The sequence below is a fragment of the Halochromatium glycolicum genome (assembly GCF_016584085.1).
Classification (GTDB): Bacteria; Pseudomonadota; Gammaproteobacteria; order Chromatiales; family Chromatiaceae; genus Lamprobacter; species Lamprobacter glycolicus.
Map to the genome: position 1 here is coordinate 1 of NZ_NRSJ01000004.1, position 112,774 is coordinate 112,774.

102 protein-coding genes and 7 pseudogenes (1 of these 109 cut by a window edge) are annotated in these 112,774 nt (G+C 65.9%); 61 read left to right on the forward strand and 48 right to left on the reverse strand.

Features of this window, described 5'->3' with window-relative positions; genetic code table 11:
• The 4 genes from CKO40_RS03160 to CKO40_RS03175 all read right to left on the reverse strand — a co-directional run.
• Window positions 1–452, reverse strand: a 452-nt coding sequence (locus CKO40_RS03160; RefSeq protein WP_200344657.1) for a DUF4381 domain-containing protein, incomplete at its 3' end; no start/stop codon positions are given.
• A gap of 113 nt (window positions 453–565) precedes the next feature.
• Window positions 566–1,483, reverse strand: coding sequence for a DUF58 domain-containing protein (locus tag CKO40_RS03165; protein WP_200344659.1), 918 nt, complete (start codon window positions 1,481–1,483; stop codon window positions 566–568).
• Between the two features lie 14 nt (window positions 1,484–1,497).
• Complete coding sequence (locus CKO40_RS03170) at window positions 1,498–2,454, reverse strand: AAA family ATPase (RefSeq protein WP_200344661.1); 957 nt, start codon at window positions 2,452–2,454, stop codon at window positions 1,498–1,500.
• 541 nt (window positions 2,455–2,995) lie between these two features.
• Window positions 2,996–3,880: an SAM-dependent methyltransferase gene (locus CKO40_RS03175; RefSeq protein ID WP_242476779.1), complete on the reverse strand. Its 885-nt coding sequence runs from the start codon at window positions 3,878–3,880 to the stop codon at window positions 2,996–2,998.
• Window positions 3,881–4,154: 274 nt separating this feature from the next.
• Here CKO40_RS03175 and CKO40_RS03180 point away from each other — a divergent pair, with 274 nt between their 5' ends.
• The 4 genes from CKO40_RS03180 (at window position 4,155) to adk (ending at window position 8,491) form a co-directional block, all read left to right on the forward strand.
• Window positions 4,155–4,703 (forward strand): cytochrome b, encoded by a 549-nt coding sequence (locus CKO40_RS03180; protein WP_200344665.1) that lies wholly within the window; start codon window positions 4,155–4,157, stop codon window positions 4,701–4,703.
• Between the two features lie 479 nt (window positions 4,704–5,182).
• On the forward strand, window positions 5,183–6,688 hold the full coding sequence (locus CKO40_RS03185) for a circularly permuted type 2 ATP-grasp protein (protein ID WP_200344667.1): 1,506 nt from the start codon (window positions 5,183–5,185) through the stop codon (window positions 6,686–6,688).
• Between the two features lie 71 nt (window positions 6,689–6,759).
• Window positions 6,760–7,704 (forward strand): alpha-E domain-containing protein, encoded by a 945-nt coding sequence (locus CKO40_RS03190; RefSeq protein WP_200344669.1) that lies wholly within the window; start codon window positions 6,760–6,762, stop codon window positions 7,702–7,704.
• Window positions 7,705–7,816: 112 nt separating this feature from the next.
• Window positions 7,817–8,491 (forward strand): adenylate kinase, encoded by a 675-nt coding sequence (gene adk / locus CKO40_RS03195; protein ID WP_200344671.1) that lies wholly within the window; start codon window positions 7,817–7,819, stop codon window positions 8,489–8,491.
• 124 nt (window positions 8,492–8,615) lie between these two features.
• Here the strand turns inward: adk and CKO40_RS03200 are convergent, their stop codons facing one another.
• On the reverse strand, window positions 8,616–11,591 hold the full coding sequence (locus tag CKO40_RS03200) for a hypothetical protein (protein WP_200344673.1): 2,976 nt from the start codon (window positions 11,589–11,591) through the stop codon (window positions 8,616–8,618).
• A gap of 264 nt (window positions 11,592–11,855) precedes the next feature.
• Here CKO40_RS03200 and CKO40_RS03205 point away from each other — a divergent pair, with 264 nt between their 5' ends.
• The 3 genes from CKO40_RS03205 to CKO40_RS25080 all read left to right on the forward strand — a co-directional run bounded on the left by CKO40_RS03205 (window position 11,856) and on the right by CKO40_RS25080 (window position 13,635).
• Window positions 11,856–12,176: a hypothetical protein gene (locus tag CKO40_RS03205; RefSeq protein WP_200344675.1), complete on the forward strand. Its 321-nt coding sequence runs from the start codon at window positions 11,856–11,858 to the stop codon at window positions 12,174–12,176.
• 89 nt (window positions 12,177–12,265) lie between these two features.
• Complete coding sequence (locus CKO40_RS03210) at window positions 12,266–12,598, forward strand: hypothetical protein (RefSeq protein ID WP_200344677.1); 333 nt, start codon at window positions 12,266–12,268, stop codon at window positions 12,596–12,598.
• A gap of 110 nt (window positions 12,599–12,708) precedes the next feature.
• A complete protein-coding gene (locus CKO40_RS25080) occupies window positions 12,709–13,635 on the forward strand; it encodes an SH3 domain-containing protein (RefSeq protein ID WP_200344678.1) in 927 nt (308 codons plus the stop codon).
• A gap of 375 nt (window positions 13,636–14,010) precedes the next feature.
• Here the strand turns inward: CKO40_RS25080 and CKO40_RS03220 are convergent, their stop codons facing one another.
• Window positions 14,011–14,856: an SAM-dependent methyltransferase gene (locus tag CKO40_RS03220; RefSeq protein WP_200344680.1), complete on the reverse strand. Its 846-nt coding sequence runs from the start codon at window positions 14,854–14,856 to the stop codon at window positions 14,011–14,013.
• Complete coding sequence (locus CKO40_RS03225) at window positions 14,853–15,662, reverse strand: glycine/sarcosine N-methyltransferase (RefSeq protein ID WP_200344682.1); 810 nt, start codon at window positions 15,660–15,662, stop codon at window positions 14,853–14,855. The genes CKO40_RS03220 and CKO40_RS03225 overlap by 4 nt, the downstream gene beginning before the upstream one ends.
• Window positions 15,663–15,984: 322 nt before the next feature.
• On the opposite strand from CKO40_RS03225, the gene CKO40_RS03230 reads away from it, so the two are divergent.
• The 3 genes from CKO40_RS03230 to CKO40_RS03240 all read left to right on the forward strand — a co-directional run bounded on the left by CKO40_RS03230 (window position 15,985) and on the right by CKO40_RS03240 (window position 19,373).
• Window positions 15,985–16,539, forward strand: coding sequence for a MarR family winged helix-turn-helix transcriptional regulator (locus tag CKO40_RS03230; RefSeq protein ID WP_200344684.1), 555 nt, complete (start codon window positions 15,985–15,987; stop codon window positions 16,537–16,539).
• A 121-nt stretch (window positions 16,540–16,660) separates the two neighbouring features.
• On the forward strand, window positions 16,661–18,607 hold the full coding sequence (locus CKO40_RS03235; RefSeq protein WP_200344686.1) for a DUF294 nucleotidyltransferase-like domain-containing protein: 1,947 nt from the start codon (window positions 16,661–16,663) through the stop codon (window positions 18,605–18,607).
• A 94-nt stretch (window positions 18,608–18,701) separates the two neighbouring features.
• Entirely contained in the window at window positions 18,702–19,373 is a 672-nt protein-coding gene (locus CKO40_RS03240; RefSeq protein WP_200344688.1) for a 3'-5' exonuclease, read from the forward strand.
• Window positions 19,374–19,504: 131 nt separating this feature from the next.
• Here the strand turns inward: CKO40_RS03240 and CKO40_RS03245 are convergent, their stop codons facing one another.
• The 8 genes from CKO40_RS03245 to CKO40_RS03280 form a co-directional block, all read right to left on the reverse strand.
• Window positions 19,505–19,846: a Na+/H+ antiporter subunit G gene (locus CKO40_RS03245; protein WP_200344690.1), complete on the reverse strand. Its 342-nt coding sequence runs from the start codon at window positions 19,844–19,846 to the stop codon at window positions 19,505–19,507.
• Window positions 19,847–19,868: 22 nt separating this feature from the next.
• Window positions 19,869–20,144 (reverse strand): K+/H+ antiporter subunit F, encoded by a 276-nt coding sequence (locus CKO40_RS03250; protein ID WP_200344692.1) that lies wholly within the window; start codon window positions 20,142–20,144, stop codon window positions 19,869–19,871.
• Complete coding sequence (locus CKO40_RS03255; RefSeq protein ID WP_200344694.1) at window positions 20,141–20,647, reverse strand: Na+/H+ antiporter subunit E; 507 nt, start codon at window positions 20,645–20,647, stop codon at window positions 20,141–20,143. The genes CKO40_RS03250 and CKO40_RS03255 overlap by 4 nt, the downstream gene beginning before the upstream one ends.
• A complete protein-coding gene (locus CKO40_RS03260) occupies window positions 20,644–22,236 on the reverse strand; it encodes a monovalent cation/H+ antiporter subunit D (protein ID WP_200344696.1) in 1,593 nt (530 codons plus the stop codon). The genes CKO40_RS03255 and CKO40_RS03260 overlap by 4 nt, the downstream gene beginning before the upstream one ends.
• The gene (locus tag CKO40_RS03265; RefSeq protein WP_200344698.1) at window positions 22,233–22,577 is read right to left on the reverse strand and encodes a Na+/H+ antiporter subunit C; all 345 of its coding nucleotides are present in this window, start codon (window positions 22,575–22,577) and stop codon (window positions 22,233–22,235) included. The genes CKO40_RS03260 and CKO40_RS03265 overlap by 4 nt, the downstream gene beginning before the upstream one ends.
• Entirely contained in the window at window positions 22,577–25,540 is a 2,964-nt protein-coding gene (locus tag CKO40_RS03270; RefSeq protein WP_200344700.1) for a monovalent cation/H+ antiporter subunit A, read from the reverse strand. The genes CKO40_RS03265 and CKO40_RS03270 overlap by 1 nt, the downstream gene beginning before the upstream one ends.
• Before the next feature lie 176 nt (window positions 25,541–25,716).
• Window positions 25,717–26,136 carry a CBS domain-containing protein gene (locus CKO40_RS03275; protein WP_200344702.1) on the reverse strand — a complete coding sequence of 140 codons (420 nt, stop codon included), beginning with the start codon at window positions 26,134–26,136 and terminating at the stop codon, window positions 25,717–25,719.
• A 166-nt stretch (window positions 26,137–26,302) separates the two neighbouring features.
• Window positions 26,303–26,563 carry a hypothetical protein gene (locus CKO40_RS03280; protein WP_200344704.1) on the reverse strand — a complete coding sequence of 87 codons (261 nt, stop codon included), beginning with the start codon at window positions 26,561–26,563 and terminating at the stop codon, window positions 26,303–26,305.
• A 266-nt stretch (window positions 26,564–26,829) separates the two neighbouring features.
• Between CKO40_RS03280 and CKO40_RS03285 the strand changes: the two genes are divergently transcribed.
• On the forward strand, window positions 26,830–29,781 hold the full coding sequence (locus CKO40_RS03285; protein WP_200344706.1) for a cation-translocating P-type ATPase: 2,952 nt from the start codon (window positions 26,830–26,832) through the stop codon (window positions 29,779–29,781).
• 42 nt (window positions 29,782–29,823) lie between these two features.
• Here CKO40_RS03285 and CKO40_RS03290 read toward each other — a convergent pair whose 3' ends face one another.
• Window positions 29,824–30,225: a c-type cytochrome gene (locus tag CKO40_RS03290; RefSeq protein WP_200344708.1), complete on the reverse strand. Its 402-nt coding sequence runs from the start codon at window positions 30,223–30,225 to the stop codon at window positions 29,824–29,826.
• A gap of 124 nt (window positions 30,226–30,349) precedes the next feature.
• Complete coding sequence (locus CKO40_RS03295; protein ID WP_200344710.1) at window positions 30,350–30,805, reverse strand: hemerythrin domain-containing protein; 456 nt, start codon at window positions 30,803–30,805, stop codon at window positions 30,350–30,352.
• A gap of 291 nt (window positions 30,806–31,096) precedes the next feature.
• On the opposite strand from CKO40_RS03295, the gene CKO40_RS03300 reads away from it, so the two are divergent.
• The 7 genes and pseudogenes from CKO40_RS03300 to CKO40_RS03335 form a co-directional block, all read left to right on the forward strand.
• Entirely contained in the window at window positions 31,097–31,453 is a 357-nt protein-coding gene (locus CKO40_RS03300; protein ID WP_200344713.1) for a hypothetical protein, read from the forward strand.
• 96 nt (window positions 31,454–31,549) lie between these two features.
• Entirely contained in the window at window positions 31,550–33,091 is a 1,542-nt protein-coding gene (locus CKO40_RS03305; protein ID WP_242476780.1) for an efflux RND transporter periplasmic adaptor subunit, read from the forward strand.
• Between the two features lie 432 nt (window positions 33,092–33,523).
• Window positions 33,524–37,042: an efflux RND transporter permease subunit gene (locus tag CKO40_RS24095; RefSeq protein ID WP_242476781.1), complete on the forward strand. Its 3,519-nt coding sequence runs from the start codon at window positions 33,524–33,526 to the stop codon at window positions 37,040–37,042.
• A gap of 169 nt (window positions 37,043–37,211) precedes the next feature.
• A complete protein-coding gene (locus tag CKO40_RS03320) occupies window positions 37,212–37,475 on the forward strand; it encodes a type II toxin-antitoxin system RelB/DinJ family antitoxin (protein ID WP_200344715.1) in 264 nt (87 codons plus the stop codon).
• Window positions 37,462–37,740 (forward strand): type II toxin-antitoxin system YafQ family toxin, encoded by a 279-nt coding sequence (locus tag CKO40_RS03325; protein WP_200344717.1) that lies wholly within the window; start codon window positions 37,462–37,464, stop codon window positions 37,738–37,740. Before CKO40_RS03320 ends, CKO40_RS03325 begins: the two co-directional genes overlap by 14 nt.
• Before the next feature lie 98 nt (window positions 37,741–37,838).
• A pseudogene (locus tag CKO40_RS25235) lies at window positions 37,839–38,094 on the forward strand (hypothetical protein); the annotation flags it as partial.
• 46 nt (window positions 38,095–38,140) lie between these two features.
• Window positions 38,141–38,881, forward strand: a pseudogene (locus tag CKO40_RS03335) (tRNA guanosine(34) transglycosylase Tgt); the annotation flags it as partial.
• Window positions 38,882–39,107: 226 nt separating this feature from the next.
• Here the strand turns inward: CKO40_RS03335 and CKO40_RS03340 are convergent.
• The 3 genes and pseudogenes from CKO40_RS03340 to CKO40_RS03350 all read right to left on the reverse strand — a co-directional run.
• The gene (locus CKO40_RS03340; protein ID WP_200344721.1) at window positions 39,108–39,602 is read right to left on the reverse strand and encodes a hypothetical protein; all 495 of its coding nucleotides are present in this window, start codon (window positions 39,600–39,602) and stop codon (window positions 39,108–39,110) included.
• Between the two features lie 166 nt (window positions 39,603–39,768).
• Window positions 39,769–40,341 (reverse strand): PEP-CTERM sorting domain-containing protein, encoded by a 573-nt coding sequence (locus tag CKO40_RS03345; RefSeq protein WP_200344723.1) that lies wholly within the window; start codon window positions 40,339–40,341, stop codon window positions 39,769–39,771.
• A gap of 669 nt (window positions 40,342–41,010) precedes the next feature.
• A pseudogene (locus CKO40_RS03350) lies at window positions 41,011–41,452 on the reverse strand (transposase); the annotation flags it as partial.
• A 19-nt stretch (window positions 41,453–41,471) separates the two neighbouring features.
• Between CKO40_RS03350 and CKO40_RS03355 the strand changes: the two are divergent.
• The 7 genes and pseudogenes from CKO40_RS03355 (at window position 41,472) to CKO40_RS03380 (ending at window position 46,133) form a co-directional block, all read left to right on the forward strand.
• Window positions 41,472–41,750, forward strand: coding sequence for a type II toxin-antitoxin system YafQ family toxin (locus CKO40_RS03355; RefSeq protein ID WP_200344725.1), 279 nt, complete (start codon window positions 41,472–41,474; stop codon window positions 41,748–41,750).
• Between the two features lie 221 nt (window positions 41,751–41,971).
• Complete coding sequence (locus tag CKO40_RS23920; protein ID WP_207173364.1) at window positions 41,972–42,385, forward strand: VPLPA-CTERM sorting domain-containing protein; 414 nt, start codon at window positions 41,972–41,974, stop codon at window positions 42,383–42,385.
• Window positions 42,386–42,436: 51 nt separating this feature from the next.
• Window positions 42,437–43,108 (forward strand): hypothetical protein, encoded by a 672-nt coding sequence (locus tag CKO40_RS03360; protein ID WP_200344727.1) that lies wholly within the window; start codon window positions 42,437–42,439, stop codon window positions 43,106–43,108.
• A gap of 50 nt (window positions 43,109–43,158) precedes the next feature.
• Window positions 43,159–43,785, forward strand: a complete 627-nt coding sequence (locus tag CKO40_RS03365) for a hypothetical protein (protein WP_200344729.1) — start codon at window positions 43,159–43,161, stop codon at window positions 43,783–43,785.
• 73 nt (window positions 43,786–43,858) lie between these two features.
• Entirely contained in the window at window positions 43,859–44,311 is a 453-nt protein-coding gene (locus CKO40_RS24800) for an aminotransferase class I/II-fold pyridoxal phosphate-dependent enzyme (protein ID WP_200344730.1), read from the forward strand.
• Between the two features lie 62 nt (window positions 44,312–44,373).
• A pseudogene (locus CKO40_RS25240) lies at window positions 44,374–45,213 on the forward strand (aminotransferase class I/II-fold pyridoxal phosphate-dependent enzyme); the annotation flags it as partial.
• Between the two features lie 239 nt (window positions 45,214–45,452).
• Window positions 45,453–46,133 (forward strand): Lcl C-terminal domain-containing protein, encoded by a 681-nt coding sequence (locus CKO40_RS03380; protein ID WP_200344732.1) that lies wholly within the window; start codon window positions 45,453–45,455, stop codon window positions 46,131–46,133.
• A 300-nt stretch (window positions 46,134–46,433) separates the two neighbouring features.
• Here the strand turns inward: CKO40_RS03380 and CKO40_RS03385 are convergent, their stop codons facing one another.
• Window positions 46,434–46,862, reverse strand: coding sequence for a PIN domain-containing protein (locus CKO40_RS03385; RefSeq protein WP_200344736.1), 429 nt, complete (start codon window positions 46,860–46,862; stop codon window positions 46,434–46,436).
• Window positions 46,859–47,128, reverse strand: coding sequence for a FitA-like ribbon-helix-helix domain-containing protein (locus CKO40_RS03390; RefSeq protein WP_242476809.1), 270 nt, complete (start codon window positions 47,126–47,128; stop codon window positions 46,859–46,861). The genes CKO40_RS03385 and CKO40_RS03390 overlap by 4 nt, the downstream gene beginning before the upstream one ends.
• A 395-nt stretch (window positions 47,129–47,523) precedes the next feature.
• On the opposite strand from CKO40_RS03390, the gene prsT reads away from it, so the two are divergent.
• From prsT to CKO40_RS03420, 6 genes and pseudogenes are all read left to right on the forward strand, one after another.
• On the forward strand, window positions 47,524–50,343 hold the full coding sequence (gene prsT / locus CKO40_RS03395; protein ID WP_200344742.1) for an XrtA/PEP-CTERM system TPR-repeat protein PrsT: 2,820 nt from the start codon (window positions 47,524–47,526) through the stop codon (window positions 50,341–50,343).
• 146 nt (window positions 50,344–50,489) lie between these two features.
• Window positions 50,490–50,723 carry an AbrB/MazE/SpoVT family DNA-binding domain-containing protein gene (locus CKO40_RS03400; RefSeq protein WP_200344744.1) on the forward strand — a complete coding sequence of 78 codons (234 nt, stop codon included), beginning with the start codon at window positions 50,490–50,492 and terminating at the stop codon, window positions 50,721–50,723.
• Window positions 50,710–51,120, forward strand: coding sequence for a PIN domain-containing protein (locus CKO40_RS03405; RefSeq protein WP_200344746.1), 411 nt, complete (start codon window positions 50,710–50,712; stop codon window positions 51,118–51,120). Before CKO40_RS03400 ends, CKO40_RS03405 begins: the two co-directional genes overlap by 14 nt.
• 648 nt (window positions 51,121–51,768) lie before the next feature.
• Window positions 51,769–52,811, forward strand: a pseudogene (locus tag CKO40_RS03410) (efflux RND transporter permease subunit); the annotation flags it as partial.
• A gap of 124 nt (window positions 52,812–52,935) precedes the next feature.
• Window positions 52,936–53,565, forward strand: a complete 630-nt coding sequence (locus CKO40_RS03415; protein ID WP_200344748.1) for a toxin-antitoxin system TumE family protein — start codon at window positions 52,936–52,938, stop codon at window positions 53,563–53,565.
• Between the two features lie 120 nt (window positions 53,566–53,685).
• A complete protein-coding gene (locus CKO40_RS03420) occupies window positions 53,686–53,826 on the forward strand; it encodes a hypothetical protein (protein ID WP_200344750.1) in 141 nt (46 codons plus the stop codon).
• Window positions 53,827–54,541: 715 nt separating this feature from the next.
• On the opposite strand, the gene CKO40_RS03425 is transcribed toward CKO40_RS03420, so the two are convergent.
• On the reverse strand, window positions 54,542–55,015 hold the full coding sequence (locus CKO40_RS03425) for a DUF29 domain-containing protein (RefSeq protein WP_200344752.1): 474 nt from the start codon (window positions 55,013–55,015) through the stop codon (window positions 54,542–54,544).
• Between the two features lie 186 nt (window positions 55,016–55,201).
• On the opposite strand from CKO40_RS03425, the pseudogene CKO40_RS24105 reads away from it, so the two are divergent.
• Window positions 55,202–55,306 (forward strand): annotated as a pseudogene (locus CKO40_RS24105) (IS1595 family transposase); the annotation flags it as partial.
• A gap of 152 nt (window positions 55,307–55,458) precedes the next feature.
• Here CKO40_RS24105 and CKO40_RS25245 read toward each other — a convergent pair.
• Window positions 55,459–55,752, reverse strand: coding sequence for a Uma2 family endonuclease (locus tag CKO40_RS25245; RefSeq protein WP_420827354.1), 294 nt, complete (start codon window positions 55,750–55,752; stop codon window positions 55,459–55,461).
• Window positions 55,749–56,042, reverse strand: a complete 294-nt coding sequence (locus CKO40_RS25250; protein WP_420827355.1) for a hypothetical protein — start codon at window positions 56,040–56,042, stop codon at window positions 55,749–55,751. The genes CKO40_RS25245 and CKO40_RS25250 overlap by 4 nt, the downstream gene beginning before the upstream one ends.
• A 66-nt stretch (window positions 56,043–56,108) precedes the next feature.
• Between CKO40_RS25250 and CKO40_RS03440 the strand changes: the two genes are divergently transcribed.
• The gene (locus CKO40_RS03440; protein ID WP_200344754.1) at window positions 56,109–56,918 is read left to right on the forward strand and encodes an efflux RND transporter permease subunit; all 810 of its coding nucleotides are present in this window, start codon (window positions 56,109–56,111) and stop codon (window positions 56,916–56,918) included.
• A 161-nt stretch (window positions 56,919–57,079) separates the two neighbouring features.
• Here CKO40_RS03440 and CKO40_RS03445 read toward each other — a convergent pair whose 3' ends face one another.
• Complete coding sequence (locus CKO40_RS03445; RefSeq protein WP_200344756.1) at window positions 57,080–57,286, reverse strand: type II toxin-antitoxin system VapC family toxin; 207 nt, start codon at window positions 57,284–57,286, stop codon at window positions 57,080–57,082.
• Between the two features lie 217 nt (window positions 57,287–57,503).
• Here CKO40_RS03445 and CKO40_RS03450 point away from each other — a divergent pair, with 217 nt between their 5' ends.
• Entirely contained in the window at window positions 57,504–57,710 is a 207-nt protein-coding gene (locus CKO40_RS03450) for a hypothetical protein (protein ID WP_200344758.1), read from the forward strand.
• 24 nt (window positions 57,711–57,734) lie between these two features.
• Window positions 57,735–57,974 carry a type II toxin-antitoxin system RelE/ParE family toxin gene (locus CKO40_RS03455; protein ID WP_200344919.1) on the forward strand — a complete coding sequence of 80 codons (240 nt, stop codon included), beginning with the start codon at window positions 57,735–57,737 and terminating at the stop codon, window positions 57,972–57,974.
• A gap of 491 nt (window positions 57,975–58,465) precedes the next feature.
• Here CKO40_RS03455 and CKO40_RS03460 read toward each other — a convergent pair whose 3' ends face one another.
• The 4 genes from CKO40_RS03460 to CKO40_RS03475 form a co-directional block, all read right to left on the reverse strand.
• Window positions 58,466–58,813, reverse strand: coding sequence for a hypothetical protein (locus CKO40_RS03460; RefSeq protein WP_200344760.1), 348 nt, complete (start codon window positions 58,811–58,813; stop codon window positions 58,466–58,468).
• A gap of 307 nt (window positions 58,814–59,120) precedes the next feature.
• Window positions 59,121–63,233, reverse strand: a complete 4,113-nt coding sequence (locus tag CKO40_RS03465; RefSeq protein ID WP_200344762.1) for an FG-GAP-like repeat-containing protein — start codon at window positions 63,231–63,233, stop codon at window positions 59,121–59,123.
• A 16-nt stretch (window positions 63,234–63,249) separates the two neighbouring features.
• Window positions 63,250–67,167, reverse strand: a complete 3,918-nt coding sequence (locus CKO40_RS03470) for a PASTA domain-containing protein (RefSeq protein ID WP_200344764.1) — start codon at window positions 67,165–67,167, stop codon at window positions 63,250–63,252.
• Entirely contained in the window at window positions 67,167–67,775 is a 609-nt protein-coding gene (locus CKO40_RS03475; protein WP_200344766.1) for a pepsin/retropepsin-like aspartic protease family protein, read from the reverse strand. The genes CKO40_RS03470 and CKO40_RS03475 overlap by 1 nt, the downstream gene beginning before the upstream one ends.
• A gap of 397 nt (window positions 67,776–68,172) precedes the next feature.
• Between CKO40_RS03475 and CKO40_RS24805 the strand changes: the two genes are divergently transcribed.
• The 5 genes from CKO40_RS24805 (at window position 68,173) to CKO40_RS03495 (ending at window position 70,622) form a co-directional block, all read left to right on the forward strand.
• On the forward strand, window positions 68,173–68,304 hold the full coding sequence (locus tag CKO40_RS24805) for a hypothetical protein (protein ID WP_276570772.1): 132 nt from the start codon (window positions 68,173–68,175) through the stop codon (window positions 68,302–68,304).
• Window positions 68,305–68,784: 480 nt separating this feature from the next.
• Entirely contained in the window at window positions 68,785–69,015 is a 231-nt protein-coding gene (locus CKO40_RS03480) for an efflux RND transporter permease subunit (protein WP_200344768.1), read from the forward strand.
• 142 nt (window positions 69,016–69,157) lie between these two features.
• Complete coding sequence (locus tag CKO40_RS03485) at window positions 69,158–69,388, forward strand: type II toxin-antitoxin system Phd/YefM family antitoxin (protein WP_200344920.1); 231 nt, start codon at window positions 69,158–69,160, stop codon at window positions 69,386–69,388.
• Between the two features lie 3 nt (window positions 69,389–69,391).
• Entirely contained in the window at window positions 69,392–69,778 is a 387-nt protein-coding gene (locus CKO40_RS03490; protein ID WP_200344770.1) for a type II toxin-antitoxin system VapC family toxin, read from the forward strand.
• Between the two features lie 610 nt (window positions 69,779–70,388).
• On the forward strand, window positions 70,389–70,622 hold the full coding sequence (locus tag CKO40_RS03495; RefSeq protein WP_200344772.1) for an ATP-binding protein: 234 nt from the start codon (window positions 70,389–70,391) through the stop codon (window positions 70,620–70,622).
• 39 nt (window positions 70,623–70,661) lie between these two features.
• Here the strand turns inward: CKO40_RS03495 and CKO40_RS03500 are convergent, their stop codons facing one another.
• Both CKO40_RS03500 and CKO40_RS03505 read right to left on the reverse strand, forming a co-directional pair.
• On the reverse strand, window positions 70,662–71,564 hold the full coding sequence (locus CKO40_RS03500; RefSeq protein WP_200344774.1) for a glycosyltransferase: 903 nt from the start codon (window positions 71,562–71,564) through the stop codon (window positions 70,662–70,664).
• Window positions 71,561–73,006: a GH1 family beta-glucosidase gene (locus tag CKO40_RS03505; RefSeq protein ID WP_200344776.1), complete on the reverse strand. Its 1,446-nt coding sequence runs from the start codon at window positions 73,004–73,006 to the stop codon at window positions 71,561–71,563. The genes CKO40_RS03500 and CKO40_RS03505 overlap by 4 nt, the downstream gene beginning before the upstream one ends.
• 169 nt (window positions 73,007–73,175) lie before the next feature.
• Between CKO40_RS03505 and CKO40_RS03510 the strand changes: the two genes are divergently transcribed.
• From CKO40_RS03510 to CKO40_RS03520, 3 genes are all read left to right on the forward strand, one after another.
• Entirely contained in the window at window positions 73,176–73,541 is a 366-nt protein-coding gene (locus tag CKO40_RS03510; protein WP_200344778.1) for a DUF2795 domain-containing protein, read from the forward strand.
• A gap of 122 nt (window positions 73,542–73,663) precedes the next feature.
• A complete protein-coding gene (locus tag CKO40_RS03515) occupies window positions 73,664–75,001 on the forward strand; it encodes an efflux RND transporter periplasmic adaptor subunit (protein WP_200344780.1) in 1,338 nt (445 codons plus the stop codon).
• Window positions 74,998–78,108, forward strand: a complete 3,111-nt coding sequence (locus CKO40_RS03520; protein ID WP_200344781.1) for an efflux RND transporter permease subunit — start codon at window positions 74,998–75,000, stop codon at window positions 78,106–78,108. Before CKO40_RS03515 ends, CKO40_RS03520 begins: the two co-directional genes overlap by 4 nt.
• A gap of 325 nt (window positions 78,109–78,433) precedes the next feature.
• Here CKO40_RS03520 and soxX read toward each other — a convergent pair whose 3' ends face one another.
• The 3 genes from soxX to CKO40_RS03535 form a co-directional block, all read right to left on the reverse strand.
• The gene (gene soxX, locus CKO40_RS03525) at window positions 78,434–79,162 is read right to left on the reverse strand and encodes a sulfur oxidation c-type cytochrome SoxX (protein WP_200344783.1); all 729 of its coding nucleotides are present in this window, start codon (window positions 79,160–79,162) and stop codon (window positions 78,434–78,436) included.
• A gap of 28 nt (window positions 79,163–79,190) precedes the next feature.
• Complete coding sequence (soxA, locus tag CKO40_RS03530) at window positions 79,191–80,036, reverse strand: sulfur oxidation c-type cytochrome SoxA (RefSeq protein ID WP_420827356.1); 846 nt, start codon at window positions 80,034–80,036, stop codon at window positions 79,191–79,193.
• Window positions 80,037–80,398: 362 nt separating this feature from the next.
• Window positions 80,399–80,794, reverse strand: coding sequence for a DUF3253 domain-containing protein (locus CKO40_RS03535; protein WP_242476786.1), 396 nt, complete (start codon window positions 80,792–80,794; stop codon window positions 80,399–80,401).
• Between the two features lie 351 nt (window positions 80,795–81,145).
• Here CKO40_RS03535 and CKO40_RS03540 point away from each other — a divergent pair, with 351 nt between their 5' ends.
• From CKO40_RS03540 to CKO40_RS24810, 6 genes are all read left to right on the forward strand, one after another.
• On the forward strand, window positions 81,146–82,561 hold the full coding sequence (locus CKO40_RS03540; protein WP_200344785.1) for a sensor histidine kinase: 1,416 nt from the start codon (window positions 81,146–81,148) through the stop codon (window positions 82,559–82,561).
• The gene (locus tag CKO40_RS03545; protein WP_200344787.1) at window positions 82,558–83,553 is read left to right on the forward strand and encodes an NADH-quinone oxidoreductase subunit B family protein; all 996 of its coding nucleotides are present in this window, start codon (window positions 82,558–82,560) and stop codon (window positions 83,551–83,553) included. Before CKO40_RS03540 ends, CKO40_RS03545 begins: the two co-directional genes overlap by 4 nt.
• A 13-nt stretch (window positions 83,554–83,566) precedes the next feature.
• On the forward strand, window positions 83,567–85,027 hold the full coding sequence (locus CKO40_RS03550; protein WP_200344789.1) for a nickel-dependent hydrogenase large subunit: 1,461 nt from the start codon (window positions 83,567–83,569) through the stop codon (window positions 85,025–85,027).
• A 189-nt stretch (window positions 85,028–85,216) separates the two neighbouring features.
• Entirely contained in the window at window positions 85,217–86,425 is a 1,209-nt protein-coding gene (locus CKO40_RS03555) for an ATP-binding protein (protein ID WP_200344796.1), read from the forward strand.
• Window positions 86,422–86,622, forward strand: coding sequence for a hypothetical protein (locus CKO40_RS03560; protein ID WP_200344797.1), 201 nt, complete (start codon window positions 86,422–86,424; stop codon window positions 86,620–86,622). Before CKO40_RS03555 ends, CKO40_RS03560 begins: the two co-directional genes overlap by 4 nt.
• A gap of 100 nt (window positions 86,623–86,722) precedes the next feature.
• Complete coding sequence (locus tag CKO40_RS24810; protein ID WP_338074109.1) at window positions 86,723–87,022, forward strand: type I restriction enzyme endonuclease domain-containing protein; 300 nt, start codon at window positions 86,723–86,725, stop codon at window positions 87,020–87,022.
• A gap of 317 nt (window positions 87,023–87,339) precedes the next feature.
• Here the strand turns inward: CKO40_RS24810 and CKO40_RS03570 are convergent, their stop codons facing one another.
• Window positions 87,340–87,825: a DUF2919 family protein gene (locus CKO40_RS03570; RefSeq protein ID WP_200344799.1), complete on the reverse strand. Its 486-nt coding sequence runs from the start codon at window positions 87,823–87,825 to the stop codon at window positions 87,340–87,342.
• Window positions 87,826–88,231: 406 nt separating this feature from the next.
• Here CKO40_RS03570 and CKO40_RS03575 point away from each other — a divergent pair, with 406 nt between their 5' ends.
• The 12 genes from CKO40_RS03575 (at window position 88,232) to CKO40_RS03625 (ending at window position 101,232) form a co-directional block, all read left to right on the forward strand.
• Window positions 88,232–89,338 (forward strand): hydrogenase small subunit, encoded by a 1,107-nt coding sequence (locus CKO40_RS03575; RefSeq protein WP_200344800.1) that lies wholly within the window; start codon window positions 88,232–88,234, stop codon window positions 89,336–89,338.
• Window positions 89,335–91,152, forward strand: coding sequence for a nickel-dependent hydrogenase large subunit (locus CKO40_RS03580; protein WP_200344802.1), 1,818 nt, complete (start codon window positions 89,335–89,337; stop codon window positions 91,150–91,152). The genes CKO40_RS03575 and CKO40_RS03580 overlap by 4 nt, the downstream gene beginning before the upstream one ends.
• Window positions 91,153–91,162: 10 nt before the next feature.
• Window positions 91,163–91,891, forward strand: a complete 729-nt coding sequence (cybH, locus tag CKO40_RS03585; RefSeq protein WP_200344804.1) for a Ni/Fe-hydrogenase, b-type cytochrome subunit — start codon at window positions 91,163–91,165, stop codon at window positions 91,889–91,891.
• Window positions 91,888–92,733 (forward strand): HyaD/HybD family hydrogenase maturation endopeptidase, encoded by an 846-nt coding sequence (locus CKO40_RS03590; RefSeq protein ID WP_200344806.1) that lies wholly within the window; start codon window positions 91,888–91,890, stop codon window positions 92,731–92,733. The genes cybH and CKO40_RS03590 overlap by 4 nt, the downstream gene beginning before the upstream one ends.
• Window positions 92,726–93,670, forward strand: a complete 945-nt coding sequence (locus CKO40_RS03595; RefSeq protein ID WP_200344808.1) for a hydrogenase expression/formation protein — start codon at window positions 92,726–92,728, stop codon at window positions 93,668–93,670. The genes CKO40_RS03590 and CKO40_RS03595 overlap by 8 nt, the downstream gene beginning before the upstream one ends.
• Before the next feature lie 100 nt (window positions 93,671–93,770).
• Window positions 93,771–94,271, forward strand: coding sequence for a [NiFe]-hydrogenase assembly chaperone HybE (gene hybE, locus CKO40_RS03600; RefSeq protein WP_200344817.1), 501 nt, complete (start codon window positions 93,771–93,773; stop codon window positions 94,269–94,271).
• A 16-nt stretch (window positions 94,272–94,287) separates the two neighbouring features.
• The gene (locus CKO40_RS03605; RefSeq protein ID WP_200344819.1) at window positions 94,288–95,775 is read left to right on the forward strand and encodes a sigma-54-dependent transcriptional regulator; all 1,488 of its coding nucleotides are present in this window, start codon (window positions 94,288–94,290) and stop codon (window positions 95,773–95,775) included.
• 289 nt (window positions 95,776–96,064) lie between these two features.
• Window positions 96,065–96,856 (forward strand): sulfite exporter TauE/SafE family protein, encoded by a 792-nt coding sequence (locus tag CKO40_RS03610; RefSeq protein ID WP_200344820.1) that lies wholly within the window; start codon window positions 96,065–96,067, stop codon window positions 96,854–96,856.
• A gap of 277 nt (window positions 96,857–97,133) precedes the next feature.
• Window positions 97,134–98,291, forward strand: coding sequence for a helicase-related protein (locus CKO40_RS24115; RefSeq protein WP_242476787.1), 1,158 nt, complete (start codon window positions 97,134–97,136; stop codon window positions 98,289–98,291).
• Window positions 98,227–99,555 carry a UvrD-helicase domain-containing protein gene (locus CKO40_RS25085; protein ID WP_338074110.1) on the forward strand — a complete coding sequence of 443 codons (1,329 nt, stop codon included), beginning with the start codon at window positions 98,227–98,229 and terminating at the stop codon, window positions 99,553–99,555. The genes CKO40_RS24115 and CKO40_RS25085 overlap by 65 nt, the downstream gene beginning before the upstream one ends.
• Before the next feature lie 22 nt (window positions 99,556–99,577).
• Window positions 99,578–100,339 (forward strand): hypothetical protein, encoded by a 762-nt coding sequence (locus CKO40_RS03620; RefSeq protein ID WP_200344822.1) that lies wholly within the window; start codon window positions 99,578–99,580, stop codon window positions 100,337–100,339.
• Window positions 100,340–100,566: 227 nt separating this feature from the next.
• Complete coding sequence (locus tag CKO40_RS03625; protein WP_200344824.1) at window positions 100,567–101,232, forward strand: DUF2490 domain-containing protein; 666 nt, start codon at window positions 100,567–100,569, stop codon at window positions 101,230–101,232.
• 162 nt (window positions 101,233–101,394) lie between these two features.
• On the opposite strand, the gene CKO40_RS03630 is transcribed toward CKO40_RS03625, so the two are convergent.
• The 12 genes and pseudogenes from CKO40_RS03630 to phbB form a co-directional block, all read right to left on the reverse strand.
• Window positions 101,395–102,228: a LysM peptidoglycan-binding domain-containing protein gene (locus tag CKO40_RS03630; RefSeq protein ID WP_200344826.1), complete on the reverse strand. Its 834-nt coding sequence runs from the start codon at window positions 102,226–102,228 to the stop codon at window positions 101,395–101,397.
• Window positions 102,229–102,236: 8 nt separating this feature from the next.
• Window positions 102,237–102,926, reverse strand: coding sequence for a rhodanese-like domain-containing protein (locus CKO40_RS03635; RefSeq protein ID WP_207173366.1), 690 nt, complete (start codon window positions 102,924–102,926; stop codon window positions 102,237–102,239).
• Window positions 102,927–102,978: 52 nt separating this feature from the next.
• A complete protein-coding gene (locus tag CKO40_RS24125) occupies window positions 102,979–103,458 on the reverse strand; it encodes a hypothetical protein (protein WP_242476788.1) in 480 nt (159 codons plus the stop codon).
• A gap of 702 nt (window positions 103,459–104,160) precedes the next feature.
• Window positions 104,161–104,655: pseudogene (locus CKO40_RS25255) on the reverse strand (AAA family ATPase); the annotation flags it as partial.
• 152 nt (window positions 104,656–104,807) lie between these two features.
• Window positions 104,808–107,732 (reverse strand): excinuclease ABC subunit UvrA, encoded by a 2,925-nt coding sequence (gene uvrA / locus CKO40_RS03645; protein ID WP_200344832.1) that lies wholly within the window; start codon window positions 107,730–107,732, stop codon window positions 104,808–104,810.
• Window positions 107,733–107,737: 5 nt separating this feature from the next.
• A complete protein-coding gene (locus CKO40_RS03650) occupies window positions 107,738–108,082 on the reverse strand; it encodes a nucleotidyltransferase family protein (protein WP_200344834.1) in 345 nt (114 codons plus the stop codon).
• Window positions 108,079–108,483 (reverse strand): nucleotidyltransferase substrate binding protein, encoded by a 405-nt coding sequence (locus tag CKO40_RS03655; RefSeq protein ID WP_200344836.1) that lies wholly within the window; start codon window positions 108,481–108,483, stop codon window positions 108,079–108,081. Before CKO40_RS03655 ends, CKO40_RS03650 begins: the two co-directional genes overlap by 4 nt.
• A gap of 45 nt (window positions 108,484–108,528) precedes the next feature.
• Entirely contained in the window at window positions 108,529–109,404 is an 876-nt protein-coding gene (locus tag CKO40_RS03660; RefSeq protein ID WP_338074111.1) for a YceH family protein, read from the reverse strand.
• Window positions 109,405–109,920 (reverse strand): 3-hydroxyacyl-[acyl-carrier-protein] dehydratase FabA, encoded by a 516-nt coding sequence (fabA, locus tag CKO40_RS03665; RefSeq protein WP_200344838.1) that lies wholly within the window; start codon window positions 109,918–109,920, stop codon window positions 109,405–109,407.
• Window positions 109,921–109,965: 45 nt separating this feature from the next.
• Window positions 109,966–111,693 (reverse strand): proline--tRNA ligase, encoded by a 1,728-nt coding sequence (locus CKO40_RS03670; RefSeq protein ID WP_200344840.1) that lies wholly within the window; start codon window positions 111,691–111,693, stop codon window positions 109,966–109,968.
• Between the two features lie 99 nt (window positions 111,694–111,792).
• Window positions 111,793–112,419: a hypothetical protein gene (locus CKO40_RS03675; RefSeq protein WP_200344842.1), complete on the reverse strand. Its 627-nt coding sequence runs from the start codon at window positions 112,417–112,419 to the stop codon at window positions 111,793–111,795.
• Window positions 112,420–112,449: 30 nt separating this feature from the next.
• Window positions 112,450–112,774, reverse strand: the final stretch of a protein-coding gene (gene phbB / locus CKO40_RS03680; protein ID WP_200344844.1) for an acetoacetyl-CoA reductase. The gene runs 398 nt beyond the window's last position; the window shows 325 of its 723 coding nt (coding positions 399–723); its start codon lies beyond the right edge, outside the window; the stop codon is at window positions 112,450–112,452.

Genomic DNA, 112,774 nt, shown 5'->3' on the forward strand with positions numbered 1-112,774 from the left:
TCAGGGGAATGCTCAGGGGGGTGCTGAGGCGGGGCATAGGGGGCGCGGATCAGGATCTGACCTTCCTGGCGCCAATCGAAACCGTCCGGGTCCTGCTCGGTCAGCCAATCGAGCCAGGCCTGGCCGTGCAGACCGGCGCAATGGGCGCGGCCGTGGCGCGCCATCGCGATCCGCTTCAGCAGCTCGGCGAGCTCGGCGGCACGCACCTTGAGCGGTGTGGACGGCGCCGCGCGCTGCAGCCGTTTGAGCTGGCGGTGGGCGTCCCAGCGCCAATCGCCGACCCGTAGCAGCGGAAGTGGCGGGAGCAGCGGCCGGTGACGCCGTTGGCGCCAGATCAGGACTGCCGCCGCGCACAGGGCCAGCAGGACCAGCCACCAGCCGGGGGCCAATGGCCACCAGGGGTTGCCGAGCGGGTCGTGGATGTCGCGCAGTGCCTGGAGCTCGGGATTCATGCGCCAACCTCCGCCCGGGTCTTCGACCGGCTTGCTAGGCGGCGCGTGCGCTGAGCTGGAAAGCTGAAGATGGGCATCATGCCTGCTGAGAATACTGCGCTTGACTCAGCCAGTTAGACAGCGCGCGAGCGCGCCCGTTGCTCGAGGCTCGCGATCAGGCTGGCATGGATCTCTTGGTCGGTGCGGATCGGCATGAGGATGATGTTCAACCGGTTGGTCAATGCGGATAGGGTCTCGCGGCGCTGCTGCCAGGCCTCTTGGTAAGCCTTGCGCGCGCCTTCGTCCTCGGTGTCGACCTCGATCAGCCGGCCATCGGTGCCGGTGAAGGTGACCGTGCCCATCGCCGGGATCGCCTGATCGGCCGGATCATCGACCGGGATCAGCACGACCGAGCTGCGCTGGCGCAGATTCCCGAGCACCGGCTCGAGATCACGCGCCTCGCGGTTAAGGTCGGCGATGACGAAGATCAGCGACCCGGTCGGCAGACCGCGCGTGGCCCGCTTGAGCGCCTCGGCAAGGCAGTCGATCGAGGCGGCCTGGGTCGATCCGGGAATCGTCAGCGTGCGCAGGAGCTGCCAGAGGGCGCGGCGGCCACGCGCGGGGCGGAAGTGCTTGAGCCCGTCGGCCGGATCGCCGAAGGCCATGCCGCCGACGCGGTCCTGGAGCCGACTTGCGGCCCAGCCGATCAGCGCCGCGGCACGCGCCGCCTGCACCCCCTTGAAGGTGCCGCGGGTGCCGAAGGCCATGTGCGGGCCGCGGTCGACGCAGAGCACGACGCTGCGCTCGCGCTCCTCGCGGAAGACCTTCAGATGCGGCTCGTTGATGCGCGCGGTGACCTTCCAGTCCATGTAGCGGATGTCGTCACCCTCGCGGTATTCGCGCACCTCCTCGAAGTTGACGCCGGCACCGCGGAAGACCGACGCGTAGAGTCCGGCGAAGGTCGAATTGACCAGGTGATGCGACGGGACCCCGAGGGTATGGGCCTGGTGGCGGAGCTCGAGGAGATCGTCGAGGCGAGGATAGAGACTCACGTGCGCGCGCCCCTTCAGGGGATCGCCACCAGATTCAGCAGCCGATCGATGAAGGTATCGGTCGTGATGCCCTCGGCCTCGGCCTCGAAGGTCAGCAGCAGCCGGTGGCGGAGCACCTCGGGGGCGATCAGCTGGATATGATGCGGGGCGACGAACTCGTCACCGTCGAGCCAAGCGCGGGCGCGGGCGCAGCGGGCGAGCGCGATGCTCGCGCGCGGCGAGGCGCCGAAGCGGCACCAGCGCGCCAAGGCGTCGTCGTAGCGCTTCGGATGGCGCGTCGCCTGGACCAGATCGACGATGTAGCTGAGCAGCTTCGGATCGAGATAGAGCCCGGCGACCGCCCGGCCCATCGCGAACAGCTCCTGCTGGCTGAGTCGCTTCGGTGGCACCACCTCGCTCTGTTGCTGCTCGCTGGCGTCCAGCTCGAGGATCTTGAGCTCCTCGTCGCGGCTCGGATAGGTCACGACCGCCTGCATCAGGAAGCGGTCGAGCTGGGCCTCGGGCAGATGATAGGTGCCCTCCTGCTCGACCGGGTTCTGGGTCGCCAGCACCATGAACAGCTGCGGCAGCGCATAGGTGCGCTGGCCGACCGTGATCTGCTGCTCGGCCATCGCCTCGAGCAGCGCTGATTGGACCTTCGCCGGTGCGCGGTTGACCTCATCGGCGAGCAGGATGTTGTGGAACAGCGGCCCCTCGCGGAACTCGAACTCGCCCTTCTCGTGGCGGTAGATGTCGGTGCCGATCAGGTCCGAGGGCAGCAGGTCCGGGGTGAACTGGATGCGGTGGAAGTCGCCCTCGAGCGAGTCGGCCAAGGCCTTGACCGCGGTGGTCTTGGCCAGACCGGGCATGCCCTCGACCAGCAAATGGCCGTCGCTAAGCAGGCAGACGAGCATGCTATCGATGAAGCGCTGCTGGCCGATGATGCGCGAGGCGATCTGATCGCGGACGGATTGGAGCGCGTCTGGGGTCATGCGGGTCGAGGGGCCTCAGTGAAGATTGCCCGCCGGCCGGATCGCCAAGCGGGTTAACGCTCGCAAGCGCGGTTATCCTGATGGGTTTCTGCGGGTGGCGCAAGCCTGTCCGCAAGCGGGCTGCTGCCTGCCGAGCGCAGTTGTGCACAGTGCGGAGTCGCCCAGCAGCGGGGCGCAGCGGTGTTCGTGGAATCGCCCAAGTCCGTAACAGGATCTCGCTTACGCTAACAGAAACAATAGCTTAACGATCTGGTCAAAATCTCATCAATCTGTTCGAGTGCGCGTCAGACGGGCCGTGCGAGCGATTGTGAGCCGGTTCTCCACAATGTTATCCACAGGCGCTGTGGACGAGCCCTGGGTGGCCCGGCTGCATTGGCGCTTGTTGGTTGCGGCTCAGGTGCTGTCTAAGCTTGATCGCCTAAGGTTCATAGGTCAGGCACCAGAGCGAAAGGATTCGATCGCGTTGCAGGTTGAGGTGTCCTCTCAGGGTGAGATGTGATCTCAGGGTGAGCCCGACGCAGCGGCCCTGAATCGGCACCGATCATTGGCGCTGGACCAGCCGTAACGGCTTGGCCGCGGTGGCCAGCACGTAGTCGAGCCCGGCATAGACCGAGGCCGGATCGCGGGTCAGCGCGATCGTCGCGGCGATGCGGGCAACCGGGTGCAGGCGCCGGATCGCTGCCCGGTTTGCGCCGAGCCACTGGTGCAGCGGGGCATAGACCTGGTCTCGGATCGAGTCGAGCCGGATCTGCTCATAGCCGCAGAGCTTGAGCTCGGCATGGTACGTCGGGAGCGGGTAGGCGTTCTCGCGCGGGATCGCGAACTTGCTCGCGACCAATGCCCAGGAGGTGCGTTGCTTGAACCGGTGCCAGGCGCTCCCGGTCAGGCCCCGAGGGATGATGTCAGCGACCGCGATACGTCCGCCCGGGCGCAGCACCCGGAAGGCCTCGCGCAGGAAATCGGAACGCGAGCGGAAGTGAAAAGCGCATTCGAGTGCGGTGATCTTGTCGACCGACTCATCGGGCAGCGCCATCGCGGTCGCTGAGCCCTCTCGAAGATCGATCCGGTGCTCGAGACCCTGCTCTCGGACGCGCTCACGTGCGATCTGGACCTGGAAGCCGGTGAGGTTCAGACCGATGATCTGCGACGGCTCATGACGGGCTGCCCAACGGATGTCCTGATCACCAAACCCGAAGCCGACATCGAGCAGCGTGTCATCCGGTCCGAGCCGAACACCCTCGGCAACGAGGTCGGCCAACGCATCGCTTGCGGCATCCATGTCCTCAGCATCGCGCCAGAAGCCAAGGTTGAGATAGAGGGCGCGCTCGGTTGCGGTGCGGGTCGACAAGAGCTCGTAGATCGCCGGTGCCTCAGCACGCTGGAAGGGATTGAACAGCCAGTTCAGATAGGCCAGCGCTTCGCCCAAGGGGCCACGTGGACGTGTGAGCGGATGCGGGTGTGTAGAATTCGATTGTTGCATTCGATGGGGTGCGGCCTGGGTTGTCGCCGATGGTGACAACCATTGGGGCGATACGCGAAAAGTCCCGACGAGGGGGCGGATTGGGTTCCCGCCGACCGAGGAGATTGGTGCCGTTGCCAGCGGAGCGTGAGCCGCTTGCGTTCGGGCCTTGCGTTCTCGGTCGGGATTCGGGGTTAATGGCTGCCCGAGTTGATTAGGTTTCCGACTGGAGGTTCGTCCGATGGCAAAAACGCGCTACTCGTTCGTGCAGCGTCTGCTGCACTGGATCATTGCTCTGCTGGTCTTCGGGCTCTTGGCGATGGGCTTCACCTTCTGGAGCCTCGGTTTCGAGGGGGTCAAGGGGATGTTCGGCGCCGAACTCACGAATACCTTCTATACGATGCACAAGAGCTTCGGCATCCTGCTGTTCTTCCTGGTGGTGCTGCGGCTGCTGCTGTTCCGTTTCTGGCCGGCACCGCCGTACGAGACCCCACTGTCCGGCACCGAGCGCGTGGTCAGTGCGACGACGCATGCGCTGCTCTATCTGCTGCTGATCGGAATCCCGATCGGCGGTTGGCTGGCGACCTCGATCAGTGGCTTTCCGGTCCAGTTCTTCGGCTGGTCGCAGCCCGGCCTCGATCCGGCTAACAAAGAGCTCGGCAGCCAGCTCTTCCTGATGCACGGCATTGGTGGCCTGGTTCTGCTAGCGGTCTTGCTGCTGCATATCGGCGCCGGGATCAAGCACTGGAAGCTCAAGGACGGCATCATGAAGCGGATCAGCCTGCCCTGAGCCGGAGCCGGAGCCGGAGCCGGAGTCTGCGTCGGAGCTCGCGCCAGAGCTGGTGCCGCAGCTGGCCCCGAGCTTGACGGGCTTCGCTGTCGGCACCGCGTCGCCGAGCCGGTGCTGAACCGCGAAGTCCGCCGGCCTCAGCTGGCTACGCCAATCGGTTGTCCTGCCGGTTGTCCTGCCTGACGACGGCCTTGGGGTGCCAGGATCGTCGCCCGAACGGGCTGAGGCGGGCTCGTTTCCGACGCGCTGATATGGCCATTCCGCCTGATCGCCGGACAAAAAGCCCCGGAACAGTCAGCACCGATGGGCTCAGCCTGTCCGGAAACCAGGGGGAGTGACTATACCTGCGACTCAGGTCTTGGGGTCGGGAAGCCGTGATCAGGATTGGACGCCACCGGCGGAAGTGGTGACAATCCGGCCATCCGAACCACGACGCGTGCGAGCACCCTGAGCACCGTCAGACCTCAAGAAAGGCAGTGATGGAGATCGACTGGAGCGATTACGACTGCGACGGATTCTACGACGAGCTGCTCGTGAAGCGCGGCGAGCCGAGACCGGAGCTCGGCGCGCTGGCGGCCGATATGCAGGCCCTCGGCGGCGATGAGCTACTCGCGCGGCAACTGGCGGCTGAGGTCTCGATCAAGGAGATGGGGATCAGCTTCACGGTCTACTCCGAGGAGGGCGGCACCATCGACCGTGCCTGGCCCTACGACGTGATCCCGAGAGTGATCCCGGAGCAGGAGTGGCAACGGGTTCAGCAGGGGCTCAAGCAGCGCGTGCAGGCGCTGAACCTCTTCATCGACGACCTCTACCACGGCCAGCAGATCGTCGAGGATGGCGTCTTCCCCAAGGACGTGCTCGCGAAATCGGTCAACTTCCGTCCCCAGTGTGTCGGGATCGATCCGCCGCTCGGGATCTGGGCCCATATCTGTGGGTCAGACCTGGTGCGCGATGCCGACGGCACCCTCTATGTGCTCGAGGACAACCTGCGGGTCCCCTCGGGCGTCTCTTACATGCTCGAGAACCGGCTGGTAACGAAGCGCGTCTTCCCGGAGCTGTTCGAGCATTACGCGCCGCTGCCGGTGGACGACTATCCGTCCCAGCTCTTCGATACCCTGGCCGCGCTGTCGCCGCGACCGGCCGAGTACCCGGAGGTGGTCGTGCTCACGCCGGGGATCTACAACTCGGCCTATTTTGAGCACGCCTACCTGGCCCAGCAGATGGGTGCCGAGCTCGTCGAGGGGCGTGATCTGTTCGTCGGTGACGACGATTGCTGCTATATGCGTACGGTCAATGGCCCGGCGCGCGTCGATGTGATCTACCGTCGCGTCGACGATCTGTTCCTCGACCCGGAGGCGTTCCGGCCCGACTCGGCGCTCGGCGTCGCCGGTTTGATGCGTGCCTGGAAGGCCGGCAACGTCGTCTTGGCGAATGCGCCAGGCGCCGGCGTCGCCGATGACAAGGTGGTCTATGCCTTCGTCCCCGAGATCATCCGTTATTACCTCGACGAAGAGCCGATCGTCCCGAACGTGCCGACCTATCGCTGCATGGAGCCCGACGCGATGCAGTACGTGCTCGAGCACATGGCCGAGCTGGTGGTGAAGCCGGCCAACGAATCAGGCGGCTATGGGATGCTGGTCGGGCCCGCATCGACTCAGGCCGAGCGCGACCGGATGGCGGCTGCGGTCAAGAGGGACCCCCGCAATTACATCGCCCAGCCGACGCTGAAGCTCTCGACGGTGCCGACCGTGATCAAGAACCGAATCGAGCCGCGTCATGTCGACCTGCGGCCCTTCATTCTCTCGGCAGATCGTCAGCAGGTCACCATGGGTGGGCTGACCCGGGTCGCGTTGCGTAAGGGATCATTGGTGGTCAATTCCTCGCAGGGTGGTGGCAGCAAGGACACCTGGATCGTGCCGGATGCATTGATCGGAGAGCATCAGGCGTCAGGCCAGTCGGTTCAGCGGCAGACGCAGACGCGCTGATCCAACCCTCGCGCCCGCCTCCAGACCCTAAGACCCTCTCAGGCTGTCAATCCCCCTGACTTCGCATCGCTATGCTCTCCCGTGTCGCCGAGAACCTCTACTGGCTCGCCCGCTATCTTGAACGGGCCGAGAACACCGCGCGAATCGTCAACGTCAACGCCAACCTGCTGCTCGATCTGCCCAAGGGGATCGCGCCGGGCTGGGCGCCATTGGTCGATATCACCGGCGCCAATACGCTGTTCGAGGAGCACTACAAGGACTATGGTGAGCGCCAGGTCATGCGTTTCTTGCTGGGTGATGAGCGCCATCCTGGCTCGATCCTTTCGGCACTCAACGCTGCGCGCGAAAACTGCCGGACGATTCGGGATTTCGTGCCGCGGGAGGCATGGGAGCAGATCAACAGCTTGACCCTTTACGCTCGCGAAGGGCTGCAGAAGGGGCTGACCAAGAACGGTCGCCATCCATACCTTCGGGGCCTGATTACCGGCAGCCAGCTGATCAACGGCCTGCTGGATGGCACCATGCTGCATGATCAGGGCTTCGAGTTCCTGACCCTGGGGCGTTACCTCGAGCGCGCGGATATGACGACGCGGATCGCCGACGTGCATTCGGCCACCCTGCTGCCGGACACCGATGAGGTCCGTCCCTACGACAACATCCAGTGGGTCAGCGTGCTCAAATCGTTGACCGCCTATCAGATGTACCGGCGCAGCGCGCAGATCCGGGTGCAGCGCGGGCCGGTGCTAGGATTCATCTTCAAGAGCCCGCGCTTCCCGCGCTCAGTGCGCTGGTGTATCGACCACATCCGGATCTGTCTCGAGCGCCTGCCCCGCAACGAGGGCGCTCTGCGCGTCAACGGACGGCTCGTACGCTCCCTGGACGCGGTCGACGTGGAGCACCTCAGTCAGAAGGAGCTGCATGAGTTCGTCGATGAGCTGCAGCTTGGCATCGGCGATCTGCACCAGGAGATTGCCGAGACCTGGTTCCTGCCGACAGAGGCGAGCGCTGTCGGCTGAGTCCGGCGCCTGGGCGGCCTTCGGGACTGCTTGGAGCGATTGCTGTTCCCCGATCGCTATGGCAGCCTAACGTGCCGAACGAACAACACTACACCACTTGAGGAACACATCGATGCGCGTCATTCTGCTCGGCGGACCCGGTGCCGGAAAAGGTACTCAGGCTGGATTCATCAAGGAGCATTTCAAGATCCCGCAGATCTCGACCGGCGACATGTTGCGCTCCCATGTCAAGGCCGGGACCGCTCTCGGGCAGGCCGCAAAGAAGATCATGGACGAGGGCGGGCTGGTCTCGGACGAGATCATCATGGGGATGGTGAAGGAGCGAATCGCCGAACCGGACTGCGAGCATGGATTCCTGTTCGACGGATTCCCGCGCACGCTGGCGCAGGCCGATGCGCTGAAGGAGGCAGGCGTTCAGATCGATGCGGTGGTGGAGATCGACGTGCCTGATGATGAGATCGTCAAGCGCATGGCGGGTCGGCGGGTTCACCTGGCATCAGGGCGGACCTACCATGTCGAGTTCAATCCGCCGATGGAGGAGGGCAAGGACGATGAGACCGGCGAGCCGCTGATTCAGCGCGATGATGATAAAGAGGAGACGGTCCGGGCGCGGCTCGATGTCTATCACGAACAGACCGAGCCACTGATCGCCTACTATTCGGCCTGGGCCGAGAAGGGCGGCGACGATGCGCCGCGCTACCTCAAGGTCAATGGCATCGGTGAGGTGGGCGAGATCCGCGACAAGATCATCACTGGTCTCGAGGCAACAGCGCCTTCTGGCGGTTGAATCCGGTTCAACGAGCAAGCTCTGCCAACTCGCGCGGTACCGCGTTTGGGATTGGCCGCATCTCAGCCCGCGCGAGGTCGTCTGCACCGACTTGGTAGGACCTTGCCCCAGCCAGCCCTCGCAATTAGAGGTCTTCGTTGAGAAACGGGTTGTCGGCCTCGGTGGGGGCGGGTTGATCCAGCGAGCCCAAGTCTAGGGCCGTCTCTGCGCCGCGCGGGGCTCGCTGAGCCTCGCTCGCCGTCGTCGTCGCGCCATCTAGCCTTTGTGCAGCAACCGATCCGAACGGTGTTTTCCCGGGCCGGTAGGCTTCGAACTGATCGACGGCATTGACGAGACGGAATGCCTTTTCGTCCTCATGCAGCGCAACCGCGCCGCTCAGGTTGTGCCAGCGTAGCAGCAGCATTGCTTCGCGGGTGTCTGCGCTGGCGAGCCCCTTGGCGTGAACCCCGATCTCGGGACTGCTGAGCAGCGCGTCTTCGATCACCACCTGGTCGTCGGCGATCTGGATCTGCAGATGGCCGGCCAGGTCTTCGACGCTCAGCAGCTCATCGATCCAACTAGGCTTGCCGCGCAGGTTGTCGATCAGCGCCACGAACGGCCGGGTATCCTGGACCGTTACGTCGGCCTTCATGCGCAGCTCAACCGGCTTGTCCCAGACGATCTCGGTCTCTTCCAGTTGGAGCCGGGCATGCCACTGGGCGCGCTGGTCAGAGGCGGCGGCCCCGATGACGCGAAACTCATCGAAGCGCAGCGATGAGCCGGTGATGTCGAAGCGCATCGCGTTGGGGGCGCCATCACGCACCAGGACATCCAACTGCAGCGCCCCGATGACCTGCTGCTCATCGAGGGCGATGCTGATGTCCTCGGTCGTCAACAGCAGGTTGCCCTCGGCGCTGTCCTCGCTGAGCTCGAGATCAGCCATCAGGCGTGCGGCGCCGCCGAGCAACGAGATCGGCGCGTCCTCTGGCAGGTAGGCGTTGTAGACCGCCATGTCCTTGACCTCAGCACCATGCAGGACCAGGTCGACTCGCGCTGATTCGGCCGCCTTCGCGCCGAGTGCGCCGACCGCGACCACGGCGTCGAGGCGAGCACCACCGATGCTCGGCTCCGCTTCGTCGCGCCGTCGCATGCGGCCCTCGTCCAGCTCGACACGCAAGCGGACGTTCGGGTTGGGGCCACCCCGCTCGACCTGCAAAGCGGCCTCGCCGCGCCCGTCGATCCGGTGCTCGAGCAGCGCCAGGCTGAGCGGCACCGGTGGGATCGCGAGGCGGCTTCCGGTTGCCAACAACCCCTGCTCCATCCGGAGCGCGGCATCGATCTCGGCCGCACCGTCGAGGGTCAGTCCCAACGGGCGATTCAACAGGGCCGCGATCCAGTCCAACTCCGAGACCTTGAGTGCGGCCGCCAGCTCGCCGTCGCCGCTCGCGAGCAGGGAGCCGAAGCCCTCCTCGGCGAGCTGATTGGCGAGCCGGGGGATAGGGTCGGCATCCGCCCCCGGGGTTGGGAGCGAGAGCGTGCCGCCGCTGATCGCGAGCTCGGCCTCCCAGGGCTCGGCGGCGGCCGATTCGGCACCGCTGAGCCGGGTGTCACCGAGCTGGGCGTCACCAAGCTGGGCATCACTGAGCCGCAGTCGCGTTCCCTCCAGATGCAGGGTCGGGGTGTCGACAGCGTCGACGCGGGCGCGCAGCTCGAGCAGCATGTCCGTGGTGGCGCGATAGTCCGCATAGCGCAGGTCCGCCTCGTCCGAGGCCAGGTCGAGCTCGAGCGAGAGGCGCTCGGGCGTCACCTCGAACAGCGCGTGCAGCAGGCCGCTGCCGCCGAGTAGGGTGAGGTCCCAGGTGGCGGGGAGGAGACGGTTGTAGACGCTCAGGTCAGCGACCCGCATGCCGGGGACCTCGAGGCGGAAGCCGACCTCGACCTCCTCTGCAAGCGCCTCGATCTCGGTCGCCGTGGAGGTGGTGCTCGGGTCCGCCTCGCTCACATGCAGCGCCGCGGTGAGCCCATAACCACTGAACAGCGTCGCTGTTGGATTGGCTGCCTCGCCTCCGCCGGCGGCCAGCTCGCCGACGACGCGGTCGAACGTCACGTTCAGGTCGGCCGCGGCCTCGTTCTGAGGGTCGACCTGAAGTTCGACCAGACCGTCTCCGGCGAAGTGAAAACGGCCGAGCGTCATCGCCAGCGCATTGGCCTCGACCAGGAGGTCGGTCCCGCGCAAGGCCTCGCCCTGATCCAATCGAATCCGACCTTGGAGTCGTCCTTGGCCTTCGAGCTCCAGCGGCTCGAGGCCTGGCACGACAAGCGCCAGGAAATCGAGATTGTCGACAGGCAGATCGATCTCGGCGTCGACCGTAGCGATGCGCAGGAAATCGAGCCCCTCGAGCGTTGACAGGCGCACCGGCGGGATCGCCACGGTGCCCTTAAGCGCTGCGGCCTCGCGCACCGGTGTCCGGTCGCCCACCCGTAGCGACTTGAGCGAGAGGTCGAGCGCGCCGTCGGCAAGTGCGAGCTCGCTGGAGGCGGTATCCATCCGGACGCTGCCGCGGACCTCGCCGGGCAGCCACCCGCGCAGGTGCGAGACCCAGAAGGCGTGCTCGCCGCGGATATGGACATCGTCGATCTCGAGCACCAGGTCAGTACCCGTCGGCTCAGGCGCCGGCTCGGCGACCGCATCGGGGTCCCGATTGCGGATGACCGGGAAGAAGGCGCGCAGCGCGTCGCTCGCGTCATCGGCCGAATCCGGTCTCGGGCGCGGCCGCAGCCGCAGGTCGATGTGCTCGAGGTCGAGATCATGCACCCGAAGCTCACCGCGCAGCAGCGGGAGGAGCGACAGCGACACGGCCGCACGGCCGGCATCGAGCTGCCATTGCTCGCTGGGTGTTTGCCCGTCCGCCGCGAGCCCCGAGATCGCGACCCGCAGCGGGTACCAACTCCAGGCGCGGGTCCAGTCAACGGCAAACTGTTCCGGTTGCATCCGGTTCAGCGCATCGCGTGTCAGCGGCAGGTTCAGCGCCAGATTGACGCCGCTCCAGTAGAGCGCGGCGAGGATGCCAAAGGCCAGGGCAGAGCGGCGCAGCCAGCGCGTCGTCCGAGTCGAAAACACATTCAGTCCTCTTTGCAGTGAGCTCGCCGGTCGAAAGGGGAGGCGATAAGACGAGCGATCATTGACCCGCGCCATTTTTTGGGACGCCGCCGTGACACCTGAATGATCGGGCCGATTCTGAGAAAAGGAAGCTCGATCGACGGGCCGCTTACCCAAAGCGCTTTACAGATCAGCTCAATTAGGACGAACGGCTGCAAGAAATTGCTCGACCGATCGTTCCGATGGGGGCATGATTGGGTCGCTCATCAAAACAGGACAGAATGCATGACTCATCCCATCCGACTGGCGGCTGTTGCCGTCACCGCCACGCTGCTGACTGCCTGCGTCTCCACCAATGAACAGGCGACGTCGAGCAGCCCGAGCGCTTCTTCCAGAATGCCGACGCCAGCCGAGCAGGCGTGCTTGAGGGATGTCACGCGCACGACGAACAACCCGGACGTCGTGCTGCTCGACTCCTCGTTCTCCGAGGCCGGCACCGAGGTCATTGTCGGGGTCGGCCCGCAGCGCGCCCGCTGGCGCTGCATCGCGTACCGCGACGGCACCACGGCCGGGATCATGTCGCTGACCGACGAGGGTGCGCTTTGATCGGAGACGGCGCAAATTCGTCTCATCGCATTAACGCCGCTGATTAAGCTGCCGCCGTCTCACCCTTGACCGATACCTTAGGAGTCACCATGCAACGACGAATCGCCCCGATCTCTGTTACCGCCGCCGCGCTGGCCGGAAGCCTGGTCCTTGTCGGCTGTGTCGAGAGCGATAGCACCCAGTCGGACTCGATGGCGCCCGCTCCGCTGTCGAGCCAGGTCGCGTCGCTGGAGGGGATGCGCGCCCGCAACTTGGACAGCGAGATGAACCGGCTCGGGTTCAGCAACGTCGGCGGTTACAAGACCAATGACGCCTCGATCACCACCTGGTGGAATCCGCGCGGTGAGCAGTGCGTGAACGTCACCACGCGGGATGGGCGGGTCGCCCAGACCGAGTCGATCTTTGCCGGCAACTGCAAGTAGTACCAGCGCCGCGTCTGTGCGAAGGCCCGGGCGCGGGCGCATCCTGCACGCGCGGTTTCATCTGACGTGCGCTCACCGGGCGCACCCGATGACGAGAAGAGAGACCTCAAGTGACACGATCCCCGACTTTCCGGCGGTTCTCGGCGCTGCTCCTCGCTGGCGCCATGGCCGTTCTGCCGAGTGCGTTCGCCCAGGACCGGGTGGATATCCGCTTCAAGCCCGGCGCCACCAGCACCACGATCAATGGCACCATTCGCGGCGATGAGTACATCGACTACGTGCTGAATGCGCGCGGTGGGCAAGAGATGGTGGTGTCGCTCGCAGTCACCGGCACCAACGGCGATGGCTCGGCCTTCTTCAATATCCTGCCGGCCGGCAAGGACTATGGCGGACCCTACGTCGGCAGCACGGACGACGACCGACGCGCCGAGATCACCGTGCCCCACGACGGCGACTGGGCGATCCGGGTCTATTTGATGGGTAACGACCGTGACACCGATAAGACGGTCGGTTACTCGATCGATGTCTCCATCGCGCCCACCGCTGGCAGCGGCGCTCCCTCCGCACCGAGCGATGCCGGAACAGCGGTTCAGGTAACGGGCGGTGCGGCCAACGATGTGCTCAACGTCCGAAGCGGTCCCGGCACCGACTACCAGGTCGTCGGCGCGCTCGACAACGGGTCTCGGGTCCAGAAGCTCCGTTGCGAGCGCCACGGCAGCTCGCGCTGGTGCGAGATCGAGATGATGACGGAGATGCAAGAGCGCGGCTGGGTGAACGCCCGCTTCCTGACTCAGCGGGCGGGATCGGGCGCGAACGACAGCCTGCAGGGCACGCCGGAGCAGTTCAGTCGGATGACGCAACCCTGTATCGCTCAGGCGTCGCGAATGACGGGCGTCTCACCAGGATCGATCACCATCATCGACCGAATCCGCACGGGCGGCGGCCCGCTGCTGACCCTCAACGCCGGCGGCACCAAGTACAGCTGCCGACTCGAGGACGACGGCAGCGTCACCGTCTTTAGCGAGTTCGCGAACTAAGGCGATTTCTGTCAAAGCTCATACCGCCTTGCTGGTCTTTTCGCTCGCCTTCTTCGTCGCGCCGCCGGTCACATAGCCCGGCTATGCTCCCGGCGACGCTCCTCGAAGGCAAACGAAAATCCTGCGCAATTCGGTACGAGCTTTTCCGGCAATCGCCTAAAATGGTGCCGCTGATCGCCAGGGGCTTTCGGCGTGGCCGCGGAAGGACCCTCGACCGCAGCGCGCGGGCGCGCCTGCCCCAGGGCGGGCGCGCATCCGCACATTGAACCTGCTGCGGGGGGCTCGCGTGAGCAGCGCCCCCTGACCGCTGAGCCTGGATCAGGGGCGCGCCGATTGCGCCGATTGCTCAGCACGATGCCTAGAGGGTGAGCCTTATCAAGCGGGCTTGCGGAAGTGCATGATGCCCCAGCTCAGGTAGCCGTTGCGGCCGCCTTCGACCCAATGACCGAGACCGGTCAGCATCCGCTCGATGTAGTCTTCCGAGACCTTGCCTTTGAGCGACTCGCGCTGCTCGCGGAGGGTGTCGGCGACGCGCGCGTAGTGGGCGATCAGGTTTTCGGTCAGGTCGATGATCTCGACCTCCTCCCACCCTAACCGTTTCGCCTGCTCGCGATAGAACGCAAACGAGCCCAGGCTCGACAGGTGGATGCGGTCGAAGATCGGCTGCAGGACGCCTTCCGGGCAGTCGTCGGCCTGCATCGGGTCGGTGAAGATCAGCTCTCCTCCGGGCTTCAGGACGCGGTCGACCTCGTCCATCACCTTGTCGCGGTGGCCCGAGTGCAGGATCGCGTCCTGCGACCAGGCGACGTCGAAGCTCGCATCCGGCGCCGGCACCTCCTCGAAGCTCGCATCGACGACCTCGATCAGCTGATCCAGGCCGGCCGCCCGGTTCATCTCGCGGTCGCGCTCATTCTCGGCCTCGCTGAGGTTCAGCGCCATGACCTGGCAGCCGAAGCGCTTCGCCAGATGACGGGCGGCGCCACCGTAGCCGGCGCCGAGGTCGATGACGCGCGCATCAGGCCGCGACAGCGGTGCGGCGATGCGGTCGGCGATGCGCTCGACGGTGCGCGCCGAGGCGGTCGCGATCGGCTCGTCGGTGCGCTCGTAGAGGCCAACGTGGATATCCTCGCCGCCCCAGATGTGATAGTAGAAATTATCCGCGTCTTCGCTGTTGTAGTAGTCGCGCGCGGTCTCGACGACATCTGAGTAGCTCTGGCTCATCCGTTACCTCCTAGATACGCCTTCTCGGCGAGATGGATGAAGAAGTCCGGCTCGGTCTCGCGGTAGGTCTCCTGGAAGTCGCCGTAGGTGTCGACGCGCTGGAAACCGACCTCCTTCATCAGCCGCTGCACGTAGGTCTTGCGCAGCGGGAACATATTCAGGTGATAGACCGCCCCGTCCTGGAAGCTGTACTTGAAGCGGGCGAGGGAATCGTCGACGTGCTCGGGCTCGGCGCGCACGCTGTCGCCGCAGTAGTAGTAGTTGTGGGTCGGCTGCACCTCATGATCGAGGAGCGCGTCGTAATTGCGCTGGTCGAGGATCAGCACGCCATCGTGCTTGAGCGTGGCGTAGAACTCGGCTAGGGCCTTGCGGCGGTCGACCTCCTCGTGCAGGTGGGTGAACGAGTTGCCGAGACAGATCACCGCGTCGTAGAGGTCATGGACGCTCTGGTTCAGCCAGCGCCAGTCGGCATGGATGGTACGTAGGATGTGGCCGCGCTTACGGGCGTTCTCGAATGCCTTGGCGAGCATCACCGGGCTGCCATCGGCGCTGGTGACCTCGAAGCCGGCCTCGATCAGCTGCACCGAATGGAAGCCGGTACCGGTGGCGACGTCGAGGACCTTCTTGGCGCCGCGCTCGCGCAGCTTCTCGATGAAGAAGTGACCTTCGGCGCTGGCACGACCGTCCCAGTCGATCAGCTCGTCCCATTTGTCGACGAAACCGTCGATGTATTCTTCCTGGTACTTCTCGCTGTCGCGAACGGCGAGTGGGTCGTCACCGTAGTCTTGTCGTGTTTGCGATTGCATGGACGTGGCTCCGGGATGATGCGCTACGCGATGCGTCGGCCATGTGCTGCAAGGCGGTGGGCCTTGGCACACTGGTCGAACGCCGGGTCGCGAGCAGGGTTGGCCGTTCCGCGTGAAGTTGAAGAAACGCGGAAGAACGGCGGAGAGAGCGTTATAGTACATCGTACCCAATGCTTTTGAAACGCCCCGGATGGGGTTTTTCGCCTGATTGGGCGCTGCGATGTAGGATAACAGCATGATCTCGCTGCCTTTATAGCGGATTGGTAGCCACTGATAATGTGTTGAGATTGTTTCGCGACCAAATAATGTCGGAAAGATGACGATGACGAGTGCGGATAGCCGTTGTGATGAGGTACTAGTGGCGCTGCGCCGAGTGATCCGAGCAGTCGGGCTGCACTCGCGGCAGCTGGAGCGCAGCCATGGGCTGACGGCACCGCAGGCGCTGGTGCTGAAGACCCTGATCGGTCTTGGTGAGGCGTCGGTGGGAACGGTTGCCCGCCGCGTGAGCCTGAGCCAAGCGACCGTGACCGATATCCTCAACCGCCTTGAGAACCGTCAGCTCGTCGTGCGCGCGCGCAGTAGCAAGGACCGCCGTCGGGTGATCGTCAGTGCGACCGACCAGGCTGTCTCGATCATGTCGCGCTCACCGCCGCTGCTGCAGGAGGCCTTCGTACAGCGTTTTCTTGCGCTCGAGGATTGGGAACAGACCCTGCTGATCTCATCATTGCAGCGGATTACGGTGCTGATGGGCGTCACCGGTCTCGATGCGTCGCCGGTCCTGGCCGCCGGTCCGGCTGCCGCCGGAGACGAGCCGTTGGCGTCGGCAGCCTCGGACCAGAACGGGCTGTCGGGCCTCGAGCATCCGGAGATCGAATGATCGGGCTGAGGTCGCTCGCCGTGCCGAACGGCTTGGGTTGTGCAGCGGTGTCGGCGCGGTCGTCTGAGTTCGGCTAGTATGCCGCCGGTCTTCCAAATAGAGGTCGCGAGACAGCGAGCCCGTGAAAACTGCCAGCATCGCCTACCGTGTCGCCGATTTCCTGCGCCGCTACCCGCCCTTCCAGTATCTCGATGAGCAGGAACTGCTCGAGCTCGTCGCTGGTGGGCGCGTCGTCTTCCATGAGGACGGCGAGCTCGTCTTCGAGCGCGGCCAGCGGCGGCGCCCGTACGTCTATGTGATCCAGAAGGGCGTCGTCCGTTTGTTGGACTACACCGACGGCGAGGACGACGAGCCGCACGAGGTGCTGCGCGATGTCCGCGGCGAGGGTGATCTCTTGGGCGTTGGGCGCTATCTTGGTCTCGGTGAGCACAGCTACACCGCGCGCACCGAGACCGAGGTCATCCTCTATGCGCTGCCGGCGGCATTGCTCTGGGAGCAGATCAAACGGCATCCGCGGGCCAGCCATTTTCTTGCGGCCTACTTCACGGTAGCGATCACACCAGCGGGTCTCGATGGCAGCTCGTCACGGGCTGACGAGCTGCGGCTTGGACGGCGGCCGGTGGACTGGATGGCGCAGCCGTTGGAGCCACCCGGGGAGCCGGTCGTCTGCCAGCTGCGGACGCCCGTTTCCGAGGTCGCCCGCGCCCTGGCGGATCAGCCCCCGGGCGCTGCGGCAGTGGTTGTGGACGCCGAGGGCGCTGCGCGCGGGTTGATCTCGACGCGTGCGCTCAGTGATCGGGTCGCCAGCGGACGAATGCCGCTCGCGGCGCCGGCCGAGCGCTTGATGGCGCCGCCCGCCGATGTGCTGCCACCAGGCCTGGCGGCCGGTCGTTATCTGACACGGATGCTCGAGATGCAGGCCGAGCATCTCGTGCTGACCGAGGACGGCCGTTATACCGGTCCGGTGGTCGGCGTCCTGGCGCGGCGCGACCTGACCCGAGCCGAGGCCGCAGCGCCGCTCGCGATCGTCGAGGATATGTCCCGTGCCGGCGGCATCTACGAGCTCTCCCGGTTTCTGACCCAGGGCCAGGCCTTCATCGCTGCTGGGCTCACCGACGCCGATGCGCTGCGGTGGCTGGCACCAATGGCGACGGCGCTCTACGCTGCGGTGCTGAGACGCGCGGTGATATTGGTGGAGGGGGCCCTGATCGCTGAAGGCCATGCAGTGCCCGAGCTCGAGCACTGCTGGGTCTTCTTCGGCTCGGCCGGTCGCGGCGAGCTGACCACGCTCTATGATCTCGACCACGGGCTGATCTATGCCGAGCCGGAGCCGGGCCAGCGGCGCGCCGCGCGCGGCTATTTCCTCGAGCTCGGACGCCGCGTCAGCGCGGCGCTCGCCGCCTGCGGATTCGTCTCGACCGCCAAGGGTATCGTCTCCGGGCACCCGAGCGCGTGTCGCTCGATCAACGAATGGGAGATCGGCTTCACGTACTGGATCAGAGAGCCGCTCGAGAGCGGCGTCTACCGCGCGACCTCATTCTTCGACATGCGTCCGGTCCATGGCGACTGCAGCCTGGTCGCCCGGCTCGAGCAGCACATCCTCTCCGAGAAAGAGCGCAATCCGGGCTTTGTGCCCTTGCTGGTCGCCGACTCGATGGCCAATCTGCCGCCCCTGACCTTCTTTCGCGGCTTGGTTATCGACGACGAAGGTCGTTACACCGAGACCTTGGATGTTCAGCGTGCCACATTGCAGCCGATCGTCGATATCGCGCGTGCACTGGCGCTGGATGCCGGCTTCGACCGCGGCATCGGGACACTCGAGCGTCTCCAAGCCTTGGCGCCGGAGGATGACGCCGCCGGCGTGCTGATCCGTGAGACCATCGCCGCCTTTCGCAATGCCCTCTATTATCGGACCCGCGCTGGACTGACGGCCGATTCGGACGGCAGTCAGCTCGACCCCTCGAACCTGACCCGGCTGGAGCAGAATCTGCTGAAGTCCGGCTTTCGCACGGTGCTGCGCCTGATGGAGTACATTGGCCAACGCTATGGCGTGGTGCCGCGCCGATGAGGCAGACGATCGCTTGCTCCGATGACGGCGCCCTGGGCTTGGCTGAGCTGGCTCAGCGCTCGGGGCAGGTGTGCGCCTGCAGCCGGGGGGCAGGATGAGTGCTCAGCGACCGCTCGCATCGGCGCTGGCCGACTATCGGAGGCGGTTCGACCGGAGCTGGCCTCAGGATATCCCGGTCGAGTCGGTTCGCTTCTGCGTGCTCGACTGCGAGACCACCGGCCTGGACCCGCAGCGCCACCGGATCATCAGCGTCGGCGCCGTTGCCGTCGTCGAGGGGCAGATCGAGCTCGGCGATACGCTCGAGGTCTTGCTGCGTGTGCGGTTCAACACCGCTGCGACGCTGGTGCATGGGATCACTCGCAGTGAGACCCGCGATGCGCTCGACGAGCCGGATGCGCTCGCGGTCTTGTTGGACTACCTTGGCGATGGGGTCATCGTCGGCCACCATATCAACCACGATCTGCGCATGATCGATGCTGCGCTGGCCCGCCATTCCGACGATCAGCTCCTCAATCGCCATCTGGACACAGGCGAGCTGATGCAGCGTCTGCTCGCCGATGGCGCCTTTGGTCCTGACGCGGAGCTGACCGATCACTCGCTGGACGGTTTGTGCCGTTTCTTCGATATCCTGCCATACGATCGCCATACCGCGCCGGGTGATGCGTTCCTGACCGCGGCGATCCTGTTACGGCTGCTGCGCGCTGCAGCCCGCAGCGGCCGGCGCGCGTTGGGCGCTCTGCTGCAGGCCGCCCCACGCGACGGCTAGCTGGTCCGAGCCCCTGCAGGGGCGGCATCGCCGCGTGATGGTGCCGGTTGCCTGATCGTCTGAAGAGCGCGCCGAGGCGCGCCCTGTCCGCGGGCTCATCCTGTCCGGGATTCAGAGCGAATGCCGAACGCTCAGCCGTCCGGCGCGCTGCGATGCTGGAATCGCGCTGGCACCTCCGCCAGCGAGCGCAGCCGCAGATGCAACGCACTCTTGGCGAGCAGGTTTGCGCTGACGGGCGCAGTCATGAACAGGAACAGCGCGACGAGGAGCTCCTTCGGGGCCGGTGTCGGGCCATGGGCCGCGAAATAGAGCGCCGAGGCCGCGAGCATGCCGCCGACCCCGAGGGTGGTCGCCTTGGTCGGTCCATGCAGCCGGCAGAAGAAGTCCGGCAGCAAGACCAGACCGATCGAGCCAATCAATGCGAAGGCGGCGCCGAGCAGCACCAGCGCGGCGATCAGGAGATCGATGAGCATCAGTGGCCCCCTGGTGATGAATCTATTCGATGACCTTGCCGCGCAGCAGGTAGCGGCAGAGCGCGGCGGTTGCGATGAAGCCGAGCAGCGCCAGCAGAAGCGCCGAGGCGAAGTACAGCATGCTGTGGAACTGGATGCCGAGCAGCACCAGCAGGGCGATGCTGTTGGTGTAGAGCGTATCCAGCGCCAGCACGCGGTCGGGCAATTCGGGTCCGCGCAGGGCGCGCCAGAGGTTGAGCAGCATTGCCAAGCTCAGCATGGCCAGCGCGATGCCGATCGCTAGATCGAGGATACTCATGGGAAGATCTCCAGCAGCAGGCGCTCATAATGGTCCTTGATCTTGGCGCACTCGGCGGCCGCGTCGGCCGGGGTCGGGGCATCGAGCAGGTGCAGCAGGAGCAGGCGGCGATCATCGCTGAGCTCCGCCGACAGCGAGCCCGGTGTCAGCGAGATCGTGGTCGCCAGCAGATAGAGCGCGAAGGGCTCCGTCAGCGTCAGCGGCAGCTCGACGAAGGCGGGCTGCGGATGGCGCGACGGGCTCAGGATCAAGGCGGCGATGCGCAGGTTGGCGATGACGATATCCACCGCCAGCCGCCAGAGGTAGCGCGCGATCAGCAACGGCCGGCGCGGTCGCTGCCGGACCGGCCAGAACGGGTGCGCGGCGGCGGTGATCGCCAGCGCGAGCCCAGCCCCGAGCAGCACCTGGTCAGGCGCCAGGCTGCCTTGCAGCAGCAGCCAGAGGCCCAGCAGGGCCAATGTCGACAGTGGAGCGCTCAGCAGCGGCTTCAGATAGCGCCTCATTGCCGCCCTCCATGGTCCGCGCGATCTGGCGTCGGAGCCGGCGCGGCTGACTCCGTCGGCTCGATCGGCTCGAGGGCGGTGACAGCGGCGACGTAAGCGCGGCCGTCTCGCAGCTGCAGCGCCGTCGCGTCCAGGTACTGCGCCAGCGGGCCGCCGAGCAGGACCAGCAGCGGGCTGGCAGCGAGCAGCGCCGCGGCGGGCGGTAATGGGGGCGGGCGCCTGCTGGGTGCTGCCGCCGGCGCCCCCTGCCAGAAGACGACCATGCCAGCCCGTGATAGCCCGACGACGACCAGCAGGCTGGAGCCGAGCAGCAGTGCCCAGCTCAGCATCCAACCGGGATGCGGCGTTGCGCTGACCCTGCCCGCGCTCTGCAGGGCATCCATGATCCAGGCCTTGCCGACGAAGCCGCTCAGCGGGGGCAGACCGGCGATCGCCAGGGCGCCGCCGAGGAACAGTGGCCCCAGCCAGGCCGCCGCAGGCGGTTGCGGGCTCGGCCGCAACCAAGGGCCGCGGTCTCGGTCCCAGCTGATCGCCTCGATGAGCAGGAACAGGCCGCCGGTGACCAGGGTGGTGTGGATCAGGTAGTAGAGACCGGCAGCGATGCCTTGTGTGGTCCCGGCGGCGATGCCGGCCAGCAAGGTGCCGACTGAGACCAGGACCAGGTTCGCGGTCATCGTGCGCAGGTCCGGGGCGGCGACCACGCCGAGCGCGCCGACGCTCAGCGTCAGCAAGGCGCCGATCGCGATCAGCGCCGGCAGCGGCAGCGTGCCGAGCGTCGAGTCGGCGGCGGGGAGCAGCGCGAACAGCCGCAGCAGCGCATAGACCCCGACCTTGGTCATGATTGCGAACAATGCAGCTACCGGCGCCTGCGCCGCGCTGTAGGCCGGGACCAGCCAGGCGTGCACCGGCACCAGTGCGGCCTTCAGGGCGAAGGCGCCGCCGAGCAGCAGCAGACCGGCCCCGGCCAGCGGCGCCTGTGCCGGCTGCAGGGCCTGCAGGCGGTCGGGAAGGTGCGCCAGGCTCAGGGTGCCGGCCGTGGCATAGATCAGCGCGACCCCGAGCAGGAACAGGCTCGAGCCGATCATGTTGAGCACGACATAGTGCAGTGCCGCCCGCGTGCGCTCGGCGCCACCGCCTTGCACCAGCAGACCGTAGGAGGCGATCAGCAGGACCTCGAAGAACACGAACAGGTTGAACAGGTCGCCGGTCAGGAAGGCGCCGGCCAGACCGAACAGCTGCAATTGGAACAGGGCGTGGAAGTGGCGTCCGGCGCGATCGGCTGCGGTCGGGCTCAGCCAGAGATGCGCGCTCACGGCCAGGGCGAGGGCGCCGGTGAGGGTCAGCAGCAGCGCCGAGAGCCGGTCGGCGATCAGCACGATCCCATAGGGCGCGGGCCAATCGCCGATCAGGGTCGCTGCGATCCGGCCGTCGGCGGTCACCGCCAGCAGCCCGAGCGCCGCCCCGAGCACAGCGATGGAGCCAGTCAGGCCGATCCAGCGCTGCCGAGCGAGCGGCAATCCGGGACGGGCGATCAGCAAGGCGCCTAGGCCGAGCGGCAGCGCCAACGGTGAGATCAGCAGGAGACTCACTGCTCCTCCCCGCCGCGCTGGGCGTCGACGCGCTCGGAGCCGAGGTCGGAGAGGGCGCGCAGGATCAGCACCAGCACCAAGGCCGTCATCGCGAACCCGATCACGACGGCGGTCAGTACCAGTGCCTGCGGCAGCGGATCGGCCATCCGCTCGACCGGATTGCCGTGGCCCGCGACCGGCGCGCGCCCGACCTCGAGACCGCCGGCCGCGAGCACGAACAGATTCGTCGCATAGGTCAGCAGCATCAGACCGAGCGCCACCGAGAAGCCGCGTGCACGCAGCACCAGGTAGGTCCCGCAGCCCATCAGCAGGCCGACACTGCCGGCGAACAGCCAGACCATCAGCGCCCGCCTCGCTGTGCTCGCTCGCGATCGATGCCGGCCCCAGCATCACCGCTAGCGCTATCACCAGAGCCATTACCAGAAACAGCGCCAGAGCCAGCGCCAGACACAGCGCCAGAAGCACCCGCCGAGACGCCCTTCGAGACAGCGCCGCCGTCACGCGAGACACCCGAGACCCCAACGCGGCCTAGGCCGTCCAGGACCAGCAGCAGCATGCCGGTGACGATCAGCATCACCCCGAGATCGAACAGCAGCGTACTCGTGAGCTTGAGCTCACCGAGCAGCGGCAGCCGGCCATGCCAGAGCGCGCTGGTCAGGAACGGGCGGCCGACCAGAAGCGCCGCGAGCCCCGTCCCCAATGCGAGCAGCAGGCCGCCGCCGATGAGCGGCCGGGCGGTCAGCTGCAGCCGGGGCTCGGTCCAGCTGCGCCCATTGGCGAGCTGCTGCAGGATCAGCACGGTACCGACCACGAGCCCGGCGACGAAGCCACCGCCGGGGGCATGGTGGCCGCGAAGCAGCAGAAAGGCCGCCAGCATCAGTGCTGCTGGCAGCACCGGCCGCGCCACCATCGCGAGCATCAGCGGATGGGCCGGCGTCATCGCGCTCCCACCGATCGGGCCAGGCGGGTGCAGCCGCAGGCCTTCGAGCAGCACCCGCACCGTGACCGCCGCGATGCTCAGCACAGTCACCTCGCCGAGGGTATCGAGGGCGCGGAAGTCCACCAGGATCGCATTGACCGCGTTGGCGGCGCCGGCGGCCGGCTGCGCCAAGCGGAGATACCAGTCGCCGCTGCCGCTGCTGTGATGCTGCAGCATCGCGGCCACCAGGACCGTCGTGCCCAGCCCGACCAACACCGCGAGCAGCAGATCGCGCGTGCGCCGCCCGCCGATGACCGGCCGCGCGCCGGTGCGCGGCAGCCCGGTCAGCACGAGCAGCAGGAGCAGGGTGGTGACGAGCTCGACCGCAAGCTGGGTCAGCGCCAGATCCGGTGCCGAGAAATGGACGAAGGCCAGGGTGACGACCAGGCCGATCACGCCGGTCAGAATCACCGCGGTCAGCCGCTGGCCACGCCGGCGCACCAGCTCCAGGGTGGCGGCGACCAGGATCACCGCCGCGGCGAGGCTGCCGATGTCGAGCGGCATCCCGGCTCGTCCAGCGGTGACCGACAGGGCCGGGCGTGCCGCGACCCAGCCGAGGCCAGCGAGCACCACGGCGGTCAGGATCAGCGCGAAGGCCGAGCGCTGCAGCGACACGGGCTGCAGCCAGGGCTGCAGACGCCGGCCGAACGCCAGTAGACCGGCGGTGACTTGCTGAAACGCCGGTTCCGCCTGCAGCGCTGGGAAATGGCGCTGATGGGTGGCGAACAGCCTGCTGCGCAGCGCGTAGAGCAAGACCCCGCCGCCGAGCGCCACCAGGCTCATCAGCACGGGCGGGGACAGGCCGTGCCAGAGTGCGAGCTGGAAATCCGGGACGGTGCCGAGGATGCCGCCGACGCCAATCCGGAGGATGGGGCCGATGGTCTGCTGTGGGAGCATGCCAATAACCAGGCAGAGCGCCGCCAGCACCTCGACCGGCAGGCGCATCCAGGCGGCCGGCTCATGCGGCGCAGCGCAGAGCCCTGGGTCTGGGGCCGGATAGGGACCATTGAAGAAGACGTCGTGGATGAACCGCAGCGAATAGGCGACCGAGAAGACCCCGCCGAGGATCGCGGCCAACGGGAGCAGCCCGTCCAGCAGCAGTGGCCAGTCGGCGATGCGCAGCGAATGGACGGTCTCGGAGAAGAACATCTCCTTGCTCAAGAAGCCGTTCAGCAGCGGCACGCCAGCCATGGCCGCAGCGGCGATCATCGCCAATCCGCCGGTCACCGGCAGGTAGGGATAGAGGCCGCGGAGTCGGCGCAGATCACGGCTGCCGGTCTCGTGCTCGATGATCCCGGCGGCCATGAACAACGACGCCTTGAACACGGCGTGGTTGAGCAGGTGGAACAGGCCGGCGACCGCGCCCAGCGGCGTTCCGAGCCCGAACAGGAAGGTGATCAGACCGAGGTGGCTGATCGTCGAGTACGCCAGCAGCCCTTTCAGATCGTGCTGGAACAGCGCGAGATAGGCCCCGAGCACGAAGGTCGTCAGACCGAGGCCGCCGACCAATGGGAACCAGGGCGCGCTGTCGGCGAAGACCGGAAAGAATCGCGCCAGCAGGAAGACGCCGGCCTTGACCATGGTGGCCGAATGCAGATAGGCCGAGACTGGGGTCGGTGCGGCCATCGCGCCGGGCAGCCAGAAATGGAACGGGACCTGCGCCGACTTGGTCGCGGCCCCGAGCAGGATCAGCAGCAGGATCGGCAGCAGCAGCGGGTCGGCACGTACCTGCTCGCCGGCCGCGAGCACCGCGCCGAGGGAAAGGCTGCCGACCACCGCGCCGAGCAGCAGGAAGCCGGCGAGCAGCGCGAGGCCTCCCGCCGCCGTGACCAGCAGTGCGGTCCGAGCGCCGCGACGGGCTGCGGCTGTCGTCGGATCGTAGCCGATCAGCAGGAACGAGAGCAGGCTGGTCAGCTCCCAGAAGAGCAGCAGAAGCAGCAGGTTGTCGGCCGTGACCAGGCCGAGCATCGCGCTCTGGAACACCAGCATCAGGGCGAAGAAGCGCCCGCGCGCGGCGTCGGCGGGCAGGTAGTAGCGGGCATAGAGGCTGATCAGCAGCCCGATGCCTGCAACCAGCAGCACGAAGACGAGGGCGAGTCCGTCCAGCCTCAGGGCCAAGTCCAGCCCCAGCATCGGCAGCCAAGGGACAGCCAGATGCCGGACCTCGCCCGCGGCAATGCCAGGCAGGCTCAGCAAGGCCGCCGCGAGGATGACGCCCCCGGTGCCGGCGGCGAGCACCGACGGTGCCCGCGCCGCCACCCGCTGCGCCGGCACCGCCAGCGCAGCCGCAATCAGCGGCGCGGTGATGATCACCACCAAACTCATTGGGGTTGACTGGTCGAGGTCCATTGGCGCTGGCGCCACGCCACGACCCGATTCTGCCGGTCCCGCGGGAGAGGCGCCCGTTGAGAATGCGTCGACTCGGTGCGCCGGCTCAATGGGCCTGCTCGGTTAGTTGGCTCGGTTAGCCGGCTTGGTTGGTCGGCTCTCAGTGCGTCGGCTCAGTGCGTTGGCTGGGAGACCTCTTCGAGCACCTCGCCGCTGAGCCGCGTCCCATCGGAGCGGGTGGCCAGATCGCCGAGCGAGACAACGCCGACACAGTGCTCGTTTCGGTCCAGCACCACCAGCCGGCGGATCTGTTGGTCCTCCATCGACTTGGCGGCCGTCTCAACATCGTCGTCGATGTAGCGAAAGTGCACGCCGGTGGTCATGATGCGCGAAACCGGGGTCTCGGGGTCGATCCCCTCGGCGAGGCCGCGGGTGACGATATCGCGGTCGGTCAGGGTACCGATGATCTGATGTTCTTCCAGTACCGGCAGCATGCCGATGTCATGCTCCTGCATCATGCGGGCGGCATGGACCACCGAATCGCCATGGCCGATGTACTCGAACTGGTTGGTCATCACGTCTTGGAGTTGCATAGGATCGCTCCTGTCGTTGCAGTGAATGACGGGACGCGTTGGTTCCCAGTATTCAACACGAATTAAGCAAAGCTGATACCAACAGGTTCTGGGTCAGGTTCCAGGCTTGCGTCCTCGGGCATCGGTGACGCGTACCGTTCGATGTCGCGGTGAAACGATCACTCAGTTACTCGATCCCTTCCTCGCGCTCGCCCAGGCAGTGGGCCAAACGTTCACGGCAGCCGCGAAGCTCGCGTTGAAGGGACGACAGCTCGCGCCACAGTGAGCCAGAACGTAGCTCCGTTTGGATGCGTGCCTTTTCGAGTGTGTGTAGTCGGCTCCGCACATCCTGGACGTGGGCCTCAAGCCTCCGTGCTCGATGCTGGTCGAGATGAACCAGGTTGGTCGATGGCTCGCTGGGCGACGATTGGATTCGGGTCTGAGGCATGCTGGCACTCCGTCGGATGGCTCTGCACAGGCAAGCAATCATCGGGCCAACTATTAGCGCGCCGTCCTTGCCGGTTTCAGCCCGCGTTGCTTGGCGCAATGGCCCGCTTTGGACTGGCGAAATCACCCGGTCTGGTGGTTCTGCCCCAGAGGTCTGGGGCCTGTCCGGTCGCGCTACCGGCACTGCGCTTGTCGGCGCCGATCAATTGTGCTGGCTGGCAAGGATGCTGCAGGCACGGCGGCAGTACAGACCCGCAGGGCAGGAGCATGCACGCGCAGCAAGACCGTCAGTCGACAGCGAGACCGAGTCATCAGGGCAGCGGCAAGGGCGGCGACAACGGGGCCGGCGTCGGCTCCGGCAGCGGGCCGGGGCCGGAACGGGACCAGCTCGACCGGATATGCTGGCACGCACTGGATGCCGCGACCGCGGCGGAGCGGCTGGACAGCCCGCAGGCGGGCCTTAGCGCGGACGAGGCCGCCCGCCGGCGCGAGCGGTTCGGCGCCAACCGTCTGCCGGAGGAGCGCCCGCCCGGGCTGGGGCGCACATTCCTCCGCCAGTTCACGAATCCGCTGATCTATATCCTGTTGGCGGCGGCGTTGGCCTCGCTGTTCATTGGTGCCATCGCCGATGCGGTCTTCATCGGTGCCGTGCTGCTGCTGAACGCGATCATCGGCACCGTCCAAGAGAGTAAGGCGGAGTCCAGTGCGCAGGCGCTGAAGTCGATGATGACGGTCCGCAGCCGGGTGCTGCGGGATGGTCGCGAAGAGGAGGTGGACGCCGAGGACCTGGTGCCGGGGGATCGGGTCCGGCTCGGCGCCGGCGATTCGGTGCCGGCTGACCTGCGCCTGCTGGAGAGCGAGGACCTGCGCGCCGACGAATCGCTGCTGACCGGGGAGTCGATCCCGGTCGAGAAGGATGCCGATGCCAGTGTCGACGAGGAGGCCGGTGTCGGCGAGCGGCGGACGATGCTCCACGCCGGCACCGAGGTGCCTGACGGTCGGGCGCTGGGGCTGGTCTGTCGCACTGGCCAGGCCACCGAGGTCGGGCGGATCGCGCGCTCACTGACCGGGGCCGGAGACACCGAGCCGCCGTTAGTGATTCGGTTGCGGGCGCTGACGCATCGTATCGCGCTCGTGGTCTTGGGCGCGGTGGCCCTGCTGGTGATCGCGCAGCTCCTGCGCGGTGCCGGGCTGACCGAGATCTTCTTCTTCGCGGTTGCGCTCGCGGTGTCGGCCATCCCGGCCGGGCTGCCGGTGGCGATCACTGTGGCCCTATCGCTCGGGCGGCATCGGATGGCAGAGCGCAACGTGATCGTGCGGCGGTTGCCGGCGGTCGAAGGGCTCGGCACCTGCACGCTGATCGCGAGCGACAAGACCGGCACCCTCACCGCCAACGGGCTGACGATCACCCGCATCGCACTGCCGGAGGCCGGGCGTATTCGGGTCGAGTCGGGCGAGGACGAGCGCCAAGCGCTGCTGCGCCCTGACCAGGAAGGCCCTGGTGTGGAAGGCCTTGGCGCGGAAGGTCCTGGCGGGGAAAGACCTGGCGCGGAAGGCCCTGGCGCGGAAGGCCCTGGCGCGGAAAGACCTGGCGGGGAAGGCGGGGATGCGGACACAGGCGAGCTCGACGAGGCGGCGCAGGAGTCGGTCCGCCAGCTGGCCCGCACCGGCCTGCTGTGCAATGAGGGCGCGCTGCGCGAGACCGATGATGGCGAGGTCGAGGCCGTCGGCGACACGGTCGATGTCGCCTTCCTCGTGCTCGGGCGCCGGCTCGGCTTGTCCCGTCGCGAGCTGCTGAAACAGCACCCGGAGCAGGACCGGGTACCGTTCAAGTCCAAGCGCCGTCTCGCCGCCAGCTTCAACCAGGGCGGCGCGGGGCTGCAGGCCCATGTGAAGGGCGCGGCCGAGGCGGTGCTGCCGCTCTGTGACGCCACCGAAGCGATGCAGGAGCAGGTCGATGAGCTCAGCGGCCGCGGTTTCCGCGTGCTCGCGCTGGCGGCGGGCCCCATTGAGGGGGAGGCAGCCGAGGCCGCGCGCCGGCTCGAGGAAGGCGAGCTTGGCGGCCTGACGCTGCTCGGACTGGTCGGCCTGATCGACCCCCTGCGCCCCGAGGTACCGGAGGCGGTGCGCCGTTGCCACGAGGCCGGCGTCGGCGTGCGCATGATCACCGGCGACCACCCAGCGACCGGTCTCAGCATCGCGCGCGAGCTCGGGATCGCCGGCGAAGGAGACCAGGCCGTGACCGGAGCCGAGGTGCAAGCACAGGCCGACCAGGCTCAACAGGACGACGCCGCCGCGAGGCTCGGCCGGGCGCCGGTCTATGCGCGTGTCGAGCCTGAGCAGAAGACCGCGATCGTCGGGGCGCTCCAGGAGCAAGGACAGTACGTCGCCGTGACCGGCGACGGCGTCAACGACGCGCCAGCGCTGCGCAAGGCCAACATCGGGGTGGCGATGGGACGGGCCGGGACCGATGTCGCCCGACGCGCCGCCGATCTGATCCTGACCGACGACAATTTCGCCTCGATCGTCAACGGCATCGAGCAGGGCCGCATCGCCTACGCCAATGTGCGCAAGGTGGTCTGGCTCTTGATCAGCACCGGTGCCGCCGAGATCGTGCTGTTCTTCCTCGCCTTTGCGCTGGATCTGCCACTGCCGCTGGACGCCGTGCAGCTGCTGTGGCTGAACCTGGTCACCAATGGGATTCAGGACGTCGCCCTGGCCTTCGAGAAGGGCGAACCAGGCGTGCTGAAGCGACCACCGCGGCCGACCGATCAGCCGATCTTCGACCGGCGCATGATCGAGCAGACCCTTGTCTCCGGTCTCTACATGGGCGTCGTGGCCTTCGGCGTCTTCTACTGGCTTCAGCACGTCTGGGGCTGGAGCGAGCACGACGCCCGCAACACCCTGCTGCTGCTGATGGTGCTGTTCGAGAACGTGCACATCTTCAACTGCCGCTCCGAGGAGCGTTCGGCATTCGCCATCCCGCTGCGCGCGAATCTGCTGCTGATCGGCACCGTGGCTGCCGCGCAGGCGGTGCACATCCTCGCGATGTACCTGCCGGGATTGAGCGATGTGCTGGAGGTGGCGCCGGTGTCGTTGATGGAGTGGCTGGCGCTGCTCGGCATCGCCGCCTCGCTTCTGCTGATGATGGAGCTGTTCAAGGCGCTGCGCGTGCGGCCGCAGGCGCGCGCTACGGCCAATGCCCCAGCAGCTGGGTGATAAGGGCCGCTATTGCAGGCTCGCGGCCCTTGCGAATTGCCGCTAGCCGCCTTGGCGAGGTTGTTGGTGCAGATACTCGACCGACGCGACCATGTACTCGACCGCGGCTTCGATCTGGCGGTCGGTCAGGCGATCATTGCCACCGCGCGGCGGCATCTTGTACTCGCCGTCGTCGCCCTTGATCCCGTGGATCGGGCTCTTGAACAGGGCTCGAATGCCCTTGGCGATGCGCGGTTGCCAATTCTCGAAGTCGGTCACCGCGGGGGCGCCGGCCGCGCCCATCAGGTGGCAGGCGCGGCAGGTTCCCATCCAGACCGAGCGCCCCTCGGCCAGCACCGGATCGGCGAAGCGCGGCATCTCGAAGCCGGCGGGCGGTTCCGAGCCGCCAGGGCTGCAGCCGGCCAGCAGCAGTGCGGCGACGAGCGGCGCAGCGTCACGGGACAAGCGGGGCAAGTGGTGGCGTCTCATAGGGGTCTCATTCGGTGCGTGGCAAGCACGGCGCCGACGCGGCGGTCAGTCGCCGGGCTGTCACAATCGGGTAGCATGCCACAAGCACCGCAGGAAGGCGTTATCCCGGCGGACGGGGTGACGATATCGGACAGGCGGGTCGCGCCGCTTGTTCGTGCAAGGCGCCGAGCTCGGCTAGGGTCTGGGCATCGAGCACCTGCTGCGCGGTCTCGAACAATGTCGCTTCCTCAAATCGAATGTGTGCGGTGAGCGCCTCGCTGAAGCGCGCGGGGGCATCGCGATCCTCACGACCGATCAGTGCGCGCAGCTGGGCGTGCTCGGCCAGGGTGCGCTCGACCAATGCCTCTTCTCCGGCCGCGCTGAGGGCCGGCAGCAGTCCCTGTTCCTCGAGCTGAAAGTGCGGCTCGAGCTCGTCGGCAAAGCGGGATTGGATCTCGGTCCAGTGCTGCTCGCGGATCAGCGGGTCCGCGCCCGGCAGCTCTCGAGCCCGTTTGGCGAGCACCAGCCCTGTGTGATGATCGCGAGAAAGACGAACCAGGTTTGGATCGCGGTGCATGAGCGCCTCGTTTCGAGATGATGCCCGCAAGCGACAGACCGTCTAGTCGACGGATGGTCCTGGCGCCGTTGGACGGTCTTGTAATTCCATTTCCTCCGAGACTTGAGGGATGGGGTCCGAGTCATTCAAGGCGGACTCCATCCTTTTTGGATCAAGTCATCCGAGGCTGGGGGCGATCATCGGCCTGAAAACGGCTTTCACGTCGGTTTGCGCAGCTCAAGGTCACTGCGGAGACTTGCCATCGGCCGCGTTCGCGTCTATATCCGCTCTATGGGGAGTCGATCACAAACCGTGCGGATCACATTGCTGGTCTGCCTGGCGATGCTGCAGCTGCAGGTCTATGCGGCCGGTACCCTGATGTGCCAGCACGCAGACCACGCGGTGCCGGGGTCGTCTGGCGCCTTGTCCGCGGCTTGTCCTCATGCCGGCGCAGCGCAGCAGGCAGAAGTGGTCGATGTTGCCGAGGTACAAGGCGACTGCCAGAAGTGCGTGCTCGATCTCTGTGTCCTCGGCGGTTTTGGGTTGCCCGCCCAACATCTCGGGCTTGCATTGGTACCGCCTTCGCTGCCGATCCCAGGCGAGCAGCGTCACTTCTATCGTTTCCTACCTGATCCGGGCCTGAAGCCCCCGATCGCCATCTCCGGTTGAGCTGAAGCGCGATTAACCCGGGCCGCGTGCCGTTGCGGCCGCTGCCTCTGTTGGTGCGTGCTCGTGGAGTGCGTGCTGATTCGCCGGAGACCCCCAATGTCGATCCTTCTAAAGCGCCGCAATCGGCGCTCAGCCCGAACCGTTGCCAGCATCCTCCTCCTGCTCTCTGTGCCGTTTTGGCTCATTGGATGCGGGGGGGAGCCGGACGCCAAGGATGGGACCCCGTCTGAGAGCAGGGCCGAGGCGGCCGATGACTCGCCGCTGGAGCATGCGGTGAAGCACCTCGACCCGACCTATGTCTGTCCGATGCACCCGCAGATCGTCAAGGACGAGCCGGGCAGCTGCCCGATCTGCGGGATGGATCTGGTCGAGAAGACGCCTGACCCGGTGCCGTCGGAGTCGCTCGCGGCGGCTGCCGACGATACCGCGATGGAGCATGCCAAGAAGCATCTGGACCCGAAATACGTCTGCCCGATGCACCCGCAGATCGTCAAGGACGAGCCCGGGACCTGCCCGATCTGCGGCATGGACCTGGTCGAGAAGATGATGGACCCGATGACCGGCAAGCATCCGGAGGTGGCGTTGACGCCGGCGGTGATCCAGACGCTCGGGGTGCGCACGGCCAGCGTCGAGCGCGGGACGCTCTGGAAGTACATCAAGACCGTCGGCCGGGTCGAATACGACGAGACGCGGTTGGCGCACGTGCATCCGCGCGCCGAGGGTTGGATCGAGTCGCTGAGTCTGCGCGCCGAGGGGGAGCCGGTTGCGGCCGGTCAGCAGCTCGCCGAGCTCTATGCGCCGGAGATCCTGAGCGCTCAGGTCGATTTCCTGCTGGCGCAGGACCGCAATGCGGCCGATCAGAGGCGGGTCAGTGCCGACAAGGCGCGCAATATCCTGCGGCTGTTGGCTGTGCCGGATGACGTAATCCGAGAGATCGAGCGCACCGGCGAGGCGCGCAACCGCATCCCGGTGCGGGCGCCGATCGGCGGCATCGTCACGCAGATGGAGGCGCGCGACGGGATGTACGTGACCGAGGCCAGCGAGCTGTTCACGATCGCCGATCTGAGCCAGGTCTGGGTGATGGTCGACATCTACGAGCATCAGATCGACTGGCTGGCGGAGGGCTTGTCGGCCGAGATGACGGTGCCGGCGCGGCCGGGGCGGACCTGGGAGGGGACCGTCGATTATCTCTATCCGGAGCTGGACCCGGAGACCCGCACGCTGCGGGTGCGGTTGGTGTTCGAGAACCCGGACTTGGTGCTGAAGCCGAACATGTTCGCCGATGTGGTGATCTACGGCGGGCCGAAGCGGGAGGTGCTCAAGATCCCGGCGGAGGCGTTGATCGTGACCGGTGAGCGCGAATCGGTGGTGATGGCGCTGGGGGATGGGCGCTTCCAGCCGGTCGATGTGGTGACCGGGATGCAGCGCGCTGGCGAGGTCGAGATCCTGTCAGGGCTCGAGGAGGGCGAGGAGATCGTCGTCTCCGGGCAGTTCCTGATCGATTCGGAGTCGAACCTGCAGGCGAGCTTTCGGCGCATGTCGGATGCAGGTGGCTCGGGGGACGATGGCGCGGGGGCTGGCGGCGATAGCGGTGCTGGCGGCGAGATGGCCGCGGGAGGGGCACATGCGCATCATTGATCCCTTGCGCACGCTGTGTCTGCGACCGAGGCTCGATCATGCGTCTGGGCCGGGGTGGCGAGCACTGCAGGCAGCGGTTTGGCGCACGCATTGCGTTTTTCGCCGCTGGATCATGCCGGCTTTTGGGCGCCTTCCGTTCGCGCCCTGGCCGGGGAGTGCGGCGCTCGAGCAGCGTGTTGCGCAGTCGCTGCGGCTCGTGCCGGGGGCGTGTCGGTTCGGCCTTGGAGGTTGGGGTGGTCGGGCAGCGCCCGTCGGGGGTCGCCGTGAATCCGTCCCTGGAGGCTCGGCGACAGCATCCTTGCTGTCGACGCCCCCGACGAGCGCCACCCGACCACCCCTACGCGCTCAGGGGGTAGTTTGGGTTGGGCCTGGTGACGGGCTTGATCGATTGGCCCTGGATCGGACGTTGCTGGCGGCTGCCGGAGGTGGGCGATGAACGCTGTCATCCTCTGGTCGATCAAGAACCGTTTCCTGGTGCTGGTCGCGGCGGTGCTGCTGACCGGGTGGGGTGTCGTGGCGGTGAAGCAGACGCCGCTCGATGCGATCCCGGACCTGTCCGATGTGCAGGTGATCATCAAGACCGGCTTTCCGGGGCAGTCGCCGCGGGTGGTCGAGGAGCAAGTGACCTATCCGATCACGACGACGATGCTGTCGGTGCCGGGCGCGAAGGCGGTGCGCGGCTATAGCTTCTTCGGCGATTCCTACGTCTATGTGATCTTCGAGGATGGGACTGATCTGTATTGGGCGCGGGCGCGGGTGCTCGAGTACCTGAACCAAGCGGCGTCGGCGCTGCCGGATGGGGTGCAGCCGCGCCTCGGGCCGGATGCGACCGGGGTCGGGTGGGTCTACAGCTATGCGTTGGTGGATCGCACCGGCCAGCATGACCTGGCCGAGCTGACCAGTCTGCAGAACTGGTTTCTGAAGTTTGAGCTGCAGACGGTGCCCGGGGTCTCCGAGGTCGCGACCGTCGGCGGGATGGTGCGCCAGTATCAGATCGTCGTCGATCCGGAGAAGCTGCGCGCCTATGAGATCCCGCTGCAGCGTGTGATGGACGCGGTGCAGAAGGCCAATCGCGAGGTCGGCGGCTCGGTGGTCGAGCTGGCCGAGGCCGAGTACATGGTACGCACGCGCGGCTATCTGACCTCGCTCGAGGATATCGAGCTGATCGCGGTCGACACCGCGGCGGATGGGACGCCGGTGCTGCTGCGTGACATCGCGCGGGTGCAGATCGGGCCGGAGATGCGCCGGGTGGTGGCCGATCTCGACGGCGAGGGCGAGATCACCGGCGGCATCGTGGTGATGCGCTATGGGGAGAACGCGCTCGCGACCATCGAGGCGGTGAAGGCGCGTATCGACGAGCTGCGCGCCGGGCTCCCGCACGGCGTCGAGATCGTCGAGACCTATGATCGCTCGCAGCTGATCCTGGATGCGGTCGACAACCTGCAGACCAAGCTGATCGAGGAGTTCATCGTCGTCGCGCTGGTCTGCATCGCGTTCCTGCTGCATCTGCGGTCGTCGCTGGTGGTGATCATCAGCCTGCCGCTCGGCATCCTGGTCGCGTTCATCGTGATGAATGGCCAGGGCATCAACGCCAACATCATGTCGCTCGGCGGCATCGCGATCGCGATCGGCGCGATGGTCGATGCGGCGATCGTGATGATCGAGAACGCGCACAAGCACCTGGAGCGCTACGAGGCCGAGCACGGTGAGCGCCCGCGCGGCGAGGCGCACTGGCGGGTGATCGGCGAGGCCGCGGTCGAGGTCGGCCCGGCGCTGTTCTTCTCGCTGTTGATCATCACACTGAGCTTCCTGCCGGTGTTCACGCTGCAGGCGCAGGAGGGACGGCTGTTCTCGCCGCTGGCGTTTACCAAGACCTATGCGATGGCGGCGGCGGCCGGGATCGCGGTGACCCTGGTGCCGGTGCTGATGGGCTATCTTATCCGCGGCCGCATCCCGAACGAGCAGCGCAATCCGCTGAACCGGTTCCTGATCTGGCTCTATCGGCCGTTCCTGCGCGCGGTGCTGCGATTGCCGCGGACGACGATCGCGGTCTCGGTGATGTTGCTGCTGAGCACGCTGATCCCACTGGCCGGGATCGGCGGGCTGCTGGAGCCGCTGAAGTGGCCGTTTCAGGCGGCATCGGCGGTGTCGGGTACCTTGGGCGGCGTGGCGGCGGCGGTTCCCGAGTCAGCGGAGCCAAGCGTGGGAGCGGATGGCGTCTCGCGCGCAGCAGGTCAGGGCCGCGACGATGGCGGGCTGCAGGAAGGGGTGATGCTCGCCAGTGCGACCGAGAGCCGCCGGGCGATCGAGGACTCGGCTGGGTTCAGCGAGAGGGCCATCGAGCGGATCGAAGGCTGGCAGGCGGGCCTGTCCGATGCCTGGCGCAGCACCTTCCGCGGTGTGCCGGTGCTCGAGGAGTGGCACCGCGGGCTCGGCTCCGAGTTCATGCCCGACCTCTACGAGGGTGATCTGATGTACATGCCGACGACGCTGCCGGGGCTGTCGATCGGCAAGGCGCAGGAGCTGCTGCAGCAGACCGACCGGCTGATCGCGACCCTGCCGGAGGTGGAGCGGGTGTTCGGCAAGATCGGCCGTGCCGACACCGCGACCGATCCAGCGCCCTTGACCATGATCGAGACCCTGATTCAGCTCAAGCCCGAGTCCGAGTGGCGCGACGGGATGACCGTCGACAAACTGATCGACGAGCTCGATGCGACCGTCGACCTGCCCGGTGTGACCAACGCTTGGGTGATGCCGATCAAGACCCGCATCGACATGCTCGCCACCGGCATCAAGACCCCGGTCGGGGTCAAGATCGCCGGCCCCGATCTGAAGGAGATCGAGCGCATCGGCCAGGCGATCGAGCGCGCGGTGACGCCGATCGAAGGCACCACCTCGGCCTTCTCCGAGCGGGTCGCCGGCGGGCGCTACATCGAGGTGCGCCCGGACCGCTTGGCCGCGGCCCGGGTCGGGCTCAACGTCGACGACATCAACCGCATCGTCGCCGCCGCGATCGGCGGGATCAATCTGACCCAGACGGTTGAGGGGCTGGAGCGCTACCCGGTCAACCTCCGCTTCCCGCGCGAACAGCGCGATAGCGTGCAGGAGCTGCGCGAGCTGCCGATCGTCACCCCCACCGGTGCCCAGGTGCCGCTGTCGCAGGTCGCCGAGGTGGTGATCGCCGACGGCGCGCCGATGCTGAAAAGCGAGAACGCGCGCCTGAACGGCTGGACCTTCGTCGACATCCGCGGGCGCGATCTGGGCAGTTGGATCAGCGAGGCGAAGCAGGTGGTACGCGACCAGGTTGAGCTGCCGCCCGGCTACTCGCTCACCTGGTCCGGCCAGTACGAGTATATGGAGCGGGCGCGCGAGCGATTGAATCAAGTCGTGCCGGTGACGCTGGCGATCATCTTCCTGCTCCTGTACCTGACCTTCCGCAGTGCCGGCGAGGCGCTGTTGGTGATGCTGTCGCTGCCGTTTGCGTTGGTCGGCGGCTTCTGGCTGATCTATCTGCTCGGCTACAACCTGTCGGTGGCGGTGGCGGTGGGATTCATCGCCTTGGCTGGTGTCGCGGCCGAGTTCGGCGTGGTGATGCTGGTCTATCTGGACAACGCGCTCCGACAGTGGCGCGAGGAGGGCCGGCTGAACACGCTCGACGACCTGAAAGGCGCGATCGAGGAGGGCGCGGTGCTGCGCATCCGGCCGAAGGCGATGACGGTCGCGACCATCTTCGCCGGGCTGCTGCCGATCATGCTCTTCGGGGGCGTCGGCTCGGAGGTGATGCGCCGCATCGCCGCGCCGATGGTCGGCGGCATGATCACCGCACCGCTGCTGAGCCTGTTCGTGATCCCGGCGATCTATCTGCTGTGGCGCCAGCGGGGGTTGCGGCGCGGGGAGCCGTCGGAGGAGGGTGTCTCAGTGCGTGAGGCGGAGCCGGTGGCAACGGGTTGAGGTCACCCCCTCATCAGTTCCGCTGTTGGGCGTTGACGACGCATCTGCCCCCCAGGCTAGCCTCCCGCTTCGGGTCAACCGGGACGCTCAGGTCGCCTCAGGGTGGCTTGGATTTTCTATTCGCTATTTGGGCTACAATGTAGCCCAAACTCAACGAGAGGATCACCCCATGTCTGAAAACACTGTTGTCCGAGCCCGCATCGACGGGCACATCAAGGATGAAGCAGCCGCTGTGCTGGCATCGATGGGTCTCACCGTGTCCGATGCGTTCCGCATGCTGCTGACCCGCGTTGCCCGCGAGAAGGCGCTCCCGTTCGAGCCACTGGTTCCGAACGAAACCACCATCGCGGCCATGCGCGAGGCCCGCGCCGGTAACCTTGAAGGCTTCGACAGCGTCGAGGCACTGATGGCGGATTTGCATGCGAAGGATTGAGCGCACCGGCCAGTTCAAACGCGACTACAAGCGAGAGGCTAAGCGGCCCCATGCCGTGCTCGATGCGGAACTGATGCCGATCGTGACGGCATTGGCGGATGATCTGCCCCTGGAGCCGCATCACCGCGACCACGCCCTAACCGGCGACTGGAAAGATCACCGGGACTGTCACGTCAAGCCCGACTTGGTGTTGATCTACCGAAAGCCCGATGGTGAGGTGTTGCAGCTCGTGCGCATCGGCTCGCACAGCGATCTAGGTCTATGATCCTGCACAAAGGTTGGTGATGGGTGGATCGACAGGAGGATAAATAGATTTCGAGCGGGGAGCTCTCTCTGCCGCAGACAACGATCCTGGTCGCGATGGTCTTACTGCTCAGCGCCTGGTATCCGCTCTCCAGGCTCGGCTCCGCGTGCATGCCCGATCTGTACGAAGGCGACCTGATGTACATGCCGACGAGCCACCGACCCGGCGCCGCTGACCATGATCGAGACCCTGCTTCAGCTCAAGCCCGAATCCGAGTGGCGCGACGGGATGACGGTCGACAAACTGATCGACGAGCTCGATGCGACCGTCGACCTGCCCGGCGTGACCAACGCCTGGGTGATGCCAATCAAGACTTCCGCAGCCACGTGGACGGCTCGGCCCACCGCCTGACCCCGAATCGGCGACCGAGATCCAGCACCTGCTGGACGCCACGGTGACGATGGCGTTCGACGAGTGCACCCCCTTCCCGGCCGAAGAGCGCGTGGCGGCCGAGTCCATGCGGCTCTCCATGCGGTGGGCGGCCCGGTCGCGGGCGGCGTTCGTGGCGCGGGCGGGCTACGGCCAGCTCGGCATCGTGCAGGGCTCGGTGTATCCGGAGCTCCGCGCGGAGAGCGTCGAGGCCCTGACCGCCATCGGGTTCGAGGGCTACGCCATCGGCGGCCTGGCGGTCGGCGAGGGGCACGCGCGCATGCTGGCGACGCTGGACGGGACGGTGCCGCGGATCACGGCCGGGGCGCTGCGCTACCTGATGGGGGTGGGCAAGCCGGTGGACCTGGTGGAGGCGCTGCGCCGCGGCGTGGACCTGTTCGACTGCGTGCTGCCGACCCGGTCGGGGCGGACGGCGCAGACGTTCACCAAGCGCGGCACGGTGAACCTGCGCAACGCGCGCCACGCCGACGACCCGCGGCCGCTGGAGGAGGGGTGCGGGTGCCCAGCGAGCCAAGGGTATTCCCGCGGCTACCTGCACCACCTGATCCGCACCGGCGAGATCCTGGGGGCGATGCTGCTGACCTGGCACAACCTGCGGCACTATCAGGACCTGATGGCCGGAATGCGGGCGGCGATCGAAGAGGGACGGTTCGCGGGGTTCGCGGCGGGGATCCTGGAGGGGTTGGCGCAGGGGGACGTGGAACGGGTTTGATGGGCCGCCTTGTGGCGGCGGTCCGGTTCCGGCGCCGTCGGCCCCAGCGACCGTTCGGGCTCCGTGCCGGAACCGGTGGACGGGTCGTCTCGCTCGAACACGGGCTCGATCACCCGAGGCCCGCGCGGGCTCCCCGTCCACGGATGGCCTCTCCGGCTTCGCGCCGGGTGGGCAAATGAGCGATACATGGGCGCCGGTCAGCGCGGCGCGTGCATCGATCCGCCCATCAGGCCGCCTTGCGCGCGCGCCGCTTCATCACGCCGACCACGCCGAGGCCGCCGAGCAGCAGGGCGGCGGTGGGGGGCAGCGGGACGGCGGCGGGTGTTTCGTCGACGGCGAAGACGAACTCGCTGCCTGGAAAGACGGTGACGGTGTTCACGCCGGGTCCGGAAGGGCTGAAGTACCATGAGGTCAGCGCCGCATTGGGAACTGGCAGGCTGTAGGCGAACAGAGGCCCCCAGCTGCCGAAGTTGGGAACGCCGAGTTGGTTGCCGAGTGCGGCGGCGAGCCCCTGCGCCAAGGTCGTGTTGTCCCACCACGGCTGGCTCTGGAGCAGACTGGCGGTCGGGGTGTCGTTGTATACCCCGGTCAGGGTTCCGATCGTGTAGTCGGTGCCGTCGAACGTCACGGCGATCGGCGCCGCCTGCGCGGCACCGAGCGAGGTCATCGCCACAACGAGGCCGGCGAGGGCGCTGCGTATGATAGTGAAAGCACGGGTCATGGTCGCTACTCCAGCGGATGCGAGTGAAGGTTCGGGTACGCCGACGGTGCTCACCTGCGCCGCCGGCGGATGCGGCGAGACCATGGAGGCCGCCGCGCAGAGGGGCGGCGGCACGTCGCGGTGGATTAGGGGGGGCGGATGGGACCGCCCCGCGCATCGTGTGCGTTCAGGCCCATCGCCGGCTCCTGGCCGCCACCATCCCCGCCAGGCCGATGCCGAACAGCGCCAGCGCGGCCGGCGCCGGCACCGGCACCGTACCGGACGGCAGGATCTCGCCGCTGAGCGATGCCCCCTCTGCGACGTCGCGGAGGTTGGACCCGTTCAGCCTCGACCACTCGTAAATATTGCCGGGAAACGCCCCCAGATCCATCGACAGGTCCGTTCCCAGCTCGCCGAGCGGAACGATATCTGTTGCCCGAAGGATTGGCCCGAACGCATTTCCGAACGTGTAACCTGTCCAGAAGTCACCGTCGATCAAGACCGAGAAGGCTGCTCCGGCAGTCGTGTTCTCGTCCACATAGGTGTACTCCGGGAACGCGGTCGTATTACCGCCCGCCACCGACACCGCGAAATTGCCGATCGTGTCGGTGTCGGTGTCGAAGTCGAAAAAGCCGCCGTAGGTACCGCCATCGGCGAAGGTTCCGTTGTTGATGGTGTAGCGGATCAGCTCCGCCTGGGCCGCCCCTGCCGGGATCAGCCCGGCGGCGACGACCGCGGCGATCAGCGTGCTGCGCGACATTGTGTCCTCCTCTCGTGATCGTGCGACACCCGAGGGTGGGTGCCGCTTGCCTATACGGTGGTCCTTAGCAAACGGCGGGCCAGAACGGCGTGGCGTCCCGGACGGGCGCCGATGGGTCGCGCACCGCAGGCGGTGGACCGGTGCCGTCGGCCGAAACGTAGCGGAATCAGAGGGTTGGCGAGATCCGGCCGCCGCCTGCTGCCGTGGACCGGATCACCCGCGGGCCACAACCGCGATCAGGACGAACCGGTAAGTCCACGCCGTCGTAAAGAATTCCGACACCCTCGCGTGGCGTCGGCGGCCGACCAGCCCCCTGATTCGCCGCACGGAACGGGAACATGTCAAAAATTGTAAAAATCAGGTGTGTCGGTATTCCGTACGCCCCGGCAGACCGGCAAGTCCTCGTTCTTCCACGCTCGGAGGCGTTCTTCCGTCCTTTGGTTGCCAATTCGGTGTCGGAATTCCTGACACCAAGTCGCCGCCCGCGCCCAGGTCCTCTCTCATATCACTCCGTCGCCGGGAACAAGTGTGCCGACACCGCGTTCCGTCGGACAGCGGCGGCGCGACCGGTGCCGGGACCGTCCCGGACGGCAGGATTCTCGCGGTCCATTATCGATGGTATCGAGCCTGTTGCGCCATTGCGGCCCCAGATGGCGAGTTGGGAGCCCGCGCAGGCCGGCTGATATACCGACACAACCGCTCGAGCTTCTGGCGTTGATCCGCCCGCGCCGCGACACCGGCGTGCAGGGAGACGCCGGCGACCCTGCCCACTCCGTCATCGAAGGACTCGTCACAGGCCGGCAGCGTCTGCAGCGTGAAGACCTTGCGACCCTGCTGTGGACCGACGGCAATCCGGTTAGGTGATCGACGAACCCAGCAGCTGTTCCGTCGGCCCGGCCTCAAGGTCATCGCCAGCCAGGTAGCTGTTCTCCGCATCGCGTTCCAGCAGCCCCTGGCGCTCGAGGTAGCGGCCGATGCGCCGTGCGAGGGTCTGAGTCAGCCCGGCCAGCTCGGTGCTGGTCGGCGCTTTTACCCAGCGGAACCGCAGTGAGCCGCCGGGGCGTTCGATATACACGCCGTCCAGGAGCAGCAAGTGGAAGTCAGCGTCGAGGCCATGATGGCGGATTTGCATGCGAAGGATTGAGCGCACCGGCCAGTTAAAACGCGACTACAAGCGAGAGGCTAAGCGGCACCATGCCGTGCTCGATGCGGAACTGATGCCCATCGTGAAGGCATTGGCGGATGATCTGCCCCTGGAGCCGCATTACCGCGACCACGCCCTAACCGGCGGCTGGAAAGATCACCGGGACTGTCACGTCAAGCCCGACTTGGTGTTGATCTACCGAAAGCCCGATGGCCAGTTGTTGCAGCTCGTGCGGCTTGGCTCGCACAGCAAGCTAGATCTATGAGCCGGCTCACAGGGTGGTGATTGGTGGATCGACAGACGGATACCGACATGGCCGTCGCGTCACCGGGATGCGGACCTGTCCCATACTGCCGCCGCCATCCCGAGCAAACCGCCCTCTACCGAGTCGCCCACTGGAGCCCGTTGGCTGGTAGATCTTTGTTGGATGGCGTACGTCGAGGCAACGCGGGGCGATCAGCGTCACCGGTTTGTATGCTAGGCCCCTTGCAACGTCCGGATATTTTACATTTGCTCTCGCTGCTGGCTTTGGGTCTCGTCATTCCTAGCTCCAAAAGCCTGAAATTTATAGGAAACACTTTTTTTGGTACGGACTTTGCTCTAGTCCGCCCGCGATTGATTCGCAGTTTGAAAAATGTATGGTCCACCCCGGTGGCGACTTCCGCGAATCGGGATCGGCGCTTGCTTGGTGTTCGCGGCCGCGCTTGGCGCGCAGCAGGCCACAGCCGGGTTGGTGACGTTTCAGACCTATGCCGGCACGTTCGGGCAAATCCGGCGGTCGGGACTCCGCTAAACGACGCCGTCGCCACCAGTGTCGCCCCGATCCCCCTGCCGCCCGCCGCCTTGCTGTTGCTCGGCGGCCTCGGCGCGCTCGGGCTCGTCAAGCGTCGGCGGGCCTGAGCGACGGGTCAAAAAAACCGCGCGAACGGCTCTCTGATCGAGGATATAGAAATGAACTGCATTGCTCAAATGCTCCGTCGAACGCTGGGCGCACCGGCCCTTGCCCTGTGCCTTGCTGTCGCCCCCATGCCTGCGCTGTCAGCGACCGTTTTTTTCGGCGCGGATGGGCCACTGCAGACTGCGAACTCGGAGGCCGCCTTCGCGGACTGGAGCGCAGCGGTCGGGTCGTTCACGCTCGACAATCTCGACACGCTTTTTGGCTCTCCGCTCACCTCGGGCGAGGGCAACGTCTTCACCGGCGGCACGAGCCTCTTCTCCGGCTTCCAGAACCCCGCTCCCGGCGTGCTGGAGACCACCCACCTCACCGCCTTCCTGACCAGCGGGCGCTCCTTTACCTGGACGCTGGCCGAGGCGGTCACGGCCTTCGGGTTCTTCGGCTTCGACCCCGACGGCGAGGATGTCCGTTTCTCCTTCGACGACGGTTCCGCGAAGAGCTTCACGCGAGGGACAGTCGCCGGCTCGCAGGGCTCGATCTTCTTCGGCGTGACGGACCTCGCGACCCCGGTGTCGAGCGTCGACATCTTCGCGGCGTCGACCGTCACCGACTGGGACCGCTTCGTCTACGTGACCGCACCACCGCAGGTCATCCCGCTTCCGCCCACCGCCTTCCTGCTGCTCGGCGGCCTCGGCGCGCTTGGGCTCGTCAAGTGGCGGCGCGCCTGAGCGCCGTCGCCGTCACCGGGCCGCGGCCCTCAACCCATGGGAGTAACACCGTGACCAGTATCCACCGCACCCTCCGCAACGCCCTCGCCGTGATTGGCCTCGCCGCCGCGCCGTCGGCGGTGTCGGCTGCGGTTCTCGGCGACAGCGTGTCGCTCACGATCCTCACGACCACTTCTTCGCCCATAGTCCCCATCGTGCAGGACGAGGTCTTCGGGCCGGCGACCGTGGGCGGCGGCGTCGAGTTCCCCGGCGTCGATCTGCTCGACCTGGCCCCGAACGAGGACATCGTCTACGACATCGACGTCTCGGGAGACCGGATCGACTTCACGAAGGTTGGGGACGGTCTGTTCTCGTCGGGCAGTTCGCCCAGCCTCACCGCCACCTTCAGCTTCGGCGCGCCCCTGTCGCTGTCGGACGTGGCGCTCGAAGACTACGACCCCGCCAACCCTTTTCAGTCCCCGCCGGGTATCGAGGTCTCCGGGAACGATCTTTCACTGACCTGGCTGCCTCAGGGTACCGGGACGGCGGTCTTCTTCAGGGATGACGCCTTCTCGGTCACCTTCACCGACAACGCCGCGACCCCCGCCCCCATCCCGCTGCCGCCCGCCGCGGCGCTGATGCTGGTCGGCCTCGGCGCGCTCGGGCTCGTCAGGCGCCGGGCGCGCGCGGCCGGGTGACCTCGGCGCTCGAGGCACGGCGCTGGCGGCGCGGCTCGCGGCGGGCAAGCGGCTGGGCTTCGACGATCTCCTGATGTGCAACATCGGCAACCCGCAGGCCGTGGGGCAGAAGCCGCTGACCTTCGTGCGGGAGGCGCTGGCGCTTCTCGATCACCCCGCGCTCCTCGATGCGGCCGGGACCCGTGGCCTCTTCGCCGAGGACGCCGTCGCGCGTGCCCGGCGGTTTCTGGGCGAGACCCCCGGCGGGACCGGTGCCTATGGCCACAGCAACGGCCTGCCGCAGATCCGCGAGGCCGTCGCCCGTTTCGTCGAGGCGCGGGACGGGGTCGCCGCCGATCCCGACGCCATCTACCTTACTGACGGGGCGTCGAGCGGGATCGCCAAGGTGCTGCGCCTGCTGCTGACGGGGCCGGGCGACGCGGTGCTGACGCCGGCGCCGCAATACCCGATCTACGCCGCCTGGGCCGCCGCGCTCGGGGGCCATGCGGAGGCTACGCGCTCGACGAGGCCGCGGGCTGGGACGTGACGCGCGAGAGCCTGGAGCGTGTGCTCGCCGCCTGACGGAACGCGGGGCGGCGGGCGAAGGCGCTCGTCCTCATCAATCCCGGCAATCCGACGGGCCGGGTCCTGCGCGAGGACACGCTCGCCGAGATCGCCGAGTTCTGCGCCGGCAACGGCCTTTGGCTCCTGGCCGACAAGGTCTATCAGGAGAACGTCTACGCCCCCGGCGTCCCGTTCGTCTCGGCCCGCGCGGCGGTGCGGGCGGCGCGGCGGCTACGTAGAGATGACCGGCGCGCTATCTCTGGGCCATGCTGCTGGCGCGGCTGTTCGAATCCCTACCACTGGTCTGCCCCAACTGCGGCGCGGACATGCGCATCATTGCCTTCATCACCGAGGCCGTGCCCGTCGAGCAGATCCTTACCCACATCGGTGAGCCGCCGCGTCCGCCGCCGATCTCGCCCGCACGCCCCGGCGCTGCGCTATCCTGCTTCGCTTGGGTACCAGCTCGAACCATCCTGGTTCGGTCGTTCGCTGCTTCAGCGCAGCTCACCCACCCGCCTGGGACGAGACACCCGAGCCGATGCCGGACTGGGACCTCGTCAAACAGCCCGAGCCCGACTTCGAGTTCGATCAGCGCATCTCCTGGTAGCCGCCGTCTCTCGCAGGGAACAGTGCAGCCCCTCTCGTCTCCCGCCGGCGCGTTGCGGCGCAGGTGCTCACTCCAGCACCCGGAAACGCACGTGCCCGCACGGCGCGCGACGTCCGTCAGCACCGCAGTCGGGCGTTGACGCCGCATCCCACCCCCCTACCGTTCGTCGTCCGGCCAACCCTGTCGCTCAGGGTGGCTTGGATTTCCTATCCGTTTACAGTTTTCCGCCAGCCGCCAGCCGCCAGCCGCCCGCTGCGCCGCAGCCCCCAAGCCTCTGAAAAGTCGAGATGATTCGGCCAATCGGCCGGCGCACGGCAAGCGCCGGAACCCTGTCAGGCAGTTTTACAGTTGCGGCGGCTCGTGGCGCGTCCGCCGTGTTCGGGTGTGTGCAAGCCTCTGTTGTTTAGTAGGTTTTACAAAATGGCCTGCTTCTCGCTTAAGCGCCGACGCCGAAGGATAACCTCGTCCTTTGATCAGGTTTTGACCCACTTGAATGCGCTGAAAGAGGAAACCGGCAATGGCGATGAAGACATGGCAAGGCCTGGCGGCAGCAAGTCTGCTGCTGGCGGGCGGCGGCGCGCAGGCGGCGTTGGTGCCCTACACGGTGAACGGCGTGGACCTGGTCTACGACGACGACTACACCCCGTTCGGCGCGAGCAGCCCGGGCCTGACCTGGACCGCCAACGCTAACCTGGCGGCAACGGTAACCTTCGGCGTGAGCGGCATCAACGCCAGCGGCACCATGACCTGGGACGTTGCGCAGGCCTGGATCGACGCCATGAACGCGGCCAACTACGCCGGTGCCAACGACTGGCGGCTGTGGTCGGCGCTGAACAGCGATGGCACTGGGCCGTGCGGGGGCTTCAACTGCACCGACAGCGAATTGGGGCATCTCTTCTACGAAGAGGGCGGATTGGCCCCGTACCTGTCTTTCAATAGCAGCAGCAAGCTGACCGACGTGTTTACGAATATGCAGGATTTCGCTTACTGGTCCGATACGGAGGACTCGTCCTATGCGTGGTTCTTCCTCAACAACGGAGAGCAGGGCGGCGGCCTTAAGGTCACCACGCAATACGGTTGGGCGGTTCGTCCCGGACAAATCGCCGCCGCACCGGTACCGGTGCCTGGCACGGCCTTGTTGACGGCGCTGGGCTTTGCGGCCATGGCGCTCTTGCGTCGAGCGCGGCGGCGACTTTGATGATTTGGTCGTTCGAATCGCGTCCCGGCAATGCGCGATGATCACTGCGGCCACATCCCCGGTGGCTGCTTCATCTTCACCGTCGTCACCATCCTCGCCAACGGCGGTTCGCGCAGCGCTGAAACATCGTGTGCCTTCGCGACGGGGCTTCCGCCGCACCATGGCGAAACATCCATTGCGGATCGACGGCATTGTGATCCTGCCGGACCATCTGCACAGCAAGCAGCCGCCGCGCCGGCCACCCAATCTTCCGGCGCGCAGCGAGCCGCCGCGGCCGGGCGTCCATCCTGATCGAGCAGGTCATCCGTCGGCTGCATCCCAGGGATTCCGAAGCTTCAGGTCCGCGAGAAAATCGAAGTCCTTGACGTTTCGGGTCGCCAGTGCGGCTGCATGGTGCATGGCGATGGCGGCAATCTGCATGTCCTCGATGCTCATCGGGCGTCCAAGCGATCGCGATGCTTCGGCGACGCGAGCATAGAATGGCGTTGCGGCGCAGGGGAGCGCCACGCAGCGCTCGCGGAACTCCGCAAGCAGCGCGTCGGCAGCCGCCGAGAGGCCGAGTCTCCGCTTGCCGTTCGCCAGCAGACTGACGCCGAGCTCGATCTCGGCCTTCGAGATGACACTGTTATGCAGGTCGGTATCCGCTTGGGCATCGAGCCAGCGGAGGACGTTGGGGCTCGGGTGCGTGCGCATCAGCTCCGACAGCACGTTGGTGTCGAGCAGGATCATGCGCGGGGTTCTGGGGGATCCTGATCCTCTTCGAACAGCGGCGGTTCGCGTGGTGGGCTGCGCGCCGGGATGGGCAGGTCACCGCCGCCGCAGAGCGCCGACACGCGCGCATGCAGGCGCGAGCCAAGCCCGGTGCTCGACGTCGGCTCCACCAGCGCGGCCCGGAGGCTGGCGCGTGCCTCTTCCTCCATGGAATGGCCGTGATGGGCCGCCCGCACACGCAGACGATGCTTGAGCGCGTCGTCCAGGTTTCTGATGGTCAGCATCGCCAAGGGCAGGTTTCCCCACGACGAAGGACACGGATATCCTGGGGAAGGCTAGCGTGGCGATGCGACGAAGGCAATGCATGCATCGAGCAGGGATCGCACCTGTCCTGATATTCGGGCAGGAGGGGACAGCGCTGTGGGACTTTGGGAGACGCCGATGATTGGCCATCCTGGCCAGAATCGGCACGGAAGCGAAAAGCGTCCTTTACGCTTCCCTTCGTTTTCAGACTTGCGTCGCTGAACATGGCGGGCCGTCCTGGCCCGTCTTCAGAGATAATTCAATGGAGGCGCAACAAGGACATCGTCTTTCGCAGTGACACCAGTTGTCGTGGCGGCCACTGCAGGCCGCAGCGACAATACAAGCATGCTAATTCATCACGACCGAGATCAGGATCATGCATCGTTCTAACCACATTCTTTCACAGTCCTACCGCAGGACCATTCAAGTCGCGTTGCCGCTCTCGGCCGCGCTACTCATAACGGCTTGCGGGGAAACGTCCGTTTCCGCCGAGGACCATGTCGCCCAGGCGCAAGAGGCCTATGCGAACGGCGATGTCCGGACAGCGATCATCGAAATCAAGAACGCCCTGCAGCAAGCGCCCCAAGACGCCGAGAATCGGCTGCTCCTGGGTCGATACAACCTCGAGCTTGGCAAGGCAGTCGAAGCCGAAGCCGAGCTCATTCGTGCCAAGGAGCTGGGCGCGGACCCGGCCGCACTGCGGCTACCGCTTCTTCGCAGCCGACTGATGCAGGGTAAACATGACGAGGTTATCGACAGCACCGAGGCGGTGGGAGAATTTGAGGAAGCGCAGCAGCCTGGCGTGCTCACGCTGCGCGCTCAGGCGCTGCTGAGCGAAGGGCGGATCGACGAAGCCAGGGCGGCGTTGGACCGAGCATTGGCGTTAGAACCAACCGCACCGGAGGCCCTGCTGAGCAAGGCCTGGGTCGAATGGCTGGATAAGGACGAAGAGGCCGCCCGCACCCAGTTGCGTGCCGCGCTGGACGCCGACCCAGAGCTGGATCGCGCTTGGGAACTGCTCGGCGATGTCGAGCGCGACACTGGCAATCTCGAGGAAGCCGAGTCGGCGTACAGCAAGGCGATCGAACACACCAGCATCAGCTTTTCCCCGCGCTTCAAGCGAGCCTTGACGCATATCTTCCAGCAGGACTACGCCAGCGCCGAGAAGGATCTTGAAGCCTTGCGCAAACAGGCCGGCGAGAATCCGGCAGTCAGCTACGTCAGCGGGCTGATCGCCTTTTATCAACAGCGCTATGACGGGGCTCGCGCCGACTTCGAAGAGACGCTCGCGCGCAAGCCCGATTATATGCCGGCGGTGTTCTACCTGGGCGCCACCCAATATGCGCTCGAGAACTGGGGCCAGGCCCAGAGCTATCTCAGCCGGTATACGCGCCGGTTCCCCAGCTCGCCGGAAGCGAACCGCTTGCTGGCCCTATCCCGGCTGCGCGACGGCGACAGCGAGCGCGCCGAGCAGACCCTTGGAGCCATCCTGAAAGCTGATCCGGAAGATCGCACGACCCTGGCAATGATGAGCAATCTCTACCTGGCTCAGGGGCGCGCCGATGAGGCGTTACATCATCTGCGCAAAGTGATCGCGATGGAACCGGACTCGGCCGCGACGCGGGCTAAGCTCGGCATCGCGCTGCTGCAAGAGGGGCAGCGAGAAGAAGGATTTAGTGAACTGGACCGGGCGATCGAGCTGGCTCCTGGGGAGACGCAACGTCTTGAGATCGCAATCGTCCTCGAGCGGCTTCGGGCTGCTGAATATCAACAAGCACTCGAACGACTCGAGCGCTTGCACGAACGCGAAGCCCTTTCCCCGGGTCTCTACTACAACCTCAAAGCGATTGCGCATGTCGGCCTCAACGAGATCGAGACGGCGAAAGCCATCTTCAACGAGGGCCTTGAAAAGGTTCCCGCGGAGCAGCGACCGGACCTTGCGAATAACCTGGCGCGCCTGCAGTTGCGAGACGGAAACTCTCAGGAAGCACAAGAGCTGCTGTCGGACAGCTTGTCGGAAACGCCCGAGCATCTCCCCTCCCTCATGTCGTTTGCGCGGCTCAAGGCCCAAGCGAACGATCTCGAAGAAGCCCAAGCGCTGCTCGAGCGAGCTGTCGCCGCGCATCCGGATGCCCAGCAGCCACGCTTGGCACTCGCCCAGTTGCACCTGAGAGCGGATCGCCCAACCGACGCCTTGGAGCTTCTGCGAGAGACCGATCAGCAAGGTCCGGAGCGCTCAACGGGCTGGCTCGCACTGATGGCGACAGCACTTGTCAACGCCGGCAATCCGACCGAAGCCATCGATATCCTGCGCGAATTGCACGAACAGCGTCCCGACGCAGCCAATGTCTCCTTGATGCTGAGCCGCCTGCTGATCGAGCGGGGAGATCGGGCGGAAGCGCGCAACCTCCTCGAGCAAGCCATGAAACGCGACGCCGAGAATCTTGGACTACGGCTGACGCTCGTGGAGCTGCTGACCCTGGAAGCCGAACTCGACGAGGCGGCCGAACGTCTGGCTCCAGCTGCAGAAGCCCATCCCGATGATCCGCGAGTACTGGCCCGCGCCGGTGCGATCGAATTCGCTGCGGGTCGATACGCAGAGGCGATCGACGCTTTCCAGCGTGCCCGCCGTCTGGCGCCGGCCGACCGCTACGTTGCGGGTGCCCTCGCGAAAGCGCAGCATGTTGCCGACGACACAGAGGCTGCCGTAGCAACGCTGAGCGATTGGCTGCAGCAATTCCCAGACGATCCCGGCATGCGGCTTCTCCAGGCGAATCTCTTGGTAGCCTTAAACCGCGACGGGGAAACAATCGCTGCCTACCGGCGTTACCTGGATAGCGGCCAGGAAAACGCCGTTGCCCTGAATAATCTTGCCTGGTTGCTGCGAACTTCCGATACCGACGAAGCCTTGCGCCTGGTCGAGCGCGCAGCTGAACTGGCACCGGAGTCCGCGGAAATCCTGGACACAAAAGGCGTGATCGAGCAAGAACGCGAGAATTACACTGCAGCGATTGAGACCTTCAGACGTGCCCTCAGCCTCAGCCCGGGCAACCCGTCGATTCGCCTGCATTTGGCCGAGGCACTGATCGCGGACGGTCAGGGACAATCGGCAAAGGAACAGCTTTCCCAACTCCTGGCGGAAGACCCAGGGGCTGACGATCGTGAAAAGGCTGAGACGCTGTTGAACGGCCTATAATGCGGAGGAGCAAGGGTTCCCGAATCATCGGGGACCCTTGCTCCGGTAATCGGCTACGCCTTCTTCAGCGCAGCCTCACCCTGGCGCCCGCTTAAGCGCGGCTGCGACGACGCAGGTATATCCAGCTCGCTCCGGGGGAATATCCGATGCAGGTTTCAAAATGGGGTAACAGTCTGGCGGTGCGCCTGCCCGCCGCGGTGGTCGAAGCGCTGAACCTTCAGGATGGCGACAACATCGAGATCCAGGTCGAAGGGGAGCGGAGCCTAAGCGTGCGCAAGATGCCAGATCAACGCGAACTGCTAGCGCGGCTGCGCAAGTACCGCGGGCGTCTCCCAAAGGGCTTCCGCTTCGATCGCCTTGAGACCCATGAGCGCGGCTAACGCCTTCCTCGACACCAACGTCCTGCTATACCTGCTGTCAGAGGATGCGGCGAAGGCAGATCGGGCAGAAAACCTGCTCGCTGACGGTGGTGTCATCAGCGTGCAGGTGCTAAACGAATTTGCAGCCGTTGCCTCACGCAAGCTTGGCCTATCCTGGCCGGAGATCCGCGAACTATTGGAAACGGCCCAGTCGCTGTGTCGAATCGAACCCTTGACTGTCGCCACGCACGAGCGCGGACTTGCAATCGCAGAACGCTACGGATTCTCGGTCTACGATTCGCTGATCGTCTGTTCCGCTCTGCTGGCCGGTTGCCGCGTCCTGTGGACCGAAGACCTTCAGGATGGCCAGCGTATCGACGACCAGCTGACGGTGAAGAATCCCTTCGCCACGTCCTAAACTGATTGCGCGACACTGAGCTAGGGCTCTATGCCCCGTAGTGCTCCTACATGTGCCTGATGAGCATGATCGCTCGAGGCGATTGAGTTGCGCTTGTTCCCGAACGCGAACATCCTGTTCAGCGCCGACTACCGGGATGGCAGCTGCAACGGCGGCTCGGGGCCGGCTGGGCGCAGTCCGGTGCAATGTTCCGCAACCAGATCGCGCTGCTGCGGGCGCAACTGGCCCGGGATCAGGAGACGGACGGCGGCTGAGCCGCCAGGGGATTGGGGCTGGAGAACGCTCGAGCTGTATACCTGCCTGCAATACATCGATGGCAGTCTCACGTAGAGAAGCCGGCCTTTGCCTCAGTATCGACATGAGCCTGGTCTTGCCGGAGCAGGCGCCCATTCTGGACGCCGGGTGCGGCTCCGGTCGTGACGCCTCGGTGTTCGCTATACCCAGTCACCGAGTCAACGCTTTGGACGCCTCCCCAGCCTTAGTCGCGCTGGCCGCTTGACGGTAGATCCGGCCGACGAAGCAGTCCCGACAGCTGTCGCCGACGGCGCTGCACCGATCGAGATCATCGAAGGCTGGCAGGCGGGCCTGTCCGATGCCTGGCGCAGCACCTTCCGCGGCGTGCCGGTGCTCGAGGAGTGGCACCGCGGACTCGGCTCCGAGTTCATGCCGGATCTCTACGAGGGCGACCTGATGTACATGCCCGCCACGCTGCCGGGGCTCTCGATCGGCAAGGCGCAGGAGCTGCTGCAGCAGACCGATCGGCTGATCGCGACCCTGCCCGAGGTCGAGCGCGTGTTCGGCAAGATCGGGCGTGCCGACACCGCAACCGATCCGGCGCCGCTGACCATGATCGAGACCCTGATCCAGCTCAAGCCCGAGTCCGAATGGCGCGACGGGATGACGGTGGACAAGCTGATCGACGAGCTCGATGCCACGGTCGATCTGCCCGGTGTCACCAACGCCTGGGTGATGCCGATCAAGACCCGCATCGACATGCTCGCCACCGGCATCAAGACCCCGGTCGGGGTCAAGATCGCCGGCCCCGATCTGAAGGAGATCGAGCGCATCGGCCAGGCGATCGAGCGCGCGGTGACGCCGATCGCGGGCACCACCTCGGCGTTCTCGGAGCGGGTCGCCGGCGGGCGCTATATCGAGGTGCGCCCGGATCGGCTGGCCGCAGCCCGGGTCGGGCTCAACGTCGACGCCATCAACCGCATCTCTCATTGGTGGGCGGCTTCTGGCTGATCCATCTGCTCGGCTACAACCTCTCGGTGGCGGTCGCGGTCGGCTTCATCGCCCTGGCCGGCGTCGCCGCCGAGTTCGGCGTGGTGATGCTGGTGTATCTCGACAATGCGCTCGAGCCCTGGCGCAACGAGGGCCGGCTGAACACGCTCGACGACCTCAAGGCCGCGATCGAAGAAGGCGCGGTGCTGCGCATCCGCCCGAAGGCGATGACGGTCGCGACCATCTTCGCCGGGCTGTTGCCGATCATGCTCTTCGGTGGCGTCGGCTCCGAGGTCATGCGCCGCATCGCCGCGCCGATGGTCGGCGGCATGATCACCGCACCGCTGCTGAGCCTGTTCGTGATCCCGGCGATCTATCTGTTGTGGCGCCAGCGGGGGCTGCGCCGCGGGGAGCCGTCGGAGGAGGGTGCCTCAGTGCGTGATGCGGAGGCGGTGCCGACGGGGTGAGGATCGCCGGCGTTGCGACAACCGCAGCCCGGCCCTTGCGAGCCTCCTGTCTCAGGCCGTACGTAGTCGAGACAGGCCAGGGTGCACGGCGGCAAAGCTCGCTCAGTCTTGTTACGCTCTCAACATGAAAGCCGAGCCGGTCCTGTCGTACCGCCAGCAATTGACGGCTTCCTTGTTCAAGGAGGTGCGCGTCTGGCGACTATCGCAGCCGCTCGCTGGCAGTCAGCATCCGTTTAAATACCGCTTGGCGCTGGTGAGCGGTGATCAATGCGTGCTGCGCTACGACAACGAGCGCGGTAAAGGTGATCACAAACATCTCGGCGATCAGGAATTCGCGCTGACCTTTACCTCGATGCCGCAGCTCCTGATCGATTTCGATCGCGATATCAACGCTGGAGAGAGGTTCATGAACAGGTTGATGATTGAAGTCGCGAGCGAGGAGGAAGCGCGCGCCCAAGCCATTGCCTCGCTCGAATGCGGTACACCACAGCCGCCGCGCTACCTTTTCAGGACGCAAGAGGATCTTCTCGATACGCTGAACAGCCATCGGTTTGCCATCCTCAAGGCCCTGGCAGGGGCTGGTCCAATCGGGGTCCAAGAGCTGGCCCGGCGGGTCGGGCGAGACCTGAGTGAAGTGCATGAAGACGCCTGGCAGCTGAGCGCGATCGGGCTGATCGACAAGACCGACTGCGGTGAGCTGCAGTTTCCGTATGACGCCATTGATATTCACCTCGGCTGGCAGGCAGCAGCCTGATTAAGGCTGCGGCCAACCTGTACAAGCTGACCCAGACCGTCGAAGGCCTGGAGCGCTATCCGGTCAACCTCCGCTTCCCGCGCGAGCAGCCAGCTCTTCGGTGGCATCGGTTCCTAGGTGATGCGCCGCATCGCCGCGCCGATGGTCGGCGGCATGATCACCGCGCCCTTTCTGAGCCTGTTCGTGACCCCGGCGATCGATCTGCTGTGGCACCAGGGGGGTTGCGAAGCGGGAAGCCGTCGGAGGAGGGTGCATCGATGACTGATGCTGAGGCGGTGCCGACGGGTTGAGGATCGCCGGCGTTGCGACAACGGCAGATTGGTCTTCGCCAGCCTCCTGTCTCAGCTCACAGGCCCGCTTCGGGGCCGTGAGCTTCATCCACCGCTTCGGTGGCTGCTGGGGCCCCGGCTGTTCGAGTCGCTACCCCTGGTCTGTCTCAACCGCGACGCGGATAGGCGCATCATCGCCTTCATCACCGAGGCCGCTCCCGTCGAGCACAACCTCGACTACATCGGTGAGCCGTCCGCGCCCGCACCCCGTTCCCGCGCGCCCCTGCGCTGCGCTGTCCTGCTTCGCTTGGGTACCCGCCCAAACCATCCCGGTTCGGTCGTTCGCTGCGTCAGCGCAGCTCACCCACCCGCCTGGGACGATGTGCCAGAGCCGATGCCGGACTGGGATCTCCTACCAGCCCGAGCTCGACTTCGAGCCCCTTTGATACTGGGATCAACGCGTCTCCTGGTAACCGCCGTCTCTCTCGTGCAGGAAACGGTGCAGCCCCCGCGTCTCCCGGCGGCTCGCTGCGCCTCCGACTTCCGTCAGTCACGTTTGTTGGGCGTTGACTACGCATCCCACCCCCGCTACCTTCTTCCCCCGGCCAACCTGTACGCTCAGCGAGGTTTGGATTTCCTATCCGCTCGAAAAACCTGACCGACTGAGTATTGGCTTGGAGCGGCTCAGACGAGCAGCTGCTGCAGGATTACGCTCGAGGCTCGGGATAGAAACGCTTATCAAGCACCTGCTCGTAGGGATAGGGGCAGTGCTCTGGGAAGTTCTCCAGCGGCAGACCGGTCTCGTCGCAGGCTAGCTCGACGGCATCGGGATAGGTCGCCTCGATGGTGTCGGCGAGAACGCCCTTCAGCCCGGGCGATTGCTTCAGGAGATCGCTCAGCTGCTTGCGTTGCTCGAGGATGGTCGAGCGCCAGCTGCGGCCGTCGAATTCGCGCCAGCGCTCAGAGAACTGGCCAGATTGGTATTCCCACTTCAGCAAATGGGCGAGCAGGACCAGTAAGCGGCTGCGCAATTCGCGCCGATCGCTCTTGCTCATATCGCTCAGCTCCTCGAGCAAATGCTCTAGATCGAGCTCGTCGAAACGGCGTTCGCGCAGCAGCTCGGCATTGCGCTGTGCCCAGGCGGCATAGTCGGTTTGGTAAAGCGTCGCGAGGTTCGTCATGGTATGTTTCCAACAAGGCCCTTGATGAATTTGGACAGCTAGGACGCTATCGCCATGTAGCGCTCTAGCCTTATCATGGGAACGGTTGGCTGCAGGGTTCTGGTTCGTCCTGGCTGGCTTACGTCATTGTACAGCCAAGCTCTTCGAAATCGCTCTTTATGCGTTCCATTCAGGGGCCCACCTCACCACGTCAACACCATGGAAGGCGTCTGGTCGCTGCTGCGCTCCTGGCTGCGCCCACACCGTGGCATCTCACAGGAGCATCTACCCTTTTACCTGAGCTTCTTTCAGTTCGTGCACAACGCGCGGGTGCGGCGCAAGGGGCTGCTGCCGGGGCTCTTTGGCGCACTGGTGACTCAGTTGAGTGAAACACATAAAGAGCGGTTTGGAGTTCCTATCCTTCGCTTGCTCCAAAGTCTTCATCACCGAAGATATAGCTGAGATCAAAAAGGGATATCATCGAACGGCGGGATGCTCGCCTGAGTCGCCCCACAAAACGTGGCAACGATGTGGTAGCGCCCGTCCTCCAGTCGATAGGCGATTAAGCTGCGATCTTCCGGCCAGATCAACCAGTAGAACGGGACGCGATGGCGCTGCAGCAATAGCAGCAAGATTAGGGTGTCTTTGCGCTCGTGGCCCGGCGAGACGATCTCGCAGACCCAATCCGGCCTCAGCTCCACCATACCGCGGGGTTGTCGGGGCATCCGCTCCTTGCGCCAGCCAGCCAGCCAGGTCATGGCAAGGGCACTGATGCGCCTTGTAGGCGGCGCTGATCTCGGCAGCAATCCACCAGCCGCCGGGTCCTCTCCGATGTTGTAAGGGGCCCCAGAGCTTCGCGGGTGTTAACCTGCGCCATCCCGTGCTCGCCGCGAGCCATGGGACGGCGCACAATCTCGCCGTCGATCAGCTCGAAACGGTCGCCTTCATCGAAGATCCCGGCTTGAATCACCTGATGGTAGGCGTCCACGCCCAAACGAAAGATTGGATGCGTTTCGGTGAGGCTGGGCTCGGCTTCGACAACAGGCATGGTGCAACCTCCGTCGATACGTAACAGGCCTTCGCAAGATTGTCCGGCTCGGCTCGCGGCAGATTAATGACTTCGGAGACAACGGTATCAGAGATGCACTGGCTCGGTATCGTCGCTATGTTCGCCGAGGTCGTGATCGCCGACGGCGCGCCGATGCTGAAGAGCGAGAACGCGAGCCTGAACGGCTGGACCTTAGTCGACATCCGCGGGCGCGATCTGGGCAGTTGGCTCAGCGAGGCGAAGCAGGTGGTACGCGACCAGGTTGAGCTGCCAGCCGGCTACTCGCTCACCTGGTCCGGGCAGTACGAATACATGGAGCGCGCCCAGGACCGGCTGAATCAGGTCGTGCCGGTGACGCTGGCGATCATCTTCCTGCTCCTGTACCTGACCTTCTGCAGCAGCGGCGAGGCCCTGTTGGTGATGCTGTCGCTGCCGTTCGCGCTGGTCGGCGGCTTCTGGCAGATCTATCTGCTCGGCTACAACCTCTCGGTGGCGGTCGCCGTTGGCTTCATCCCGTTGGCCGGTGTCGCCGCCGAGTTCGGGGTGGTGATGCTGGTGTATCTGGACAATGCGCTCAAGCACTGGCGCAAAGCGGGGCGTCTCAACACGGTTGATGACCTCAAGGGCGTGATCGAGGAGGGCGCGGTGCTGCGCATCCGCCCCAAGGTGATGACGGTCGCGACCATCTTCGCCGGGCTCGCCAGGCTGCTGCCGATCATGCTATTCGGTGGTGTCGGCTCCGAGGTCATGCGCCGCATCGCCGCGCCGATGGTCGGCGGCATGATTACCGCACTGCTGCTGAGCCTGTTCGTGATCCCGGCGATCTATCTGCTGTGGCGCCAGCGCGGGGTACGCCGCGGGGAACAGTTAGGGTAGGGTGCCTCAGTGCGTGAGGCGGAGGCGGTGCCGACGGGTTGAGGATCGCTGGCCTTGCGACAACGGCAGCCCGTGCCACTCGGCCGGGCTGCGGTGAAGTAAGCCTCTCAAGCACCGTCTGCCGCGTTGACCGCAGCCGAAAGGAAGGCGAGCAGATCGAGCTAAGCGCGTCGGAGCGCAATGCTGTACTCGCTCCAGCGTGCATCGGACGAGACCGCCGTCATGCCTTCGATCCGTGCTTGTGCAATGATCAAGCGATCGAACGGGTCTTCGTGGATCCTGGGAAACGCAGCCGTCTCGATCGCGTCCGCCTCGTTGATCGTCAATAGGGCCGCACCCGCGGCAAGACTTTGGTCGCGGGAGTTCAAGGCGTCTCGCTCTTTTCACACACTGATCAAACAACTGCCCGCCGTTGGCTGTCAAATGAGGCGAGCACCGGGAATCTATAGGCTATAGGCTGACACGCGCGAAGTATGCCTCCTAGTCATCAACCAGCTTCACAGGCTGCCGCATCATGCCCTCGGGGGCTGACGCTACTGCTGTTGCTGGTTCAGTATTCACCTTTGAGCGAAGAGACGAGCACTCATGCAAGCCAATCTTGACCCACAAGACTTTAAGCAAACCGTTAAGGAAGCATTAGTCGAGCTCTTGACCGAGGAGCCGGCTGTGCTTCGTGACCTCTTGGCGGAGGCCTTGGAAGATGTGGTGTTCGCCGATGCGATACGCGAAGGGCGGACAACGCCGATGACAACCCGTGAGTCTGTGCTCGAGGTATTGGAGGACGCGGGTTGAAGGTTACTTTTTGGGTCGAGCTTTCTGCGTGACCTGAAGAAGATTCGGGACCGAGCCGTGCTTGCTGCAGTAAAACTGGTGCTCGAACAGCTGGAAACTGCTGATACGCTTGAAGCAATCCCTGAGTTAAGAAAGCTCGCCGGCGCATCTGGCTTCTACCGCATCAAAGTTGGAGACTACCGAATCGGGCTGTCCATCAGCGACGGCGTCCTCGAATGCGTGCGCTGCCTTCATCGCCGCGACATCTACAAACGCTTTCCTTGAGCGAAGTCCATCAACTTTCGCGCCAAACTCGCGCTACTCACCAATGCCTGTGCGCCTGGGGACAAGCTTGCGGTCTATGCTGCGCTTGAAGACGAAGGATTCGACCGTTACCAGCAGCTCTCCCCTCAAGAAGTCATATCGAGTTGCGCCCAGACTGCTTGGCCGCGGCCCAGGCCGGGCTCAGCGTCGACGACATCAACCGCATCGTCGCCGCCGCCATCGGCGGCATCAGTCTGATAAGTATCTAGCCAGCTCCACCCCTGAGGCTACAGTTGGATTAGCATAATCCAGCAACCGCAGCCCTGAGGGGAGGGACCGACGAGGCCTTGATCATCGGTTGACCCAAAACTCGGTAGGCGATCGGCGCAGCTTGAGGAGTGGCAGGAGCGCCGGGGAGGCGTACCCTTGGAAGTGGAAACCGACCGAGGGAAGCCGTGTTGCCCGATGCCCCTGCCGCTGCTGACTGTCGTACGGCAGATCCTCGCCTGTGCTCATGAGTAGCGCGCGGCGCTGGCCACCACCATGGCCCCTCGCCGGCTGAGCCGCGCCGAAGACGAGACCTGGCAGGATGAGATGCGCCTGGTGGCTATCGACCCCGTGTCGGGCTTTTTACGGACCTGTTTCATCTCCAGCATGAGGCCAGCAAGGCCATGAGCCTGTCGCTCATGTGCGCACAGCGGCAGGCGCAAACCGAGGAAGATACGGCCAAGGCGAAGCGACGCGCTGCCGGAGCCGGCCTGAGACTCGTCCGGCAATTCTGCCAGCGATTCCGCCAACAGGCTGCCGAGCAAACGGATCAGATTGAGGCGGTTGCCGAACTTGAGGCCGCCGAGCGGCATCGGCAGCGGGTCCTCATATCGGACCAGGGCCCGGCATAGGTCATAGGTCGGCGGTTGGCGCAGACAGCCGCCGCACGGGCCGGGCGCGGCGACCACATCCTCGCCGACTGGCTGAACCACGCCTCGCTGACCGACGGCGCCCGCCTCAGCGGCGCCCGGCTGCGCCGTTACGGGCATGCCGGCGTGGCCGATCTGCGCTGGCTCGCCGCCGCCCAGCCGCCGGCGCTGCTCGCCAGCGGCGGCGTCTTCAGCTCAATGTGGGCGAGGGCGTTACTCAAGCTGGATTCGTTGCTTTGCCTCGATATCCTCAGAACTCACCCTCAGGCGATACGATCGGCAGGTTCACGACATCCAACGCAGACCGGTTGCCCTTGCGATCGTACGCGCTCGCCTCCAGCACCAGCTGGCCGCCCGGGTCGAAGGGGACCGGGACCTGCAAGCGATAAGGCGGCGCCCGATCGAGCAGCGCGGGCGCGCCGTCGACGACCAGTTCGACCCTCTCGACACCCACATTGTCGTCCGCAGCGAGCTCGACAAGGATGGCTTGCCCGGCGCGGACCTGCTCGCCCGGCAGTGGGCTCAGGAACACGGCCGTCGGCTGGGTCTCGTCTACCAAGACATTCAAAGGCACCGTCGGGCTCGCACCGAGATCACCGCCCCAGTCCTCGGCCTGCGCCTCAAGCGTCAAGGGGCCGGCACCCACGGGCACACGCAGGTCGAAGAGGAATGGCGTCGCACGCAAACCCAGTCTGCGTATACCATCGACCAGCAGGTCGACACGCTTGACTGCGACATCGTCGGCTGCGTCCACGCTCACCACCACATCCGAGGTCTCGACAACCGACTGCCCGGCCGGTGGCGAGGTGATCGACACCGTCGGCGCACTGCCGCCAGCCTCCTCCGGCAGTTGCAGATGCACATCAAGCACGTTCGGCCGATCGATCACAAGCGCCGCTTCCGAGGCGGTCGCCGCATCGACCTGGCCATCACCGTCGAAATCGGCGACGACCAGGTCCTGCACCTTCTCGCCGACGACAAAACTGCGCTCGCGCTCGAATGTACCGTCGCCCCTGCTGATCAGGACGGATAGGTCCTGATGGCCGGCATGCCCGACGAATATGTCGTCTAGGCCGTCGTTGTTCGCGTCCGCCGCGCCGATGGCGAAGGTTTCCTGACCGGTGGGTACGCGGTTCTGCTCGAAGAATCCACCGTCGCCGCGACCGAGCAGGACCGAGACATCGTCCGTGCCCCCGTTGGCCACAGCCAGATCGAGCACACCGTCGGCGTCGAAGTCACCGATGGCACCGGCGTAGGCGCGATCCCCGGCCGTGTAGCCCACCGCCGCGCCCTCGAAGGTACCGGCCGGGTTGCCGAAACGCACGACCACATCGGCGTTGAGGAAAAGGTCATCGGCGTCTATGAAGTCCATGATGCTGATGAGGTCCTGGTTGCCGTCGGCGTCGAGGTCGGCCAAGAGGATCTGGCGCACGCTAGGGCTGGTCGATGTCAGGTTCATGTCGAGCTTGGTCGGTGCCCGGAAGCTACCGTCCGCGTTGCCGATGAAGACGGCGATCTCGCTGGCCCTGGCGTCGACCAACAGGTCCGAGACGCCGTCCCCGTTGACGTCACCGATCGCGACATAGGTCGGTCTGTCCAGGGACTCGAGCTCGAGCGGCGGTTGGATGTCGAATCCGCTGTCGCCGTCCCCATAAAGGATCGCGACCTGGTCGAGGTTCGTGCTCGCCGCCGCGATATCGAGGTGACCGTCGCCGTTCAGGTCGCCCAATGCCGGATTGCCCAGGCGCTGGCCGATGAACACGAACTCGGTGTGAAAGGTACCGTCGCCGCGGCCGAGGTGTATGCCCAGGTCGCGTAACCCGTTGGTGATCAGGTCCGGTACCGTGTCGCCGTCGAGGTCCCCGACGGCGACGCGATCGACCGCCTGGTCGACGTTCACACGCGTTGGCAGCAGGAAGCTACCGTGTCCATCCCCGAGCAAGATCGCCAGGTCGTCCGAGAAGTTCAGCGAGATGGCCAAATCCAAGAGGCCGTCTGCATCCAGGTCGGCCACGGCCAGGCGGTTGACCTTGGTCCCCACCGCATAGAAACGGGCGGGCTCGAAGCCGCCCGTGCCCTGGCCCTGGAACAACACCAGCGCACCATCGTCGATCGGGGACGGCCCGAACAGGCCGAAGCGGGTCACCACCAGATCGCGCCGCCCGTCCTGGTCCAGGTCCACGATCGCCAGGTCCGCGATGTCCTCGCCATCGGCGACCGCGCCCGGTACGCGGTCGGTGGATGCAAAGGAGGCGAAACGCAGTGTACCGTCGGCCTGTGTGGTGTAAACGGTCACGAACTCGTCGTTTCGGTGGCCGGCCGCCACATCCGGGCGCCCGTCGTTGTTAAGGTCGCCGACCGCGAGCGTGCGCGGGGTCTGTCCGAATGTCGAGTAGCTGGCCGCATCCTGGAAGGTGCCGTCGCCGTTACCCAGATTGACGCTCACCCTGCCGATACCGGTGCCAAACGAGTTGGCGACGACGATATCGAGCGCCCCATCAAGGTCGAGATCGACCAGCGCGATATCGCGCGGCAGGGCCTCGACAACGAGTGCGCCGACGAGTGTGAAGGTGCCGCCGAGGTTGCGCAGCAGGGTGACGGTGCCGTCGAAGTTCCCGTTTGCGACCGCGATGTCGGGCAGGCCGTCGCCGTCGATGTCGCCGACCGCGATCGCCGTCGGCGTCGACCCGGCCGCATAGTGGATCGCGTCCGCCGCATCGAACTGGCCACTACCATCGCCCGCAAGAACCGTTATCTGGTTGCCGGCGCTGTAGCCGACTGCCAGATCCAGCTGGCCATCCGCGTTTAGATCGGCGAGGCGCACGCTGTTCGGGGAGGGACGGGTCGCGACCTCGGGCTGCGCCTCGAACTGGCCGTTGCCGTCCCCGAGCAGGACGGTGAGGCTGTTGCCGTCGCCGTTTGCGACGACCAGGTCGAGCGTGCCGTTGCCGTCCACGTCGCCGCTGTCGACCTCGTTCGGCCCTTCGCCGGTCGGAAACTTGGCGCCCTTGAACAGACGCCTGCGTGGCGGAGTGACCGGCAGGTCGCCCACGTCGACGAGCGTACCGCGCGTCACCTGTACCGTCCCTGACTGCCCGCGCAGGACCTCGCCCTCGACCACTGCCTCGATCTGCACCGAGACTGCTTGGGGGCGGCAGGCCGGGATGGCGTCAAAGGTGAACACGCCGTCCTGGTCCGTCAGGTGAGGCAAGAGGCCGGTCGGCCCGAAGAGCTCGACCTGCGCGCCCGCCACCGGCGCGCCGAGGGCGGTCACGACCCGCCCGGTCACGCTGCCTGTCTCGACGGCGAGCGGCTCGCAGCCGAGCAGGACCTCATCGCCGTCCGTGATCCCGTCGCCGTCGGTGTCCGGGTTGTCCCGGTCGGTACCGAGCAGGACCTCGTCAAGGTTGGTTAGCCCGTCGCCGTCCTCGTCCGCGCCAGCCACGAAGTCGAACGGGTTGCCGGTCAGCTCGACCTCGAGCCCGTCGTCTGCCCCGTCGCCGTCGCTGTCCGGGTCTAGGGGGTCGGACCCGAAGCCAACCTCGGCGCCGTCCTCCAGCCCGTCGCCGTCCGAGTCGCTGGCCAATGGGTCGCTGCCGGCTGCCAGCTCGGCCCCGTCGTCCAGGCCGTCGCCGTCCGTGTCCGCGGTGAAGAGCCCGGTGCCGGCCTGGAACTCCTCGAGATGGGTCAGTCCGTCGCCGTCGGGGTCCAGGCCGGCATCACTCGGGTCGTTCGGATCCAGACCGTTGTCGCGCTCGAATGCGTCCGGCAGCCCGTCGCCGTCGGTGTCGCCACCCGCTGCTACCGTGATCAGGGTGGTCGCCAGTATCCCCTGATGGATGGCTGTGATCGCGGCACGGCCGTTGCCGAGGGCCGTGACCCTGCCATCGGCATCGACCTCCAGGATGCCCTGGTTACTCGAGCTGTAGCCGGTGCCGGTCGCTGCTGCCGTGACGTCGCGGGTCGCCCCGTCGACGAAGCGGGCGGTCGCGGTGACTTGAGTGCTCTCGCCGATGGTATGGAGCGTCGCCGCGGCGCTGGTCAGGACCAGCGTCTCGGGAATCGGCTCCTCGACGCCGAATGTGATCGGCCCGACCTCGACACTGGCACCGGCCGGCCGCGAGAAGAACGCCGAGTGGCCGCGGTCGAAACCGCCATCAGCGCGCTCGCAGACCACCCGCACCCGCATCAGGCTGTTGGACGGGGCAACGTTTGCGATCGCGAATGTGCCATTGCTCGCGACCTGGATAAAGCGGTTGACGACGGAGGCGGTGCACTCCTCGTTGAGCTGCTGGGCACCGGTGCCGGTGGAGAGCAGCAACGCCCAGAGCACAGCGGCGTGGCGGAGAGGGTTTATTCTCATGGTCCTTAGACTCTCTCTAGGGCGCCGGGGGGAGGCCGCTACATGCAGTGGTACAGTTGTAGCTCACGCTGCCCTCAGCGAACTGGCAGCTGAACGGCTCGTCGGCCGAGATCGTATATACATCAGGTGCTTGCTTCTGGGCCTCGAACACGCTGTCGCATACACAGGGGGTCTGGTCAATGTCGCAGCTGCCGGCGTCACAGGTCACCGTGCCCACCGTGCTCCCGTCGGCCTGGACCTCCTCGGAAAGGACATACCAGTCGTCGAACAGGTCCTGGCACATGTCGATGAACTCGCCCACGCGATCGGCGCAGGCATCGACTTGGTCCTGTCGGCGGCTGGCGACCTCGCCGTTGCGGCAGACCAGGCAGTCGTTTGGATCAGTCTGGGGCGGGATGATGTCGTCGTCGGGTTCGTTCTCGCACCCGACCTCGGGGTCGCAACTGTCCCTGGTGCAAGGCCTGTTGTCGTCGCAGTCGAGCATCTGTGCGCCGGCCGTACACTGCCCGGCGCTGCATGCGTCGCCGAGGGTGCACAGGTTGTCGTCGCTGCAGTCTTCGCTGTCGTCGTCGATGGTCCGCACCCGCCCCTCGCGGCAGATCTGCCGCTTGCAGTCGTCTGCCGCGCGCTGGTAGGGCCGCTCGTTGTCGGCGTCGATGATGGTTGCCACCCCCGTGCTGCACACCGTCCGGCGGCAGTCACGCGGGGAGGCGTTGGACAGATCGCGGTTCTCGAAGATGGTGAAGCAGAACCCGGTCCGGCAGAAGTTGCGGGTGCACATATTGCCGTCGTCGCAGTTGCTGGCGCAGATCGGCGGCGGCGGTGGCGATGGTCCCCCGCCCCAGCCGGACTTGGTGATGCCGAAGCCTGGATCTGATACCAGGCTCAGCCCGTCTTCGCTCACGCTCGCGGGGCCGACCGAGACGAATTGCCCCAGATCGTGATCGAACGACAATAGATCCACGATGGTGCCGGGCGCCAGGCCGTCCGAGTTCGGCAGCGTCAGCCGCGCCGGCGGGTCGAACAGGGTACCGTGCGGCTGCACGGTCCAGGCGAGCGGTGGCAGCACACCGCCGGGGAAGGGCATCGGCACCTTGTCGCGGTGTACCTGAGTGATCGAGACCGCACAGTCGAGGCTGCCGTCCGGACACTGTGCCGAGCCTGCCGCGATCTCGAGTGTAAGCCCCGGTACGCCGTCCATGGTGACCACTACGTCCTCAGCAGGGCTGACCGGCCGCGCGCCGGCATCGTCGATCGGCAGGACGTGGATCGGCATGCCGAGCCGGTTCTCGACGCCGGCGATCGTCGTAAGCTCGAACTCGAGCGCGGTCCAGTGTCCCTCGCGCGGGGTGGTGTCGGCCTCGACGTGCAAGTGGATCCGTCCGACCGGCACGTCCTCAAGCATGAATCTACCCTCGGCATCGGTCAGGGCCGCGGCCGGGCTACCCGGTATGGTGATGGTCGCCCCCGGTATCGGGGTGTCGGTGTTGTCTAGCACGATGCCGCTCAACCGGGTCTCTTGCACCGGTCCGGGCGCCATGCCGGTCGCCTTGAAGATCGCCGGCTCCAGGCCGGCGCCAGCAGCGGCGGCGACCACATAGACGCTCGGCCCGACCTCCATGCCGAGGGTCAGGGTCGTCGCCGCCATACCGCTGTCGTTGGTGGTGACTACAACCTCCTCTGCACCCTCGAAGGTGCCCGAGCCGCGCAACAGCGAAAAGGTGACGTTCGCACCCGGGATCGGGTTGCCCGCTGCGTCGTGCACGAACGCGACCAGGGGTTCGGGCAGCTTACTGCCGACGATCCCGTACTGGTGGTCGTCACAGTAGCTCTTGATACCTGCGATGGGTCCGGGTGTACTGCGCGCGCTGAAGACGACCCTGCCCTCGAAGCCTGGGGCGGTCGCGCTCACCTGTTGCGCCGCGAAGCCGGCGCGGCTGCCAAGCTCGAAGCCCACTGCAGCGAGGCCCGCGGCGTCGCTCGTCACGACGAGGCTACGGGCCGCCGCGGCACCATCGAGCACCAGGCCGCTGCCGCGCGTGACCTCGAAGCGCACCCCGCGTCCGGCCACTGGCGTGCCATTCTCCGCTTCCAGAGCGACGACCAACGGCTCGGCCAAGGGCTCGCCCACGGTACCCGTCTGTCCGTCGCCGGAGACCGGCAGGATGCGCTGGCCGATCGGCTCACGCCGCGTGAGGGTGCGCGTGACTTGCCGTGTGTTGCCGGCCTGGTCCCGAGCCTCGATCGTAATGGCCTGCTCGCCGAGCGTGAGCGCGAGCGGCTCGGAGACGAAGCTGCCGTTGGCCACCGCGGCGGCACGGCCCTCGACCGAGACCTGCGGGTCCGCACCGTCGGCCACACCTACGGCGATGTCGTTGACAAAACCGGTGACGACGACGCTCGGCTGTGTCACCACCGCAGCCTCCTCTGGCTCGGCGACCACGACCGCCGGCGGGTTGGTGTCCAGCGTGACCTCGATCGTGTCGTTGTTCGCGATACCGTCTGCAGTGGCCGCGACTGCAGTGATCTCGTTGACCCCCTCGTGCAGGGTCAGGGTCGGCTTGGCGACACCGTCGGCGATGGGGACGGGTACGCCCTCGACTGTGAGCGATTGGACCGCAGCGCCGACTTCAACGGTGAGCGTGAGCTCGGGGGAGGAGACGAGCGTGAAGTCGGGTGGCGCGACGATCCTGACCGACGGCAGGTCGGGAAGGGGTCCGCGCGAGAGCGTGATATCTACCCTGGAGCCGGTGGCGAGTTCGCTGCCAGGGGCTGGTTGCTGGGCCGCGATCAGGCCGTCGGGGAGGCTCGGATCGAAGCGGTCCGCCCGCTCGCCGAGCCCGAGCCCGGCATCGCCGAGCGACTGGACCGCGCTCGCGAGTGGCAGGCCTATCAGATCCGGTACCAGCGCCAGCTCGGGGCCGTTCGAGAACGTCAGGGCAACGCTCGTACCGGCGGCGACCTCGGTATCCGCTGCCGGGTCCTGTTCGATGACGCTGCCGTCCGGGAACTCGCTCGAGGCGCGTGTCTGGAGCGTGCCCGTTGTAAGCTCGAGCGCCGATATCAGGCCGAGTGCGTCTTCCTCGAGCAGGCCGATCAGGTCTGGCACCAAGACGAGGGGTGGCCCGAGCGAGACGACCAGGTCTACGGTACTCCCGGGCGGGCGGGTTGCGCCGGGGGTCGGGTTCTGGTCGATCACCTGTTCGGCGGGTGCGGTCGCGTCGTCGCGGGTCGCTACGTTGCCCAGTGCGAGGCCGGCGGTCTCGATCCTTGCCTCGGCCTCGCCTCTCGGAATACCGATCAGCTCGGGTACGGTGCGCGGCGCCGGGCCGTCCGAGACCACGACCTGCACCGGATCGCCGGTCTCGATCGCGGCCCCGGCGGGCGGCTCCTGGCTGATCACCCGCCCCGACTCGACTGCGTCGTCGAAGACCCTGTCCTTATTCAATGCGAGTCCGAGCCCGGCCGTGAGCGCATCAGCCGCCGCTTCGATGCGACCGGTGAGGGCCGGCAGCGCAATCGGCAGTGCGACGCGCTGCAGCATGGTCTGGGTTGCAAGCTCGAAACGTGCCAGCGTCGGGTTCGACACCACGATCGTCAGGCGCACCGATTCTCCCGGTAGGATTGGGTCTGGCTCGACCCGCATGAGCGCGATGCCGGTGTCGGTCACATCGTCTGGGTCGACCACCGGGATGGTGTCGAGCGAGGGCGTGACTGCGACCCACAGAGGTCCTGCGATCGCGAATCGAGCCGGGTTGCTGAGGGTCAGCTGGAAGGTCTGCTCGCCGGTACGCCGGTTGAAGGTCGATCGGCCGAGGCTCGCATCGAGCTCGTCGACCGCGATCAGGTCATCCTCGGGTATGGCCGAGAGCGCCGGGGGCGCGACCAGTAATAGGCACATCGCAAGCGACAGCATTAGGCTCGCGACACGCATCATGCACTCCGACGGGCCGGGATCGAGCGGCACCAAGCAAGCAGCAGGGTGGCGGCCGAGAGCAGGAGCGACCAGGCCGGCGGTTCCGGTACGGCGGTCGTCGTCTCGAGGCGTACGTCCGAAACGATCAAGCTGGACCCCGTGATCACATCGAACGCGGTGAGCTCGAACTGTAGGCCCGCGAATGAGAAGGTGAGACCGACCAGGTCGAGCGAGACGCTTCCGGACCCCCCATCGGCGGCGAAGAATGCACGTCCTGGGTCGAGTGGATCAACGGGAAGCCCGCTTGCCGGGTCGATAAGGAATGCACCGAATTCGTCTGTATTGCCTGCTGGTTCGATGAAGGTGTAATCGAACAGCACGGCGCTTGCGCCAGTGTCGATGATAGCTGGGTCACCGAGGGCGGGATCGTTCGAAAGCACCAGAAGCCCGAAATTGATCGACTCGGTGAAGGTTGCGCTCGAGCCATCTGCCGCTACAACGATTTCGGGAGGGCCAGGTAAGGCGATAAAGTCGTTCAGATCGATTGGGATCGGGGCCGCACGCAGCGGGCCAAGCGTCAGGCACCCGAACAGGGCGCAGAATAGACCGCGCATGCTCGCAGACATCGCTAATAACCTCGCGAATCGAGTAGTTGGTTTACTGGGTCAAAGTGGCACTGGAGCCTACTCCCGGCCGACTACTCGAACGATGGCCTGGCGCTGTCCCTAAGCAGGATGCAGGTGAAAACAAGCGTGCATCGTTACGCAATTGTTTATAGCCCCTCGCTTCTTGAGTGTCAAACTAGGTAATTCTGGCGGCAGGGCGCCTGCAAGACCGCTGATCCGGGGGCTTTCCGGTGAAAGTCGACACGTCGCTTCTGCGGGAGACCCGCCCTCGGGCCGAATGGGGTTCCTCCGTCGTCATTCGCGGCGAGGACGCCTTGTGATCGACTTTTTCGATGCCGGCGCATTGATCTACCTGCTGTAGGGCGAGGCGCCTTTCGCGGAGCGCGTGCGCGCTGAGGTGGCGGCGCTGGAGCGGATGCATCCCGGCATGGGGGGGGCGCTGAGTCGTCTTTCCTGGCTCGAATGCCGGGTCGGCCCGATGAAATTGGGTGATACCGCGGCGCTGGCCCTGTTCGATGCCTTCTTCTAGCGGCCCGATCTGCTGTGGATGGAACGGGCGCACGCGGTGGTGGAACGGCGACAGTGATCCGCTGCGGCACGGCTTGCGTAAACCCCTAGATGCCCTGCAGGCCGCCAGTTGCCTGCAACTGGGTTCGGAGCACGTAATGCCGACGGGCGACGAGGCGTTCGAGCGGGTTCACGGGCTGAACGTCAAAGTGTTGGCCTGACGCCGGAAGAACTGCACCGACACGACCAGTTCCAGCCTCGTAGGTCGCGTTAGGCGCGCCCGGCAGTCCGGGTCGGCGACGGCCTGTCCGCGCCGTAACCCGACAGGTGGCGCCCGGTGAGGCCCGCTAATCCGTGAGCCGCGTCGGGTTACCCGGTTGCGGCTCGGGCTTCGGTCCCGGCTTCGGCTCGGGTTCGGGTTCGGGTTCGGGTTCGGGTTCGGGGAAGGGTTCCGGCTCCGCCGTCTCCTCGCCGTCGCGGGTTTCGGGCCCGCAAGCAGGTCGTGCCCGAGCAGGTCGAGCTGCCAGCCGGCTACTCGCTCACCTGGTCCGGGCAGTACGAATACATGGAGCGCGCCCAGGACCGGCTGAATCAGGTCGTGCCGGTGACGCTGGCGATCATCTTCCTGCTCCTGTACCTGACCTTCTGCAGCAGCGGCGAGGCCCTGTTGGTGATGCTCTCGCTGCCGTTTCGACCAACGGACGATGGTCTGGAAGATCGGCAGGCACCATGAGCACATCGACCCGGCGCTCGCCCAGCCGCCGATAAAGTCGCGCGATGAAGCGGTTGCGGTGCTCGACCAGCTCCCGGTTTGCCAAGACCATCTACCGAGGGTAGACTTAGTCCATACCTTAGTCCACATCAGCCAACCTGGAATGACCACCATCGTCAACGTTCACGAAGCAAAAACCCATTTCTCAAAACTCCTTGAGCAGGCCCATCGCGGCCAAGAGATCATCGTCGCCAAGGCCGGTAAGCCTTACGCCCGGCTGTTGCCACTTGCCAACGCGGCACCGCAGCGTCAACCGGGCCGACTGGCGGGCAGGGTGGATGATGCCTTCTTCGAACCCTTGCCCGAGGAGGAGATTCGCGCTTGGGAAGGCTGAATGATGCGGGTTTTGCTCGATACGCACGCCTTCCTCTGGTGGACAACGAACGATCCTCAGCTATCGAGCAGGGCTCATCAGGTGATCGCGGACCCGGACAACAGCATTTATGTCAGTGCTGCGAGTGCATGGGAGATCGCCACCAAGCAACGCATAGGCAAGCTCAAGGGCGTACCGGATGCGACCACCCGCTTCTCAGAGCTCGTGGCGGCAGATGGCTTCGATCACTTGCCAATCACTCACCTCCATGCGCTACGCTCCGGGGGCTTCAAGGTCGCTCATCGAGATCCTTTCGATCGGATGCTCGCAGCGCAGAGCGAGATAGAACAGCTACCATTGCTCACCTGCGACTCTGCCTTCGAGCAATTCGGCATCGAGACCGATTGGTAATGCCGCAAACCTCAGCACCAGATGCGTCATCGACCACCCGCAGCTCACTCACCGCGCCGTCCGAGTAGCCAATGCAGCGCCAGACCGTTCCGCCGCCATCGCTCAGCATCACCAGCGTGCCCGCTTTCGAGAACTCTGTGCTCAGCACGGTACCGCCCGAGCGCGCATCGGGCCCGCCGACCTTGGGCAGCTGATCGATGCAGCCGTTGATGGCCTGCTCGCCAGCGTGGACCGCGGGAGAAGCAATCATCGCGGCGAGCGCGATGGGCGCAGACAAGAAAGTGGTGGACTTCTTCTGTCTTCTCCGTCGTTCGACAGGCAGTCAAGGCCGCAACACCGTCTCAGGTCCTTATGCCCCAGGCGAGTGGCATATCGACCAGCTGCACCAGGCCCGTCTCCTTCGCATCGCCAGGTCCCCGCGCACAGCCGCATGGCTCGGGATACCGAAGAGGCGTGCGTCAGCACGAAGTCCGCCAAACAGCGGCTCATGGCCTAATGTTCGAAGTCGTGCAAGATGGATTCCTAAAGCGGCGCATCCGGGCACGGCATTTGCTGCTCGATCAGCGCAGCTTGAACCTATTCGCGCGAAGACATCAGAGAGGAGATCAGCATGGACATCCAGCTAGCCGACGTCCTGATCCACATCGACGAGAGCCTGCGCGCCGATCGCCGCGCTTCGGTGGAAGCGCAACTGCGCGACATCGAGGGCGTCGTGAGCGTCAATAATCCGGAGGACAAACCACACCTCACGCTGGTCGCTTATCGATCCGACAAGGTCGACCCACAGAGCCTCTTAGAGCAGGTCAAGGCTGAAGGTGTTCAAGCCGAGCTTGTCGGACTTTGAGCCAGCTGAGGCGCATTCGAGGAGGAGGCTCCCTGCGTTCTAGCCGAGGAGCTGTCTGCGCACCTTCTCCTTGAGCGCGTCGAAACGCTCGCGGAGCTTGTGCAGTTGCTCTTCCTGGAGGCCGGTGGTCTGCCTCACCTCCTGCGATAAGCGCTCGAGGGTATCGGTATAGTCCTGATTCCAATCCGTGAGACCCTGGCGTAGCCTGGTCAAAATGGGGTCCTGCTGGCCGTGCTGGTGGTCGGAGTCGTATCCGAACTGGTAGTCGACGATCGCCTCAGTGGCCTCACCGTAGAAGAGACGATACAGCTCGACGCGCAGACACTTGCCGGCATAGTTGAAGCGGCCATCCTTGATCAGGCGGCGCACGTTTATGCGGATGCGCGTCGAGCGCAGCAGGTGGAGCGGCGCCTGGGTCGCTGCACGCTTGACCAACTCGTGGTCCTCGGCCAGCTTGAGGCTCTCATCGAAGCCGCCGATCTGCTCGAAGAGGGCACGCTCGATGAAGATCGCAAAGCCGCCGGCGTGGGGGTCGGTGCGCAGGTTGAGCTTGACGTAGAGATTGGCCAAATCGAATAGCAGCGCGTCCAGCGGATGATCCGAGTCGGGGTCGAACCAGCAGGTGGCCAGACGGATGCCCTTTTCTTCCATCTCCGCGATCGCCTTCTCCAGAAAGTCCGGCGGCGGCAGGACATCGGCGTCAAAGAAGAAGAGGAGGTCGCCGCGAGCGATCGCCGCGCCACGATTGCGCCCGACGCCGGGCAGTCCGCCGTCCGAGAGGATCAGACCGCGTTCGCGCACCAGCTCGCGGGTGCCGTCGTTGGAGCCCGCATCGGCGACGATCACCTCGAAGTCGCGGAAAGTCTGAGCGGCCAACCGATCGAGCAGCCCCGGCAGCAGCTCGACCTCGTTGAGGGTCGGGATGACAATGCTGGCCTTCATTTGGCGTTCTCCTGCAGATCCTCGGGCTCGTGTAGATCCTCGGGCTCGATCAGGTCATGGACGGCATCCTCGGTCCCGTCCAACACATCTTGCAACCAGCGCTCGTTGACGTCGAAGCCGCCGGTGCGGCAGATCTCGGCATACCAACGAGCACTGGCCTTCGGGGTACGGCGCTGGCTCGCATAGTCGACGTGGACGAGCCCGAAGCGCTTCGACAATCCGAATGCCCACTCGAAATTGTCAAGCAGGCTCCAGACGAAATAGCCGCGGATATCGCTTCCCGCGTCCAGGGCCTTGCGCAACATGACCAGGTAGGCGGCCAGATAGCGACGCCGCGCCGGGTCCCGAACCGCGCCGTCGACGTCGACCCGATCGTCGAAGGCGGCGCCGTTCTCGGTCACATAGATCGGCGGATTGCCATAGCGTTCGCGCAGCCAGGTCAGGGTGGCCAGGAAGCTCTGCGGATAGATCTCCCAGTCCATGTCGGTGTAGCGGACCTTGGGGTCCTCGCGGGCGCCGACACGAAACCCCAGGACGGGCGGCCAACCGCGCCTAACGACGATGTGCGAGTAGTGGTTGACGCCGATGAAGTCTATCGGCCGCGAGATCAGCGCCAAGTCCTCGGGTCTCATGCTGCGGTTGAAGAGACCCAGCAGGCGCCGGATCGTGCGCGGGTAGCGACCACGCAGGATCGGGTCGGCGAAGACCCGATTGGCCAACCGATCGAGGCGCTCGGCGATCGAGATGTCTCGCCGGCGCTGCGGGAGCACCGGAAACAGGTTCAGTGCCGGCCCGACCCTTGCTTCGGAGACCTGGGCGCGCAGCGGCTCGAGGGCGGCGCCATGGGCGAGCAGCAGGTGATGCGCCGCCTGCAGCGCGCGCACCAGGTTGCGCCGCCCGGGTGCATGCTGGCCGGCCAGATAGCCGGCGGCCGTGACCGTCAGCGGTTCGTTGATCGTCACCCAGTCCTGGACGCGGTCGCCCAGCCGGTGCGCGACCACCTCGGCATACTCAGCAAAGCGCCAGGCCGTATCCCGCTGCTCCCAGCCGCCACGCTTTTCCTCGAACCACGGCAGATCCCAATGATAGAGGGTCGCGAAGGGGCGAATCCCGCGCGCGAGCAGGCCGTCGACCAAGCGCTCGTAGAAATCGAGGCCGCGGTCATTGACCTGCCCTGCCGGATCAGTCATCACGCGCGGCCAAGCGATCGAGAAACGATACGACTGCAACCCGAGATCGGCCATCAGGTCGATGTCCTCGCGATAGCGGCGGTAGTGCTCGCAGGCCACAGAACCGTCGCTACCGTCCGAGATTCGATCCCGTCGGGCGGTGAAGCGATCCCAGATCGAATCGACCTTGCCATCCGCCGTCGGCGCCCCTTCGATCTGATAGGCCGAGGTTGCTGCTCCCCATAGCAACCGGTCGGGGAATTGCACACGCATCACGGGACTCCTGAGTGTCGGTATCCCGGCAAGATTCACTCCAAGAAGCGGGGCGAGGGTAGCGGCATTTCACCCGTTCTGCGGGGCCTTTCAGCCGGCCACCGCCGCGCCGTCGGCGCGGTGGACCAGCGAGACACCCGCCCATTCAACCTCGCGAGGAGGTGACAAGATGGCTCAACATCCACCGGCAAACGAGATGACCAAGCACCTCTCCGGCATGCACTTCCCGGCAAAGAAGAGCGAGCTCACCGAGCACGCCAAACAGCAGGGTGCCCGAGACGAGGGCATCCAGGCGGTCCGTGACATGCCGCAGACTAGGTTCGATACCATGTCACCTAGACGGGCCCCTCATTGCGGCAATGCCTTGAACCTGAGTGCAGTGCATGAAGACGCGCAGCAGCTGAGCGCGATCGGGCTGATCGACAAGACCGACGGCGGTAAGCTGCAGTTTTCGTATGACGCCATCGATATACATCTAGGCTGGCAGGCAGCAGCCGGATCAAGGCTGCAGCCAACCTGCGCAAACATGGCGTGAGCTTTGAGGATGTCTGCACCGTCCTGACCGATATAGAATCGCCGCTTGATGCGGATCTTGTCCAGGCGGCGATTGGCCGCGTTCCCTCAACACATCGGCTGGTCGTCGACACGCTGCTCATTATGTCTGATCCCAAGGGCCAGCGCTGGCGGCGTTGGTTGATCCTGCCTCCGATCCTGCTCGGGGCGGCGGTGCTGGTGTGGATGGCCCGCAGCCAGGAGGCGCCCGAGACCGCCGCGCGCGACGAGCGAGCGCGCACGGTGCGGGTGCTGGAGGCGACCGAGATCGCGCTGAGGCCGAAGGCGGTGGGCTATGGGCCAGTGGAGCCGGCGCGGGTCTGGGACGCGGTCGCCCAGGTCGCGGGCCGGGTGGTCTCGATGCACCCGCAGCTGCACGATGGCGAGATCCTGAAGGCCGGCACCGAGCTGCTGCGCATCGACCCGGCCGATTACGAGCTGGCGTTGGCCGAGGCGCGAGCCCAGCTCGCCGAGCTCGCGGTCGAAGAGTCCAACGCCGAGACCTCGTTGGCGATCGAGGAGCGTGGCCTGCGCCTGGCCGAGGAGGAGCTGCAGCGCCTGCGCACCCTGTCCGAGCGCGGCACCGCATCGCAGAGCGATGTCGATCAGGCCGAGCGCACCGCATTGAATCTGCGCACCGCGGTGCAGAATCTGCGCAATCGATTGACGCTGATCCCGGCCCAGCGCGAGGTCCTGCAATCGAAGGTCGAGCGCGCCGAGCTCGATCTCGAGCGCACCCGGATCAATGCGCCCTTCGATCTGCGCGTCGCCAATCTCGCGATCGAGGCCGATCAGTATGTCGGCATCGGCCAGACCCTGTTCGAGGGCGACTCGGTCGATCGCGTCGAGATCCAGGCGCAGGTGCCGATGGCGTCGCTGCGCCGGCTGTTCGTCGAGCGCGGGCCGGTCGACCTCGATCCGACGCGCCTCACCGCCGAGCTGCCGCGCCGGCTCGGGCTCGCGGCGACGGTGCGCCTCGACCTCGGTGATCACATCGCCGAGTGGCAGGCCGAGTTCGTGCGCTTCGACGACGCGATCGATCCCGAGACCCGCACCATGGGCGTCGTGGTCGCGGTCGACCAGCCATTCGAGCAGGTGATCCCGGGCCAGCGCCCGCCGTTGTCGAAGGGCATGTTCGTGCAGGTCGAGCTGCACGCTGACAGTCAGCGGCCGATGATCGTGGTCCCGCGCTCGGCTGTGCGCGACGGGATGGTCTTCGTCGTCGATGCCGATCAGCGCCTCGAGCGCCGCCCGGTCGAGATCGCGTTCGCGCAGGATGACGTGGCCGCGATCGACGCTGGACTGGAGCCCGGCGAGCAGGTCGTGCTCAGCGATCTGATCCCGGCCGTGAGCGGGATGCGCTTGCGGCCCGAGCGCGACGCGCAGGCCGCCGAGCGGCTCGCCGAGCGGGATGCCTCGGCCGCCCCCGCCAAGGCCCGATGATCGCCTGGTTCGTCCGTCATCCAACCGCGGCCAATCTGCTGATGGCCGCGATCATGATCCTCGGCCTGGTCTCGCTGCCCGGTCTGCAGCGCGAGACCTTCCCCGAGATCCAGCCCGATGAGGTCCAGATCCGCGTCCTCTACCGCGGTGCGACCCCGGCCGAGGTCGAGGACGCGATCTGCCGACGGCTGGAAGAGGCGCTCGAGGGCATCACCGATCTCGAGGAGATCCGCTGCGAGGCGCGTGAGGGCGTCGGCACCGCGGTGGCGGTGATGCGCGAGGGCGCCGACATGATGCGCTTCCTCGATGACGTCAAATCCGATGTCGACGCCATCGATGAGTTTCCCGATCAGGCCGAGCCGCCGGTGGTGACCGAGCTTGGTCGCACCGAGCAGGTGATCGCGATCGCGGTGACCGGCCCGGAAGACCCGGTCGTGCTCAAGGCCTATGCCGAGACCCTGAAGAACCGATTGAAGCGATTGTCCGGCGTCGCCGAGGTCGGCATCAACGGCTTCTCGGATCATCAGCTGCGCATCGAGATCCCGGCCTGGCGGCTGCGTCAATACGATCTCTCGGCCGAGGACATCGCCAATGCGGTCGGCCGGCGCAGCATCAGCACCCCGGCTGGGCGACTCGACGGACCGCAGGAGGAGCTGCTGCTGCGCTTCGACGACGAGCGCCAGAGCGTCGCCGAGCTGCGCGATCTGGTGGTGATCTCGGGTGCGAGCGGTGCCGCGATCCGGCTCGGCGAGCTCGCGACCATCAGCAACCGCTTCGAGGACCCCGAGGCGCAGGTCCGCTTCAACGGCGAGCGCGCGGCAATCCTCGATGTCGCCAAGACCCGTGACCAGGACATCCTCGAGGTGCTGGCCGCGGTCGAATCCTTCGTCGCCAGCGAACGCGCCGTCGCCCCCGAGGGCGTGCAGCTGACCCTGACCCAGGATCGCGCCTCGATCGTCGCCGACCGCCTCAATATGCTGATGCGCAACGGCGCTCAGGGGCTGCTGCTGGTGTTCCTGGTGCTCTGGCTGTTCTTCGGCTGGCGCTACAGCTTCTGGGTGACCCTGGGGCTGCCGGTGGCCTTCCTCGGGGCGCTGTTCGTGCTGCCGGCGGTCGGCATCACGCTGAACATGATCTCGATGGTCGGGCTGCTGATCGGCGTCGGGCTGCTGATGGATGATGCGATCGTCATCGCCGAGAACATCGCTGCGCGCCTGACCAAGGGTGACGGCCCGGCCGATGCGGCGATCAATGGCGCGCGCGAGGTGCTGCCGGGGGTGCTGTCGTCGTTCGCGACCACGCTGATGGTGTTCGGCTCGCTCGCGTTCATCAGCGGCGAGATCGGCCAGATCCTGCGGGTGATGCCGATCGTGCTGATCCTGGTGATCTCGGTCAGCCTGGTCGAAGCGTTCTGGATCTTGCCGCACCATCTCGGCCATGCCCTCGCGCACCAGGTCGGGCGCCAACCGTCGCGCTTGCGTCAGCGCTTCGAACGCGGCTTCGATCGGCTCCGTGAGCGGCGCTTCGGGCCGCTGCTCGACCGCGCCATCGACTATCGCTATCTGACGCTCGGCCTGGCGCTGATGCTGATCATTCTGGCGATCGCGATGCCGGTCGGTGGCAAGCTCAAGTTCGTCGGCTTCCCAGAACTCGACGGCGATGTGCTCGAGGCGCGGCTGCTGCTCCCGCAAGGCACCCCGTTGGAGCGCACCGAGGCGGTGGTCGAGCGGATCATCGCCGGGCTCGATGAGGTCAACGCCGAATTCAAGCCGCGTCAACCCGATCAGCAGGATCTGGTGCAGAACGTGACCGTGCTGTTCGGCGAGAATCCGGACGCCTACGAGAGCGGCGCGCACGTCGCACGCGTGGTCGCCGATCTGCTCAACGCCGAGACGCGCGATGCGCCGCTCGATGCCGTGCGCAACCGTTGGCGCGATGCGGTCGGTGAGCCGGCCGATGTGATCTCGATCAAGTACACCGAGCCGGCGATCGGCCCCGGCGGTCGCGCCATCGATCTACGCCTGCTCGGCCCCGATCTCGAGCAGCTCAAGGCCGCCTCGCGCGAGCTGCAGGACTACCTCGGCGGCTATGCCGGGGTCCAGGACCTGAGCGACGACCTGCGCCCCGGCAAGCGCGAGCTGCGCCTGCGGTTGAAGCCGGATGCCGGCACCCTCGGCATCGATGCGCGCATGGTCGCCGATCAGCTGCGCGGCGCCTTCCAGGGCGTCGAGATCGACGAGTTTGCGCTCGGTGACGCGATCTATGAGATCGACCTGCGCCTCGAGCCCGAGGATCGGGCCGATCCATCGGACCTCGAGCGCTTCACCGTGACCGGGCCGGATGGGGCCCAGGTGCCGTTGTCGATCGTCGCCGAGATCGACGAGGTGCGCGGCTGGGCGCGGATCAATCGCGTCGACGGCCAGCGCGCGGTCAGCATCGAGGGCGATGTCGATCGTGCCCAGGCCAATGCCCGCGAGCTGGTGACCCTGACCCAGCGCGAATTCATCCCCGATCTGCTCGAGCGTTATCCGTCGCTGCGCTTCGAGATGGAAGGCGAGACCAGCGAATCGGCCGAGACCGGCCAGTCGATCGTGCGCAACGTGCTGCTCGGGATGATCGGCGTCTACATGCTGCTGGCGCTGCAGTTCCGCGGCTATCTGGCGCCGGTGACGGTGATGCTGGTGATCCCAACCGCGTTGATCGGCGTGATCTTCGGCCACATAGCGCTGGGGCTCGATCTGACCATGCCGAGCATCGTCGGCATGGCGTCGCTATTCGGTGTCGTCGTCAATGATTCGATCCTGCTCGTGGTCTTCATCCGCGAGGCGCAGCGCGCCGGCGCCGCGACCATCGACGCCGCGCGGCAGGCCGGGCGGGCGCGTTTTCGGCCGATCCTGCTGACCTCGATCACCACCGTCGCCGGGCTGACGCCGCTGCTGCTCGAGCAGAGTCTGCAGGCGCAGATCCTGATCCCGCTCGCGGCCAGCCTCGCGTTCGGCCTGGCCAGCGCGACCCTCGCGGCGCTGTTCCTGGTACCGGCGATCTATGTGATTCTCGACGATTTCCATCTGCTCGGTGCCTTCATCGACACCCGCACCGGCCGCTGAATGCTGCTCCTGCATCGCGTCTGGCGGGACCGAGGGCGCCCATGACGGGACAGGTTGTTTCGCACGCGACATCGACGGACATGCTTATTCTGTTGAGACGACAGTTTGTATTGAGCTGAATGGCTGCCGTGTTGGCAGCGATTTGATGCGGTTACGGCCGCGATCGGCGCCTGGCTGGCCCAACTTCCGCCATCAGTAGCCGAGAGGCTCGCCTACCGGAATGCGGCTCGGCTGTTCGGACTGGTTGGCAACTGACGGTGGCGCAGCCAGCCCTTGCCCGAGCAAGGGCTGGCGTTGGGGCTGGACCTGATCCCTGCTGGTCCGCTCAGTCGGCCTGCGCGGTCTGCTCCGTTTCCTGATTGACCGGGGATTCCGGGTCGAGCAGGTAGGCCATCACATCGCGGATCTGCTCCTGCGTCAGCGTGCCGTTGTGGCCGAAACGCGGCATCGTGGTGCAGGGGAAGAACAGATGAGCGTTGTAGATGATCTGATAGGTGTGCTTCAGCATCGCATCGCTGGTACCCCGAAGTCTGCCGTAGCCAGCTAGGCTGGGACCGACCGTGCCATGCGCCGTCTCGTTCGGATCAAGCTGATGGCAGGCGTAGCAGTTGCCGCCAGGCGGCTCTCCTGAGTGATCATCCATCCGATGACCCATGCGATAGCCATAGCCAGAGCGGGCGATCTGCTCACCCTTCTTCCAGTCGCCGAGCGCGATACCGCCTTCCGGCAGCTGGATCGATTCTTCAGCGAGGGCGCTGATCTTGGCCGCGGTCGGGCGGTCGAGTGCTGCGCCGCTGCGTGCGATCGCTGAGCAGACCTTCTGGGTGCGGTCCTGTTCGAGTCGGTCACGGGCCGTGCCCCCTTCTTGGGTGGGTGCGTCGAGATCGAACCCCTCCATCTCGAAGATCAGGTAATCGGCCAGCTCCTCAGGACTCATCGCGGTGTAGGCGGCCACTGGTGACGATGGGCGCTCGGCGGCGAACAGGCTCGGCGCCGCACAGAGTGAGGCGCCGGCGATGAGTGCGAGCAGCGGCATCTTTCTATTTCGAGTCATTGGTCTATTCCTCCGATTGGCACGTTGCTCAGCGCTTCTTGTCTGGCAGGATCGCCGGCTGGCCGCGTGCGGCGTCGGTCCAGTACGACATCAGCGCAATGGCCGCGTCCGAGCCAGGTATGATCTGTGGCTGGCGCATCTGCCAATAGCAGCCGCGGATGCGGTGGGTGCTGCTGCGCACGTTCTGCTGACCGACGCGGAAGGCGGGCCAGGAGATCGCCTTCGTCCATTCGTGGGGCTCGTTGATGTTGGGCAGCACCGATGCCCGGATCCGCTTGCTGGTGTTCGTGTGGCAGGTCGCGCAGCTGAAATCTGAGGTCCCGGCGCGACGGTAGAACATCACCTCGCCAGCGTCGCGCATCGCCTTTTCGAGGGGGTGATCCATCGGCGGATTCCAAGGCAGGCCGCTGGATCGGCTCGCGATAAAGGTCTGCAGCTTCATCATGTCGGAGCTCGACCCGTGTCGGGTCTTGACCTCCGGATCTTCGGGCGAAAAGCCTTGAATGCTGGTCATGCAGTAGACCAGTCGGCTCTCGAGGTCCATCACACGACCGGTGTCCTCGAAATAGCGCGGCAGCTCGACGTAGACGCCTTCAACCACGCCGGGCCCCTTGCCGAGGTCGCAGGTCTCGAGCGATTTGTTGTTCGGACCGCGCTCTTCATAGAATAGGTCTTTGCCTTCATCGGCGGTCCAGAGTGCCGGGTTGTCCGGCATCATCATGATGTTCTGCTCACTCTGTGTCAGGTAATCTGAGCTGTTGCGCTCGATCAGCTCGCCCAGCACATCCTCAGGCGGTTGCACTTGAGCCGCATGCGACGCCATTGATAGAAATGCCGCGATACCCGCGGCGCGTGCAGCATTCTTTATTCGCATCGAAACCTCACTCCTCCGAGCTTGGACGTTGTTATTCGGGGAACACGTTCGCGACTCAACAAGCCGCGAGCGGGTGAGAAGATGAGGTCCGACGCCAGATGAACGAGAAGAAAAAAGCCGCCCGAAGCAGCGAAATTTTCGTCAGTTCGCTACCGTTGAGCACGGTTGCGGCTAGGAAGCGCCGATCGGTCCTTGTAAGGTCGGCGGGCAGTGCATGGCGTCAGGACGCGGACTCAGCGGACGGCGGTTTCCCTCGCAGTTACCCCGATCGGCTCCGGCTCCTGGACGCGAATTCGTGGCGTTCGCTCAGAACCCGCTGGCCGAACCACCGGCATCGGAGGGCCTGCCTTCCCGGATCGCGCTCAAAGCTGGACCGCCGCTTGCGGCTTGAGCCGGAGCCGGATTGGACCGCGCGCTGTGCCCAGGTCGACCGGTTGGCCGCGCTGGGTGGCCTGGATGCGTCCGGCGCGCTGCAGGCGGCGCGCGGCTTGACGCACCGGCTCCATCAGGGACCGCCAGTCGCCGTCCGGTCTCAGTGCGCGGGCGACCTCACTCGGGCAGATCGAGGCGCCGACGGCGCGCTCGTCGAGCAGCTCAAGGATCGTGCGCTCGATAGCCTGATCCTCGTCGCTGAGCCCGCGTTGTCGGCAGCCCTCGGAGCAGTAGTTGAGCCGGTATGGCGAGCGCGACCACTTGCGCTGCCAAGTGATCGGTGCACCGCACACCGCGCAGACGCGTCGAACGCGAATCATTGCCATAGCCCACCTCGGTCAAGGATGGAACGGACAGACCGCATTGGCATCTGGACACCAAAACGGGGCATTCCCTCGACCATCGTCGGCGAGGGGTTTGTTATCTGAAACCTGAGGGCGCTTAGCGCGCTTCGCGAGTGCGTCAGCGAGATCGGATCGCCTTTGAGGATCGGCCCGCAGCAGGTCTCCACGGCTCGACATGCGCCTTCGAGGCCGACGGCGCATCGGCCTCACGCTTGGGGAAGCGATTCAAGGGATCGCGCTCCCGGCGTGCAGGTTTTGCGGAGTCACGTCAATGGTCTGGGTTGATCGGTGCGGTTAGGATCGGTGCGAGGGCGGCGAGTTGGCGGAATGACGATGACGACAGCGACTGAGACAGACCACCAAGCCGGCGATGATGCGGACGACGCGGGAGCGGAGGCCGAGGATCGCGCCTGGATCGAGGTCGTCCGCAAGATGGACGAGACCTATGCGAATCTCGTCCACTATCAGGTCGAGCTCGAGCAGAAGAACAGCGCGCTGGAAGATGCCCAAGGCTTCATCGCCAGCGTGCTCGCGTCGATGACGGACGTACTCATCGTCTGCGATGTCGCCGGGCGTATCCAACAGGTGAATCAGGCGCTCGAGGAGCTGGTTGGGCGCACCGAGGATGAGCTGCGCGGACGCTCCTTCCTGGAGCTGATGGCGCCGATGTCGCGCGCCGAGGCCGAGCGTTTCGGCACGCGGATTCGTCATGAGGTGGTGCACGACTGCGAGGTTGCGGTGATCGGCCGCGACGGCGACGACGCGCCGCTGGCGATGAACTGCACCTCCCGCTATGACCACCGCGGCCGGCTCGTCGGCATGGTGCTGATCGGCCGCCCGGTCGGCGATCTGCGCGAGGCCTATCGGTCGCTCGAGTTCGCATACACCCAGCTCAAGCAGACGCAGACACGGCTGATCGGTGCCGAGAAGATGGCGTCGCTTGGACGGCTGGTCGCCGGCGTCGCTCATGAGCTCAACAACCCGATCAGTTTCGTCTACGGCAATGTGCACGCGCTTGCCCGCTACCGCGAGCGCCTGCTCCGCTATTGCGAGGCAGTCGATCAAAGCGGACCGACGCCGGCGCTGGCCGCGCGGAAAGAGGAACTGCGGATCGAATCGTTGCTGGCCGATCTCGAGCCGCTGATCCAGGGCACGCTCGAGGGCGCCGAGCGCGTGCGCGACATCGTCCACGACCTGAAGCGGTTTTCGTCCGGACAACAGGGGGCGTTCAGCGAGTTCGACCTCGTGCACGTGATCCGCACCGCGCTGCACTGGGTCACCAAGGGAAGCCGGCGCGACCTGGGCACCGAGCTGGCGCTGCCCGAGGAACTGATGGCGACCGGCCATCCCGGCCAGCTCCATCAGGTCATCATGAACCTGGTCCAGAATGCGATGGATGCGATGCAGGCCTGCGAAGCCGGCCGCCTCGAGGTGGCCGCCGGCCGCGACGAGCGCGGCATCTGGTTGACGCTGCGCGATACCGGACCCGGGATCGCCGCGGCGGACCTGCTCAAGGTGATGGACCCGTTCTTCACGACCAAGCCGGTCGGTCAGGGGAGTGGACTCGGTCTCTCGATCAGCTACCGCATCGTCCAGGATCACGGGGGCGAGCTCAGCCTTGAGAACCATCCTGAGGGCGGGGCGATCGCGCGCCTGTTCTTGCCGCAAACGAACCGACTCGATCCCAGCGCGAGCGGAGATGGCAGGGCGGCCGCGGGCGTGGTCCGCGCGTCGGGGCCGAGCCGATGAACCTGCTCTGGCTGCAGTCGGGCGGTTGCGGCGGCTGCACGATGTCGCTGCTGTGCGCCGAGTCCCCGGAGCTGCTGCAGCGTCTCGACGCGGCCGGGATCGAGCTGCTGTGGCATCCGTCGCTGAGCGAGGCGAGCACCGACGAGGTGCTGGAGCTGCTGGAGGCGATCCTGGCCGGGGCGCGGGGGCTGGATCTGCTCTGCATCGAAGGCGCGATGCTGCGCGGTCCGAACGGCAGCGGCCGCTTCCATTGTCTCGCGGGCACCGAGACGCCGATGATCCACTGGGTCGAACGGCTCGCGGCGCGTTCGCGCTACACGCTGGCGATCGGCACATGCGCCGCGTTCGGCGGCATCACGGCCGGCGGGCCGAACCCGACCGAGGCGTGCGGGCTCCAATTCGACGGCGCCCATGCCGGCGGGCTTCTCGGAAGCGAGTACCGGTCCGCCGCCGGCCTTCCCGTCATCAATGTCGCCGGTTGCCCGACCCACCCGAGCTGGGTGACGGATACCCTCAGCGCGATCGCGCTCGGCGAGCTCGATGCGGGCCAGCTCGATGCGCTCGCTCGGCCGAAGATGCTCTCGAATCAGCTCGTCCATCACGGCTGTCCGCGCAACGAGTTCTACGAGTTCAAGGCCAGCGCCGAGCAGCCCTCTGACCTTGGTTGTCTGATGGAGCACCTCGGCTGTCTCGGTACCCAGGCGCATGCCGACTGCAACATCCGCCTCTGGAACGGAAACGGGAGCTGCACCCGCGGCGGGTATGCCTGCATCAACTGCACCGCCCCCGAGTTCGAGGAGCCCGGTCACGCATTCCAGCGCACGCCCCACATCGCCGGCATCCCGGTCGGGTTGCCAACCGACATGCCGCGTGCGTGGTTCATCGCCCTCGCGTCACTGAGCAAGGCGGCGACGCCGGAGCGTCTGCGCCAGAACGCGGTGTCCGATCATATCGCCATCGCCCCGAGCATCCAAAAGCCCAAGGGCCGGTGATCGGTTACTGCCCGTGAAGACGCTCGTCCTTGGCCCGTTCAATCGCGTCGAAGGGGATCTCGAGGTGCGACTCGAGATCGCCGATGGCAGGGTTGCATCGGCGCGCGTGCGATCGCCGCTGTATCGCGGCTTCGAGCAGATCCTCCATGGCAAGGAGCCCCTGGATGCATTGGTGATCGTGCCGCGTGTCTGCGGCATCTGCTCGGTGAGTCAGTCCGTCGCGGCGGCGCGGGCATTGGCCGATCTCGGGGACGTGCCGATGCCTCGCAACGGCGCACTGGCGACCGATCTGGTGCTCGCCTGCGAGAACCTGGCCGATCACCTGAGCCACTTCTACCTGTTCTTCATGCCGGATTTCGCTCGGCCAGTCTATGCCGGCGAGCCCTGGCACCCCATGATCGAGCGCCGCTTCCGGGCACTAACCGGCACTGCGTCGCGCGCGCTGATCCGCGCCCGCGCCGAGCTGCTCCAGCTGATGGGAACGCTCGCCGGCAAATGGCCGCACAGCCTCAGCCTGCAACCGGGCGGGTCGACCAAGCCGCTGCAGCCGCAGGAGCGGCTGCGATTGATCACGATCCTCGCCACCGTGCGGGACTTCCTCGAGCAGCAGACCTTCGGCGACCGCCTGGAGGCCGTGGTCGCGCTGGAGGGTGAGCGCGAGCTCGCCGCATGGGCCCGATCGGCACCGGTCGAGCAGGGCGATCTGCGGCGGTTTCTGGCGGTCTCGGACGCGCTGGGGCTGGATCGGCTCGGACCCGGGCCCGGCCGCCTGATGAGTGTCGGGAGTTTCCGGCGCGCGCGCGATGCAACTGGCGCCGCCGGTTTTCGCGCCGGACTCTGGTCTGACGGGCAAGTCCGCGCGCTCGACCTGACGCAGGTCAGCGAAGACCTGAGCGCGAGCTGGATGCGCGGCGGCGAGCCATTGCACCCGAGCCGCGGCGTGACCACGCCGGACGCGGACAAGCCTGGTGCCTACAGTTGGTGTAAGGCGCCGCGTCTGGCCGGTCAGCCGGTCGAGGTCGGCGCAGTGGCCCGCCAGCAGATCGACGGTCAGCCGATCATCCGCGACCTCGTGACCCGCGACGGCACCAATGTGCACAACCGCGTGTTGGCACGGTTGCTCGAGAGTGCCCGGCTGCTGATCGCGATGGAGTCCTGGGTGCGGGAGCTTGAGCCCGGTCGGCCGTTCTGCGAACCGACCGAACTGCCGGCCGAAGGCGAGGGGGTTGGGCTGACCGAGGCCGCTCGCGGCAGTCTCGGCCATTGGCTCCAAGTCCGCCACGGTCGCCTTCTGAACTATCAGATCATCGCCCCGACGACCTGGAACTTCTCGCCGCGCGACGCGCAGGACACACCGGGACCGCTCGAGCAGGCCCTGGTCGGCGCGCCGGTCCGCCCAGGCGAGCACACCGCGATTGCGGCCCAGCACATCGTGCGCTCGTTCGATCCGTGCATGGCCTGCACGGTGCACTGACTGGGGGAACGCACGGTGAATCGTTAGGATGGCCGTTTAAACCGCGTCTAGCACGGGGCATCTCGAGCTGCTAGTCGAGAAGCCGGAGCGCAATCGATCACAGAGTTTTTGCCATTTTCGGTATGCACTGCTGGAGGCGGTCGCTTGACCGTCGCTTGCTCTACTCTTTCTATTGAGTAAAATTACTCAATGGATAGCGTAAAAAAAGAGAACGACTACCAACGCCCCCAGGCAGCCGAACTGGCCCGAAGGTTGGCAGAGCCTCGGCATCATTTGCAGGTGGTGACCGGTGCTCGCCAGGTCGGCAAGACCACGCTGGTGCAGCAGGTGACCGAGAAGTTACAGCGCCCGGTCCGCTTTGTCAGTGCCGATGAGCCGACGCTTCGCGATGGTACTTGGCTGCGGCAGCAGTGGGAGGCGGCGCGGTTGGAAACCGGCGCCGATGGCGGGTTGCTGGTGATCGACGAGGTGCAAAAGGTCGAGCAGTGGTCGGAATCCGTCAAGCGCCTGTGGGACGAGGATACGCGACGCCGTCGGCCATTGCAGGTGGTGCTGCTGGGCTCGTCGCCCTTGCTGATCGAGCGCGGGCTTACCGAGAGCCTTGCCGGCCGCTTCGAGACCTTGCATCTGCCGCACTGGTCGTTAGACGAAATGCGTGCGGCCTTTGATTTCTCGCTTGAGGACTATCTGTATTTCGGCGGTTATCCTGGTGCCGCGCCACTGGTTGCGGAACCCGTACGCTGGCGGCGCTACGTGCTGGATTCGCTTGTGGAAACCAGCATCTCGCGTGACGTGCTGCTGCTGACCCGCGTGGACAAGCCGGCACTGCTGCGTCGTCTGTTTGAGCTGGGTTGCAGATACTCCGGACAGGCCCTGTCCTACACCAAGATGCTCGGCCAGTTGCAGGATGCCGGTAACACGACCACGCTGGCCCACTATCTCAATCTGCTGGCGGCGGCGGGGATGCTAACCGGCCTGCAAAAGTTTGCCGGCCAGGCCGTGCGCCAGCGCGCGTCCAGTCCCAAGCTGCAAGTTCTGAACAACGCCCTGATGACCGCAGTGGAAGGACTGTCTCCCGAAGAGGCCCGAGCCGACCAGTCCTTCTATGGCCGGTTGGTGGAATCGGCGGTCGGCGCGCACTTGGCCAACGCCGCCCAGCGCGGCGAGTGCGAGTTGTTCTACTGGCGCGAAAAGAATCGGGAAGTTGACTTCGTGGTTCGCGACGGCAAGCGTCTGTTGGCAATCGAGGTGAAGAGCGGCCGCCGGCGCGACGCCCTGCCCGGCATGGCTGCCTTCGTCGAGGCGTTCGCGCCCGATCGCACCCTGCTGGTCGGCGGAGACGGGATCGAGCTGGAAGCGTTCTTGTCGCGCCCGGTGATGGAATGGTTGCAGCCATGAGCCCTTCGCAGCCGACCGAGGAGCTCGTCGAGGATGTCGCGGCCATCCATCTCGCAGCGATCGGCGCTGCCACCAAGCGCGGCGTCGAGATCGACGACGCGGACGAACGCGGCGATGCGAGCGAGGTTGTGCTGAAGGGCCGCCTTGGTTCGGCACTGCATCGCCTTAACCCGGATCTGCCGCACGACACCGTCTAGGAGGTGGTGCGCATCCTGTCGCGGCCGCCGCACCCGACGCTGATCCAGAACAACCGGTGGTTCCATGCGCTGCTCACCGATGGCGTCGAGGTCGAATACCGTGACCCGAAGAGCGGCGAGGCCCGCGGCGGACGCGCGCGCCGACGCACTGGCGGAGAACGAATCGGCCCGCGAGGCGATGCAGAGCGATACGCTTCGACTCATGGCCCGTGAACTGACCGAGATGGTCAAGAAGATGCCCAAGCTCGACTGGACCCAGCGCGAGTCGGTGCGGGCAAGCCTGCGCCGCAGTGTGCGGCGGCTGCTGGCCAGGCACGGCTACCCGCCGGACCTCGCGGAGGGTGCGACTCAGCTCGTGTTGCGACAAGCTGAGCTGTCGACCGAGAACTCGGCGTTGTAGCCCGAGTCACCATGACGTCCACGCTGCCCCCGCCGAGCCTGAGCAGCAGTGGTGTCGCACGGGTGTGGACGCGTCGGCCTAATGCGAAGCCTTTTGCCATCAGCACCTCCATCCCGCCATCGGCGCGAACCTTGACCTCTCGAACTCGCGCGGCTGCAGGCCTGGTTGCGGAAGTGACCGGTGCCTTGTCCTTCGGCATCGGGGAGATCGCGGCTCCAGCGGTAATCGCCGCGGCGGCGCCGATCGCGAGCGACGATGAAGGTGAGCGTCGACCGCAACGGATTCTTCGTCAGATCACGCCCGAGCTTGAAAATGGCCTACGACAGGCCGCGAGACGGCTCAGCGGGCCATTGCGCAAACAGGTCCCGAAGCAGTGGGCTGCGGAGGAGATAGGCGATGATGGCCAGGTTGAGCAGCAGGGAGATCAGGGATGCCTCGTTCAGTGTCGCGGTGAGTGGGCGCGCCGAGGCCAAGAGGTAGGCCCCGAGCAACAACAGATAGAGCCCGGCCGAGGCCAATAGCAGCCCGCGCCCAAGGCGCCACAACCGCGGCATCCAACGCGGAGACCGCGGACGGCGGCGAAAGCCAGCGATGAGTACTGGCAGCGCGATGAGATCGGCGAGCAGATATTCAGGGCGGATCAGCTCGCGCAACACTGTGATCTCCTCTCCGGTAGTGGGCAGGAAGGTGATCCCGAGCAGCAGCAGATGGCGAACCAGGAACACCAGGCAGAGCCAGAGCGTGACTGGCACCTTCAAGCAGAGGTGGTCGTCGTAGCGTTCCGGCGCGTACTTCAGGGCCATCGTCGAGCAATCCTTCCGCGGGAGCTGATTCTCATTCAGAAAACATGTGCGCCGGCTTCAATAGCGCATCCCCAGTCTCCGGACGATCAAGCGCTCGTTTCACGATAGCGCTATCGAGATCAATGCGATCTTTGGACATGTGCTGCTTGCTGTTGACTGGACTCCGCCACTCGGGAAAGGAACTGCAAAGTAAGTTTTCACTCTGGGTACAACTGCAAAGAAAGTTATCGGCTGCGTGATTGATGCATCGCAATGCCTGACCGGTAACAGCCTGTTTCATAAGACGATCAGTAAGCTGGCCTAACTCCTGCATTGACAATTGTCAGTGAACGTTCCGGGGCCATCGCGTGTTGGCGGCGCGGGCGTTCGAGACGCAATCGACAGGAACAGGAGGGGCCGAGCGCCGATGCCAACCACCGAAACCTTCTACGAGGTGATGCGCCGCCAGGGGATCACCCGGCGCAGCTTCATCAAGTTCTGCAGTCTGACCGCGACCGCGCTCGGCCTCGGGCCGAGCTTCGCCGGCAAGATCGCCCATGCGATGGAGACCAAGCCGCGCACGCCGGTGCTTTGGCTGCATGGGCTGGAGTGCACCTGCTGCTCCGAATCCTTCATCCGCTCAGCCCACCCGCTGGTCTCCGACGTGGTGCTGTCGATGATCTCGCTCGACTATGACGACCTGATCATGGCCTCGGCCGGACATCAGGCGGAGGCCATCCTCGAGGAGATCACGCACAAGTACAAGGGCAACTACATCCTCGCGGTCGAGGGCAACCCGCCGCTCAACCAGGACGGCATGAGCTGCATCATCGGCGGGCGGCCGTTCGTCGAGCAGCTACAGGAGGTGGCGAAGGACTGCAAGGCGATCATCGCCTGGGGGAGCTGCGCGTCCTGGGGCTGCGTACAGGCCGCACGCCCGAACCCGACGCAAGCAACCCCGGTCGATCAGGTCATTCGCGACAAGCCGATCATCAAGGTCCCTGGCTGCCCACCGATCGCCGAGGTCATGACCGGCGTGCTCACCTACATGCTCACCTTCGAGCGCGTCCCGAAGCTCGACCGCCAGGGCCGCCCGGTGATGTTCTACGGCCAACGCATCCATGACAAGTGCTACCGCCGGCCGCACTTCGACGCCGGGCAGTTCGTCGAGGAATGGGACGACGAGGCCGCGCGCAAAGGCTACTGCCTCTACAAGATGGGCTGCAAGGGACCGACCACCTACAACGCCTGCTCGACCGTGCGCTGGAACGACGGGGTCTCGTTCCCGATCCAGTCCGGCCACGGCTGCATCGGCTGCTCTGAGGACGGCTTCTGGGACAAGGGCAGCTTCTATCAGCACGTTACCGACACCCACGCCTTCGGCGTCGAGGCCAATGCCGACAAGGTCGGTCTTGGAGCCGTCGGTGTCGTTGGCGCCGCCATCGGCGCGCATGCCGCCTACTCGGCGATTCACCGCGCCAAGCAGCAAGACAACCAACCCTCCGATGCCAGCCCCGCAGGTGACGACCGATGACCGTGACCGCGAATCCGACCCCGCACCAGACGCGCTCGCCGAACGGCTTCAGCCTGAACAACAGCGGCCAGCGCGTCGTCGTCGATCCGGTGACCCGCATCGAGGGCCATATGCGCTGCGAGGTCAACCTGGACGAGAACAACGTGATCCGCAATGCGGTCTCGACCGGCACCATGTGGCGCGGCCTCGAGGTGATCCTGCACGGACGCGATCCGCGCGACGCCTGGGCCTTCACCGAGCGCATCTGCGGCGTGTGCACCGGCACCCACGCGCTCACGTCGGTGCGTGCGGTCGAGGACGCGCTCGGCATCCCGATCCCCGAGAACGCGAATTCGATCCGCAACATCATGCAGCTGACGCTGCAGGCCCAAGACCATCTGGTGCACTTCTACCACCTGCACGCGCTGGACTGGGTGGACGTGGTCGCCGCGCTCAAGGCCGATCCGAAAGCGACCGCAGCGCTCGCCCAATCGATCAGCAACTGGCCGATGTCGTCGCCGGGCTACTTTCGCGATGTGCAAAGCCGCATCAAGCGCTTCGTCGAGTCCGGTCAGCTCGGCCCCTTCATGAACGGCTACTGGGGCAACCCGGCGTACAAGCTGCCGCCCGAAGCGGATCTGATGGCGGTCGCGCACTACTTGGAGGCGCTGGATTTCCAGAAGGAGATCGTCAAGATCCACACCATCTACGGCGGCAAGAACCCCCACCCGAACTGGCTGGTCGGCGGCATGCCCTGCGCCATCAACGTCGACGACGTCGGAGCGGTCGGGGCGGTCAACATGGAGCGGCTGAATCTGGTCTCGTCGATCATCGACCGGACCATCGCGTTCATCGATCAGGTCTATATTCCGGACCTGCTCGCGATCGCCTCCTTCTACAAGGATTGGACCTACGGCGGCGGGCTCAGCGGCCAGGCGGTGCTGTCGTACGGCGACATCCCCGATCACGCCAACGACGACTCCCCCGAGAACCTCCTGCTGCCGCGCGGGGCCATCGTCAACGGCGATCTCTCCAAGATCCATGAAGTCGACCTGCGCGACCCGGATCAGATCCAGGAGTTCGTCGACCATTCCTGGTTCCGTTATGACGACGAGTCCAAGGGGCTGCACCCCTGGGACGGCGTCACCGTGCCTCACTATGCGCTCGGCCCGAATGCCCAGGGCAGCGCGACCAAGATCGACGCCGTCGATGAAGGTGCCAAGTATTCCTGGATCAAGGCACCGCGCTGGCGCGGTCACGCGATGGAGGTCGGGCCGCTGGCGCGCTACGTCATCGGCTATGCGCAGGGCAACCCGGAGTTCAAGGAGCCGGTCGACAAGGTGCTCACCGACCTGGGGCTGCCTTTGAACGCGCTGTTCTCGACGCTCGGGCGCACCGCCGCGCGGGGGCTCGAGGCCTCCTGGGCCGCGCACAAGATGCGCTATTTCCAGGACAAGCTGATGGCGAACATCAAGGCCGGCGACACCGCCACGGCCAACACCGACGACTGGGAGCCCCGCCGCTGGCCGAAGCGGGCCAAGGGGGTCGGCACCACCGAGGCGCCGCGCGGCGCGCTCGGGCATTGGGTCGTGATCGAGAAGGGCAAGATCGCCAACTACCAGGCGGTGGTGCCGACCACCTGGAACGGCTCGCCGCGCGACCCGCAAGGTAACATCGGTGCCTTCGAAGCAGCGCTGCTGAACACGCCATTGGCCAAGCCGGACGAGCCGCTCGAGATCCTCCGCACCCTGCACAGCTTCGATCCCTGCTTGGCCTGCGCCACCCACGTGATGGCGCCGGACGGCGAGGAGATGACTCGGGTCAAGGTGCGATAGGGGGCCGCTGATGAGCATTACGAGCGAAGACCTGCTGCGCGAGAAGCGTCGCGCGAGCGTTCCAAAGGCGCGGCGCACCGCCGTCTATGTCTACCAGACGCCGCTGCGCATCTGGCACTGGGTAAATGCGCTGGCGATTACGGTGCTGGCGATCACCGGCTGGTTCATCGCCAACCCGCTCCCGTCGCTGGCGGGCGAGGCCAGTGACCATTTCGTGATGGGCTACCTGCGCTTCTTCCATTTCGCGGCAGGCTATGTGTTTGCGGTGGGTTTCCTGTTTCGCATCTATTGGGCCTTCGTCGGAAACAGCTACTCGCGGCAGCTGTTCACCTTGCCGTTCTGGCGGCGCAGCTTCTGGACCGAGCTGTGGCACGAGGTCCGCTGGTATGCATTCAAAGAGCCCGAGCCGCACAAGTATTACGGCCACAACCCGTTGGCTCACCTGTTCATGGTCGTGATCATCACGGTCGGTGGGCTGGTGATGATCGTCACCGGCTTCGCCCTCTATTCCGAGCAGACGGGCCTGGGCAGCTGGCAGGACGAGCTGTTCGGGTGGGTGATCCCGCTCGTGGGCCAGAGCCAGGATGTGCGGCTTTGGCATCACTGGGGGATGTGGGTGATCGTCGTGTTCGTTATGCTGCACGTCTATACCGCGATCCGCGAGGACGTGATGTCGCGCCAAAGCCTGATCAGCACCATGATCAGCGGTTGGCGGATGTTCAAGGACGACCGGCCATGACAGAAGCGACGAGTGGGCAGTGGCGAGTGACGAGTGATTCCGGGGGAGGTCTGGCTCAGGGGCCGCGGATACTGCTGCTCGGCATCGGCAATCTGCTCTGGGCGGACGAAGGCTTTGGCGTGCGCTGCATCGAGGTGATGGCGGCGCGCTATCGGTTCGGCGCGAACGTGACCTTGCTCGATGGTGGCACGCAGGGCCTCTATCTCATCGATCAGGTGCGCGCAGCCGATGTGCTGGTGGTCTTCGATGCGGTCGATTACGGGTTGCCGCCCGGAACGCTGAAACGGGTCGAGGGCGACGAGGTCCCGAGGTTTCTCGGCGCCAAGAAGATGAGCCTGCATCAAACCGGTTTCCAGGAGGTCCTGGCGCTCGCCGATCTGTTTGGCGACGCTCCCGACCGGCAGTTGCTGATCGGCGTGCAGCCGGTCGAGCTGGAGGACTTTGGCGGCAGCCTGCGCCCGGCGGTCAGGGCGGCTGTCGATCCGGCGATCGCGCTGGCGTTGACGTACCTGGCCGGGCTCGGGATCGAACCGATCGAGGACGACCCCTTCGTTGCGGTGCCGAGCGCAAGCGGTGCGTCGTCGCACCTATCCTCGCCGGGGCCAACAATGGGGCCAGTACTGGGCTCAGCACGGCCGGACCGTCCGCATCCGGCGCTCGATCTCGCGGCGTATGAGCAAGGTCGGCCGTCGCCCGAAGCGGCGTGCCGACGCGGCGACGCGCGGGTGCTAGCGCGGATGGGTGCGTGCAGTGTGGAACGCGCACGAGGCCGATCTGGGCGCGGCGATGAAACAGACCAGGAAGATGAAACAGACCAGGAAATAGGATTCAGCAATGAATGATCCGTTCAACGATGATCCGCAGCCGCGACCCGTCGGCGTTGTCGGGCCAGGAACCCAGCCGATGGGCGATGACGGCGTTGCACTGGAATACCTGGCGATGCCGGGCGCGATGCAGACCTACCAGCCGCCGCCGTTGCCGGACCGCGACGAGATCGCCGACTGCGCCGAGGGGCTGCGCCTGCTCGTCGCGCTGCAGCGGCTGCTGCCGAGCTACCGCGTCGGCGCGCTGCCGCAGGTTCTGGATCTGAGTCGCCTGCCGCGCAATGACTATCGCCTAGTGGCCGACACGCTGGGCGAAGGCGAGGTCAGTATCCGATCAGGCGCGCGGACGGCGCAGGAGACCCGTCTCGCCGGGGTCTGGCGGGTGCGAGAGCCCGGCCAAGACGAAGGAAGTGGGCGCGACGTGCTCGAGGTGTGTGCGGTGCCCGGCTTCGTGCACTTCGCCACCTTTGGCGACGCTGCCAGCGCGATCGATGCCGAGGACCCTGCCGAGCCCGGGCTGATGAACGCCCCAGGCGTGATCGCGGAGCTGAATGCGGCCTTGGCAGCGCGCCAGAACGGCAGTGTCAACGAGCCCAGGACGATCAATCTCGATCTCCTGCCGCTGACCGCGGCCGATCTCGCGCATCTCGAACGGCGGCTTGGGCGCGGACCGACCGCGATCCTCTCGCGCGGCTACGGCAATTGCCGTATCACCGCCACGGCGATCCGCGATCTCTGGTGGGTGCGGTACTTCAACAGCGATGACCGGCCGATCATGAATACGCTCGAGGTGACCGATGTGCCGGTGGCGGCGCTCGCGGCCCAGGAGGATGTCGTCGACAGCGCCGAGCGCCTGGCCGAGATCCTGCAGGCGCTCGCGCCGGGGAGCATGGATCGCGATGGGGGGATCGGGCGGTCATCGTGCGAGGAATCCGAAGCACGCATCGACGGTTAGTGCCGTGTCGCGCCGTGTTGCGCCGAGTTGCGCCGTGTTGCGCCGTGTTGTGCAAAGGGGGGGGGTGCTGCGGACGCGCGCTGGTTCTATGATCCGCCCCATGGCAATCCCTTCTGCAGATCCTGGCGCGATGGCGTCTCCCGAGTGCCAGCTCGCCGCTGTCTTCGAACAGATCCATCAGCAGCGGATGCTCGGGTTGCCGATCCTGAACCCTGCGCTGCGGGTCGCGGTGATCGGCGGGCGGCGCTGGCAAGACGACTGGGTCGGCGTCCTGATCACGCCCTGGTGCATGAACCTGGTGCTGCTGCCCGGTTCCGGTTCCGCCCGGCGGCCTGGAGCGGTTGGCAGCACGCTCTGCATCAGGCTACCCGCTGGAACCTTCGAGCTGATCGCGAGCTACGAGCCCGATATCGGGTCCTTCGCCGCCTGCTCGCTGTTCTCTCCGATGCAGGGCTTCGCCGATCAGCCGAGCGCCGTCGCGGTGGCCGAGACGGTCATCGCCGGGTTGTTCGAGCCGCAACCGGCCGGCGCCCGGCCCGCTAGCGAGAACCGGCCCGGCATCAGCCGTCGTGACCTCCTGCGCGGCAAGCTCCGGGGCTGAGCCCGGGCGCATCCTGATGGCCGATTCGCGCCCGACCGTGCTGCTCGTCGATGACGAGCCGCTCTCGCTCGAGACCATGACGCGCATCCTCGACGAGCGCTTCGATGTACGCAGCGCGCTCGATGCCGAGCAGGCGGAACGCATCCTGACCGAGGAGTGGGTGCAGGTCGTCGTGTCCGATCAGCGCATGCCCGGTACCACCGGCGTCGAGTTGCTGGCGATCGTGCGCGAGCGCTGGCCCGATGTGGTGCGCATCATCATCTCCGGCTACACCGATGCCGAGGACATCATCGATGGCATCAACCGGGCGGGCATCTACCAATACATCACCAAACCCTGGCATCCGGAGAACCTGCTGCTGACCCTCGACAACGCCTGCCGGCTCTATCAGCTGCAGCGCGAGAACGAGCGCCTCGCGCTCGAGAACCGGATGTCCGCCGCGAGCCTGGAGCGCCGGCTGAGCCAGCAGCGCAAACAGGTTCGGCGCAATTTTCGGCTCGACGCCGTGGTGCGTGGGCCCAACAGCCCGTTGCACGCGGTCTGCGATCAACTGGCGCGGGTCGCGCCCTACGATATCCCGGTGCTTCTGACCGGCGAATCTGGAACCGGCAAGGAACTGTTCGCGCGGGCACTGCACTACAACAGCCTGCGCGCCGAACGGCCGTTCGTCGCCGAGAACTGCGGGGCACTGCCGGATCAACTGCTGGAGAGCGAGCTCTTCGGGCACCGGCGCGGCGCCTTCACCGGTGCGGTCGCAGATCGTGTCGGGCTGTTCGAGCAGGCCGACGGCGGCACCATCTTCCTCGACGAGATCGGTGACGTCTCGCCCGCGTTCCAGGTCAAGCTGCTGCGCGTCCTGCAGGAGGGCGAGATCCGGCCGCTCGGCACCAACCAAAGCCGCCGTATCGATGTGCGCGTGGTCGCCGCAACCAACCGCGACCTCGACCAGGCGATGGCGGACGGTTGCTTCCGCCCGGACCTCTATTACCGCTTGGCCGGCGTGACACTGCAGTTGCCGCCGTTGCGCGAGCGGCCTATGGACATCGCGCCGCTGTGCGAGCGTCTCATCGAGAACACCGCCGCCGCCTTCGGCATCGCGCAGCCCGAGCTGACCGAGGCCGCGTTGGCCCAGCTCGAGCACTATCCTTGGCCGGGCAACGTCCGCGAGCTCGCCAACGAGATCCAGCGCCTGCTGGTGCTCGGCAACGGCCGGCCGCGCCTCGGTGTCGACGAGCTGAGTCCGCGGATCAGAGGCGCGAGCGCGGGCGAGGCGGGCATGGTTCCACCGAACGCCTCTTCCTGCGCTGCGCAGGATGAAGTGACGGTCACTGCCGCCGCTCTCAGCCTGAAGGACCGTGTCGAGCAGCTCGAGCGGCAGATCCTGTGCGAAACGCTCGAGCAATGCGGCTGGAACAAGAGCCGCGCCGCGCAGATGCTCGATCTTTCGCGGGTCGGGCTCAACAAGAAGCTCGAGCGCTATCGGCTCAAGCAAACCGCGGGCTAAACGTCCACCGTCCCGAGCTCGGTCCGGTAGCCGAACCCGCGCAGCACCCACTCGTCTCCCTGATTGACGATCCGCGTTGCCGACGCCCATCCCTGGGCTCGCCAACGAAATCCCCAGGTCGTGTACTATCTGCCTCCAGCCGGCCGCAGCCTTGGCCGAAAGCGGCGACTCCCACGTCAGCCCCGGTCGCGATCATGCGCTCAGAAGGCCATTCGCCGTTGAACGCGTCGAGCGGTCGGGACGCCCTCTCGACGTGGCCACCGGGGTGAACAGGATCGAAGCGATTCAGATGGACCCATTCCAGGACATCGGTATCGGGCTGGTCTTGCTGACGTTCGCAGCGAGCTTCGCGGCCTGTTTCTTCTCGAGCTTGTCGGGCGGCGGCGCCGGTCTGATCCTGTTGCCGGTCTTGCTGTTCACCGGTCTGCCGTTCATCAATGCGCTGGCGAGCCACAAGCTGGCGGTCGGCTTCATCGGTATCGGCTCGACCCTGCGCTACGTGCGCGAGCGCCTCATCGACTGGCGGGTGTTCTGGTGGACGGCGCTGGTCGGTCTGCCGTTCGTCGTGCTTGGCACGCGTTTCGCGGCGGCGGTCCCCGGCGAGGTCATGGAGCCGCTGGTCGGCGGGGTGATCATCGCAATGGTCGGCATCACGCTGGCGCGCAAGGCGGCGCCGAATGTGTTCGATCCGGCTAGGTTGTCGCCGCGGCTGCTCCTCATCGGCTCGGCGCTGCTGATCCCGGCCGCGTTCTATTCCGGTTGGATCAGCGCCGGCAGCGGCGTCTTTACCACCTTCATCTACCTCTGGCTGCTGCGCTACGACCAGCTCCACGCCACCTCGATGACGCTCGCCGCCAACGGCATCTTTTGGAACGGCGTTGGCGCCGTCGCGCATGTCTTCATGGGCCATGTGATCTGGCCTTTGGCGCCCGGCCTGATAGCCGGTGCCCTGCTGGGCAGCTACCTAGGGGCGAGCTTCGGCATCAAGCGCGGCAACCGTTTCCTCCGATTCATGTTCCTTGGAACCGCGGCGGTAACAGGCGTGCTGCTGCTCTGGCCGACGGTGCGTGGTTGGTTGTAGCACCAAGCGCCATCGCTGATACCGTTGACCTACGGGCTCGACTCGCCGCTCGATTCAATGGCTGCCGACTCGACCTGTCCGGCAGCCAGGACGAATGGCGTTGACATGGCGGACGACGAAAGGTCTAGGCAGACCCAAAGACCCATCGACCACCTGCTTGATCGCTCCGTCCTGCTAGATTTGGAGACTGGTGCCGACGGCAGGGTGCACAAGATCGGCGCACTCCGTAGCGGATCGAGAGAGGGGCGGGTGTTCCGGCGTGAGGGCCGTTTCGAACTTGGCCGCGCCCTCGACGAGCTACGGCCTGCTGACCCCACCGGAGCGCGGCGATGTGATGGAGCGGGTGCGCCTGGGCGAGATCGCGATCCTTTACCTCTCGCCGGAGCGGCTGCGCAACCGCTCGGTGGCGGAGGTGCTGGCGAGCCGGGAGATCGGTTGCTGGGTGTTCGACGAGGCCCATTGCCTGTCGAAGTGGGGCCACGACTTCCGGCCGGACTATCTCTACGCCAGTCGCTTCATCCGCACGCTGGCCGAGCGCCAGCGGTTGCCGGTCCCGCCCGTGATCTGCTTCACGGCGACGGCCAAGCGCGACGTCACCGCTGAGATCCTGACCCACTTCCGCGACGAGCTGGGCCTGGAGCTGGCACTGTTCGAGGGCGGGGTGGAGCGCGACAACCTGGCCTTCGAGGTCCAGCTCGCCGGCAAGCATGAGAAGGACGCCCGCATCCACGCCATCCTCAGCGAGCATCTGGGGGGATCTGGCGGCATCGATGGCGCGCGCGTGGAGGCCGACGGCGCCGCCATCGTCTATGCCGCCCGGCGCAAGCGCACCGAGGAGCTCGCCGAGCGGCTGCAGCGCGAGGGTTGGGCCGCCGAGGCCTTCCACGCCGGCATCGACGCACCGGAGAAGAAACGCATTCAGGACGCCTTCGTCGCCGGCGAGCTGACGGTGATCTGCGCGACCAACGCCTTCGGCATGGGCGTCGACAAGGAGGACGTGCGGCTGGTGATCCATGCCGATGTCCCGACCTCGCTCGAGCACTACATCCAGGAGGCCGGCCGCGCCGGGCGCGATCGTGCGCCCGCGCACTGCGTGCTGCTCTACGACCCGCAGGACATCGAGGCCCAGTTCGGCATGGAGGCCGTCTCCCAGCTCACCCAGCGCGACATCGCCGAGATCCTGCGTGGGCTCAAGCGGGCCAAGCCGAACCGCGACGGCGCCGTCGTCGTCACCTCCGGGGAACTGCTGCGCGACGAGGAGCTTCGGCTCGGCTTCGACCCGGAGGCCCGCGATGCGGATACCCGGGTGCGCATCGCCATCTCCTGGCTGGAGCGCGCCGGGCTGGTGCAGCGCGACGAGAACCGCACCGGTGTCTTTCAGGGCCGGCCGGCGGTCGCCGATCTGGCGTCGGCGGAGCGCAGGATCGCGGGCTGAACCTATCCGCGACGCAGCGGGCGCGCTGGCTCGCGATTTCCTGCGCCGGCTCAATCAGCATCTGCTGGACGCCGGCGAGGCGGATAGCAACCCCGAGACGCTGCGGGCGCTGCTCAAGGGGCTAGCACTGGACGGCCGGGGGCTGGCCGGCGCCCGTGGCAGCCTGGACCTGCGCCAGCTCGACCGCGACCATTATCGCGTGCGACTGCATCGCGACTGGCCGACGCTGACCCGGACCAGCGAGCGCCGGCGCGCCGTCGCCGAGCTGATCCTGCGCACGCTGCTCGCGAAGCTGCCGCCGGATGCGCCGGCCGGCGCCGATCTGCTGCTGCGTTTCGGCACCGACGAGCTGACCCGCGCGATCGCGAACGATCTGGTGCTCGCCGGCGAGATCCGCGACCCGCTCGCGGCGGTCGACCGCGGGCTAATGTTCCTGCACGAGCAGGGCGCGATCATCCTGCACGGCGGGCTCGCGGTGTTCCTCTCCGCGATGACCCTGCGCGTGCTGCCAGAGGCCAAGCGTCGGCGCTACTCGAAGGCCCAATACCAGCCGTTGGCGCAGCACTATGGCGAGCGGGTGTTCCAGATCCATGTGATGGACCGTTATGCCTGGCTCGGCGCCGAGCAGATCCGCCAGGCGCTCGGGCTGGTCGCCGGCTACTTCTCGTTGGGCAAGGAGGCGTTCGTGCGCCGCTTCTTTGGCGACAGGCGCGAGATGCTGACCCGCGCCACCACCGCCGAGTCGTTCGCGCGCATCGTCGATGCGCTGCGCAATCCGGCGCAGACCGAGATCGTCGCGGCGCCGATGGATGGCAACCGGCTGGTGCTGGCGGGTCCCGGGGCCGGCAAGACGCGGGTCGTCGTGCACCGCTGTGCCTATCTGCTGCGGGTGCTGCGGGTGCCGGCACATCAGATCCTGGTGCTCTGCTTTAACCGCGCGGCGGCACTGGAGCTGCGCCGGCGGCTGGCGGCGCTGGTCGACAACGACGCGCGGCACGTAACCGTCCAGACCTATCACGGCTTCGCGATGCGCCTCACCGGGCATAGCTATGCCGAGGCGGGCGAACGGCGGTCTGGACTGACCGCGGCGCCGCAAGCAGCGCCGATTGGAGGGAGAGGCGGAGGAGCCCGCGGGGGAGAGCGTTCGGAAAAGCGAAAGCCCTTGCCAGCTGATTGCCGAGGGTGGTTGGGGCAAGCACGGCGAGCAACGCACTGGCAGAGGCGGCGAACAGCCCCCTGCCACGGGCAGCAAGTTCGAGGATGAGGGTAGGGTCTTCTATGTCGGGATGACGCGCGCCCGAGAGACCCTGACGCTGTTCGAAATCAACGGCGGTGGCCATCCGCTCCTGCCGCTGCTCGATGCGGCGGCCAGCTTGACGCAAGAGAGCGCCGGCTCAGCGCCACGGGCCAACGGTGACTGGCTGCTGCGCGAGGCGCCGATCCTGGAGCCGCCGCCAGCCGCAGTCATAGCGCGCCGCTACACCCAGCTCACTCTAGCGGACCTGGATCTCGGCTATGCCGGGCGGCAGCCGCCGGGCGCGCCGATCCATCGCCGGCTTGCAGCACTCCAAGCCGGTGACGAGCTTGGATGGCGGCGAGAGGCAACCACGGCTTCCTCATCCCGGGCAAGTGAGTACTCGATCCGGGCAGCGGAGCAGTCGATGCCCCGGCAGCCGCCTGGCTGCCACGACGCCGATGGCGCCAAATGCCACAGAACTAGCCGCACCGGAACGGGCGACCCCGCACGCGACTCGACAGCGCTCGGTCAGTTCCTCCTGACCACAAGGGAAGGCTATGCTGTCGCCCGACTGTCCAAGCGCGCCGCTGCCCGCTGGCTCCCATACGCGGACACCATTGAAGCCATCCGCGTCATCGCGCTCATCGGCCGGGATCGCAGCCAAACCGAGCCCCAATACGCCACCAGCCTGCGTTGCGAGAGCTGGGAGGTCCCATTCGTCGAGATCCGGTGGTGTTGCTGGCAACAGCCTGCTGATGGCAACGGGTCCCGCCCTTGCAACAGCAACGAGTCCCCGGCTGGTTTGGGCTGAAAAAGGCTGAGGTCGGCACCGCGAGCCCTTCCAGTGGTGCTCAGCGGCTCGACTGCGATTCTGCACCGCTTAGGACGCGTCTCGCTGCCTTTGGAAACGGGACCAATGCCCCGGCTTGAATACGCTGTGGTGGCCTCTACGCACTCGTCCTGGGCGGTGAGCGAGGGGCGCGGGCACGTGCGACCATGGTCGCTGCTACCTTTTTCCACCGAGATGGTTCCTGTCTGATGAACTGGTTGCTGAGAAGACGATGGGCATGCTGGGCGGGCTGGCTGCTACTGTTGTTTCACGTGCCGACGCTGATGGCGGCCCAGGATGCGGGTGGCAGCTACAACCTGTTGCTGAAGAAGTCGTTAAACGAGGACTGGTTCCTGATCTCGCGCTCGAATCTGGCCTCGCGGAACAACTTTGGGGACAACTTCCTGGGCTACACGGGCCTCGGCGTCGGTTACCAGCTCACGCCCAGTTTCAGCCTGCGGGCTGGCTATCGCCGTGCCTGGTTTCGCTTTACCGATGAATGGCAGCCGGAGAACCGTGGCTATCTGGAGGGCTACTTCGCCGAGCGCATCAACGGCTTTCGCGTGAGCAATCGGGCCAGAGTCGAATTCCGGCGGTTCGACTGGCGCGACGACGACGTCCGGCTACGTAACGAGCTCGCCATCGAGGCGCCCTGGTCGCTGACACCGTTGAGACTCAAGCCGTACCTCGAAGAGGAGGTCTTCTTCAGCACCCGCGCTGGCCGGATCGAGGCCAACTGGCTCGGCGGTGGGCTGGCGTGGCGTCCGGTAGAGGGCGTCAAGCTCAAGCTCGGCTACCGCTGGAATCGCTTTCGCGTCGGCGACGATTGGAACAACCGCAACGTGCTCGTCACCGGCATCAACCTGTTCTTCTGACCTTTCAGGATGCAACCTTACTCACCGGCAACCCTGTCGGTGGGGGGCGCGTCACGGCGGTGCTCCAGGCGCTAGATGCGCCAGTGAACTCGGCCGCAGCAGTCCTCTGCAGCCTGCTGACCCCACCCGAATGCAGCAAGGTTGGCCACCAGTGCCTCAGCATTAACGTTGGGGAAGAATCAATCGCTGCCCGACTTTCAGCATGTCGGCGTCTTTCAGCTCATCGCGATTGGCGTGGTAGATCGCTTCCCATCGATAACCATCGCCAAAGATCCGCTCTGCGATCTTCCAAAGAGAGTCTCCTGGCTGGACCAGGTAGGTATTGTTTCCGGTTTCCGCCTCCTCCATGATCTGAGCGCCAGACACTTGATTGGATGACTCTGCCTCCTGCGTTACCAAGGTCATCGAGACTTCTTTATGTAGCTCACGGAGATAGTCATCTTCAGCTGGCTCATCTGGCCTCGGTGTCGCCTCGACAAGCTCCCGCAGACGCTTGCGCCTCGAGTCGGGGGACAAGGCGACAGATGGCTGCAGAGCCTCTGTGTCGGTGCCCTTGATGCGATCAGACGGAAGCGTGGACAGCGCGTCACGGACCGCCGATTTGATTGAATCGATGCGGTCGGCTCCATTGACTGCAGGCCTTGGCATGGACTGCTGTCCTGGCATCGACGCCGTGCGATTCACATTGTCGGAGAGCTGTGGCGTGCTTGCCTCGGCCTCTTCTCGAACGAGTTCTTTATAGTCTTGTCGCTCGGACGCAATACGGTCCATATCGATATTGGGACGGTGCCTCGGCGGTGGGTGGTCGCTTGTCTCCGGCTCGAACGATTGACCTTCGATACCAAGGCCGGCCGGTTCGTTCAGCTCGCGCGACGCTGATGATACTGGTAGAGAGGAATCCGTAGCCTCGGACCAGACTGGCGCGCATGGGATCGCCCACAAGGCGATGAAAGAGAGAGCAAAAATATGCTGGTGGCGAAGCGGATTGGTATCCATTTCGGCAGTCAGTTCGTCGGTACAACAGTCGTGAGCCCCAACAGCTGCCATAGCTGCATCCCTCCGCGGTAGTAGTGGAGCTTCTCGGGCGGGTACCCGAGCGCAAGGAGATTCTGAATAGCACGTGGGGACTGATCACACCATGGGCCATTGCAGAACAGCATCAAATGAAGAGCTGGCCGGAAGTCCCATTGCCCCATGTCCTCTACTGCACCCAAGGCCATCAGTATTCTAGCGGTATGCGGGTTGTCTGGGCCGTCTGTGAGCAGCGTCCACGGAATATTGACGGACCCGGGAATGGTGCCCTTCTGAAACCACTCCGGTAGTCTCGAATCGATGAGTAGACCCTCACCGGTGCGGACCTTGCCGATCAGGAAATCCATGAGTTCCAACTCGCCGACGGTCTCGACGCCGACGGCAGCTTGCATTGGATGAATGCAGAACGGTGGACAAGGACGCGATGTCTTCGTGAAGCTATTATTCAGGTGATGCTCGGTGTCTTGAATTCGCTCGATCCGAATTTGCTTGCCTTCATAGGTAATATCCACATAAGGTAGATTGGGTGCCAAATTAACCTCTCGGGCGAACAGCTGCTCGGCACACGCGAGCGATACCACTATGATCGGCAAGAGGTCAAAAATAGCTCGGTGCCTTTTTTTCATTCTCTTCTCCATATCTAATAGCGCAGTACGGCGCATTAAAATGAGGTTTTATTGCTGGTAATTGGGGGTGCAGCTCATTACTTTGCAATTATTCTAGCCCCTCGAGCAAGCTTAACTTGTTTAACTGTCTCTGCGCGCCCAGTTCATTCCCGCGCGCCCGTTCCTCTTTGGCGAAGCGTCTCAGTTTGGCGCGGATGGCCCGCAACCCTGATTGCACCTCTTGGTTGCCCGGGTCGATTCGCAGGACCTTGCGATAGGCATAGAGTGCGTTGTTGAACCGAGGCGCTACTAACCGGTCGGCTTCCAGATGGGCTTCGGCCATGGACAGCAACAAGCGCACCTCGGTAGAAACCAGTATCTGTTCATCGGTATCAGGTTCGCTGAGCGGCTGGCTGGTGTCGTCCGGTTCGTCACCTGAAACTCCCGCTTCATTACCAGCCTCGATATTGCTAACAGTTAGCGCAGCTACGTCAGCGATCTCGAGCGGGCGCGCTCCGACCACCGTAGCCGACGGCGAGCGATCCGCTTCCCCTGTCGCCATCTGCATTGCTACCGAATCGTCATCCACCTCTACTAACCGGCTGTTCGGACTGCTGCGCGTGATACCCTCGGGCGTGACTGCTGGGCCTAGATCAGTCCCGACCTCTGGCCGGGGTGGCTTTCGCTGGTCAACGACTAGCCATCCGAGGCCAACCGCGATGCCAAGCCCTAGGAGCGATATCGCGCGTAACCGATAGCGCTGAAGCCCGGGTGTCTTGCGCCTAGTCTCTCGAGCCTCGTTCTCGGTTCGCAAGCGTCGGTTGTCGCCCGGTTTGAGCTCGGAGTCATTGGAGGGTCGTTCCGCCGTGGAAGTCGCTGTCTCGTTCAGTCGTTGACTCCAGACAGGGGATGACTCGTGGTCGCAAGTCGACTCCTTGCTTGGAACGGGTATTGGACTCGATCCGGTTTCTACTGGCGGTTCTCCAGCAAGCAGCATGGCCGAGGCTGCCCGCTTCACGGCCTCCGGCGAGATCTTGGCCTCACCTGCTTCTTCCGCTAGGAAGAGCGCTAGGTTGAGGAGTGCCAGAACCCGGCCAGGATTCGCTTCCGAATATTGAGTGAGCGCCTCGACCGCGTCCGGACAGCAGACATCAAGGCGCCTACAGCCGGCCGCCCGCATCCTATGACGTATCAGAGCGGCGACCTCCGATGCTTGGAAGGGCGCTAGACGGTAGTGCGTCCAAAATGCATCGACGCCTCGTGCCACCGACCACTCTTTGAGTCGATCCTTCAGCAGGGCTTGCCCCGACAACAGTATAGACGGCGCCCTTCCGGAAACACCTGAGAGTTGCGTGAGGTCAAAAAGGAAGCCCAATACTTCGTCTGTTAAAGCCTGGGCTTCGTCAAAAAGGAGGATCCAGCGAGGCTCTGACGCCGAACTCAGCAGGAGCTGTTGGCAGCTCAGTGTCGGGTCCTGACTTCCTTCATCATCACCGTTTCTTTCGACACCCCCGCAGGTGCTCGCTAGCGATGCGATTGATGTCAAGGGTGTCGGAAATACTGCGACTCGTAGCAGCGATCGGCGCAACTGGTCCGCTAGCCGATACAACAGCATGGTCTTGCCCGTGCCCGGAGGCGCCGTGAGCAATGAGACACTGCCCGATTCAGGGACATTGGCCAGTAACTGCGCGAACAGCACCTCCTGGTTCGAGGCTGGGTAGACAAAGCGCTCATCAAACGCCCCCCGAAAAGGGTCTTCGCAGCAGCCGAACCTAGCCCAGACCATAATCAGCTAATACCTACCCCGATTCTCAACTTGCGAGAGATACTCTACCGCTTTCCTCGCTGTACAGCACGCCGGACGAGTGATCGGCGGACCTCGCTTGTCGGAAGCGCCGCACGGGTTTGGTGGTGCGACAGTAGTCGATTGCTCCGTGGCTAATATCCGCGCGCCAGCAACGGCTTCAGGAACTGCCCGGTGTACGAGGCGGCGCAGGCCGCGATCTGCTCCGGGGTGCCGGTGGCGACGATCCGCCCGCCCTGGTCGCCGCCCTCGGGGCCGAGGTCGATGATCCAGTCGGCGGTCTTGATCACGTCCGGGTTGTGCTCGATCACCACCACGGTGTTGCCGGCGTCGCGCAGCCAGTGCAGCACGTCGAGCAGATGCTTGACGTCGTGGAAGTGCAGGCCGGTGGTGGGCTCGTCGAGGATGTAGAGGGTGCGCCCGGTGCCGCGCTTGGAGAGCTCGCGGCTGAGCTTGACCCGCTGCGCCTCGCCGCCGGAGAGGGTGGTCGCAGCCTGGCCCAGGCGCAGGTAGCCGAGGCCGACGTCCTCCAGAGTCTTGAGCTTGCGCCGGATCACCTGCACCGGACCGAAGAAGTCCAGCGCGGCCTCGACGGTCAGGTCGAGCACCTGGTCGATGGTCTTGCCCTTGTATCGGACCTCGAGGGTCTCGCGGTTGTAGCGCCGGCCCTGGCAGACGTCGCACTGGACATAGACGTCGGGCAGGAAGTGCATCTCGACCCGGATCACGCCGTCGCCCTTGCAGGCCTCGCAGCGCCCGCCCTTGACGTTGAAGCTGAAGCGGCCCGGGCCGTAGCCGCGCGCGCGCGCCTCCGGGACGTTCGCGAACAGGTCGCGGATCAGGTTGAACAGCCCGGTATAGGTGGCCGGGTTCGAGCGCGGGGTGCGGCCGATCGGGCTCTGGTCGATGTCGACGACCTTATCGAACAGGTCCAGTCCTTCGATCGCGTCATGCGCGGCCGGGCGCAGCGAGCCGTTGTTCAGAAAGCGCGCCGCGAGCGGGTAGAGGGTGTCGTTGATCAGGGTCGACTTGCCCGAGCCGGAGACCCCGGTGACCACGCAGAAGGTGCCGACCGGGATCGCGGCGTCGATTCCGCGCAGGTTGTTGCCGCGCGCGCCGCGCAGGATCAGGGCCTGGCCGTCACGGCCTGGGCGGCGTTCCTCCGGGATCGCGATGCGCAGCGCGCCGCTGAGGTACTGCCCGGTCAGTGACGCCGGCTCGGCGGCGATCGCCTCGGCGCTGCCCTGGGCGACGATGGCGCCGCCGTGGGCGCCGGCGCCGGGGCCGAGGTCCAGCACTAGGTCCGCGGCGCGGATCGCCTCCTCGTCGTGCTCGACCACGATCACGCTGTTGCCGAGGTCGCGCAGCCGGGTCAAGGTGCCCAGCAGCCGGGCGTTGTCGCGCTGATGCAGCCCGATCGAGGGCTCGTCGAGGATGTACATCACGCCGACCAGACCGGCGCCGATCTGGCTCGCGAGCCGGATGCGCTGGGCCTCGCCGCCGGAGAGGCTCTCGGCGCTGCGCTCGAGGGTCAGATAGTCGAGCCCGACGTCGACCAGGAAGCGCAGCCGCTGGGCGATCTCCTTGAGCACCTTCGCGCCGATCTCGCCGCGCGCGCCTGGCAGTTGCAGCGCCTCGAACCAGCGCAGACTCTCGCCGACTGGCAGCGCCGAGAGCGACGGCAGGCTGCGCCCGGCGACCAGCACGTTGCGCGCGGCCTCGTTCAGCCGGCTGCCGCTGCAGGTTGGGCAGGGGCGGGTCGAGATCGCCTTCGCCAACTCCTCGCGCACCGTCGCCGAGTCGGTCTCGCGGTAGCGACGGGCCATGTTCGGCAGCACGCCCTCGAACACGCGCTGCTTGCCGCTGCCGCGCTCGTGCGGGAGCTTCAGTTTGAGCTTCTCGTCGCCGCTGCCTTCGAGTACTCGCTGGCGGGCGGCGTCGGGCAGGTCCTGCCAGGGCATCTCGACGTCGAAGCCGAAGTGCTCGGCCAGGCTGCGGATCATCTGGAAGTAGTAGCCGTTGCGCCGGTCCCAACCGCGGATCGCACCGTCGGCCAGGCTGAGCTCCGGGTGCAGCACCACCTTGGCCGGGTCGAAGAACTGCTCGACGCCGAGCCCGTCGCAGGTCGGGCAGGCGCCGGCCGGGTTGTTGAACGAGAACAGCCGTGGCTCGAGCTCGCTGAGGCTCCAGCCGCAGACCGGGCACGCGTAGTTGGCCGAGAAGGTCAGCGGCAGGCGCGCTCGGTCGCGCTCCCCTGATTGCGAGCCAGCGTCGGGTCCGGTGTGCGTCCCCCCAGCGGCCAGCCCAGCATCGGCCTGGGCGTCCCCATCCCTGTCTCCAGCCCTGTCCATCGGGGCGACGATCAGGACCCCTTTGGAGAGCGCGAGTGCGGTCTCGATCGATTCGGCCAGGCGCAATTGCAGGTCGTCGCGCACCCGGAAGCGGTCGACCACGACCTCGATGCGGTGCTTGCGCTTCGGGTCCAGGGTCGGCGGGGCGTCCAGCTCGCACAGGACGCCGTCGACGCGCGCGCGCACGAAGCCCTGGGCGTTGAGCTCGCCGAACAACTGCTGATGATCGCCCTTGCGGTCGCTGACCACCGGTGCCAGCAGCATCAGCCGCTCGCCGTGCGGCAGCGCCAGGATCTGATCGACCATCTGGCTGACGGTCTGGGCCTCGAGCGGCTCGCTGTGGGCCGGACAGTGCGGGGTGCCGACGCGGGCGAACAGCAGGCGCAGGTAGTCGTGGATCTCGGTGATGGTGCCGACGGTCGAGCGCGGATTGTGTGAGGTCGTTTTCTGTTCGATCGAGATCGCCGGCGACAGCCCCTCGATGAGGTCGACATCGGGCTTGTCCATCATCGACAGGAACTGGCGCGCGTAGGCCGACAGCGACTCGACGTAGCGACGCTGGCCCTCGGCGTAGAGGGTGTCGAACGCGAGCGAGGACTTGCCCGAGCCCGAGAGCCCGGTGATCACGACCAGCCGGTCGCGCGGCAGGTCGACATCGATGTCCTTGAGGTTGTGGGTGCGCGCGCCGCGGATGCGGATGCTGTCCATCGGGATCAGGTGTCTGCCAGCGCATCTTGCGCGTTGAGCAATGGCGAATGCTCGCGCGCGATGATTTGACGAAAGCGTGGGCTCAGGCTCGCCCAGTCGACCAGATCGACCCGCCAGGGCAGGTCCGATTCCGAGAACGCCTCCTTGGCTTCTGCCATCGCGGCGATCGGGACGGGTTCATCGCCGAGGATGGCGAGATCGAGGTCGGAGTAGGGACGCGCTGTTCCTCGAACCCGCGAGCCGAAGGCCCAGACCGACCGGTCGGGCAGGGTTCGGCGCAGGATCGCGTGGACGATTCGCCATTGCTCGGCGGTGATGTCGATCGGCGGTGCCGGTTCGCTGTCGCTCATCTCAGCCGTTCTGCCAGCTTGCCGTAGAGGTACTCCGCTTCGTTAAGGAATGCAGGAATGCCAGCGACCACTTGCAGCGCGGTGTCCTCGTCATAGGTATGGCTGGTTCGGGCGCGCATCTCGCGATAGCTCCGCCATGCGGTCCAGTCACCGCGCAGCAGTCCTTGCTCGTTGCCTACACGGATCAGGTCCTGGAAGGTCAGCGCATGGATCGCGTCGGGGGAGGCAGCGGTCGCCGCGAGCCAGCGCCGCAACAGCTTGTGGCTGAGCTCGTAGGTGAACTCGAAACGCTGGATCAGACCATCGCGGATCTGGGTGTCCGCCGTGTCCTGCTGATAGCGGATCAGCCCTTCGCGCAGGCGTGCGACGGCCTTCTCCAGCGGTGTGATGTCGATGATCATGCTGTCATCGTGCCAAGACCCCAGCACGCGCTAGGCGAAACCTGACTATTGCGAGCCGCGGTCAAGCAGTGATGCATGACGCTCGGCCTTGAGCGCCTCGACCTCGGCTTCGAGGCGCTCGACCCGATCGACGAGCGCCTCCCAATCCTCGATCGAGATCGCGCCAGCAGGGGACGCAGCGGCCGCTTTCGCGGTCGATGCGGCTTGATTTCGCGGTTCGAGCCTGGGCTCTCCGCAGAGCAGGTGCGCGAAGCGCTGTTCGCGCCGGCCGCCTTCGCGCTCCAGCTCGCGCACCAGTGGTGGGTTGTGATGGGCGAGCTGGTCGAGTGTCGTCTGCACCGCAGCCAGACTGTCGAAATCCGCGAGCCTTGCGCTGTGGGTGCGCAGTTCGCCGGGGGTTTGCGGACCGCGAAGCATCAGCACGCACAGCAGCGCCTGCTGTTGGCGGTCGAGCATGAAATGACCGGTGAGCTTGTGATCGAAGCGCTCGCTGCGGCCGGTGAAGCTCGCATGCACCAGCCCGCGGTCGCGCAGTTGGCCAACGCAGTGGCCGACCTCACCGGGCGTGAGCTTCATCACCGGGTCGCGCGCGCTCTTCTGATTGCAGGCAGTGACCAGTGCGTTCAGCGTCAGTGGATACTGGTCCGGCGTGGTGCGCTGCTTCTCCATCAGGCAGCCGAGCACGCGCGCCTCGAGCGGCGTGAGCATCGCCTCGCTGGACTCGGCCTCATCGGATATCAGTTCGTTCGCCGCCGCGGCCTCGCCCGGTTGTCCATGCTCGGTGCCTTGGCTCGCATCCCGCTCTGGATGGTCGTTCGCGCTGGCGGGGCTTGTCTCGCGCTCGGCTTCGCGCTCGCTCTCCGGGGTGAGAGCGTGGCCGGTCCTGAGATCGCCGTAGGGATTGGCGGGTGCGCTGCTCACTCAGAAGCCCTCGGTCGAGGTGAACAGGCCGACGCGCAGGTCCTTGGCGGTATAGATCACGCGGCCGTCGACGTCCATGGTGCCATCGGCGATGCCAAGGACGAGCTTGCGGGTGATGACCCGCTTCATGTCGACGCGGTAGGTGACCTTCTCAGCGCTCGGCAGGACCTGGCCGGTGAACTTGACCTCGCCGACGCCGAGCGCGCGGCCATGGCCGGGATTGCCGATCCAGGCGAGGTAGAAGCCGACGATCTGCCACATCGCATCGAGCCCGAGGCAGCCGGGCATGACCGGGTCGCCGGGGAAATGGCAGCCGAAGAACCAGAGCTCGGGCTTGATGTCGAGCTCGGCGATGATCTCACCCTTGTCGTACTCGCCGCCGTGATCGGCGATCCGAATCACGCGATCCATCATCAGCATGTTCGGCACCGGCAGCTGGGCGTTGCCGGGCCCGAACATCTCGCCGTAACCACAGGCGAGCAGCTGCTCGCGATCGAAGGATTCGGTTCTACTCATTGGCTGTCGAAGGTGCGTCTCAGTAAGGGGCGATAAGGAAAAGGATCAGCTGGCCAGCTTGCGCTCGAGGAAGGGGACGATCTCGTCGATCGGGATCAGCTGCATCTCGGCATCGCGGCGGCCCTTGTACTCGACCTTGCCGTCATCGAGGTGCTTATCGCCGAGCACGACCCGATGCGGGATGCCGATCAGCTCCATGTCCGCGAACATCACACCGGGGCGGGCGTCGCGGTCGTCGAGCAGGACCTCGATCCCGACCGCCTTGAGCCGTTCATAGAGGTCGTCGACCGCCTCGCGCACCCGGAACGACTTGCCGAGCTTCATCGGCAGCAATGCGACCTCGAACGGCGCGATGCTGGCCGGCCAGCAGATGCCGCGGTCATCGTGGTGCTGCTCGATCGCGGCAGCGACGACCCGCGAGACGCCGATCCCGTAGCAGCCCATCGTCAGGGTCACGGCCTTGCCGGCCTCGTCGAGCACGACGGCGTTCATCGCCTCGCTGTACTTGCGCCCGAGCTGGAAGATGTGGCCGACCTCGATCCCGCGTGCGATGGTCAGCGTGCCTTGGCCGTCCGGGCTCGGGTCGCCCTCGACGACATTGCGCAGGTCGGCGACCTCGGGCGTGGCGACGTCGCGGCCCCAGTTCAGCCCGAACCAGTGCTTGCCGTCCTGGTTGGCGCCGGCGCTGAAATCGGCCGCGGCGGCGACGCTGCGATCGGCGATGCAGGGGATCGGTAGGTCCTTCGGCCCGAGCGAGCCGGGGCCGGCGCCGACCGCGGCGCGGATCGCATCCTCATCGGCCATGCGCAGCGGCGCGAAGACCTGCGGCAGCTTCTCGGCCTTGACCGGGTTCAGCTCATGGTCGCCGCGCACCAGCAGCGCGATCAGGCCCTGCTCGTCGCCGGTCTCGGGATCGGCGGCGGCGACGACCAGGGTCTTGACCGTGCGCTCGATCGGCTGGCCGAACTGCTCGACCAGATCGGCGATCGTCTTCGCGTTCGGGGTGTCGACCAGGCGTGGCTCCTCGCCGGGCGCCGGCGCGCCGGCGTCGAGCCCGACCGCTTCGGCCAGCTCGACATTGGCCGCATAGTCGCTGCCGGTCGCGAACGCGATCGCATCCTCGCCCGATTCCGCTAGCACATGGAACTCGTGCGAGGCGTTGCCGCCGATCGCGCCGGTATCGGCCTGCACGGCGCGGAAGTCGAGCCCGCAGCGGCGGAAGATGCGGCTGTAGGCCTGGTACATCGCCTCGTAGGTCGCGGCCAGCGAATCCTGATCGGCATGGAACGAGTAGGCGTCCTTCATCAGGAACTCGCGCGCGCGCATCACGCCGAAGCGCGGGCGGATCTCGTCGCGGAACTTGGTCTGGATCTGGTAGAAGTTGACCGGCAGCTGCTTGTAGCTGCGCAGCTCGTTGCGCGCCAGGTCGGTGATGATCTCCTCGTGGGTCGGGCCGAAGCAGAAGTCGCGCTCGTGGCGGTCTTTGATGCGGAGGAGCTCCGGCCCATACTGCTCCCAGCGGCCCGATTCCTGCCACAGCTCGGCCGGCTGCACCGCCGGCATCGCGACCTCGAGCGCCCCGGAACGATCCATCTCCTCGCGCACGATGCGCTCGACCTTGCGCAAGACCTTTAGGCCCAGCGGCAGCCAGGTGTAGAGCCCGGCGGCAAGCTTGCGGATCATGCCGGCGCGCAGCATCAGCCGATGGCTGGCGATCTCGGCATCGGCCGGGGTCTCTTTGACGGTCTGTAACGGGAACTCTGAAATACGCATGGGCGTGGCCGGCTAAGGCGCAAAGCGCACCAGTCTAGCGATGGGGTGGGGCGGCGACAATATCGTGATGCGGCCGCCCGGGCACGGGTAGGCGGTCGATCAACCCTCGAATGCCTTCTCCAACGCCTCGAGATCGGTCGCCTCGAGATACGCCTTCAGGGTGTCCGCGCCGGCTCCCTGACGGCCGTCGAGCTGCAACAGGATGTTGTTGCCGATGATCAAGGATAGCTTCGCCGAGCCCTCGTCGCTCGGCTCGAGCAATCCGCGGTAGCCCTCATACACATAGGTCCCGAGACCATCGCCGCCCTGCGCCAACAGCGGCATCTGCATCAATCCGCTGACGAAGCCCATGAACGGCGAGTTGGCGCTGATGGTCAGCGTGACCTCGGCGCCGCTGTCATCATTGGTATAGGTGCGCGTGAGCATCTTTCCGGTCAGCGCGGCCGCAAGCCCGCCGCTTTGGGCCGAGGCGTCCTCGGCGCTCCAGCCCGGTAACGGCTTCGGGAACAGCCGGAGCTGCTGCTCGGTCTGCTGCTGACGGATCTGCGCGATGGCGACATTGAGCGCCTCGATCGCCACCCCCCTATCGCCGTCGGCATAGGCGCGGCGGGCGGTATCGATCTGATCGAGCACCGGGTCGGCGCCCAGGACCGCGGGGCTGGCGACCAAGATGGCAAGCAAGCTGGCCGCACCGTGCCGAAGCAGAGCGGGGGATATACGAGGCATGATCAGTCCTCCGGGACCCAGGGGTGAGGCTCAATACATATGCTGTCCGCCATTCACCGACAGCGTCGTGCCGGTGATGAAGTCGGCCTCGTCAGCAACCAGGAAGACGACGGCGCGCGCGATGTCCTCGGGCTTGCCGAGGCGCCCAACGGGAATCCGGGAGACGATCTTTTCGAGCACATTGGCTGGCACCGAACGCACCATATCGGTATCGACATAGCCGGGCGCGACGGCGTTGACGGTGACCCCCTTGGCCGCCCCTTCCTGCGCAAGCGCCTTGGTGAAGCCGTGGATGCCGGATTTGGCTGCTGCATAGTTGACCTGGCCGTATTGGCCAGCCTGGCCGTTGATCGAG

Excerpts from the sequence above, each read along its gene's own strand:
- CKO40_RS03170 (WP_200344661.1), bottom strand. The coding sequence starts at position 2,454 with ATGACCCCAGACGCGCTCCAATCCGTCCGCGATCAGATCGCCTCGCGC.
- CKO40_RS03180 (WP_200344665.1), top strand. The coding sequence starts at position 4,155 with ATGGCAAAAACGCGCTACTCGTTCGTGCAGCGTCTGCTGCACTGGATC.
- CKO40_RS03185 (WP_200344667.1), top strand. The coding sequence starts at position 5,183 with ATGGAGATCGACTGGAGCGATTACGACTGCGACGGATTCTACGACGAG.
- CKO40_RS03190 (WP_200344669.1), top strand. The coding sequence starts at position 6,760 with ATGCTCTCCCGTGTCGCCGAGAACCTCTACTGGCTCGCCCGCTATCTT.
- adk (WP_200344671.1), top strand. The coding sequence starts at position 7,817 with ATGCGCGTCATTCTGCTCGGCGGACCCGGTGCCGGAAAAGGTACTCAG.
- CKO40_RS03205 (WP_200344675.1), top strand. The coding sequence starts at position 11,856 with ATGACTCATCCCATCCGACTGGCGGCTGTTGCCGTCACCGCCACGCTG.
- CKO40_RS03210 (WP_200344677.1), top strand. The coding sequence starts at position 12,266 with ATGCAACGACGAATCGCCCCGATCTCTGTTACCGCCGCCGCGCTGGCC.
- CKO40_RS03220 (WP_200344680.1), bottom strand. The coding sequence starts at position 14,856 with ATGAGCCAGAGCTACTCAGATGTCGTCGAGACCGCGCGCGACTACTAC.
- CKO40_RS03225 (WP_200344682.1), bottom strand. The coding sequence starts at position 15,662 with ATGCAATCGCAAACACGACAAGACTACGGTGACGACCCACTCGCCGTT.
- CKO40_RS03230 (WP_200344684.1), top strand. The coding sequence starts at position 15,985 with ATGACGAGTGCGGATAGCCGTTGTGATGAGGTACTAGTGGCGCTGCGC.
- CKO40_RS03240 (WP_200344688.1), top strand. The coding sequence starts at position 18,702 with ATGAGTGCTCAGCGACCGCTCGCATCGGCGCTGGCCGACTATCGGAGG.
- CKO40_RS03245 (WP_200344690.1), bottom strand. The coding sequence starts at position 19,846 with ATGCTCATCGATCTCCTGATCGCCGCGCTGGTGCTGCTCGGCGCCGCC.
- CKO40_RS03250 (WP_200344692.1), bottom strand. The coding sequence starts at position 20,144 with ATGAGTATCCTCGATCTAGCGATCGGCATCGCGCTGGCCATGCTGAGC.
- CKO40_RS03255 (WP_200344694.1), bottom strand. The coding sequence starts at position 20,647 with ATGAGGCGCTATCTGAAGCCGCTGCTGAGCGCTCCACTGTCGACATTG.
- CKO40_RS03265 (WP_200344698.1), bottom strand. The coding sequence starts at position 22,577 with ATGGTCTGGCTGTTCGCCGGCAGTGTCGGCCTGCTGATGGGCTGCGGG.
- CKO40_RS03270 (WP_200344700.1), bottom strand. The coding sequence starts at position 25,540 with ATGAGTTTGGTGGTGATCATCACCGCGCCGCTGATTGCGGCTGCGCTG.
- CKO40_RS03275 (WP_200344702.1), bottom strand. The coding sequence starts at position 26,136 with ATGCAACTCCAAGACGTGATGACCAACCAGTTCGAGTACATCGGCCAT.
- CKO40_RS03280 (WP_200344704.1), bottom strand. The coding sequence starts at position 26,563 with ATGCCTCAGACCCGAATCCAATCGTCGCCCAGCGAGCCATCGACCAAC.
- CKO40_RS03285 (WP_200344706.1), top strand. The coding sequence starts at position 26,830 with ATGCACGCGCAGCAAGACCGTCAGTCGACAGCGAGACCGAGTCATCAG.
- CKO40_RS03295 (WP_200344710.1), bottom strand. The coding sequence starts at position 30,805 with ATGCACCGCGATCCAAACCTGGTTCGTCTTTCTCGCGATCATCACACA.
- CKO40_RS03305 (WP_242476780.1), top strand. The coding sequence starts at position 31,550 with ATGTCGATCCTTCTAAAGCGCCGCAATCGGCGCTCAGCCCGAACCGTT.
- CKO40_RS24095 (WP_242476781.1), top strand. The coding sequence starts at position 33,524 with ATGAACGCTGTCATCCTCTGGTCGATCAAGAACCGTTTCCTGGTGCTG.
- CKO40_RS03320 (WP_200344715.1), top strand. The coding sequence starts at position 37,212 with ATGTCTGAAAACACTGTTGTCCGAGCCCGCATCGACGGGCACATCAAG.
- CKO40_RS03325 (WP_200344717.1), top strand. The coding sequence starts at position 37,462 with ATGCGAAGGATTGAGCGCACCGGCCAGTTCAAACGCGACTACAAGCGA.
- CKO40_RS03340 (WP_200344721.1), bottom strand. The coding sequence starts at position 39,602 with ATGACCCGTGCTTTCACTATCATACGCAGCGCCCTCGCCGGCCTCGTT.
- CKO40_RS03345 (WP_200344723.1), bottom strand. The coding sequence starts at position 40,341 with ATGTCGCGCAGCACGCTGATCGCCGCGGTCGTCGCCGCCGGGCTGATC.
- CKO40_RS03355 (WP_200344725.1), top strand. The coding sequence starts at position 41,472 with ATGCGAAGGATTGAGCGCACCGGCCAGTTAAAACGCGACTACAAGCGA.
- CKO40_RS03360 (WP_200344727.1), top strand. The coding sequence starts at position 42,437 with ATGAACTGCATTGCTCAAATGCTCCGTCGAACGCTGGGCGCACCGGCC.
- CKO40_RS24800 (WP_200344730.1), top strand. The coding sequence starts at position 43,859 with ATGTGCAACATCGGCAACCCGCAGGCCGTGGGGCAGAAGCCGCTGACC.
- CKO40_RS03380 (WP_200344732.1), top strand. The coding sequence starts at position 45,453 with ATGGCGATGAAGACATGGCAAGGCCTGGCGGCAGCAAGTCTGCTGCTG.
- CKO40_RS03385 (WP_200344736.1), bottom strand. The coding sequence starts at position 46,862 with ATGATCCTGCTCGACACCAACGTGCTGTCGGAGCTGATGCGCACGCAC.
- CKO40_RS03390 (WP_242476809.1), bottom strand. The coding sequence starts at position 47,128 with ATGCTGACCATCAGAAACCTGGACGACGCGCTCAAGCATCGTCTGCGT.
- prsT (WP_200344742.1), top strand. The coding sequence starts at position 47,524 with ATGCATCGTTCTAACCACATTCTTTCACAGTCCTACCGCAGGACCATT.
- CKO40_RS03400 (WP_200344744.1), top strand. The coding sequence starts at position 50,490 with ATGCAGGTTTCAAAATGGGGTAACAGTCTGGCGGTGCGCCTGCCCGCC.
- CKO40_RS03405 (WP_200344746.1), top strand. The coding sequence starts at position 50,710 with ATGAGCGCGGCTAACGCCTTCCTCGACACCAACGTCCTGCTATACCTG.
- CKO40_RS03415 (WP_200344748.1), top strand. The coding sequence starts at position 52,936 with ATGAAAGCCGAGCCGGTCCTGTCGTACCGCCAGCAATTGACGGCTTCC.
- CKO40_RS03420 (WP_200344750.1), top strand. The coding sequence starts at position 53,686 with ATGCGCCGCATCGCCGCGCCGATGGTCGGCGGCATGATCACCGCGCCC.
- CKO40_RS03425 (WP_200344752.1), bottom strand. The coding sequence starts at position 55,015 with ATGACGAACCTCGCGACGCTTTACCAAACCGACTATGCCGCCTGGGCA.
- CKO40_RS25245 (WP_420827354.1), bottom strand. The coding sequence starts at position 55,752 with ATGACCTGGCTGGCTGGCTGGCGCAAGGAGCGGATGCCCCGACAACCC.
- CKO40_RS25250 (WP_420827355.1), bottom strand. The coding sequence starts at position 56,042 with ATGCCTGTTGTCGAAGCCGAGCCCAGCCTCACCGAAACGCATCCAATC.
- CKO40_RS03440 (WP_200344754.1), top strand. The coding sequence starts at position 56,109 with ATGACTTCGGAGACAACGGTATCAGAGATGCACTGGCTCGGTATCGTC.
- CKO40_RS03450 (WP_200344758.1), top strand. The coding sequence starts at position 57,504 with ATGCAAGCCAATCTTGACCCACAAGACTTTAAGCAAACCGTTAAGGAA.
- CKO40_RS03460 (WP_200344760.1), bottom strand. The coding sequence starts at position 58,813 with ATGCCGCTCGGCGGCCTCAAGTTCGGCAACCGCCTCAATCTGATCCGT.
- CKO40_RS03465 (WP_200344762.1), bottom strand. The coding sequence starts at position 63,233 with ATGAGAATAAACCCTCTCCGCCACGCCGCTGTGCTCTGGGCGTTGCTG.
- CKO40_RS03470 (WP_200344764.1), bottom strand. The coding sequence starts at position 67,167 with ATGCGTGTCGCGAGCCTAATGCTGTCGCTTGCGATGTGCCTATTACTG.
- CKO40_RS03475 (WP_200344766.1), bottom strand. The coding sequence starts at position 67,775 with ATGTCTGCGAGCATGCGCGGTCTATTCTGCGCCCTGTTCGGGTGCCTG.
- CKO40_RS03485 (WP_200344920.1), top strand. The coding sequence starts at position 69,158 with ATGACCACCATCGTCAACGTTCACGAAGCAAAAACCCATTTCTCAAAA.
- CKO40_RS03490 (WP_200344770.1), top strand. The coding sequence starts at position 69,392 with ATGCGGGTTTTGCTCGATACGCACGCCTTCCTCTGGTGGACAACGAAC.
- CKO40_RS03495 (WP_200344772.1), top strand. The coding sequence starts at position 70,389 with ATGGACATCCAGCTAGCCGACGTCCTGATCCACATCGACGAGAGCCTG.
- CKO40_RS03500 (WP_200344774.1), bottom strand. The coding sequence starts at position 71,564 with ATGAAGGCCAGCATTGTCATCCCGACCCTCAACGAGGTCGAGCTGCTG.
- CKO40_RS03505 (WP_200344776.1), bottom strand. The coding sequence starts at position 73,006 with ATGCGTGTGCAATTCCCCGACCGGTTGCTATGGGGAGCAGCAACCTCG.
- CKO40_RS03510 (WP_200344778.1), top strand. The coding sequence starts at position 73,176 with ATGGCTCAACATCCACCGGCAAACGAGATGACCAAGCACCTCTCCGGC.
- CKO40_RS03515 (WP_200344780.1), top strand. The coding sequence starts at position 73,664 with ATGTCTGATCCCAAGGGCCAGCGCTGGCGGCGTTGGTTGATCCTGCCT.
- CKO40_RS03520 (WP_200344781.1), top strand. The coding sequence starts at position 74,998 with ATGATCGCCTGGTTCGTCCGTCATCCAACCGCGGCCAATCTGCTGATG.
- soxX (WP_200344783.1), bottom strand. The coding sequence starts at position 79,162 with ATGACTCGAAATAGAAAGATGCCGCTGCTCGCACTCATCGCCGGCGCC.
- soxA (WP_420827356.1), bottom strand. The coding sequence starts at position 80,036 with ATGCGAATAAAGAATGCTGCACGCGCCGCGGGTATCGCGGCATTTCTA.
- CKO40_RS03535 (WP_242476786.1), bottom strand. The coding sequence starts at position 80,794 with ATGGCAATGATTCGCGTTCGACGCGTCTGCGCGGTGTGCGGTGCACCG.
- CKO40_RS03540 (WP_200344785.1), top strand. The coding sequence starts at position 81,146 with ATGACGACAGCGACTGAGACAGACCACCAAGCCGGCGATGATGCGGAC.
- CKO40_RS03545 (WP_200344787.1), top strand. The coding sequence starts at position 82,558 with ATGAACCTGCTCTGGCTGCAGTCGGGCGGTTGCGGCGGCTGCACGATG.
- CKO40_RS03555 (WP_200344796.1), top strand. The coding sequence starts at position 85,217 with ATGGATAGCGTAAAAAAAGAGAACGACTACCAACGCCCCCAGGCAGCC.
- CKO40_RS03560 (WP_200344797.1), top strand. The coding sequence starts at position 86,422 with ATGAGCCCTTCGCAGCCGACCGAGGAGCTCGTCGAGGATGTCGCGGCC.
- CKO40_RS03570 (WP_200344799.1), bottom strand. The coding sequence starts at position 87,825 with ATGGCCCTGAAGTACGCGCCGGAACGCTACGACGACCACCTCTGCTTG.
- CKO40_RS03575 (WP_200344800.1), top strand. The coding sequence starts at position 88,232 with ATGCCAACCACCGAAACCTTCTACGAGGTGATGCGCCGCCAGGGGATC.
- CKO40_RS03580 (WP_200344802.1), top strand. The coding sequence starts at position 89,335 with ATGACCGTGACCGCGAATCCGACCCCGCACCAGACGCGCTCGCCGAAC.
- cybH (WP_200344804.1), top strand. The coding sequence starts at position 91,163 with ATGAGCATTACGAGCGAAGACCTGCTGCGCGAGAAGCGTCGCGCGAGC.
- CKO40_RS03590 (WP_200344806.1), top strand. The coding sequence starts at position 91,888 with ATGACAGAAGCGACGAGTGGGCAGTGGCGAGTGACGAGTGATTCCGGG.
- CKO40_RS03595 (WP_200344808.1), top strand. The coding sequence starts at position 92,726 with ATGAATGATCCGTTCAACGATGATCCGCAGCCGCGACCCGTCGGCGTT.
- hybE (WP_200344817.1), top strand. The coding sequence starts at position 93,771 with ATGGCAATCCCTTCTGCAGATCCTGGCGCGATGGCGTCTCCCGAGTGC.
- CKO40_RS03605 (WP_200344819.1), top strand. The coding sequence starts at position 94,288 with ATGGCCGATTCGCGCCCGACCGTGCTGCTCGTCGATGACGAGCCGCTC.
- CKO40_RS03610 (WP_200344820.1), top strand. The coding sequence starts at position 96,065 with ATGGACCCATTCCAGGACATCGGTATCGGGCTGGTCTTGCTGACGTTC.
- CKO40_RS03620 (WP_200344822.1), top strand. The coding sequence starts at position 99,578 with ATGACGCGCGCCCGAGAGACCCTGACGCTGTTCGAAATCAACGGCGGT.
- CKO40_RS03625 (WP_200344824.1), top strand. The coding sequence starts at position 100,567 with ATGAACTGGTTGCTGAGAAGACGATGGGCATGCTGGGCGGGCTGGCTG.
- CKO40_RS03630 (WP_200344826.1), bottom strand. The coding sequence starts at position 102,228 with ATGGATACCAATCCGCTTCGCCACCAGCATATTTTTGCTCTCTCTTTC.
- CKO40_RS03635 (WP_207173366.1), bottom strand. The coding sequence starts at position 102,926 with ATGCGCCGTACTGCGCTATTAGATATGGAGAAGAGAATGAAAAAAAGG.
- uvrA (WP_200344832.1), bottom strand. The coding sequence starts at position 107,732 with ATGGACAGCATCCGCATCCGCGGCGCGCGCACCCACAACCTCAAGGAC.
- CKO40_RS03650 (WP_200344834.1), bottom strand. The coding sequence starts at position 108,082 with ATGAGCGACAGCGAACCGGCACCGCCGATCGACATCACCGCCGAGCAA.
- CKO40_RS03655 (WP_200344836.1), bottom strand. The coding sequence starts at position 108,483 with ATGATCATCGACATCACACCGCTGGAGAAGGCCGTCGCACGCCTGCGC.
- fabA (WP_200344838.1), bottom strand. The coding sequence starts at position 109,920 with ATGAGTAGAACCGAATCCTTCGATCGCGAGCAGCTGCTCGCCTGTGGT.
- CKO40_RS03670 (WP_200344840.1), bottom strand. The coding sequence starts at position 111,693 with ATGCGTATTTCAGAGTTCCCGTTACAGACCGTCAAAGAGACCCCGGCC.
- CKO40_RS03675 (WP_200344842.1), bottom strand. The coding sequence starts at position 112,419 with ATGCCTCGTATATCCCCCGCTCTGCTTCGGCACGGTGCGGCCAGCTTG.